96 protein-coding genes and 1 tRNA gene (1 of these 97 running past the window's edge) are annotated in these 115,343 nt (G+C 71.2%); 56 read left to right on the top strand and 41 right to left on the bottom strand.

Features of this window, described 5'->3' with window-relative positions:
• Positions 1 to 651: 651 nt before the first annotated feature.
• The 3 genes from FHS38_RS09040 to FHS38_RS09030 form a co-directional block, all read right to left on the bottom strand.
• Positions 652 to 1,413, bottom strand: coding sequence for an amino acid ABC transporter ATP-binding protein (locus FHS38_RS09040; RefSeq protein WP_184732655.1), 762 nt, complete (start codon positions 1,411 to 1,413; stop codon positions 652 to 654).
• Complete coding sequence (locus FHS38_RS09035) at positions 1,410 to 2,294, bottom strand: amino acid ABC transporter permease (RefSeq protein WP_184733374.1); 885 nt, start codon at positions 2,292 to 2,294, stop codon at positions 1,410 to 1,412. Before FHS38_RS09035 ends, FHS38_RS09040 begins: the two co-directional genes overlap by 4 nt.
• A 408-nt stretch (positions 2,295 to 2,702) precedes the next feature.
• The gene (locus FHS38_RS09030) at positions 2,703 to 3,668 is read right to left on the bottom strand and encodes an ABC transporter substrate-binding protein (RefSeq protein WP_184732654.1); all 966 of its coding nucleotides are present in this window, start codon (positions 3,666 to 3,668) and stop codon (positions 2,703 to 2,705) included.
• A 583-nt stretch (positions 3,669 to 4,251) separates the two neighbouring features.
• Here FHS38_RS09030 and FHS38_RS09025 point away from each other — a divergent pair.
• The gene (locus FHS38_RS09025) at positions 4,252 to 5,463 is read left to right on the top strand and encodes an NAD(P)-dependent malic enzyme (RefSeq protein ID WP_184732653.1); all 1,212 of its coding nucleotides are present in this window, start codon (positions 4,252 to 4,254) and stop codon (positions 5,461 to 5,463) included.
• Positions 5,464 to 5,656: 193 nt separating this feature from the next.
• On the opposite strand, the gene FHS38_RS09020 is transcribed toward FHS38_RS09025, so the two are convergent.
• Both FHS38_RS09020 and FHS38_RS09015 read right to left on the bottom strand, forming a co-directional pair.
• Complete coding sequence (locus FHS38_RS09020) at positions 5,657 to 6,997, bottom strand: TolB family protein (RefSeq protein ID WP_184732652.1); 1,341 nt, start codon at positions 6,995 to 6,997, stop codon at positions 5,657 to 5,659.
• A 35-nt stretch (positions 6,998 to 7,032) separates the two neighbouring features.
• Complete coding sequence (locus tag FHS38_RS09015) at positions 7,033 to 8,379, bottom strand: TolB-like translocation protein (RefSeq protein ID WP_184732651.1); 1,347 nt, start codon at positions 8,377 to 8,379, stop codon at positions 7,033 to 7,035.
• A 208-nt stretch (positions 8,380 to 8,587) separates the two neighbouring features.
• Between FHS38_RS09015 and FHS38_RS09010 the strand changes: the two genes are divergently transcribed.
• From FHS38_RS09010 to FHS38_RS09000, 3 genes are all read left to right on the top strand, one after another.
• Positions 8,588 to 9,550, top strand: coding sequence for a zinc-binding dehydrogenase (locus FHS38_RS09010; RefSeq protein ID WP_184732650.1), 963 nt, complete (start codon positions 8,588 to 8,590; stop codon positions 9,548 to 9,550).
• 36 nt (positions 9,551 to 9,586) lie between these two features.
• Complete coding sequence (locus FHS38_RS09005; protein ID WP_184732648.1) at positions 9,587 to 11,023, top strand: cellulase family glycosylhydrolase; 1,437 nt, start codon at positions 9,587 to 9,589, stop codon at positions 11,021 to 11,023.
• Positions 11,024 to 11,197: 174 nt separating this feature from the next.
• Complete coding sequence (locus tag FHS38_RS09000; RefSeq protein ID WP_184732646.1) at positions 11,198 to 13,846, top strand: type 1 periplasmic-binding domain-containing protein; 2,649 nt, start codon at positions 11,198 to 11,200, stop codon at positions 13,844 to 13,846.
• 50 nt (positions 13,847 to 13,896) lie between these two features.
• On the opposite strand, the gene FHS38_RS08995 is transcribed toward FHS38_RS09000, so the two are convergent.
• A complete protein-coding gene (locus tag FHS38_RS08995) occupies positions 13,897 to 14,907 on the bottom strand; it encodes a PadR family transcriptional regulator (protein WP_184732644.1) in 1,011 nt (336 codons plus the stop codon).
• On the bottom strand, positions 14,907 to 15,788 hold the full coding sequence (locus FHS38_RS08990) for a DUF4097 family beta strand repeat-containing protein (RefSeq protein ID WP_184732642.1): 882 nt from the start codon (positions 15,786 to 15,788) through the stop codon (positions 14,907 to 14,909). The genes FHS38_RS08995 and FHS38_RS08990 overlap by 1 nt, the downstream gene beginning before the upstream one ends.
• Before the next feature lie 96 nt (positions 15,789 to 15,884).
• Between FHS38_RS08990 and FHS38_RS08985 the strand changes: the two genes are divergently transcribed.
• Entirely contained in the window at positions 15,885 to 16,706 is an 822-nt protein-coding gene (locus FHS38_RS08985; protein ID WP_184732640.1) for a hypothetical protein, read from the top strand.
• Positions 16,707 to 16,766: 60 nt separating this feature from the next.
• On the opposite strand, the gene FHS38_RS08980 is transcribed toward FHS38_RS08985, so the two are convergent.
• The 5 genes from FHS38_RS08980 to FHS38_RS08960 all read right to left on the bottom strand — a co-directional run bounded on the left by FHS38_RS08980 (position 16,767) and on the right by FHS38_RS08960 (position 23,787).
• Positions 16,767 to 16,946 carry a DUF6104 family protein gene (locus FHS38_RS08980; RefSeq protein ID WP_086567929.1) on the bottom strand — a complete coding sequence of 60 codons (180 nt, stop codon included), beginning with the start codon at positions 16,944 to 16,946 and terminating at the stop codon, positions 16,767 to 16,769.
• A gap of 140 nt (positions 16,947 to 17,086) precedes the next feature.
• Entirely contained in the window at positions 17,087 to 20,896 is a 3,810-nt protein-coding gene (locus FHS38_RS08975) for a multifunctional oxoglutarate decarboxylase/oxoglutarate dehydrogenase thiamine pyrophosphate-binding subunit/dihydrolipoyllysine-residue succinyltransferase subunit (RefSeq protein ID WP_184732638.1), read from the bottom strand.
• A 252-nt stretch (positions 20,897 to 21,148) separates the two neighbouring features.
• On the bottom strand, positions 21,149 to 22,249 hold the full coding sequence (locus FHS38_RS08970; protein WP_184732635.1) for a sensor histidine kinase: 1,101 nt from the start codon (positions 22,247 to 22,249) through the stop codon (positions 21,149 to 21,151).
• Positions 22,246 to 22,983, bottom strand: coding sequence for a response regulator transcription factor (locus tag FHS38_RS08965; RefSeq protein ID WP_130879895.1), 738 nt, complete (start codon positions 22,981 to 22,983; stop codon positions 22,246 to 22,248). The genes FHS38_RS08970 and FHS38_RS08965 overlap by 4 nt, the downstream gene beginning before the upstream one ends.
• A 78-nt stretch (positions 22,984 to 23,061) precedes the next feature.
• Positions 23,062 to 23,787 carry a spermidine synthase family protein gene (locus tag FHS38_RS08960; RefSeq protein WP_184732633.1) on the bottom strand — a complete coding sequence of 242 codons (726 nt, stop codon included), beginning with the start codon at positions 23,785 to 23,787 and terminating at the stop codon, positions 23,062 to 23,064.
• A gap of 210 nt (positions 23,788 to 23,997) precedes the next feature.
• Here FHS38_RS08960 and FHS38_RS36025 point away from each other — a divergent pair, with 210 nt between their 5' ends.
• Positions 23,998 to 25,089: a rhomboid-like protein gene (locus FHS38_RS36025; protein WP_184732631.1), complete on the top strand. Its 1,092-nt coding sequence runs from the start codon at positions 23,998 to 24,000 to the stop codon at positions 25,087 to 25,089.
• 245 nt (positions 25,090 to 25,334) lie between these two features.
• Here FHS38_RS36025 and FHS38_RS08950 read toward each other — a convergent pair whose 3' ends face one another.
• A complete protein-coding gene (locus FHS38_RS08950) occupies positions 25,335 to 26,216 on the bottom strand; it encodes an NAD(P)-dependent oxidoreductase (protein ID WP_184732629.1) in 882 nt (293 codons plus the stop codon).
• A gap of 118 nt (positions 26,217 to 26,334) precedes the next feature.
• Here FHS38_RS08950 and FHS38_RS08945 point away from each other — a divergent pair, with 118 nt between their 5' ends.
• The 3 genes from FHS38_RS08945 to FHS38_RS08935 all read left to right on the top strand — a co-directional run bounded on the left by FHS38_RS08945 (position 26,335) and on the right by FHS38_RS08935 (position 30,582).
• On the top strand, positions 26,335 to 27,324 hold the full coding sequence (locus FHS38_RS08945) for a GlxA family transcriptional regulator (RefSeq protein ID WP_184732627.1): 990 nt from the start codon (positions 26,335 to 26,337) through the stop codon (positions 27,322 to 27,324).
• A 125-nt stretch (positions 27,325 to 27,449) separates the two neighbouring features.
• The gene (gene lon / locus FHS38_RS08940; protein ID WP_184732625.1) at positions 27,450 to 29,864 is read left to right on the top strand and encodes an endopeptidase La; all 2,415 of its coding nucleotides are present in this window, start codon (positions 27,450 to 27,452) and stop codon (positions 29,862 to 29,864) included.
• A 130-nt stretch (positions 29,865 to 29,994) separates the two neighbouring features.
• The gene (locus tag FHS38_RS08935; protein ID WP_229822738.1) at positions 29,995 to 30,582 is read left to right on the top strand and encodes a Uma2 family endonuclease; all 588 of its coding nucleotides are present in this window, start codon (positions 29,995 to 29,997) and stop codon (positions 30,580 to 30,582) included.
• Between the two features lie 28 nt (positions 30,583 to 30,610).
• On the opposite strand, the gene FHS38_RS08930 is transcribed toward FHS38_RS08935, so the two are convergent.
• Entirely contained in the window at positions 30,611 to 31,441 is an 831-nt protein-coding gene (locus FHS38_RS08930; protein ID WP_184732623.1) for a pentapeptide repeat-containing protein, read from the bottom strand.
• A 78-nt stretch (positions 31,442 to 31,519) separates the two neighbouring features.
• Positions 31,520 to 31,963, bottom strand: a complete 444-nt coding sequence (locus tag FHS38_RS08925; RefSeq protein ID WP_184732620.1) for a nuclear transport factor 2 family protein — start codon at positions 31,961 to 31,963, stop codon at positions 31,520 to 31,522.
• A 93-nt stretch (positions 31,964 to 32,056) separates the two neighbouring features.
• Here FHS38_RS08925 and FHS38_RS08920 point away from each other — a divergent pair, with 93 nt between their 5' ends.
• The 3 genes from FHS38_RS08920 (at position 32,057) to FHS38_RS08910 (ending at position 35,455) form a co-directional block, all read left to right on the top strand.
• Positions 32,057 to 32,626 (top strand): PadR family transcriptional regulator, encoded by a 570-nt coding sequence (locus FHS38_RS08920; RefSeq protein ID WP_184732618.1) that lies wholly within the window; start codon positions 32,057 to 32,059, stop codon positions 32,624 to 32,626.
• Positions 32,627 to 32,726: 100 nt separating this feature from the next.
• On the top strand, positions 32,727 to 34,946 hold the full coding sequence (locus FHS38_RS08915) for a xanthine dehydrogenase family protein molybdopterin-binding subunit (protein WP_184732616.1): 2,220 nt from the start codon (positions 32,727 to 32,729) through the stop codon (positions 34,944 to 34,946).
• Positions 34,947 to 34,996: 50 nt separating this feature from the next.
• On the top strand, positions 34,997 to 35,455 hold the full coding sequence (locus tag FHS38_RS08910) for a (2Fe-2S)-binding protein (RefSeq protein WP_184732614.1): 459 nt from the start codon (positions 34,997 to 34,999) through the stop codon (positions 35,453 to 35,455).
• 13 nt (positions 35,456 to 35,468) lie between these two features.
• On the opposite strand, the gene FHS38_RS08905 is transcribed toward FHS38_RS08910, so the two are convergent.
• Complete coding sequence (locus tag FHS38_RS08905; protein ID WP_184732612.1) at positions 35,469 to 36,482, bottom strand: TrmB family transcriptional regulator; 1,014 nt, start codon at positions 36,480 to 36,482, stop codon at positions 35,469 to 35,471.
• Positions 36,483 to 36,633: 151 nt separating this feature from the next.
• Here FHS38_RS08905 and FHS38_RS08900 point away from each other — a divergent pair, with 151 nt between their 5' ends.
• Positions 36,634 to 39,465: a M4 family metallopeptidase gene (locus FHS38_RS08900; RefSeq protein ID WP_229822736.1), complete on the top strand. Its 2,832-nt coding sequence runs from the start codon at positions 36,634 to 36,636 to the stop codon at positions 39,463 to 39,465.
• 115 nt (positions 39,466 to 39,580) lie between these two features.
• Here FHS38_RS08900 and FHS38_RS08895 read toward each other — a convergent pair whose 3' ends face one another.
• Positions 39,581 to 39,850: a hypothetical protein gene (locus FHS38_RS08895; protein WP_184732608.1), complete on the bottom strand. Its 270-nt coding sequence runs from the start codon at positions 39,848 to 39,850 to the stop codon at positions 39,581 to 39,583.
• 271 nt (positions 39,851 to 40,121) lie between these two features.
• On the opposite strand from FHS38_RS08895, the gene FHS38_RS08890 reads away from it, so the two are divergent.
• Positions 40,122 to 40,616, top strand: coding sequence for a MarR family winged helix-turn-helix transcriptional regulator (locus tag FHS38_RS08890; RefSeq protein WP_184732606.1), 495 nt, complete (start codon positions 40,122 to 40,124; stop codon positions 40,614 to 40,616).
• Between the two features lie 213 nt (positions 40,617 to 40,829).
• Here the strand turns inward: FHS38_RS08890 and FHS38_RS08885 are convergent, their stop codons facing one another.
• Positions 40,830 to 41,603 (bottom strand): protein phosphatase 2C domain-containing protein, encoded by a 774-nt coding sequence (locus FHS38_RS08885; protein ID WP_184732604.1) that lies wholly within the window; start codon positions 41,601 to 41,603, stop codon positions 40,830 to 40,832.
• A gap of 289 nt (positions 41,604 to 41,892) precedes the next feature.
• On the opposite strand from FHS38_RS08885, the gene FHS38_RS08880 reads away from it, so the two are divergent.
• The 5 genes from FHS38_RS08880 to FHS38_RS08865 all read left to right on the top strand — a co-directional run bounded on the left by FHS38_RS08880 (position 41,893) and on the right by FHS38_RS08865 (position 47,419).
• The gene (locus tag FHS38_RS08880; RefSeq protein ID WP_184732602.1) at positions 41,893 to 44,484 is read left to right on the top strand and encodes a sensor histidine kinase; all 2,592 of its coding nucleotides are present in this window, start codon (positions 41,893 to 41,895) and stop codon (positions 44,482 to 44,484) included.
• A complete protein-coding gene (locus FHS38_RS35190; RefSeq protein ID WP_229822735.1) occupies positions 44,481 to 44,993 on the top strand; it encodes a roadblock/LC7 domain-containing protein in 513 nt (170 codons plus the stop codon). Before FHS38_RS08880 ends, FHS38_RS35190 begins: the two co-directional genes overlap by 4 nt.
• Positions 44,990 to 45,406 (top strand): DUF742 domain-containing protein, encoded by a 417-nt coding sequence (locus FHS38_RS35185; RefSeq protein WP_229822734.1) that lies wholly within the window; start codon positions 44,990 to 44,992, stop codon positions 45,404 to 45,406. The genes FHS38_RS35190 and FHS38_RS35185 overlap by 4 nt, the downstream gene beginning before the upstream one ends.
• A gap of 4 nt (positions 45,407 to 45,410) precedes the next feature.
• The gene (locus FHS38_RS08870) at positions 45,411 to 46,025 is read left to right on the top strand and encodes a GTP-binding protein (protein WP_184732600.1); all 615 of its coding nucleotides are present in this window, start codon (positions 45,411 to 45,413) and stop codon (positions 46,023 to 46,025) included.
• Between the two features lie 92 nt (positions 46,026 to 46,117).
• Positions 46,118 to 47,419, top strand: coding sequence for a styrene monooxygenase/indole monooxygenase family protein (locus FHS38_RS08865; protein WP_184732598.1), 1,302 nt, complete (start codon positions 46,118 to 46,120; stop codon positions 47,417 to 47,419).
• A 112-nt stretch (positions 47,420 to 47,531) separates the two neighbouring features.
• Here FHS38_RS08865 and FHS38_RS08860 read toward each other — a convergent pair whose 3' ends face one another.
• The 5 genes from FHS38_RS08860 to FHS38_RS08840 all read right to left on the bottom strand — a co-directional run bounded on the left by FHS38_RS08860 (position 47,532) and on the right by FHS38_RS08840 (position 51,735).
• Positions 47,532 to 48,677 carry a C40 family peptidase gene (locus FHS38_RS08860; RefSeq protein WP_229822733.1) on the bottom strand — a complete coding sequence of 382 codons (1,146 nt, stop codon included), beginning with the start codon at positions 48,675 to 48,677 and terminating at the stop codon, positions 47,532 to 47,534.
• A 137-nt stretch (positions 48,678 to 48,814) separates the two neighbouring features.
• Positions 48,815 to 49,090: a DUF8847 domain-containing protein gene (locus FHS38_RS08855; RefSeq protein ID WP_184732595.1), complete on the bottom strand. Its 276-nt coding sequence runs from the start codon at positions 49,088 to 49,090 to the stop codon at positions 48,815 to 48,817.
• 48 nt (positions 49,091 to 49,138) lie between these two features.
• Positions 49,139 to 49,894 carry an AAA family ATPase gene (locus FHS38_RS08850; RefSeq protein ID WP_184732592.1) on the bottom strand — a complete coding sequence of 252 codons (756 nt, stop codon included), beginning with the start codon at positions 49,892 to 49,894 and terminating at the stop codon, positions 49,139 to 49,141.
• A gap of 57 nt (positions 49,895 to 49,951) precedes the next feature.
• Positions 49,952 to 50,749 carry a TetR/AcrR family transcriptional regulator gene (locus FHS38_RS08845; RefSeq protein WP_184732590.1) on the bottom strand — a complete coding sequence of 266 codons (798 nt, stop codon included), beginning with the start codon at positions 50,747 to 50,749 and terminating at the stop codon, positions 49,952 to 49,954.
• 56 nt (positions 50,750 to 50,805) lie between these two features.
• Positions 50,806 to 51,735 (bottom strand): AurF N-oxygenase family protein, encoded by a 930-nt coding sequence (locus FHS38_RS08840; RefSeq protein ID WP_184732589.1) that lies wholly within the window; start codon positions 51,733 to 51,735, stop codon positions 50,806 to 50,808.
• Positions 51,736 to 51,938: 203 nt separating this feature from the next.
• Between FHS38_RS08840 and FHS38_RS08835 the strand changes: the two genes are divergently transcribed.
• Positions 51,939 to 53,054: a ferritin-like domain-containing protein gene (locus FHS38_RS08835; RefSeq protein WP_184732587.1), complete on the top strand. Its 1,116-nt coding sequence runs from the start codon at positions 51,939 to 51,941 to the stop codon at positions 53,052 to 53,054.
• A gap of 198 nt (positions 53,055 to 53,252) precedes the next feature.
• On the top strand, positions 53,253 to 53,489 hold the full coding sequence (locus tag FHS38_RS08830; protein ID WP_184732585.1) for a hypothetical protein: 237 nt from the start codon (positions 53,253 to 53,255) through the stop codon (positions 53,487 to 53,489).
• Between the two features lie 200 nt (positions 53,490 to 53,689).
• Here the strand turns inward: FHS38_RS08830 and FHS38_RS08825 are convergent.
• Positions 53,690 to 53,761 (bottom strand) — tRNA-Arg (locus FHS38_RS08825).
• A 258-nt stretch (positions 53,762 to 54,019) separates the two neighbouring features.
• Here FHS38_RS08825 and FHS38_RS08820 point away from each other — a divergent pair.
• The 25 genes from FHS38_RS08820 (at position 54,020) to FHS38_RS08700 (ending at position 80,203) form a co-directional block, all read left to right on the top strand.
• The gene (locus tag FHS38_RS08820) at positions 54,020 to 54,415 is read left to right on the top strand and encodes a response regulator (RefSeq protein ID WP_260420661.1); all 396 of its coding nucleotides are present in this window, start codon (positions 54,020 to 54,022) and stop codon (positions 54,413 to 54,415) included.
• Positions 54,416 to 54,492: 77 nt separating this feature from the next.
• A complete protein-coding gene (gene nrtL, locus FHS38_RS08815; RefSeq protein ID WP_184732583.1) occupies positions 54,493 to 55,314 on the top strand; it encodes an ArgS-related anticodon-binding protein NrtL in 822 nt (273 codons plus the stop codon).
• Between the two features lie 14 nt (positions 55,315 to 55,328).
• Positions 55,329 to 56,729, top strand: coding sequence for a diaminopimelate decarboxylase (gene lysA / locus FHS38_RS08810; protein WP_184732581.1), 1,401 nt, complete (start codon positions 55,329 to 55,331; stop codon positions 56,727 to 56,729).
• A gap of 185 nt (positions 56,730 to 56,914) precedes the next feature.
• On the top strand, positions 56,915 to 58,207 hold the full coding sequence (locus tag FHS38_RS08805) for a homoserine dehydrogenase (RefSeq protein WP_184732579.1): 1,293 nt from the start codon (positions 56,915 to 56,917) through the stop codon (positions 58,205 to 58,207).
• 16 nt (positions 58,208 to 58,223) lie between these two features.
• A complete protein-coding gene (gene thrC, locus FHS38_RS08800; RefSeq protein ID WP_184732577.1) occupies positions 58,224 to 59,312 on the top strand; it encodes a threonine synthase in 1,089 nt (362 codons plus the stop codon).
• Positions 59,313 to 59,661: 349 nt separating this feature from the next.
• Positions 59,662 to 60,576 (top strand): homoserine kinase, encoded by a 915-nt coding sequence (gene thrB, locus FHS38_RS08795; protein ID WP_184732575.1) that lies wholly within the window; start codon positions 59,662 to 59,664, stop codon positions 60,574 to 60,576.
• 414 nt (positions 60,577 to 60,990) lie between these two features.
• A complete protein-coding gene (rho, locus tag FHS38_RS08790; protein WP_184732573.1) occupies positions 60,991 to 63,075 on the top strand; it encodes a transcription termination factor Rho in 2,085 nt (694 codons plus the stop codon).
• Between the two features lie 393 nt (positions 63,076 to 63,468).
• Positions 63,469 to 64,629, top strand: a complete 1,161-nt coding sequence (locus tag FHS38_RS08785) for an LCP family protein (RefSeq protein WP_184732571.1) — start codon at positions 63,469 to 63,471, stop codon at positions 64,627 to 64,629.
• A 268-nt stretch (positions 64,630 to 64,897) separates the two neighbouring features.
• Complete coding sequence (rpmE, locus tag FHS38_RS08780; RefSeq protein ID WP_087926259.1) at positions 64,898 to 65,119, top strand: 50S ribosomal protein L31; 222 nt, start codon at positions 64,898 to 64,900, stop codon at positions 65,117 to 65,119.
• 103 nt (positions 65,120 to 65,222) lie between these two features.
• Positions 65,223 to 66,314 (top strand): peptide chain release factor 1, encoded by a 1,092-nt coding sequence (gene prfA, locus FHS38_RS08775; RefSeq protein ID WP_184732569.1) that lies wholly within the window; start codon positions 65,223 to 65,225, stop codon positions 66,312 to 66,314.
• 121 nt (positions 66,315 to 66,435) lie between these two features.
• Positions 66,436 to 67,281, top strand: a complete 846-nt coding sequence (gene prmC / locus FHS38_RS08770) for a peptide chain release factor N(5)-glutamine methyltransferase (protein WP_130879930.1) — start codon at positions 66,436 to 66,438, stop codon at positions 67,279 to 67,281.
• A gap of 40 nt (positions 67,282 to 67,321) precedes the next feature.
• On the top strand, positions 67,322 to 67,969 hold the full coding sequence (locus FHS38_RS08765) for an L-threonylcarbamoyladenylate synthase (RefSeq protein ID WP_130879931.1): 648 nt from the start codon (positions 67,322 to 67,324) through the stop codon (positions 67,967 to 67,969).
• A complete protein-coding gene (locus tag FHS38_RS08760) occupies positions 67,966 to 68,640 on the top strand; it encodes an arsenate reductase/protein-tyrosine-phosphatase family protein (protein WP_221494752.1) in 675 nt (224 codons plus the stop codon). The genes FHS38_RS08765 and FHS38_RS08760 overlap by 4 nt, the downstream gene beginning before the upstream one ends.
• Before the next feature lie 104 nt (positions 68,641 to 68,744).
• Positions 68,745 to 70,040 carry a serine hydroxymethyltransferase gene (gene glyA / locus FHS38_RS08755; RefSeq protein ID WP_184732567.1) on the top strand — a complete coding sequence of 432 codons (1,296 nt, stop codon included), beginning with the start codon at positions 68,745 to 68,747 and terminating at the stop codon, positions 70,038 to 70,040.
• Positions 70,041 to 70,152: 112 nt separating this feature from the next.
• Complete coding sequence (locus FHS38_RS08750) at positions 70,153 to 71,481, top strand: MraY family glycosyltransferase (protein ID WP_229822731.1); 1,329 nt, start codon at positions 70,153 to 70,155, stop codon at positions 71,479 to 71,481.
• Positions 71,482 to 71,779: 298 nt separating this feature from the next.
• Complete coding sequence (locus FHS38_RS08745; protein ID WP_184732566.1) at positions 71,780 to 72,217, top strand: Cg1360 family ATP-synthase-associated protein; 438 nt, start codon at positions 71,780 to 71,782, stop codon at positions 72,215 to 72,217.
• 279 nt (positions 72,218 to 72,496) lie between these two features.
• Positions 72,497 to 73,291, top strand: a complete 795-nt coding sequence (atpB, locus tag FHS38_RS08740; RefSeq protein WP_130880319.1) for a F0F1 ATP synthase subunit A — start codon at positions 72,497 to 72,499, stop codon at positions 73,289 to 73,291.
• A gap of 76 nt (positions 73,292 to 73,367) precedes the next feature.
• On the top strand, positions 73,368 to 73,619 hold the full coding sequence (gene atpE / locus FHS38_RS08735) for an ATP synthase F0 subunit C (protein ID WP_030367998.1): 252 nt from the start codon (positions 73,368 to 73,370) through the stop codon (positions 73,617 to 73,619).
• Between the two features lie 41 nt (positions 73,620 to 73,660).
• Complete coding sequence (locus FHS38_RS08730) at positions 73,661 to 74,224, top strand: F0F1 ATP synthase subunit B (RefSeq protein WP_184732564.1); 564 nt, start codon at positions 73,661 to 73,663, stop codon at positions 74,222 to 74,224.
• Positions 74,221 to 75,036: a F0F1 ATP synthase subunit delta gene (locus FHS38_RS08725; protein ID WP_184732562.1), complete on the top strand. Its 816-nt coding sequence runs from the start codon at positions 74,221 to 74,223 to the stop codon at positions 75,034 to 75,036. Before FHS38_RS08730 ends, FHS38_RS08725 begins: the two co-directional genes overlap by 4 nt.
• Before the next feature lie 115 nt (positions 75,037 to 75,151).
• Positions 75,152 to 76,744: a F0F1 ATP synthase subunit alpha gene (atpA, locus tag FHS38_RS08720; RefSeq protein WP_184732560.1), complete on the top strand. Its 1,593-nt coding sequence runs from the start codon at positions 75,152 to 75,154 to the stop codon at positions 76,742 to 76,744.
• Between the two features lie 23 nt (positions 76,745 to 76,767).
• Entirely contained in the window at positions 76,768 to 77,685 is a 918-nt protein-coding gene (locus FHS38_RS08715) for a F0F1 ATP synthase subunit gamma (protein ID WP_184732558.1), read from the top strand.
• A gap of 5 nt (positions 77,686 to 77,690) precedes the next feature.
• Positions 77,691 to 79,130, top strand: a complete 1,440-nt coding sequence (gene atpD, locus FHS38_RS08710) for a F0F1 ATP synthase subunit beta (RefSeq protein ID WP_184732556.1) — start codon at positions 77,691 to 77,693, stop codon at positions 79,128 to 79,130.
• 128 nt (positions 79,131 to 79,258) lie between these two features.
• Positions 79,259 to 79,633 carry a F0F1 ATP synthase subunit epsilon gene (locus tag FHS38_RS08705; protein WP_130879940.1) on the top strand — a complete coding sequence of 125 codons (375 nt, stop codon included), beginning with the start codon at positions 79,259 to 79,261 and terminating at the stop codon, positions 79,631 to 79,633.
• Positions 79,634 to 79,753: 120 nt separating this feature from the next.
• Entirely contained in the window at positions 79,754 to 80,203 is a 450-nt protein-coding gene (locus FHS38_RS08700; RefSeq protein ID WP_130879941.1) for a DUF2550 domain-containing protein, read from the top strand.
• A 57-nt stretch (positions 80,204 to 80,260) separates the two neighbouring features.
• Here FHS38_RS08700 and FHS38_RS08695 read toward each other — a convergent pair whose 3' ends face one another.
• The 3 genes from FHS38_RS08695 to FHS38_RS08685 form a co-directional block, all read right to left on the bottom strand.
• The gene (locus FHS38_RS08695; protein WP_184732554.1) at positions 80,261 to 82,582 is read right to left on the bottom strand and encodes a glycoside hydrolase family 18 chitinase; all 2,322 of its coding nucleotides are present in this window, start codon (positions 82,580 to 82,582) and stop codon (positions 80,261 to 80,263) included.
• 161 nt (positions 82,583 to 82,743) lie between these two features.
• Positions 82,744 to 83,430, bottom strand: a complete 687-nt coding sequence (locus tag FHS38_RS08690) for a response regulator (RefSeq protein WP_184732552.1) — start codon at positions 83,428 to 83,430, stop codon at positions 82,744 to 82,746.
• Positions 83,427 to 84,656, bottom strand: coding sequence for a sensor histidine kinase (locus FHS38_RS08685; protein ID WP_184732550.1), 1,230 nt, complete (start codon positions 84,654 to 84,656; stop codon positions 83,427 to 83,429). Before FHS38_RS08685 ends, FHS38_RS08690 begins: the two co-directional genes overlap by 4 nt.
• Positions 84,657 to 84,834: 178 nt before the next feature.
• On the opposite strand from FHS38_RS08685, the gene FHS38_RS08680 reads away from it, so the two are divergent.
• On the top strand, positions 84,835 to 85,413 hold the full coding sequence (locus FHS38_RS08680) for a hypothetical protein (RefSeq protein WP_184732548.1): 579 nt from the start codon (positions 84,835 to 84,837) through the stop codon (positions 85,411 to 85,413).
• A gap of 140 nt (positions 85,414 to 85,553) precedes the next feature.
• Here FHS38_RS08680 and FHS38_RS08675 read toward each other — a convergent pair whose 3' ends face one another.
• The 3 genes from FHS38_RS08675 to FHS38_RS08665 are packed head-to-tail and all read right to left on the bottom strand — an operon-like array spanning position 85,554 to position 87,714.
• On the bottom strand, positions 85,554 to 86,126 hold the full coding sequence (locus FHS38_RS08675) for a cob(I)yrinic acid a,c-diamide adenosyltransferase (RefSeq protein ID WP_184732546.1): 573 nt from the start codon (positions 86,124 to 86,126) through the stop codon (positions 85,554 to 85,556).
• Positions 86,127 to 86,140: 14 nt separating this feature from the next.
• On the bottom strand, positions 86,141 to 86,905 hold the full coding sequence (locus tag FHS38_RS08670) for an ABC transporter permease (protein ID WP_184732544.1): 765 nt from the start codon (positions 86,903 to 86,905) through the stop codon (positions 86,141 to 86,143).
• Between the two features lie 11 nt (positions 86,906 to 86,916).
• On the bottom strand, positions 86,917 to 87,714 hold the full coding sequence (locus FHS38_RS08665; protein ID WP_184732542.1) for an ABC transporter ATP-binding protein: 798 nt from the start codon (positions 87,712 to 87,714) through the stop codon (positions 86,917 to 86,919).
• Positions 87,715 to 87,794: 80 nt separating this feature from the next.
• Here FHS38_RS08665 and FHS38_RS08660 point away from each other — a divergent pair, with 80 nt between their 5' ends.
• The 4 genes from FHS38_RS08660 to FHS38_RS08645 all read left to right on the top strand — a co-directional run bounded on the left by FHS38_RS08660 (position 87,795) and on the right by FHS38_RS08645 (position 92,755).
• On the top strand, positions 87,795 to 88,445 hold the full coding sequence (locus tag FHS38_RS08660) for a TetR/AcrR family transcriptional regulator (protein WP_184732540.1): 651 nt from the start codon (positions 87,795 to 87,797) through the stop codon (positions 88,443 to 88,445).
• A gap of 171 nt (positions 88,446 to 88,616) precedes the next feature.
• Positions 88,617 to 89,465: a 3-hydroxyacyl-CoA dehydrogenase family protein gene (locus FHS38_RS08655; RefSeq protein WP_184732538.1), complete on the top strand. Its 849-nt coding sequence runs from the start codon at positions 88,617 to 88,619 to the stop codon at positions 89,463 to 89,465.
• Positions 89,466 to 89,602: 137 nt separating this feature from the next.
• Complete coding sequence (locus tag FHS38_RS08650; RefSeq protein ID WP_130879951.1) at positions 89,603 to 89,926, top strand: STAS domain-containing protein; 324 nt, start codon at positions 89,603 to 89,605, stop codon at positions 89,924 to 89,926.
• Positions 89,927 to 90,172: 246 nt separating this feature from the next.
• Positions 90,173 to 92,755, top strand: coding sequence for an ATP-binding protein (locus tag FHS38_RS08645; protein ID WP_184732536.1), 2,583 nt, complete (start codon positions 90,173 to 90,175; stop codon positions 92,753 to 92,755).
• A 193-nt stretch (positions 92,756 to 92,948) separates the two neighbouring features.
• Here FHS38_RS08645 and nucS read toward each other — a convergent pair whose 3' ends face one another.
• Positions 92,949 to 93,611: an endonuclease NucS gene (gene nucS / locus FHS38_RS08640; protein ID WP_130879953.1), complete on the bottom strand. Its 663-nt coding sequence runs from the start codon at positions 93,609 to 93,611 to the stop codon at positions 92,949 to 92,951.
• 221 nt (positions 93,612 to 93,832) lie between these two features.
• On the opposite strand from nucS, the gene FHS38_RS08635 reads away from it, so the two are divergent.
• Positions 93,833 to 94,225, top strand: coding sequence for an SCO5389 family protein (locus tag FHS38_RS08635; RefSeq protein WP_184732534.1), 393 nt, complete (start codon positions 93,833 to 93,835; stop codon positions 94,223 to 94,225).
• A gap of 197 nt (positions 94,226 to 94,422) precedes the next feature.
• Here FHS38_RS08635 and FHS38_RS08630 read toward each other — a convergent pair whose 3' ends face one another.
• A complete protein-coding gene (locus FHS38_RS08630) occupies positions 94,423 to 95,463 on the bottom strand; it encodes an LLM class flavin-dependent oxidoreductase (RefSeq protein WP_184732532.1) in 1,041 nt (346 codons plus the stop codon).
• 204 nt (positions 95,464 to 95,667) lie between these two features.
• Between FHS38_RS08630 and FHS38_RS08625 the strand changes: the two genes are divergently transcribed.
• On the top strand, positions 95,668 to 96,009 hold the full coding sequence (locus FHS38_RS08625; protein WP_184732530.1) for an Rv1322 family protein: 342 nt from the start codon (positions 95,668 to 95,670) through the stop codon (positions 96,007 to 96,009).
• A 243-nt stretch (positions 96,010 to 96,252) separates the two neighbouring features.
• Here the strand turns inward: FHS38_RS08625 and FHS38_RS08620 are convergent, their stop codons facing one another.
• The 7 genes from FHS38_RS08620 to mce all read right to left on the bottom strand — a co-directional run bounded on the left by FHS38_RS08620 (position 96,253) and on the right by mce (position 107,054).
• Positions 96,253 to 97,203, bottom strand: coding sequence for a DUF2705 family protein (locus tag FHS38_RS08620; protein WP_184732528.1), 951 nt, complete (start codon positions 97,201 to 97,203; stop codon positions 96,253 to 96,255).
• Positions 97,200 to 98,423, bottom strand: coding sequence for an ABC transporter ATP-binding protein (locus FHS38_RS08615; protein ID WP_184732526.1), 1,224 nt, complete (start codon positions 98,421 to 98,423; stop codon positions 97,200 to 97,202). Before FHS38_RS08615 ends, FHS38_RS08620 begins: the two co-directional genes overlap by 4 nt.
• 130 nt (positions 98,424 to 98,553) lie before the next feature.
• A complete protein-coding gene (locus tag FHS38_RS08610) occupies positions 98,554 to 99,330 on the bottom strand; it encodes an ABC transporter permease (RefSeq protein WP_184733369.1) in 777 nt (258 codons plus the stop codon).
• Complete coding sequence (locus FHS38_RS08605; RefSeq protein ID WP_184732524.1) at positions 99,327 to 100,325, bottom strand: ABC transporter ATP-binding protein; 999 nt, start codon at positions 100,323 to 100,325, stop codon at positions 99,327 to 99,329. Before FHS38_RS08605 ends, FHS38_RS08610 begins: the two co-directional genes overlap by 4 nt.
• A 239-nt stretch (positions 100,326 to 100,564) precedes the next feature.
• Complete coding sequence (locus FHS38_RS08600; RefSeq protein WP_130879962.1) at positions 100,565 to 101,503, bottom strand: coiled-coil domain-containing protein; 939 nt, start codon at positions 101,501 to 101,503, stop codon at positions 100,565 to 100,567.
• Positions 101,504 to 101,617: 114 nt separating this feature from the next.
• Positions 101,618 to 106,438, bottom strand: coding sequence for a polarized growth protein Scy (gene scy, locus FHS38_RS08595; RefSeq protein ID WP_184732523.1), 4,821 nt, complete (start codon positions 106,436 to 106,438; stop codon positions 101,618 to 101,620).
• Positions 106,439 to 106,613: 175 nt separating this feature from the next.
• Positions 106,614 to 107,054, bottom strand: coding sequence for a methylmalonyl-CoA epimerase (mce, locus tag FHS38_RS08590; protein WP_184732521.1), 441 nt, complete (start codon positions 107,052 to 107,054; stop codon positions 106,614 to 106,616).
• Positions 107,055 to 107,191: 137 nt separating this feature from the next.
• On the opposite strand from mce, the gene FHS38_RS08585 reads away from it, so the two are divergent.
• The gene (locus FHS38_RS08585; protein ID WP_184732519.1) at positions 107,192 to 108,403 is read left to right on the top strand and encodes an acetyl-CoA C-acetyltransferase; all 1,212 of its coding nucleotides are present in this window, start codon (positions 107,192 to 107,194) and stop codon (positions 108,401 to 108,403) included.
• Positions 108,404 to 108,460: 57 nt separating this feature from the next.
• Positions 108,461 to 109,432: a methylmalonyl Co-A mutase-associated GTPase MeaB gene (meaB, locus tag FHS38_RS08580; protein WP_184732517.1), complete on the top strand. Its 972-nt coding sequence runs from the start codon at positions 108,461 to 108,463 to the stop codon at positions 109,430 to 109,432.
• An 802-nt stretch (positions 109,433 to 110,234) separates the two neighbouring features.
• Here the strand turns inward: meaB and FHS38_RS08575 are convergent.
• Together FHS38_RS08575 and FHS38_RS08570 are read right to left on the bottom strand one after the other, a co-directional pair.
• Positions 110,235 to 110,597: a hypothetical protein gene (locus tag FHS38_RS08575; protein ID WP_184732514.1), complete on the bottom strand. Its 363-nt coding sequence runs from the start codon at positions 110,595 to 110,597 to the stop codon at positions 110,235 to 110,237.
• Positions 110,594 to 114,595, bottom strand: a complete 4,002-nt coding sequence (locus FHS38_RS08570; RefSeq protein ID WP_229822746.1) for a polymorphic toxin-type HINT domain-containing protein — start codon at positions 114,593 to 114,595, stop codon at positions 110,594 to 110,596. Before FHS38_RS08570 ends, FHS38_RS08575 begins: the two co-directional genes overlap by 4 nt.
• Before the next feature lie 741 nt (positions 114,596 to 115,336).
• Between FHS38_RS08570 and FHS38_RS08565 the strand changes: the two genes are divergently transcribed.
• Positions 115,337 to 115,343, top strand: the 5' end (the start) of a protein-coding gene (locus FHS38_RS08565) for a hypothetical protein (RefSeq protein WP_229822730.1). The gene runs 455 nt beyond the window's last position; 7 of the gene's 462 nt are visible here — the first part of the coding sequence; the start codon lies at positions 115,337 to 115,339; its stop codon lies beyond the right edge, outside the window.

Below are 115,343 nucleotides of genomic sequence, written 5' to 3'. Positions count from 1 at the left end.
CCCACTCATTCAGTCTGGTGTTCGATTGCGGGTAGGTTGACCGATGCGAGGGGCTGGTGGGTTCTGGGCTTCTCGCTCGCAGTCTCTGATTTTCGATCTAGCGAGAAGAGGGATAGTGAGGATTCGTCGAGCTGTTACCGCAGGTGCTACCGCTGCAGCGTCTATCGCGGCTGTATTGACTTTCAATTCTCCCGCCCAAGCCGCAATGACGAAGTTTTGTAACGCTCCGTTCTCCAAGGGTGGGAGTGTCTGTTTTTATTCGGACGGTGACAATATAACCGTCACGGACAACTGGGCTGACGGGCTTCGGAGCGTCGCGAAGTGGTGGGTTGAGGACCGAGACCACGGCAACAGGGTCGTTGCTACGGGTGAATGTCACAATGCCAACGGGAAGGGGACGACGGTGACGTGCAGAAATGACTTCCCGGAAGGCAAGAACGTGGTCATTGGGTTCTATGCCGTGGCTCGTGAGGGTGCGAACGGTAGAGATCAATACCCGGATGACCACATCACGATCGGATGGGTTTCTGGGCGCTAGATAAAGGCGCAGAAACCAATTGGCGCCGCCTGGCCTGTAAAGGTTTGGCGGCGCCAATTGGTTCATTTTTGCGGCATCAGTTTGTTGTTCGGCCTGATGCTCGGTCTCGTCTTTCAGAGAACCTTGGACAGGAAAGATTTCGTACGTTCATGCTGAGGGTTGGTCAACACTTCACGTGGGTGGCCTGATTCAACGACTACGCCGTCGTCCATGAAGACGACCGAGTCGCCGACCTCTCGCGCAAACCCCATTTCATGGGTTACGACGATCATCGTCATGCCGTCCTCGGCCAGGCCCCGCATGACGTCCAGGACGTCGCCGACCAGCTCCGGGTCGAGCGCGGAGGTCGGCTCGTCGAAGAGCATCAGCTTCGGCTCCATGGCCAGCGCGCGGGCGATCGCCACACGCTGCTGCTGGCCGCCGGAGAGCTGGGAGGGGTAGTTGCCCGCCTTGTCGGCGAGGCCCACCCGGTCCAGCAGCTTCAGCGCCCGCTCGCGGGCGACCGACTTGGACACACCCTTGACCTGCATGGGGGCTTCCATGACGTTGGCCAGCGCGGTCATGTGCGGGAAGAGGTTGAAGCGCTGGAACACCATGCCGATGTCCCGCCGCTTCAGGGCGACCTCGCTGTCCTTGAGCTCGTAGAGCTTGTCGCCCTTCTGACGGTATCCGACCAGCTCGCCGTCGACGGACAGCCGACCCGCGCTGACCTTCTCCAGGTGGTTGATGCACCGCAGGAAGGTGGACTTGCCGGAGCCGGACGGGCCGATCAGGCAGAACACCTCACGCGGGGCGACTTCGAGATCGATGCCCTTGAGGACCTGCACGGCGCCGTAGGACTTGTGGACGCCCTCGGCCTTCACCATTGCGTTCATGCGCTGACGCCTCCCTTAGGACGGTGGCTGAGGGTGGACAGGTTCTTCCTGACCTTCTGCCACGGGGTGAGCGGCAAGCTGCGGAGTGAGCCTCGGGCGTAGCGCCGCTCCAGGTAGAACTGGCCGATGCTGAAGACGCTGGTCAGGATCAGGTACCAGGTGGCGGCCAGGAAGAGCATCTCGACCGGAGCGCCAGTGATCTGACCGATGTCGGTGGTGGACCGCAGCAGCTCCAAATACTGGGCTGCGCTTGCCGCCAGCGACGAGGTCTTGAGCATGTTGATGAACTCGTTGCCGGTCGGCGGCACGATCACGCGCATCGCTTGCGGCAGCACGATCCGGCGCAGCGTCTTGCCCTGGTTCATGCCCAGTGCGTGCGAGGCCTCGGTCTGGCCCTCGTCGACCGACTGGATGCCCGAGCGGACGATCTCCGACATGTACGCAGCCTCATTGAGCCCCAGGCCGAGCAGCGCGGCCATGAATGGGGTCATGAAGTCGCTCATCTCGTCCCGGTAGATGAAACCGAGGTTGATGTACGGGAAGATCAGGGCGAGGTTGAACCACAGCAGCAGCTGCACGTAGACCGGGGTGCCCCGGAAGAACCAGATATAGGCCCAGGAGACGGCGGAGGTCACCGGGTTCTTCGACAGCCGCATTACGGCCAGGATGATGCCGAGCACGAGGCCCAACACCATCGAGAGTACCGAGATCAGGACGGTCTTGCCGAGTCCCTCTACGACCGTCGAATCAAAAAGGTAGTCCGGGATGGCGTTGTAGTTGATCTTCGCAGTGGCGAAGGCGTTGATCAGCAGGCCCAGCAGGCCGAGCACGAGGACGCCGGAGATCCACCGGCCGTAGTGCCGGACGGGGATGGCCTTGATGGCCTCCGGCTGTGATGCGGCGGCCGTCTTGGGCGTGCCGGTGCCCTTGCCGGGCGGCGGGGTCTCGGCGGCGGTCCGCTTGCCGGACGAGGCCTTCGCGTCGTCGCCGCTCTTCTTGTCGAGCGACGGCTTGTCGGTGGCCTTCTCGGCGTCCTTCTTGTCGGAAGCCTTGTCGGCGGTCTCCTCGACAGGCTTCTCGTCGACGACGGGCGTCTCGTCGGCGTCCTTGTCGGCCTTGTCGGCGGCCTTCGCGTCGCCCGCCTCGGCTGGGGCCTCGGCGGTGGGCTCGGCGGCGTCCTTCTTGTCCGGCTCGGGGGTGTCCGGACCCGGCTTGTCGGGCTCTGGCTTATCGGAAGAAGCAGTCACGGGTATGGCCTTTCAGCGTGCCGTACGAGGGGAGGGCAAGGGTCAGGAACCGCCGTTGATCTTGGCTTCCTTGACGGCGCCGGCGTCGACGCCCCAGGTCTTGATGACCTTCTCGTACGCACCGTTCTTGATGATCGCTTCGAGGGCCGCCTTGAGGGCGTCCCGCAGCTGCGCGTTGTCCTTGGAGATGGCGATGCCGTACGGGGCGGCCTCGACCTGCTCGCCGACCGTCTCGAAGTCCTTGCCACCACCGGCGGTCTTCACCGCGTACGCCGCGACGGGGAAGTCGCTGGAGACGGCTTCGACGCCACCGGCCTTGAGTCGCGTCTGAGCCTCCAGATCGGTGTCGAAGGCCTCGATCTCGATCCCGTCCTTGTCGTCCTTCTCGCACTTCTCGGACTCGGACTTGGCCAGGTCGTTCGAGACGGTGCCGCGCTGGACCGCGATCTTCTTGCCGCAGAGGTCGTCCCAGGAGTCGATGCCCTTGGTGTCGCCCTTCTTGGTGTAGATCGAGACACCGGCGGTGAAGTAGTCGACGAAGTCGACTCCCTCGCCGACCTTCTTGCCGGTCTTGGAGTCGACGCCCTCTTGGCGCTCCTTCGAGTCGGTCATCGCCGACATGGCGATGTCGTAGCGCTTGGAGCGCAGGCCCGTGAGCAGGGAGTCGAAGGTGCCGTTGTTGAACTGGAACTTCACGCCGAGTTCCTTGCCCAGCGCGGCGGCGATGTCGGGGTCGAGGCCGACGACCTTGCCGTCCTTCTTGAATTCCACCGGCGGGTAGGCGATGTCGGAGCCCACCTTCACGACCCCGGCGTCCTGGATGCTCTTCGGCAGCTTGGCGAAGAGGGGAGCCGAGGAGCCCTTGACGGTCTGGTCGGCGCCGGCGGTCGTCTTGTTCCGCTGATCGCCACAGCCGGTCAGCAGGAGGGCGCCGGCGACCGCGATCGCGCCGGCGGCGGCCAAACGACTCCTGGCGGCAGCCGGGCGATGGATGGAGCTTGCGGTCATTGCTGGTTCCTCCTGCGGGTGAGGGGATAGCCGAATGTTCTCGCTGGTCACATGGGATCGGCGCCGAGATCGACAAGCACACGACAGCGGGTGTCGCGACCTCGTGCGGTTGGGGCATCTTGCCATCTGGACTGCACCGTTCGGGGGGCTAGCCAGGTCAAAATCGGATAACGGGTGATCGACGTGCGGTACCGGGGTGTTCTTACGAGTGGACGACCCTGTTCCCCTTTGGTCTGAGACGGGTGTGAGACACACATCACGTACCGCTTGTCTCACTCCGTGGACTTCCGGCACCAGTTGACACGGTTTTGGCCGACAGATGTGCGTGCCGTGACACACAGCGGCCGATCTCACTCGTCGGCCGTAGCGCTCATTTGATAGAAATGCGAGCCAGACCCCTCACCCGGGGCCCAGGGTGCGCGCCCGGTGGTGCGCGCCCGGCGTCCGTATCCCCCGCGCGGCACCACCCCCCGCGCGACACCCGTGCGGCCCACCCGCCGGACCGGTACGGACGGGATGCCCGACCCGTCCTCGACCAGGGGCGGCTACCCTCGACTGCAATTCGACAAAGGGGTCAAGAAAAGTGGCAGCGGAGATCGTGAATCCTCGCAGCGACAAGAGCACGGACGGAACTCAGGACGAGTTCTTCGATCCGGCCTTCGCGCTGCACAGAGGCGGCAAAATGGCGGTCCAGGCGACCGTTCCCGTGCGGGACAAGGACGATCTGTCCCTGGCCTACACGCCGGGCGTCGCCAAGGTGTGCAGCGCGATCGCGGAGCATCCTGAGCTTGTCCACGATTACACCTGGAAGTCACAGGTCGTGGCCGTCGTCACCGACGGCAGCGCGGTGCTCGGCCTCGGTGACATCGGGCCGGAGGCGTCCCTGCCCGTGATGGAGGGCAAGGCGATCCTCTTCAAGCAGTTCGGCGGCGTGGACGCGGTGCCGATCGCGCTCGACTGCCGCGAGGTGGACGACATCGTCGAGACCGTCGTCCGGCTCGCGCCCTCCTTCGGCGGCGTGAACCTGGAGGACATCTCCGCGCCGCGCTGCTTCGAGGTCGAGCGCAAGCTCCAGGAGCGGCTGGACATCCCGATCTTCCACGACGACCAGCACGGCACCGCCGTCGTCACGCTCGCCGCCCTGCGCAACGCCGCGCGGGTCACCGACCGTACGCTCGGCCAGCTGCGCGCCGTCATCTCGGGCGCGGGCGCGGCCGGGGTCGCCATCGCCAAGATCCTGGTGGAGGCGGGCATCGGCGACGTCGCCGTCTGCGACCGCAAGGGCATCGTCTCGCAGGACCGCGACGACCTCACCGACGTCAAGCGGGAGCTCGCGGGCTTCACCAACAAGGCCGGCCGCTCCGGGACGCTCGCGTCCGCGCTGGACGGCGCGGACGTCTTCATCGGCGTCTCCGGCGGCACGGTCCCGGAGGAGGCGGTCGCGAAGATGGCGGAGAACGCGCTGATCTTCGCCATGGCCAACCCGACCCCGGAGATCCACCCGGACGTCGCGCACAAGTACGCGGCCGTCGTCGCGACCGGCCGTAGCGACTACCCGAACCAGATCAACAACGTGCTCGCCTTCCCCGGCATCTTCGCGGGCGCCCTCCAGGTCCGCGCCTCGCGGATCACCGAGGGCATGAAGCTCGCGGCCGCCGAGGCGCTGGCCGCGGTGGTCGCCGACGAGCTGAGCGCCGAGTGCGTCATCCCCTCGCCGTTCGACGAGCGGGTCGCCCCCGCGGTGACCGCCGCCGTCGCGGCCGCCGCGCGCGCGGAGGGCGTGGCGCGCCGCTAGCGCCTCCGGCGGTCTTGGCGAGTACACCTCCGCTGCGCGGAGGTGTACTCAAGCGCCGGACGGGCTGCTGTGCTGTGTCCTCAAACGCCGGACGGGCTGCATTGAGCTCAGCCAGATCAAGCCCGTCCGGCGTTTGACGACGCGCCCGCAGGGCGCCCGCCGCCGCAGGCGGCACAGACGGCCCGCAGGCGGGTCACTTCAGTCGGCGTACGAACACGTCGTGGAGACGGTTGGTGTCGCCGGCGACGAGGTTGTCGCCGCCGCTGCCGAAGACCACCGTCCGGCCGGTGCGGTCGACCGAGACGCCGCTCGCGCCCGCGGTGTCCTCGGCGCCGTCGGGGGCCACGTTGAGCCGTTCGACGGTTCCGGTGAGCAGGTCGCGGACGAAGAGGTCCTCGTGGCCGTTTGTGTCCCCGGGGACCAGATTGCTCGCCGCGGAGGTGAAGTACACCTTCCGGTTGTCGGCGCTCATGACCGCGCCGTCGTTGGAGACGCCGTTGGTCTGGGCGCCGCCGGGGGCGAGAACCACCCGCCGCGTGGTGCCCGTGCGCAGGTCCTTGGCGAACACGTCCGTGGCCCCGTTGGTGTCGTCCGGCACGATGGAGGGCGAGATCGACGAGTACAGCGCGTACCGCCCGTCGGGGCTGAGACCGATGCCGCCGATGACCGCCACGGTCCCGCCGTCCGCCGCGTGGGCGGCCAGGTGGGTGCGCCCGGTCCGCAGGTCGTGCGTGTAGAACGCGCGGGCCCGTGGATGCGGCCGGCTCAGCTCGGGGGACTCCGGCGCGGGGTACAGATTGTGGGCGGCGCTCTTGAAGCCGACGCGGCTGCCGTCCGCGCTGATCACCGGCTGTGTGGAGAAGGCGTCCGCCTGGGTGCCGTCGGTGGCGACGCTCACCCGCTTGACGGTGCCCTTCCGGCGGTCCTTCACGAAGATGTCCGTCACCCCGTTGGTGTCGCCGGGGACCAGGTCGGTGCGGCTGGAGGTGAACGCGACGTAGCGGCCGTCGGCGCTGATGGACGGGTCGTGGTTGGTGGCGCGCACCTGCGCGTCGTTCCTGACCAGGACCTCGGTGCGGCCGGTCCTGCGGTCACGGACGAAGACGTCGAGCCCGCCCGGCGGATTCTGGCCCGGGGCGAGGTTCCCGGCCTCCGAGGAGAAGACGACGTACCGCCCGTCCCCACTGATCGAGGCGTTGTAGGACGGGTCGGCCGCCGGGGTGCCGTCGCGTCCGACGTCCACCAGCTCGATCCCGCCCTTGCGCAGGTCCTTGACGTACAGATGGCGGCTGCCCGGCGTCGTGCCCGGCACCAAGGTGCTCGCCCGGGACTCGAAGACGGCGAAGCGGCCGTCGGCGCTGACGGCGCCGGTGAGCGACTCCTCGTCCGCCTGGGTGCCGTCGGCGGCGACGCTCACCCGCTCGGTGTGCGGCCGGTGCGCCGTGCCCGCGGCCGCCGCCGAGGCGACCGGCAGGGCCGTGGCGCAGGTACCCACGATGGCCGCCACCACGGTGGCGCGTCTGAGGCAGTACATGATGATCTGCTCCTTCCGGGGCGCTTCGGGCGAGGTCACTTCACACGCCGCAGGAAGACGTCGGTCACCTTGTTGGTGTCGCCGGGGACGAGGTTGTCGCCCGAGCTGTCGAAGACGGCGGTCCGGCCCAGGAGGTCGATGGCGAGGCTGCCCGCGCCGCCGTTGTCCTGGGAGCCGTCGGCCGCCACGTTGAGCCGCTCGACGGCACCGGTGCGCAGATCGCGGACGAAGACGTCGGAGGGCCCGTCGTTGGTGTCGCCGGGGACCAGGTTGCCGGCGCCGGAGACGAAGAACACCCGTCGGCCGTCGGCGCTCATGACCGGGTCGTAGATGTGGCCGTCGGCCTGCGCGCCGTCGTGGGCCAGGCTGACGCGCCGGGTGACGCCGGTGCGCAGGTCCTTGACGAAGGCGTCGGCGCGGTGGTTGGTGTCGCCCTCCACGACCGTGGCCGAGCGGCTGGTGAAGAGCGCGTACCGCCCGTCGGGGCTGAGGCTGTAGCCGCCGCCGACCGGCACGGGCCGGCCGTCACGGTCGTGGGCCGCCAGTTCGATCCGCCCGGTGCGCAGGTCGTGGACGTAGAACTCGGTGGACGACGGCGGCCGCAAGCCGGTCCCCGCCGGATCGGACGGCGGCTCGGGGACGTCCGTCAGGTCCCTGCTGCGGAAGCCGACCTTGCTGCCGTCGGCACTGATCACCGGTTGGACGGAGGCGAGGCCCACCTGGGTGCCGTCGGCCCTGACGCTGACCCGCTTGGTGGTGCCCTTCCAGCGGTCCCGGACGAAGACGTCCGAGCGCAGATTGGTGTCACCGGGGACCAGGTCGTTACGGGTCGAGGTGAAGGCGACGTAGCGGCCGTCGGCGCTGATGGCCGGCGCGCCGGACGACCCGCGCGTCGACGGCTTGTCGCTGATCAGCAGCTCGGTGCGGCCGGTCCACAGGTCCCGGACGTAGACATCGGAGCCCGGCTCCGGATTCCGGCCGGGGGCCAGGTTCTTCGCGAACGACTGGAAGGCGACGTACCGCCCGGTGGCGCTGATCGACGGGGCGATGGACCCGCCGTCGGCCGGGGTGCCGTCCGTGGCCACGCTGACCTGCTGGAGCCTGCCGGTCCACCGGTTCCGCACATAGACCTGGGACTCGGCCTTGCCACCGGGCACCAGATTGGTCGCCGAGGACTCGAAGGCGACCGAGCGACCGTCGCCGCTGATCACGGGCCTGTTCGACTCGCCGTCCGCCTGGCCGCCGGCCGCGGTCAGGCTCACCCGTTCGACACCCGGTGCCCGCCGGCCCTCCCCGGCGGCCGCGGCCTGCGCCACGGGCAGAGCCGTGGCGCAGGTGCCTAATATCGCCGCCATCACGGCGGTACGTCTGAGATGACGCATGATTCCCCCCTCGCGAGAGCCCGTACGGCATATGTACGGACCTGGGAAGCCAATCTCCCCACCCGCCCCGCGGTCAACGCGGAACGGCCGCACTCGGCCGCGGATACGGTCGTTGTGTGAGGGAGCCGTGGACGGTCCGAGAGGGACGCGGCGCGTGTCACATCGCCGCGTGGTTCCGTCCCGGACACCCCGGGGCTAGGTTCGGATCATGTTCGCCGCCTATGCCGCCCGCATCGACCGTGACCAGCCGCTGAACGGCCTGGAGTTGGGGGAGCGCCCCGAGCCCGGACCACGGCCGGGCTGGACGACCGTCAACGTCAAGGCCGCCTCGCTCAACCACCACGACCTGTGGTCGCTGCGGGGCGTGGGGCTCGGCGAGGAGGCGCTGCCGATGATCCTCGGCTGCGACGCCGCCGGGACCGACGAGGACGGCAACGAGGTCGTCGTCCACTCCGTCATCGGCCAGAGCGGCCACGGCGTGGGGCCGGACGAGCCGAGGTCCATCCTCACCGAGCGCTATCAGGGCACCTTCGCCGAGCGGGTCGCCGTGCCCACGTGGAACGTGCTGCCCAAGCCGAAGGGGCTGTCCTTCGAGGAGGCCGCCTGCCTGCCCACCGCCTGGCTGACCGCGTACCGCATGCTGTTCACCAACGCGGGCGTACGCCCCGGCCAGAGCGTCCTCGTGCAGGGCGCCGGGGGCGGCGTCGCCACCGCCGCGATCGTGCTGGGGGCGGCGGCCGGGCTGCGGGTCTTCGCCACCAGCCGCGACGCGGCCAAGCGCGAGCGGGCCGTGGAGCTGGGCGCCGAAGGCGCGTTCGAGCCGGGGGTGCGGCTGCCGCAGCGCGTCGACGCCGTCATCGAGACCGTCGGCGCCGCCACCTGGTCGCACTCGGTCAAGTCCCTCAAGCCCGGCGGCACCCTCGTCATCTCCGGCGCGACCAGCGGGCCGAACCCCAAGGCCGCCGAGCTCAACCGCGTCTTCTTCCTGGAGCTGAAGATCGTCGGCTCGACGATGGGCACCAAGGACGAGCTGGCGGACCTGCTGTCCTTCTGTGCCGCGACGGGCGTGCGGCCCGTCATCGACTCCGTCCTGCCCCTTGACCGGGCGCGGGAAGGGTTCGAGAAGATGTCCGACGGAGACGTGTTCGGAAAGATCGTGCTGACGGTCTAGGGCTGCCCCGGGCCGTCCGGAGTCCTCCGGAGGGTCATGCGCAAGCTCGGGGCTCATCTCACCGCGATTCTCACCGCCCTCACCGCCCTCACCGCGGTGCTCACCACGACGGCCCCCGCGCCCGCCGCGGCCCGCCCGTCGGCCGGCCGGGCCGACATCCCGAGGCTGACCGACGAGCACGGGCGGGTGCTCACCCTGCGCGGCTGGAACGTCGAGGACAAGAACCACCGCGGTGCCCCGGCCCTGTCCGACATCACCGAGCGGCACTTCCGCGACCTGGCCGCGCGGGGCTTCAACACCGCGCGGCTGCTGGTCTTCTGGGACGACCTCGAACCCCGGCGCGGCCAGTACAGCGAGCGCTACCTCGCCAAGATCGAGCGGATCCTCGACTGGGCGCACGCCCATCGCGTCCGGGTCGTGATCGACGCCCACCAGGACGTCTTCGGCCCCGCCTTCGGCAGCCACCGCGGCATCCCCGAGTGGGCCACCCGCACCGACGGCCTGCCCTACACCCCGCACCCCGACGACTGGTTCGCCGAATACTACGAACCCGCCGTGCAGGCCGCCTTCGAGCACCTCTACGAGGACGCGGACCTGCGCCGCGCCCAGGCCCGGATGTGGCAGGTCCTCGCCGGGCGGCTCGCCCACCACCCGGCCGTGCTCGGCTACGACCTCATCAACGAGCCGATGGGCAGGCTCCGCCCCGGCGAGGACCTGCCGGCCGCCGCCCGCCGGATCGAGGCCGAACAGATCACCCCCATGTACAACCGGCTCGCCGCCGCCATCCGGCAGGTCGACCGCCGGCACTGGCTGTTCGTCGAGCCGACCCCCATCGTCGGCGAGGGCGTACCGACCGCCCTCGGCCGCGTCCACGACCCCAAGGTCGTCTACGCCCCGCACTTCTACAACGCGGCCATGGAGGCCGGGCGGGACTACGACCCGGCCGCGAAGTGGATCGAGAACTACGAGGCGGCCGTCACCCGCTACCCCCGCGAGCAGCGCGTCCCCGTCGTCGTCGGCGAATGGGGGCCGCTCAACAACTCCCTGCCGAACATGGGCCGTTTCTACGACGACGCCCTCGCCTCGCTCGCCCGCTACACCTCCGGCTGGGCGGGCTACACCTGGTGCTACGGCGGCGGCTACTGCGCCCTGGACGCCGAAGGCCGTTTCCGTACGAACAAGGAGCGCACGGCCCGCCCGTACGCCGTCGTCGTCGCCGGCACCGTCACCGCCGAGTCCTACGAACCGGCCGCCCCCGCCTACCGCCTGACCTACGTGCCGCACCGGGCGGGCACCACCGAACTGTCCCTGCCGCCCGCCCCGCTCGGCTGGCACATCACCGTGACCGGCCCGGCCCGCACCAGGACCCGGGACGTTCCGCCGGGACGGCGCGGCACGGTCCGCGTGCACGGCGCGCCGCGCGCCGGTGCGCCGGTCTCCGTGGTCGTCACGGCAGGGCGCGAAGCGGAGTGAGCCGGTGCGGTGGCGCAGCGCCCGGGGCCTGAGGATGATGGAGGGCTCGGGGCGAGCGCCCCGTCAATCGACGTAGTCGTATCAGCGTCATCGCATGCGTAGTCGTACACGTAGTCGTACATCGGTGCTCAAGGACTGTGGCGGCCCGGCGACGGGCCGTTCGGGGGTGAAGCCATGTCCTCATCGATCCCACCCGTCCCCTCCGTAGGGGACTTCGTCACCGCGCTCGAAGAACTCGTACTCGTACCACCCGGGCGCCGCGGCCCCTCCGCCAGGATCGTCCTCGTCCAGCAGGGCCGGGGCGACGAGGCCGAGCAGATAGCGGAGGGCGAGTGCCTGCGGCTGCGGGTCCGCGGCCGCGCACTCGTCCCGTACGCCCGGATCCAGGAGTCCCGGCCGCGCGGCGACCGGCAGCGCACACGGGACGTCTTCGAGCAGATCGAGGACGGCCTGCGCGACAACCTGCCCGGCGGCTTCGGCCGGCTGCGGCTGCCGCGCTACCGGCTCGTGCGCGCCTTCGCGGCGGCCTCCTCCACGGAGGACCAAGCGCCGGTGCGGGCCCGGGACCTGCGCGACCAGTGCTACGCGGAGCGCCGCAAGGACTCCCACGTCCTCAAGGCACTGCACGCGATCGGCGGCCGCGACCAGACGCCGGACAACATCGCGGCCTGGATCTGGCACTGGGCCCGCCACCCGCTGTTCGGGGTGCTGCCGCGCTGGCTGTACGGCTTCCGGGCGGGGCGCCGCATGATGCGCAAGGGCGGCTGGTTCCGCCGCTGGGCCCGGGTCCCCTCGGGCCGCGGGGACTTCTTCCGCCACCACGAGGCGGTCGTCGCGGAGCGGGAGGACGCACTGCTGTGCGCGCTGCTCGACGACCTGGAGGCGGCGGCGCGAGGCCCCAGGCTCTCCCCCTGGACCAGGCGCCGGCGCAGCCGCTTCGTCCTCGTCCTCCCACGCGAGGGCGCACCCGGCTCGGTCACCGAAAGCGTGGTGCGCGGCTTCCCGCAAGCGGTCGAGCAGACCGGCAGCACCGCCGTCGTCCTGCTGGCGGTGGGCCAGGCGGGTCCGGACACCCCGCAGAGCCTCGCCATGGCGACGACCACGATCGACTCCTGGGCGCGGAGCCCCGGCCGGGGGCGCGGGCGGGCGGTCGCCGTGGGCGTGGAACCGCTGGCCGGGGAGCCCGACCAGGAGGCCGAGGGCCGGCTGCGCGGCTATCCGGAGATCCAGCCCGGACGGGTGCACTCCGATCTGGCGCCGCGGGCGGAAGCGTTCGTCATGGCGGTGGCAGGGGTCACGGCGCTGTCGCTGCTGGCCTACCTGGCGGTGGTGCACTTCGTCGACCCGGCCAGCGACCGGTGCCTCGGTGCCTCGGTGCGCATGCCGGAGTCGGCCGCGCCGGGCCGGATCCCCGAGCAGAGCCCCAAGGAGCTGTACGCGCGGGCGCGGGAGTCCATCGACCAGCAGAACAAACAGGCCGAAAAGGCCGCCAAGCGAGCCGACACGGTCATCCGGACGGTCGCCTACCTCGGCATCCCGGTGACCGTCGACAACTGGAACGACGGCCTGTACAGCGGCGCCATCCCCGAGCTGCGCGGCATCGCCCTCGCACAGGAACAGCTCAACAGCGAGGCCGCCAAGGACGTGCACCGCAAGGTGTGGCTCCGGGTGCGGGTCCTCGACGCGGGCCCGCGCTTCTCGAACGCCCCGGAAGTGGCCGGGGAACTCGTGCGGGAGATGGCGGAGCGGAAGGGCGAGCCGGAGATCATGGGCGTGGTCGGCCTCGGGCAGAGCCGCGCCGACACCATGGCCGCCCGGGACATCCTCGGCGACGCGGGACTGCCCGTGATCGGCACCACGGCGACCGCGCTGGAGATGCAGCAGCACGGCATGTACCGGCAGGTGGCGCCCGACAACCGGCGCGAGGCCCGGATCGCCGCGGACCTCGCCCGGCGCGGCAACATCGTGGAGACGTCGGCCGGGACGTGCGCTCCGGCCCGCGCGGCGGTCGTGGTCGCGGACCCCACGGACAGCTACAGCGCCAACCTGGGCGAGTTGTTCACGTCGGCGTTCGAGGGCGCGCGGACGATCCGGTACACCGCGGAGCCCGGCCGGGAGCCCGTCCCGCCCGCGTCGGGCGACCGGGTCGAGTCGGCGAGCACACTGGCCGAGGTGGCGATCAGGGTCTGCGAGCGCATCCAGGAGGATCCGCGCACGGTGGTGTACTGGGCGGCCAGGCCGACCGAATTCAGCGCGTTCCTGGAGGAGTTCGCCGGCGGGACGCGGTGCGACGGACGGTTGACGGTGCTCGGCGGCAACGACATCACCAACGCGGTCGTCGACGCGCAGCACCCCAGCGCCCTGCATCCCCGGGTGCGGCTGTACTACGCGGCGCACGCACTGCCCAAGAGTCATTCGCCCAACGTCATGGGCGACCGCTTCCGCGATCAGTACCGCAAGGTCTACGGCGCGGACGACCTGTGGGGCAACGACGGCCATGCCCCGCTCGCCTGGGACGCGCTGCGGCTGCTGGGCTCCGCCGTCAACTCGGCCCGCCAGGACGCGGGTTCGGCGCCGTTCGGGCTGGGCACGGTGCAGCAGTCCCTGGTGCGGGGCGTCGGCGGCCCGGACGGCAAGCGCGGCGCCACCGGTGTGCTGGCCTTCGACCGCAACGGCAAAGTCCCGGTGAACAAGCGGCTGTTGATGCTGCACGACACCGCGTCGGGCCCCGAAGTGGCGCTGGAGTGCGGGTTCAGGGCCAGCCAGGACGAACGGACGTCATGGGGGCCGGGCGGCGCGTTCCCCTGTGTGCGGGACGAGTAGGGCCTTCGCCGGGGCGGCGAGCACCGGCCCGTACGCGTACGGGCCGGTGCTTACTTCATTCCCCCGGGCCGGGGCTCCGGCTTGAGCACCGCGTCGATGCGGGCCGCCGCCGCGGCCAGGTGCCGGCGGGCCGTGGCGAGTTGCCCCGGGGTCACGCCATGGTCGCGGGCCGCGTCGCGGACGTCGTCACGGAAGCGGTCGAGCAGCCGGTCGAGGTCGCGGGCGGGGTCCTTGGAGAGCGCGTCGTCGGCCGAGGCCCACGCGGGCGCGGGCGGCTCCTGCCGGCCGGGCCCGTCCTCCCGCTCCACCGTGACGTCGTCGGGCGCCACGTCCGGACCGCGGTGCGGACGGCCGCCCTGGCCGGCCAGGGCGCCGAGCTCCTTGGCGAGGGCGTTGACGCCCTCGACCAGGCCCGTCGGCCAGTCGCCGTGCCGCATGTGCTCGCGGACCTGCTCCTCCACGCGCTCCTTGACGCGCCGCACCTCCTCACGGGTGCGGTCCTGGGCCTGCTGGGCCTGGTGGCGGGCCTGCTGGGCGTCCTGGCGGGCGCGGCGGGCTTCCTCCTTCGCCCGGCGGGCCTGCTCCCGCCACTCCTCCTTGGCGCGCCGGAACTCCTCCTTCGCCCCCGCGAAGTAGTCGGTGGTGTGGCCGTCGGCCGCCCCGGCGGTGTCCGTACGGGCCCGGAGCGCGGCCTCGCGCATCTCGCGCCGCAGGTCACCGGCGGCACCGCGGACGTCCTCGCGGATGTCGGCGGCGAGCGCGGAGACGGACTCGCGGATCTCCAGCTCCAGCTCGGCCAGCTCGCCCCGGCGGTCGGCGAGCTCGGCGCGGCCGGCGTCGGTGAGGGCGTAGACCTTGCGGCCGCCCTCGGTGGTGTGGGTGACGAGGCCCTCGGCCTCCAGCTTGGCCAGCCGCGGATAGACCGTGCCGGCGGACGGCGCGTACAGGCCCTGGAAGCGCTCCTCCAACTGCCGGATGACCTCGTAGCCGTGGCGGGGCGCCTCGTCGAGCAGCTTGAGGAGGTACAGACGCAGTCGGCCGTGGGCGAAGACGGGGGGCATCAGAGGACCTTTCCCTGCGTGGGGACGTCGGCGGGGGCGCTGCCCGGGTCCGCGGGCCTGCGCAGCAGCGCGACCGGGCCCGAGACGGTGGTGACCTTGAGCTTGCCGTGCCCGGTGCCGAGCCGGCCGGTGATCTTCCGGGCGCCCCACTGGCCGCTGACCCGCAGGTCCTCGAAGGCGCAGGAGAGCGTGCCGCTCGCGGTGCCCGCGTCCACCTCCGCGTCGACGGGGTGCGGCAGCCGGATGGCGACCTCGCCGGAGACGCTGGTGATGTCGAGGTCCGGGCACTGCGCGGTGGGGGAGAGGTCGACCACCACGTCGCCGCTGACCGATTCGGCCGTGACGGTGCCGCCGGCGCCGTCGACGAGCGTGAGGTCGCCGGAGACGGAGTTGAAGCGCAGATCGCCGCCGAGGGACTGGGCCTCCAGACGACCGGTGACGGTCTCGGCCCGCACGGACCCGGTCAGCCCGACGAGCGTGGTGTCGCCGCCCACGCCGCGCACCTCCGTCCGGCCGGAGATCCCGGAGACGACGGCGCTCGCGGTGACGACGCCGACCTCGACCCGGGTGGCGGCGGGGACGGTCAGGGTGACGGTGACGGTGCGGTTCCACTCCCGGCGGTCGAACCACTTGAGGAAGTTCTGCCACGGCAGGTCCTCGTAGCCGACGACGAGCGTGCCGTCGTGGAGGCCGACGACGAGCGGCCGGCCGTCGATCTCGGACAGCTCCAGCCGGGCGGGGCCGGTGGCGGCGCCGACGACGTTGACCGTGCCCCCCACGAGCCGCACGTTCAGGGCCGTGACCGGCTCCTCGAAGGTGAGCGTCCGTGGGGCGGACAGTGACCAGTGCGACTGGTCCGTTCGGTCTGACCGATCCGGCATCCCGGGCCTCCTCGCAACATATCGCGTGTCTTGGAAGACACGTTATATCGCGTCTGGAGGAAGTCAAGTGTCATCCGGGTGGCATAGCGTTGACGCATGTCAGCTACTGATCACCGTCCGGCGGCAGGGGTCCTGCTGCTCTGCCGGGCCGAGCCCGACCGCGTCCGCCCCTCCGCCCAGCTCCTCGGCAAACCCCTGCTCCTGGCCCCGGCGGGCGAGGACTGGAGCGTGCTCGTCCCCGGTGCGGAGTCCTGGCGGGACGAGGGCGAGGAGCTGTCCGTGCTGACGGCCGACTGGGCGCACGCGCTGACCGTCGCCGAGTCGTGGCCGGTCGTCGGCCTGTGGTGGGACGGCGCCGAAGCGGGCTTCGTGGTGGCGGCGGCCTTCCGCCGCACGGTCGCGCACACCTGGCACGCGGACGGCACGCCGCCGCCCGGTGCGGAGGAGGCCATGACGGCCCTGCGCGCCCGGCTCGGCCTCGACCCCGTGCTCGACGGGGCGGCGCTCGACCGGCTCATCGAGCCGGACGCGGACATCGACGCGCCCGCCCGGGCGCTGGGTCTCGTGGCGGTCCTCGCCCGCGCGGGCCTCCAGCTCGGGGCGGGCCTCGCGCCGGGCACGGACGCTCCCCTGCTGCGCGAGGCGGCCGCGGCGCTGCCCGCCACCGAGACCGTCGAATGGCCGGGCTGGCGCGATGCCCTGCGAGCCGGGCTCGACGAGTCCGAACGGGGGATGCTCGGCGCGTGGACGCGCGGCCCCAGGGCCAAGGCCCTGGGCGTGGCGGAAATAGCGGCGGGTGTCTCGGTGGCGCTCTGCGCTCGCCGCGCCGGGCGCCGCGGCTGGGCGGCGGCGGGGTGGGCACTGGCGGCGGACGGGGTGCTGACCCTGGCCTACGACCGGTGGCGCGAGCGGATGTAGGCGGGCGCCGTCCAGCCCGTCCGGCGTTTGAGGACCGGGGTCCGGGGCGGAGCCCCGGTACTACTCGTCGTCCTCGTCGTCCAGGCGGGCCAGCCAGGTCGCCAGGCGCTCCACCGGCACCTCGAAGTCCGGGTTGAGGTCGACGAACTCGCGCAGGCGCTCGGCCACCCAGCCGAGGGAGACCTCCTCCTCGCCACGCCGGTTCTCCAGCTCCTCGATGCCGCGGTCCGTGAAGTACAACGTGCTCTCCGTCGGGTGAGTCAGGGTCTGGTGGGATGTCCCGCTCAGGATAGGCGGGACGTGCCGGAACGGGACCGGGCCCCCACCGCCGTCGGTCGGCGGTGGGGGCCCGGTGTCCGTCACCGAAGGGCCGGTCGAGGTCAGATGTCGAAGACCTCGGCGACCAGTGCCGCCTGCTCCGCCTGGTGGCGCTTGGCCGAGCCGACCGCCGGGGAGGAGGAGTGCGAACGGGAGACCCGGCGCAGTCGCTCCCGGGCCGGGATGTCGGCGCCGACAGCCAGGTCCAGGTGGTCGATCAGGTTGAGCGCGATGAACGGCCAGGCACCCTGGTTCGCCGGCTCCTCCTGGGCCCACACGAACTTCTCCGCGCCCGAGTACTTGGCGATCTCCGCCTGGAGCTCGGCACCCGCCAGCGGGTACAGCCGCTCGATGCGGATGATCGCCGTGTCGTTCGCACCGCGCTTGGTCCGCTCGGCGACGAGGTCGTAGTAGACCTTGCCGGAGCAGAAGACGACCTTGCGGACGTCCGCGGTGGCGACCGTGTCGTCACCGATGACCGGGCGGAAGCTGCCGCTGGTGAACTCGTCCGCCGACGACGCCGCGGCCTTCAGACGCAGCATCGACTTCGGGGTGAAGACGATCAGCGGCTTGTGGTGCGGGTTGTGGACCTGCCAGCGCAGCAGGTGGAAGTAGTTCGACGGCAGGGTCGGCATCGCGACCGTCATGTTGTTCTGCGCGCAGAGCTGGAGGAAGCGCTCGACACGGGCCGAGGAGTGGTCCGGGCCCTGGCCCTCGTAGCCGTGCGGCAGCAGCAGCGTGACGCCGGAGGTCTGGCCCCACTTCTGCTCGGACGAGGAGATGAACTCGTCGACGATGCTCTGGGCGCCGTTGACGAAGTCACCGAACTGGGCCTCCCACAGCACCAGCGACTCCGGGCGGGCCAGCGAGTAGCCGTACTCGAAGCCCATCGCCGCGTACTCGCTGAGCAGCGAGTCGTAGACGTTGTACCGGGCCTGGTCCTCGGAGAGGTACATCAGCGGGGTGTAGTCCTCGCCGGTCTCCCGGTCGACGAGCACCGCGTGGCGCTGGCCGAACGTGCCGCGGCGGGAGTCCTGGCCGGCGAGCCGGACCGGGGTGCCCTCCATCAGCAGCGAACCGAAGGCGAGGGTCTCGCCCATCGCCCAGTCGATCGTGGCGTCCTCGACGCTGGACGCGCGGCGCTGCAGCTGCGGCAGCAGTCGCGGGTGCACGGTGACGTGCTCGGGCAGGTTGACCTGCGACTCGGCGATCCGCTTGACGATCTCCTGGGAGATCGCGGTGTTCACCGGGACCGGGAACTCGGCCTGCGCGGCCGGGACCTCGGCGGCGGTCGGCGCGGACGTCGCCTCGCGGACCTCGGTGAAGACCTTCTCCAGCTGACCCTGGTAGTCCTGCAGGGCCTGCTCGGCCTCTTCCAGGGTGATGTCGCCGCGACCGATGAGGGACTCGGTGTAGAGCTTGCGCACCGAGCGCTTCTTGTCGATCAGGTCGTACATCAGCGGCTGGGTGAACGAGGGGTTGTCGGCCTCGTTGTGACCCCGGCGGCGGTAGCAGATCAGATCGATGACGACGTCCTTGTTGAACGCCTGACGGAACTCGAAGGCGAGCCGCGCGACGCGGACCACGGCCTCCGGGTCGTCACCGTTCACGTGGAAGATCGGCGCTTCGATCATCCGCGCGACGTCGGTGCAGTACATCGACGAACGCGAGGACTCCGGGGCGGCGGTGAAGCCGACCTGGTTGTTGATCACGATGTGCACGGTGCCGCCGGTGCGGTAGCCCCGCAGCTGGGACATGTTGAGCGTCTCGGCCACGACGCCCTGGCCCGCGAAGGCCGCGTCGCCGTGCAGCTGGACGGGCAGGACCGTGAAGTCCGTGCCGCCCTTGTTGATGATGTCCTGCTTGGCGCGGGCGATGCCCTCGACGACCGGGTCGACGGTCTCCAGGTGGGACGGGTTGGCGGCCAGCGAGACCTGGATCTGCTCGCCGTCGAGACCCGTGAAGGTGCCCTCGGCGCCCAGGTGGTACTTCACGTCGCCGGAGCCGTGCATCGACTTCGGGTCGAGGTTGCCCTCGAACTCGCGGAAGATCTGCGCGTACGACTTGCCGACGATGTTGGCCAGCACGTTCAGCCGGCCGCGGTGGGCCATGCCGATGACGACCTCGTCCAGACGCGACTCGGCGGCCGAGTCCAGCACGGCGTCGAGCAGCGGGATGACGGACTCGCCGCCCTCCAGCGAGAAGCGCTTCTGGCCGACGTACTTCGTCTGCAGGAAGGTCTCGAAGGCCTCCGCCGCGTTCAGCCGGCGCAGGATGCGCAGCTGCTCCTCGCGCTCGGGCTTGGAGTGGCCGCGCTCGACCCGGTCCTGGATCCACTTGCGCTGCTTGGGGTCCTGGATGTGCATGAACTCGATGCCGGTGGTGCGGCAGTACGAGTCGCGCAGCACGCCGAGGATGTCGCGCAGCTTCATCATCGCCTTGCCGGCGAAGCCGCCGACCGCGAACTCGCGCTCCAGGTCCCACAGGGTGAGCCCGTGCTCGGTGATGTCCAGGTCGGGGTGCTTGCGCTGGCGGTACTCCAGCGGGTCGGTGTCGGCCATGACGTGGCCGCGGACCCGGTAGGAGTGGATCAGCTCGAAGACCCGGGCGGCCTTGGTGACGTCGTCGTCGTGGGAGACGTCGATGTCGCGCAGCCAGCGGATCGGCTCGTACGGGATCCGCAGCGCCTCGAAGATCTCGTCGTAGAAGTCACCCTCGCCGAGCAGCAGCTGGCTCATGACGCGCAGGAACTCGCCGGAGGCGGCGCCCTGGATCACGCGGTGGTCGTACGTCGAGGTCAGGGTCATGACCTTGGAGATGCCCAGCTTGTTCAGGGCGTCCTGGGAGGTGCCCTGGAACTCGGCGGGATAGTCCATCGCGCCGACGCCGACGATGAGGCCCTGGCCGGGCATCAGACGCGGCACGGAGTGCACGGTGCCGATGCCGCCGGGGTTCGTCAGCGAGGCGGTGACCCCGGTGAAGTCGTCCATCGTCAGCTTGCCCACGCGGGCGCGGCGGACGATGTCCTCGTAGGCCTGCCAGAACTCGAAGAAGTTGAGCGTCTCGGCCTTCTTGATGGCCGCGACGACGAGTTGGCGGTCGCCGTTCGGCTTGACCAGGTCGATGGCCAGGCCGAGGTTGACGTGCTCGGGCTTGACGAGCGTCGGCTTGCCGTCCTTCTCCGCGAAGGAGTAGTTCATCGACGGCATGGCCTTGAGGGCCTGCACCATCGCGAAGCCGATGAGGTGGGTGAAGGAGACCTTCCCGCCCCGGGCGCGCTTGAGGTGGTTGTTGATGACGATGCGGTTGTCGAACAGCAGCTTCACCGGGACGGCGCGGACGGACGTGGCCGTCGGCAGCTCCAGCGAGGCGTTCATGTTCTTGGCGACCGCGGCGGACGGACCGCGCAGCGTCACGAACTCGGGGCCCTGCGGAGCCTCGGCCGCGGGGGCCGGCTGAGCAGGGGCCTTCGCCGGCGCCGCCTTGGCCGGAGCCTGCGCGGCGGGCTTCGCCGCGGCCGGCTGGGCAGCCGGTGCCGGAGCGGCCTGGGCGGGCTTGGCGGCCTGCGGAGCAGGCGCGGCAGGCGCGGCCGGGGCAGCGGCGGCGGGCTGGGCCGGCTGGGCAGCCGGTGTGGCGGGCGCGGCACCCGGGGGGGCGGGCGGGGCGGCGGCAGCCGACCCCGTGTCCTTCCCGGGCTTGTAGTCGGCGAAGAAGTCCCACCAGGCTCGGTCGACCGAGTTCGGGTCCTGGAGGTACTGCTGGTAGATCTCGTCGACGAGCCACTCATTGGGACCGAAGACGTCGGCAGGGCTCTTGCCCTGCCCGTCTTGGTCGGTCGAGACGCTCGAGGTGTTGGGGGACTGTGGCGACACGGCGGCAACCGCCCTCTTCCGCTTCACAAGGTGATGGACAGCGGGAATAAAGGCTACGCCTGTTGGGGCGCTGTATGCAGGCCACCCCGGCCAGTCGTCGCCTAAGTCACATTCATCGACGGGTTTCGAGGCATGACATGGCGGGAAGCAGACGGGGTTCCGCTTCTCCCGCAGGCTTCCGGGTTCGCCGAATCCCGCTCACATCCCCGCTGAATGTGTGCTTCCACCACCGACCCTACGTCAAGTCGCTTCTCAAGGTCCGCCCGGAAGAGTGACCCGGATGCGGCAGCCGCGTGGTGATTCGGCCACGCCGATGCTGCCGCCGTGCAGATCGACCGCCCAGCGTGCGATGGCCAGGCCGAGGCCCGTACCCCCGTCGCTGTCCGGACCCTGCTGGCCGGAGCTGCCCCGGTTGAAGCGCTCGAAGACCCGGTGCCGCTCGGACTCGGGGATGCCAGGGCCCTCGTCCACGACCTCCAGGTCCAGCGACTGCGGACCCTCGCCCCGGCGGGCGCGGACCGTGACCCGGCCGTGCCGGGGGCTGTGCTTGACGGCGTTGTCGACCAGATTGGCCACCACCTGGTGCAGCCGCTCGGCGTCCGCGTGCGCGGTCAGCTCCGGCGGCTGGACGTCCAGATGCAGATGCACGTCCTTGCGGGCGCGCGGCGAGGAGCCGGAGCCGGCCGCCATGCTGGCCTCCTTCAGCACCCCCGCCAGATACGGCCAGACCTCGAAGCGCCGCGCGTGCAGCGGCACCACGCCGTTGTCCAGCCGGGACAGGTCCAGCAGCTGCTCCACCAGCCGCCCCAGCCGCTCCGTCTGGCGCAGCGCGGTGCGCATCGTCTCCGGATCGGCGGCCGAGACACCGTCCACCACGTTCTCCAGCACCGCCCGCAGCCCCGCGATCGGGGTGCGCAGCTCGTGCGAGACGTTGGCGACCAGCTCCTTGCGATGGGTGTCGACCGCCTCCAGGTCGGCCGCCATCCGGTTGAAGGCCTTGGCCAGGTCCCCGAACTCGTCCCGCCGCCCGCCGCCGACCCGCCGGGTGTAGTCACCGTGTGCCATCGACCGGGTGATCTCGGTCATCTCGTCCAGCGGCGCGGTCAGCCCGTGCGCCACGAACTGGGTTATCAGCAGCGAGGCGATGATCGAGAAGATGGTGATGACCCGCAGCTCGGTGGCCGAGTGGATCGCGACGAAGACGAGGAAGGTCGTGATGACCACCGAGCCGATGACGAGCGCGCCCAGCGCCGCCTTCACCGACCGGTAGGGGTCCAGCGGGCGCAGCGCCGCCCAGACGCGGCTCCACAGGCCCGGCCGCCGACGGCCGTCGCCGGGGAGGGAGCCGCTCATGCCGCCGGGGTCTCCAGCGCGTACCCGACGCCGTGGACCGTGCGGATCCGCTCCGCCCCGATCTTCCGGCGCAGCGCCTTGATGTGACTGTCCACGGTCCGGGTGCCGGAGGCGTCGGCCCAGTCCCACACCTCCGCGAGCAGCTGCTCGCGGGAGAGGACCGCGCGCGGCGTGTTCGCCAGACAGACCAGCAGGTCGAACTCCGTGGGCGTCAGATGCACGTCCGTGCCCCGCACCCGCACTCTTCGCTGCGCGTGGTCGATCTCCAGCTCGCCCAGGCGCAGGATGCCGCTGCGCGGGGTGTGCGCGGCGAGCGCGGCCCGCTCCACCCGCCGCAGCAGGACGTGCACCCGCGCCGCCAGCTCCCGCATCGAGAACGGCTTGGTCATGTAGTCGTCGGCGCCCACGCCCAGCCCGACCAGCATGTCGGTCTCGTCGTCACGGGCCGTGAGCATCAGCACCGGCACCGGCCGCTGTGCCTGCACCCGGCGGCAGACCTCCAGGCCGTCGAAGCCCGGCAGCATCACGTCCAGCACCAGCAGGTCCGGCTGCCAGGCCTCGGCGGCGTCGACCGCCGCCGGGCCGTCGCCGGCGGTCCGCACCTGGAACCCCTCGGCCCGCAGCCGGGCCGCGATGGCGTCGACGATCGTCCGGTCGTCCTCGACGACCAATACCCGTCGCTGTGCCCCGGCGGAGGCTGTGGTGCCGCTCGGGCCGATGTGTGTGTGCTCCATGCGCCCCGCCCCTAGCGTCTTCCCGTGCCTCGTCCTGCGACTGTGGCAAGCAGGGTACGGGCAGGTGGCGGGGGACGGCTACGCGGCCTTGACCGCGAGGTGGACCACGTCGGGGACGCCCCGGGCAACGGTGATCTCTTCGGTCCTTACCCCGTCGAACCCGGCATTCCGGAGGGCGTCGTCGAACTCCGGGGAGGGCTGCGCGGACCAGACGGCGAGCACCCCGCCGGGTGTCAGCCGCGCCCGGCAGGCCGCGAGACCGGTGGGGGAGTAGAGACCGCCGTTGTCCTCCGTGACGGTCCAGCCGGGGCCGTTGTCGATGTCGAGACACAGCGCGTCATAGGTCGCCCCGGCAGTGCGGACGTGGGCGACGAGGTCGGTGTGGAGCAGCTCCGTACGCGGGTCGGCGAGGGCTCCGGCGGAGATCGCGGCGAGCGGGCCCGTGCGGTGCCAGTCGATGACCGCGCCCTCCCGCTCGACGACCGTGATGCGCCCCCAGCGGGGCTCGGCGGCCGCGTGCGCGAGCGAGAAGCCCACGCCGAGCCCGCCGATCAGGACGGCCGGGTCCGTCCGCCCGGCGGGCAGGGCGGCGAGCGCGGCGTCGACCAGCAGCCGCTCGGAACGGCCGTCGGAGGTGTCCATCAGGAAGCAGCCGTTGGCGATGATCTCGTAGACCTCGCCGGCCGCCCCACCACCGGCTCCGCGCCGTCTGAGCACCACCTCGCCGTACGGTCCCTCGCGGCGCTCGACGGTGACGGGCGCGGCCTCGGTGTCGTTGTCGTACCGGACGTACGGAACGGTCATGCGGGCCTCCGGGAGGGCTGTGGTGCTCGACGGACGCAGTGCGCGGGTATGCGGTTGACAGAGGTGACAGGGGTCACTGCCGGACGTGATCCGGCAGGCCATGGCGCACCTTAGTGTTCTTGGGGCGACCGATGCGCGGCCTTTTCCGAGGGCACGCCGCACGGCCGCCGCGCCTACCCAGGAGAGCCCGGTGGAAAGGGGCTTGGCCGAGTGACCGTGGTGGACCCCGCCGATGATGCGGCCACCGGTGCGCGGACCGCGAGCGGCGTGTCCTCGCCCCGGGAGCCGTCCCGCCTCCGCCGCCTCGCGCGCCTGCTGCCCACCCCCACCGGCACGCCGTTCACGTTCTGCTACGCCGTGATCCTGCTCGGTACCGCCCTCTACGCGGACTTCGGCGACCAGGCGACGGTCGATCAGCTGCTCCGCGACTCCAGCACCGACGCGGCGCACCTCGCCGAGCGGCCGCTGTTCGTCCTCGTGGCCAGCGCCCTGTGGATCGCGGGCGGGCTCTATTCGTTCTACGGCGTGGCCTTCCTGTTCGTCGTCACCGCGCTGGAGCGGCGGGTCGGCGGGGGGCGCGCCGCCGGGGTCTTCCTGCTCGGCCATGTGCTGGCCACCCTCGCGACCGAGCTTCCGGTGGCGGGCGCCGTCGCCGTCGGCCGACTGCCAGCGGCCTCGATGCACCGCCTCGACTACGGCATCAGCTTCGGGCTGATGGCCTGCATCGGCGCGCTGTCCGGGCTGCTGCGGCCCCGGTGGAAGTGGGCCCTGCTCGGCGTGGCGGGCGCGATGTGCGCCCAGGACCTGATCGAACTCGTCGACCCCCTCGCCAGCTGGGGCCACCCCATCGCGCTGCTGACCGGGCTGGCCTGTGTGCCGCTGGTCCGTGACGCGGCCGGCCGCAAGAGCGCCGGTGCCGGTCAGGGTGCCGCTGCCGGTCGTGGTGCCGCCGTCTCAGCGGACCGTGCCGTCCCACTGCCACTGCTCCCGCCGTGGCTGCCCCGGCAGTACGCCCCGACCGGTGCACCACAGGAGGGTGCGGCCGGGGGCATGGCCTTCCGGGGCGCCGGGGAAGAGCCGCTCGACGGCGGGCGCGCAGAGCCCGTCGGGCGGGCTCCAGTCGAGCCCGAGGCCCCGCGCGACGTCATGGGTGTGGGCGACGGTCTCCACCACGCCCATGGCGGCGAAGCCGGGCCCGTCGGAGTGGCCCCACGGGTGCCAGGCGCGGTCCCCCGCCCCCGCACCCCGGACGGTGCCGGCGAGCAGCGACGCCGCGATGCGGATGCCCTCCAGGCGGGCTGAGACCGGCGCCCCGGGGTCCAGCGAGGCGAAGAGCGTGATGTAGCGGTCGGTCGGCTTGGCGGTGAGCAGCCCCGCGTAGCCGACGAGGCCGAGCGCCAGGTGGTCGAGCGTCGCGTGACAGGACCAGTCGAGGCCCCCGGCGGGCACGGACCAGTCCTTCGCCGCCTCCGTCTCCAGGGCGGCGGTGCACTCCTCGGCCGCCGCGACGACGAGAGCGGCCCACGCCGCGGTGGTCCCCGGTGCGCTCACGCCCGGCCCCCGTCGCGGACGACCTCGATCAGACGCGCGTAGCTGTCGCCGCCGTGGCCCGCGGCGACGGCCCGGGCGACGAACGCCTTGAGCAGCAGCGGCAGCCCGACGTCCAGACCGCCCGCCTCGCTCGCGTGGACGAGGTGGTCCATCGACGCGAGGTGGATGTCGAGGGTGGCGTCGTCGCCCGGGTAGCGACCGGCGTCGATCTGGGGCGCGTAGGTGCTCATGAAGCCGGTGACGGCGGTCAGCCAGCGGATCGCCACCGGGGTGAAGTCCCCCGCCGTCACCCCCTCGGAGCCGGTCAGCGCCGCGCCGTGCAGCCAGCCGCTGAGCGCCGACCACATCAGGCCGAGCAGGGCCGCGTCGTAGAGCGAGGCGAGGCCCGGGTCCCGGCCGAGGTCCAGGGGGTCGCCCAGGCTCGCCAGCGTCGCCCGGTGCGCGGCGAACGCGGTCGGCGAGCCGCTGTAGAGCAGCATGAACTCCGCGCTGCCGATGCCCGGCGGGGTCGTCATGATCGCCCCGTCGAGGTAGTCGAAGCCGTGCTCCGCCGCCCACGCGGCGCCGGCCCTGGCCTGCTCGGGGGAGCCGGAGGTGAGGTTGACGAGGGTGCGGCCCGCGAGGTCGCCCACGACCGGGTCGAGGACGGCGTGGACGTCGTCGTAGGTCGTCACGCAGATCACCACGAGCTCGCTCGCGGTGACCGCGTCGCGCGCCGACCCGGCGCGGACGGCCCCCCGTGCGACGACCGCGTCGGCCCTGGCGGCCGAGCGGTTCCAGACGGTGGTCGGGTGACCGGCCTTCAGGAAGGCGTCGGCCAGTGCCGTGCCCATCGAACCCAGGCCGAGAACGGTCACGCTCATGATGTTTCTCCCCATGTGCCGCAGAAGGTGTCGCAGAAGTCGATCAAGTGGAACCACGCTCGCACCGTCCGCCGCACCCGGACAGTGGCAGAACTGACGGCCGTCGAAAAATTCCTGCCATAGGCTGCCGGGCATGAGCGCTGGTTCCGTGGCCGTGGCCGTGATCGACGACGATGTCCCCTTCTGGGACCTGTACGAGCTGGGGGTCGTCTGCACGGTCTTCGGCATCCCGCACCACGACCTGGCCGACCCCTGGTACGACCTGCGGCTCTGCTCGGCCCGGGGGACCTCGGCGCAGGCCGCGCCCGGCGCGGGCGGCTTCGCGCTGCGCACCCCGTACGGGCTGGACGCGCTGGCCGGCGCGGACACCGTGATCGTCCCCTCGGTGCCGGAGGCCTGCGTCGACGGCGGCCGCGAGCTCCCCCCGGAGCTCCTCACCGCGCTGCGCCGGGCCGCCGACGGCGGCGCCCGCATGGTGTCCCTGTGCGCCGGTGCCTTCGCCCTCGCCGCCGCCGGGATCCTCGACGGCCGCCGCGCCACCGCCCACTGGCTGCACACCGAGGAGCTGGCGCGGCGGTACCCGAAGGTCGACGTCGACGACTCGGTCCTCTACGTGGACGACGGCGACGTCCTCACCAGCGCCGGGGTCACCGCCGGGCTCGACCTGTGCCTGCACCTGGTCCGCCGCGACCTCGGCGCGCACGTCGCCAACCAGCTGGCCCGCCGCCTGGTCGTCCCCGCGCACCGGCCCGGCGGCCAGGCGCAGTACGTCGACCTGTCCGTCCCCGCCGCCGACGACGAGGGACTCGCGCCCGTACTCCAGTGGGCCACCGGGCACCTGGACCGGCCGCTGACCGTCGACGACCTGGCCCGGCGCGCCGGGATGAGCCCCCGCACCTTCTTCCGCCGCCTCCAGGCCGCCACCGGCACCACCCCGCTGCAGTGGCTGCTCACCCAGCGGCTCGCCCGGGCCCAGTCGCTGCTGGAGTCGACCGGACTGTCGGTCGAGAAGATCAGCGAGCTGAGCGGGCTGGGCACCGGGGCCAATCTGCGCCGCCACTTCACCCTGCACTTCGGCATCACACCGACGGACTACCGGCGGGCCTTCCCACCGGCGGCGTGACCGCTGCCGGGCCCCTTTCCATGTGATCGCTCAGAGCGAACAGAATCCGACGGCGCCCGGGGAACACCATCGGCATCAGAAGCATTGAGTCGGTATAGCTCAACTTGCCTGCCGAAGGGGAGATCATGGCTTCGACGTCCGCACCGCTCACCCTGCCCGTACTGCCGCTCGACGACGAGGTGGTACTGCCCGGCATGGTGGTGCCGCTCGATCTGACCGATACCGAGGTACGGGCCGCGGTGGAGGCCGCCCAGGCCGCCGCCACCGGCGACAACAAGCCTCGGGTGCTGCTTGTGCCCCGCATCGAGGGGACGTACGCGGGCGTCGGCACGCTCGGCACCGTCGAGCAGGTCGGCCGGCTCTCCGACGGCGACCCCGGCGCGCTCATCCGCGGTGTCCGCCGCGTCCGAGTCGGGGCCGGCACGACCGGACCCGGTGCCGCCCTGTGGATCGAGGGCACCCAGATCGAGGAGATCACCCCCGATCCGCTGCCCGGCGCCGTCACCGAGCTGATGAAGGAGTACAAGGCGCTGGCCACGAGCTGGCTCCGCAAGCGCGGCGCCTGGCAGGTGGTGGACCGCGTCCAGCAGATCGACGACGTCGCCCAGCTCGCCGACAACTCCGGCTACTCCCCCTTCCTCACCGTCGCCCAGCGCGTCGAGCTGCTGGAGACCGCCGACCCGGTGGCCCGGCTGAAGCTCGCCGTCGGCTGGCTCGGCGACCACCTCGCCGAGCAGGACGTCGCGGAGTCCATCGCCAAGGACGTCCAGGAAGGCGTCGACAAGCAGCAGCGCGAGTTCCTGCTCCGCCGCCAGATGGAAGCCGTCCGCAAGGAGCTGGCCGAACTCAACGGCGACCCGGAGAGCGAGTCCGAGGACTACCGCGACCGCGTCGAGGCCGCCGACCTGCCGGAGAAGGTCCGCGAGGCCGCCCTCAAGGAGGTCGAGAAGCTGGAGCGCGCCTCCGACCAGAGCCCCGAGGGCAGCTGGATCCGCACCTGGCTCGACACGGTGCTGGAACTGCCGTGGAACGAGCGCACGGAGGACGTGTACGACATCGCCGGCGCCAAGGCCGTGCTCGACGCCGACCACGCCGGACTCGCGGACGTGAAGGAGCGGATCACCGAATACCTGGCGGTGCGCAAGCGGCGCGCCGACCGGGGGCTGGGCGTGGTCGGCGGGCGGCGCGGGGGCGCGGTGCTGGCGCTCGTCGGCCCGCCGGGTGTCGGAAAGACCTCGCTCGGCGAAAGCGTCGCCCGCGCGATGGGCCGCAAGTTCGTGCGCGTCGCGCTCGGCGGCGTACGTGACGAGGCCGAGATCCGCGGCCACCGCCGCACCTACGTCGGCGCGCTGCCCGGCCGGATCGTGCGGGCGGTCAAGGAGGCCGGTTCGATGAACCCGGTCGTGCTGCTCGACGAGATCGACAAGGTCGGCTCCGACTACCGGGGCGACCCGGCGGCGGCCCTCCTGGAGGTCCTGGACCCGGCACAGAACCACACCTTCCGCGACCACTACCTGGAGGTCGAGCTCGACCTGTCGGACGTGGTCTTCCTGGCGACGGCGAACGTCCTGGAGGCCATCCCGGAGGCGCTGCTCGACCGCATGGAACTGGTCCGCCTCGACGGCTACACCGAGGACGAGAAGGTCACCATCGCCCGCGACCACCTGCTGCCCCGGCAGCTGGAGCGCGCGGGCCTGGAGCCGGGCGAGGTCGTGCTGGAGGACGAGGCCCTGCGCAAGCTCGCCGGCGAGTACACCCGTGAGGCGGGCGTGCGCACCCTGGAGCGTTCCGTCGCCAGGCTGCTGCGCAAGGTCGCGGCCCAGCACGAACTGGGCGAGCGGGAACTGCCGCTGACCCTGGGCGCGGACGACCTGCGCGCCCTGATCGGCCGCCCGCACCACACGCCCGAGTCCGCCCAGGACCCCGCCGAACGCCGCACGTCCGTACCCGGCGTGGCGACCGGTCTCGCGGTGACCGGCGCGGGCGGCGACGTGCTGTTCGTGGAGGCGTCCCTGGCCGACCCCGAAACGGGCGCGGCGGGCCTGACCCTGACCGGTCAGCTGGGCGACGTGATGAAGGAGTCCGCACAGATCGCCCTGTCCTTCCTCCGCTCCCACGGCGCCGAACTGGAACTCCCCGTCGGCGACTTCAAGGAGCGCGGCGTCCACCTCCACGTCCCCGCGGGCGCGGTCCCCAAGGACGGCCCGAGCGCGGGCATCACGATGACGACGGCCCTGGCCTCCCTGCTCTCCGGCCGCCGGGTCCGCCCGGACGTCGCCATGACGGGCGAGGTCTCGCTGACGGGCCGCGTCCTGCCCATCGGCGGCGTCAAGCAGAAGCTGCTGGCCGCGCACCGGGCGGGGGTGACCACGGTCGTCATCCCGAAGCGGAACGAAGCCGACCTGGACGACGTCCCGGCGGAGGTGCTCGCCACGCTCGACGTCCACCCGGTCTCGGACGTCCGCCAGGTCCTGGAGCTGGCCCTCGAGCCGGCGACCGCGGCGTCGAAGCCGACGCCGGAGATCGTGGCCGCGGCGTAGCGGCGGTGAGGGCGTGGCCCGGCTCCTCGGGGGATGGAGCCGGGCCAGGGCCCGGGCGTGTCCGGCCCCCCGTGCGTATCGTTGTACCGCGCGGCTGCCGAAACCAGTGGCAGCGGGGAGGAGCGTCACGGTGACCATCGCACTGACCGACAGGACCGAGATGGCCGAAAACAGCGAGCTGAGTTCGGACGAGATGTTCGAGCTTCTCTATGGGATCGTCCCCGAGGGTTACAAGGGTGAGATCGTCGGGGGAGTTGTCCACATGGCGCCGCAAAGGGGAACGCACTGGGAAATCATCCTGGATGCGTGCCTCCAATTGAAGGGTCACTTCGGACGGCTGAGCAGGATCATGTCCGACGTCCGCCTCGATCTCCCGGGTGAGGGCAATGCCTTCGCCCCGGACGTCTTCAAGCTGTCGGACGGTGCTGAGCAGGACGCCAAGGGGCACTGGCGCTACCAGGACGTCGAGTTCGTCCTTGAAGTGATCTCGCGTGGCACCGCCGACAACGACTACGGGCGGAAGATGGCCGCCTACGCCGCCGGCGGGATTCCGGTGTACGTGATCGCCGACCCGTACACCCGCCTGTGCCACGTGCACACATTGCCCAAGGACGGGGAGTACCGGGCCCAGCTGACCCTGGACTTCGGCGACCCGATCGACCTCACCGACACCGTCCTCGGCCTGACGATCACCACGGACGCGTTCCCCCGGGACTGAGGCCGGCGTGCGCCGGCCTCGCCGCGGACTACCAGTGCGCCGGACGGTTCAGCGTCGGCGGCAGCTTTGTCGTGGGGGAGCCCTTCGCCGCGTTGAGCTGGGCCTGGGTGAGGAAGAGGCTGCCGGTCAGGTCCGCGCCGGACAGGTCGGCGTCGCGGAAGTCCGCGCCGATCAGGTCCGCCGACCTCAGGTCGGCCTTCTTGAGGTCGGCCGCGATGAGGTAGGCGCCCCGGAGGTTGGCGCCCCGGAGGTTGGCGCCGCCCAGCCGGGCGCCGATGAGGTCGGCCCCCCGGTGGTTCTTCTTGCGGCCGGGGACGCCGGCCCGTACGAGTTCGCTGGTGCGCAGCAGCAAGGCGTTCACACCGTGCCGGACCTCCGCCACGTCCACCTTCGTGAGCTCCTCCGCGCTGCCGCGCGTGAGGCGGTCGGTGTCGTCCAGGGCGCGGCGGAGGTCACCGTGCAGGGAGCGGGCGGCCGGCATCGACAGGGCCTCCGTCAAGTACCACAGCAGCTCGTGGAGCTGCCGCATGACGGGGAACACGTCGAACATCTGCCGGGCCGAGTCAGGGGCCTCCCGCCAGTTCCGGCCGAGGAAGGTGACCTGGGAGACCTTCTGGCCCGCGCCGAAGCAGTCGAAGACGGTGCAGCCGGAGAAGCCCCGCTCGCGCAGCCGCGTGTGGATGCCGCAGGTGAAGTCCGTCTTGAGGTTCGAGCACGGCTTTCCCGCGTCCTTGTTCACCGCGAAGTCCGCCGAGGCCGCGAAGGGCAGCGCGACGCAGCACAGCCCGAAGCAGCTTCCGCAGTCCGCCTGCAGGTCGGCACGGTCCGGGGCGGGGGAAGGGGCTTCCTGCTTCGGCAAGGCTTCTGCTCCACTGGCGACACGAGCATCGCGACTTTCCGCCACGCTCTGGGTACGGCCCCCATTGTCCCCCAGACGCTAGCCCTCCGCCGAGGCGGCGGCCGGGGCCGGGACCAGACCGTCCGCCACCAGGCCCGCGAACACCGCCCGCCCCAGCGTCTGCACCGCGGACTGCGGGCGGACCATCACGGTGAACTCCTTGATCCGGCCCTCCTCGTCGAACTGCAGCATGTCGATGCCGTGGATCTCCTTGCCCTCCACCGTGGCCCGGAAGAGCAGGATCTCCGACGCGGCCTCGTCGCCGTCCGTGCTGGTCTCGGCCGTGCCCTCGAACCGCCCGACGTAGCGGAAGTCCTCGAACGTGCGCAGCAGGACGCCGAGCAGGCCCAGCACCATGGGCCTGCCCTCGAAGGGCGTGAACTTCACCGGGCTGTAGAAGCGGACGTCCTCGGTGAACAGGCCCTCCATCCCGGCGAGATCCCGCTTCTCCACGGCAGTACGGAAACGTTCGGCGATCTGCATGGCTGCTCCTTCTCCTACTCAAGGATCTGACTAGTCACTTTCTTGAGTAGGTATCCTGCGGTCTCGGACCGCGAAGGGGAAGGGGTCGAGCCGATGGCTTTGCGACATGCCGTGCTGGCGGCGCTGCTGGACGGCGAGCACAGCGGATACCAACTGGCCAAGGCGTTCGACGTCGGCGTCGCGAACTTCTGGCACGCGCTGCCCCAGCAGCTCTACGCCGAGCTGGCCAAGCTGGAGGGGGAAGGGCTGGTCACGGGCCGGGAGGTGGTCCAGGAGAGCCGGCCCAACAAGCGGCTGTTCCGCGTCACCGACGCCGGCTCCGCCGAGCTGGAGCGGTTCGCCGCCGCCGCGTCGAAGCCCTCGTTCATCCGCGACGACCTGCTCGTCAAGGTCCGGGCCGCCGACCGCGTCGGCGCCGGGGCGGTGATCGAACAGCTCGAGGAGCGGGCGGCCGTCGCCGAGGCCAAGACCGAACTCTTCGGCGAGCTGCTGCGGCAGATGCGCGGCGCGGCGGACGAGGAGGAGTTCCTGCTGCGGGGCGAGCGGATCGGCCCGTATCTGACGTGCCTGCGCGGTCTCGCCTTCGAACGGGAGAACCGCGACTGGTGCCTGCGGGTCGCGGGCGTCCTGAGACAGCGTCGGACGGTCCGCGCCGAGCGGTGAGCAGCTCTGGCCGGCCCGCCTCTTGCCCTTGCCCTACCCACTGGTAATGATCTTCGGAGGGTCCGGCATCGGTGGCGGGCCGGGCGAAGACGGAGCTCTCATGGCGGAACCCAGCAGGCGCGGCTTTCTCACGTACCTCGTCGCGGCACCCACACTGGCCGTGGCCACCGGCTTCGGCGCGGCGGGGGCGGCCACCGCCGTCGCCGAGACCGTGGCCGGCGCACCCGTGCCCAGCCTGCCCGCGCCCGCCGACATCGTCGACCTCGGGGACGTCCTGATCCTCGCCGGTGTCCCCACCGCCCACATGCTGGTGCTGACCGTCGGCGAGAACGGCCGCGTCTCCTTCCGGCTGCCGCGCGAAGAGGTCGGGCAGGGGCTGACGACGGCCGTGGCGATGCTGATCGCCGAGGAACTGGACGTCGCCGTCGACCGGATCGACATCCGGCTGGAGGACGCGCGGCCGGAGCTGCTGTTCGGCCAGTTCACCGGGAGCTCCAACTCCATCCGGTCCCTGTACGGCCCGGTCCGGCACACCGCCGCCGCGGCCCGGGCACGGCTGGTACGGGCCGCCGCCAAGCGGTGGGGGCTCGCGGCGAGCGCGCTGCGGACCCGGGACGGCGCCGTCGTGGCGCCGGACGGGCGCAGCGCCCCGTACGGGTCCCTCGCGGTCGAGGCCGCCGCGCGCGACCTCGGCGCGGTCACCGCCGCGCCCAAACCGGAGTCCGCGCACACCCTCGTCGGCACCCCCACCTCCCGCATCGACGCCCGGGCGATGGTCACGGGCCGGCAGCGGTACACCCTGGACCTCGACGTCCCCGGCGCCAAGCCGTGCATGGTGCGCAGACCACCCACCCTGGGCGGCACCGTGACGTCCGTGCGGAACGAGGCCGCCGTCCGGGCCATGCCCGGCGTCCTCGACGTCGTCACCATCCCCACCGGTGTGGCCGTCGTCGCCGAGACCTTCGGACAGGCCCTGGACGCGAAGAACAAGCTCGACGTGGCCTGGGGCCCGGGTACCGTCGACGGCCTCTCCGACGACGACATCCGCGCCCGGCTGAAGGCCGCGGCCGAGCCCTGGGTGGACCTGCCGCCGCTGACCCGGCACATCGACGCCGAGTTCGACTTCGCGTTCGCCAGTCACGCACCGCTGGAGACCAACTCCGCGGTCGCGGACGTCACCGCTGACCGGGCGACGATCTGGTCCGGGCTGAAGGGGCCGATCGTCGCCCAGCAGACCATCGCGAAGGAACTGGGCCTGCCCGTCGACAAGGTCACCGTCCACGTGGTGCAGGCGGGCGGCTCCTTCGGGCGGCGGCTGTTCTTCGACGCGGCACTGGAGGCCGCCCGGGTGTCCAAGCGCAGCGGACGGCCGGTGCGGCTGATGTGGTCACGCGTCGACGACACCCGGCACGGCCGGATGCGGCCCGCCACCCACCACCGGATCCGGGCCACCTACGCCCTGGGCAAGGTGCTGAGCTTCGACCACCGGGTGGCCGCCGTCGAGACCGACTTCCGCCACGGCCTCGGCGAGATCCTCACCGCGACCGTCACGAAGCTGCCCGGCGGCCTCGGCAACGCCACCTTCGCGCAGACCCTCTTCCACACGACGGTCAAGTGCCCGTACCACTTCGGCGTCACCACCCAGCACCTGACCGAAGTGCCGCTGAAGATGCCCACCGCCTCCTGGCGGTCGGTGTACTCGGCGAACACCCGCGGGGCGGAGGAGATCCTCGTCGACGAACTGGCCGCGAAGCTGGGGCGGGACCCGGTCGACTTCCGCCGCGCGTGCCTGAAGAACCCGGCGCAGCGCGCCGTGCTCGACAAGGTCGCGCGGGAGGGCGAGTGGGGGCGGCCGATGCCGGCCGGGCACGCGCAGGGGGTCGGCTTCCACGAGGAGTACAAGTCCCGTACGGCGTGCCTGGTCGAGATCGACGCGAGTGACCCGAAGAAGCCGCGCGTCACCAAGGCCGTGATCGCGGCCGACGTGGGCCGGCCGATCAACCCGCGCGGGCTGGAGGCCCAGCTGCTCGGCGGGCTGACGGACGCCATCTCCACCACGCTGCGGGCGGGGCTGCACATCGACAAGGGACTGCCGCTGGAGGGCAGTTACTCGCAGTTCCACTACGCGCGCCAGAAGGACTCCCCGCCGGACGTCCGGATCTTCATCATGCCCGCCACCGGGGAGCCGGGCGGCGCGGGTGAGCTCGGGGTGCCGGCCGCGGTCGGCGCGATCGCCAACGCCTACGCCCGGGCCACCGGCACCAGCCCGCGGCGCTTTCCGGTCAACTTCGACATCGACTTCACCCCGTTCCCGAGATGACGGGACCACCGGACCCGGCTCGGGCCGGGAGCCAGAACCCAGGAGCTTCCATGCCCTCGCACACCTTCACCGTCAACGGGCGGTCCGTCACCGTCGACGCCCCCGACGACCTGCCCCTGCTGTGGGCGCTGCGCGACCTGCTCGGCATCCGCGGGCCCAAATACGGGTGCGGGATCGACGTCTGCAAGGCCTGCACCAGCCACCTGGACGGCGAGGCCGTCAGGCCCTGCGTCGTACCGGTCGCCGAGGCCGCGGGACGTGACGTCACCACCATCGAGGGCCTCGCCGACGGCGACACCCTGCACCCCGTCCAGGAGGCGTGGCTGGAGCAGGACGTCGCCCAGTGCGGCTACTGCCAGCCGGGCCAGATCATGGCCGCGGTCGCCCTGCTGAAGCGGACGAAGAACCCGACGGACGCCGACATCGACGCGATCGCCAACGTCTGCCGCTGCGGTACGTACTTCCGCATCCGCGAGGCGATCCACAGCGCGGCGGCGAAGATGGCGTGACCCGCGCGGGCGGTCAGCGGTCCAGCCACCCCCGCAAGGTCGCCTGCGCGCCCGCCTGGAAGCGGGTGTCCGCGCCCAGCGCCTCCAGCAGCCCGCTGATGCGGCGCCGGGCGGTGTGGACGTGGACGCCCAGCCGGCGGGCTATGGCCTCGTCCTTGAGGCCCGCGGCGAGGAGGCCGAGGAGTTCCTTGCGGTGCTCCGAGACCCGGCCGTCGCCGCCGGCGGCGCCCAGGGGAACCGCGCGGTCCCAGACCGTCTCGAAGAGGGGCAGCAGCGCGTCGCGCAGCAGCGTCTCCCCGACCACCAGGGCCGAGGCCGCCGGGTCGGCGGTGTCGGCGGGCGGCAGCAGGGTGACCCGGCCGTCGACGGCGATCAGACGGGTGGGGACCTCGGCGGCGGTCCGTACCCGCACCCCGTGCCCGGCCAGGGCCGTGAGGGTCCGCAGCCGGTCGGGGGCGAGGCCGTCGCGCCGGACGGCCATGCGGACCTCGACCCCACGGGCGGGCAGCGCCTCGACGAGCGTCTCGAACAGCGGGTCCGTCGCCATGCCGCCCGGGCAGGGCGGGCGGTCGAGGACGACGACCTCGCGCTCGGCCGAGGCCAGCAGATAGGCCGTGCGCTCGGCGATGGCCCCCGCGCCGATGACGACTTCGACGCCGCCTCCGGCGGCCGCGCCGCCGGGGCTGAGACGGCCCGCGATGTGGTCGGCCGACAGGCGCAACCGCTCCAACTCGGCCGACTTCAGATGCAGCTCGGCCTGTCTTCGGTGGATCAGCGTGCGGATGGCGGCGGCCGGTGCCACCGGCCGGGGCAGCACCCGCCCGCCCTCCGGCCCCGTCGGCGGGCCGGGCAGGGTGAAGCCGTGGTCCCGTAATCGGACCAGAGCCGCCTCCAACTCCCCATACGCCATGCCGAGTTCATCCGCCAGTGCCGCCACGTCGGGCGCCCGGTCGCTCAGCAGCGCCTCGTAGACCCGCTCCTCGGCCTCCCCCAGGCCAAGGGCGTGCAGTTCCGCCCCCTCGATCATGTGAGTGATTGTTACCCGGGGTCTGGAACACACACAAGTGTGCATGTTCACTACTGAACCCCCACACCCCATTGATGAGTTCGCGCCCCACCCAGTTGCATGGCGCTGCCCGGAGATGTCCCGGCGGTCAGGCATGTACGGAGGGAAATCCTTGCGTAAGCCCAGAGCACGTTCAGGAAGATCGAGCATCAAAAGCGGAATATCGGGCGCGGCGGCACTGCTCGGCGCTGCCGCGCTCGTCGCCACCGCGGTGCCCGCCCACGCGGCGGCACCCGGCCAGAGCCCGGCGGATGTGATCCCGGGGACGGACACCGCGACCCCGGCACTGGTGGACGGCATCCGGGAGGCGGTGAAGTCGACGGGCAGCGCCGCGGACGCCGCGCGCGGACACCTCGCCGACAAGGAGAGCCGCTACCGCATCGCCGACCCGCGCCGCGACCTCAAGCCCGTGCAGACGCTGAACAACGGCGCGGGGGAGACCGTACGGCTGCAGCAGAAGCACCGCGGTGTCGACGTCCTCGGCGGCCAGTACGTCGTGCGGATGGAGAAGAAGGACGGCAAGCGGGTCGTCACCGGCACCTCCGGCAAGTACTTCACCGGACTGAAGGTCGCCACGGAGGCCGAGGTCGGCGAGGAGCTGGCCGTCCGGCGGGCGGTCTCCGCGACCGCCGCCCGGCTCGGCGGGAACAAGCTGGCCACGAAGGACGCCCCGAAGAAGGGCGCCGCGGCGGCCGCACCGCTCACCGGCACCGCGCGCGGACTGGTCGTCCTGCCCAAGGGCCCCGGTGTGCTCACCCACCACATCACCGTGCGCGGCACGCACCCCGGCACGGGCGAGCCGGTGCTGCGCGAGGTCTACATCGACGCCAAGGCCGGTTTCCCGGTCCTGGACTACAGCGGCATCAAGACGTTCGGTGCCCCCAGGTCGGCGGGCGGCAGCGGGGCCACGGGCCGGGCGGGGAGCGCCGAGGCCGGTCCCGGCGACGGCGCCACCGAGCCGGGGGTGACGGGCTCGGGCATCCGCTACGACGGCACCGCCGTCGAGCTGGGCCTGACCCAGGACAAGGCGCGCAACCAATACATCATGCGCGACCCCTCCCGGATGGCGGGCGGCAGCAAGAACACGCTCTCCACCTGGGACGCGCGCGGCAAGGACGTCGGCGAGGTGCTGGGCCGCTGGCCCACGGGCGTCAAGGAGTTCGGCTCCGAGACCCCCACCTTCGGCAAGGAGGCCACCCAGGCCGGCGCGGTCGACGCGCACTGGGCCGCGGGCAAGGTCTACGACTATTACAAGAAGGTGCACGGCCGCGACAGCCTCGACGGCCGCGGCATGACCATCAACTCGCTCGTCGGCGTCACCTACTTCGGGGACTCGTACGTCAACGCCTTCTGGGACGGCACCAAGATGGTGTACGGCGGGGGAGACGACGAGTACAAGACGCTCTCCGCCGACCTGGACGTCGTCGGCCACGAGATGACGCACGGCGTCGTCGAGAACTCCGCCAACCTCGTCTACGCGGGCCAGTCCGGCGCCCTCAACGAGGCGGTCGCCGACTACTTCGGCAACGCCCTCGACGTGGACGCCACCGGCATGGCCATGGACGACCCGGCCGCCGGGCTGCTCGGCGAGAACCTGTGCCGCACGAAGTCGCCGCGCGACTGCGCGTTCCGTGACCTCAACGACGGCGCCACGACCTCGAAGAACTTCCTCGGCGTCGGCCACGGCACCGACAGCGGCGGGGTGCACCTGAACTCCACCATCTTCTCGGGCGCCCTGTGGGACATCCGCGAGGACGTCGGCCGGACCCTCGCCGACAAGATCGTCTACAAGGCGCTGACGGAGTTCATGACCCCCTTGGACGGCTTCACCGAGGGCCGCAACGCGGTGCTCGCCGCCGCCAAGGCGCTCAAGGTCTCCAGCAAGGACCTGAACGTCGTCAAGCGCTCCTTCAACGCCCACGGCATCGTCCCGAACTGGGAGCTGGCCCTCGGCGTAGACACCGACCGGCTGCTGGGCAAGCTCAACACCTCGGGCTCGGGCGTGGGCGCGGGCGGCGGCTGGTGGACGGCGGCCAAGTCCAACGACGACGGCACCGAGCCGTACTCGGTCTGGGCGGGCCGCGCGGACGGCAAGGGCAGCGCGAAGCTGATCAGCCCCAACGACGGGCGCTACCACGTGAACCCGGCGACGGACGGCAAGTCCGTGGTCTGGACGGCGTACGGCTCCACCGGCGTGGACATCCTGTCGCGGCCGCTCGCGGGCGGCCCGGTCAAGAAGCTGTACTCGAGCACGTCCGACCTCGCCGGAGTGCGGGTCGAGGGCGGTGTGGTCGCCTTCGAGAAGATGGAGTTCTTCGCGGGCCGGCACGTCGGCTATCTGCGCGCCGGCGACAAGCAGCCGACCTGGGTGGACGGCGGCCGGGCCGAGCTGGCGACGGGCCTCCCGTCGATCAACGGCGGCCGGATCGCGTACGCCAAGGTGTACGCCGAGGGCGACACCTACAAGGCCGGCACCGAGGTGCTCGACCTCAAGAGCGGCAGCAGGACCCTGATGGCCCAGATCGGCAACCCGGAGTCCATCGGCCAGACCGGTGTCAACGGCAGCCACGTCTTCTGGCTGGCGGACGAGGTGGGCGACGACGCCGGGCAGATGGCGGTGCGCCGCGCGAACCTCGACGGCACGGGCGCCGTCGACCTCAACAAGGAGAAGGGCGCCGACGCGCTCTTCCCCTATGACCTCACGGCCTCCCAGGAGGCGGTGACCGTCACCGCGCAGCAGCCCGACTCGGGCTACCACAACGAGACGATGCCCAAGCTGTGGCAGTTCCAGGCGGACGGCTCGGGCAAGGGCCGCGTCTCCTGCAACCGCGGTGAGCAGTCCTCGGCGGCGGCCGTGGCCGGCAAGCAGGTGGTGTGGATCGACGGCACCACCGGCACCTCCGACCTGGTGACCCGCACCCGCCCGGCGGGCGCCTGCGGCTGAAGGTGATCCGAGAACGGATCGAGCCGGGCCCCCGGTGCCGATGTGCCGGGGGCCCGGCGTTCGTGGACGCGGCGTGGCGCGAGGCGCCGCGCCGCGTTCTTCCCGTGCCGCCGCGTCAGCCGCCCGTGAGCGCGTGGAGCCGGGCGCACGAGCCGTCGGGGCGGTCGTGGGCTCCGGCGGCCGCCGGCCCGGTGTCGGTGTACTGCCGGCAGGTGGCGGCGTCGGGCTGCTTGCCGTGCCCGGCGGACGCGACGGAGGTGCCGGGGAAGGCGGCGAGGAGGACGAGCGCGGAGAGCAGCGAGAGCGCGTAGAGCAGGGCGGAGAGGGGCGAGGAGGCGGAGGGGTGGCCGCCGGATCTCGGTATGCGGGGCATGGGGGTGGGCACGGCGTGCCTCCGTGATGCTCAGTGGGGGGGGAGCGAGGAAGAGAGGGAGGAAGAGGAGGGCGGGAAAAGCGAGAAGAGGGGGCCGGGAGTGCCATTGGTGTGGTCATGTCATTAGGTCACTCATCAACAAAAGTACGGGCGCTGCCACGCTCCGGATAGGCCCCCGGAGTGCTTCCGTTGGTCTATTCCTGCGAAATACTGTCGGAGCTGCGGCGATGACCGTGGATCCGTGAAAATTTCAGCGGCTGAAAAGCTGGAGAGGGCCACTGACGTGCACCAGATCAGTACTCCACCCCCCGAGGACGCCGGTTCGAACACCCTCGGCGGCAGTGGTGTGGACCAGGCGTATCTCGCCCTGGAGCGTGAGCTGGCCGTCTTCCTGCGCCGCGCCCGCGCCTCCTCCGGCGAGATGGCCCGCGCGGTCCACCCCGACCTGGAGGCGGCGGCCTACGGCCTGCTGGTCCGCCTGGAGGACGCCGGCACCCAGCGCGCCACGGACCTCGCCGCCTACTTCGGCGTCGGCAAGGCCACCATGAGCCGCCAGCTGCGCGCCCTCGCCGACCTCGGCCTCGTCACCCGCGCCCCGGACCCCGCCGACGGCCGCGCCTCCCTGGTCCAGCTCACCGAGGAGGGCCGCGCCCGCTTCACCCGCGTGCGCAACGCCCGGCGCGCCCAGTACGTGCACAAGCTCGCCGACTGGGACCGCGCCGAGATCGCCGAGCTGGCGCGGCTGCTCCACCAGCTCAATGTGAGCGCGGAGTCGTAGGGCTGTGCCGGGTGCACCTCCGCTGCGCGGCGGTGTCCTCAATCTCCCCCAGCTACCGCTGGGAGGTGCCCCCAGCGGGCTGGATGTGGCTGAGCCCAGCCGAAACCAGCCCGTCCGGCGATTGAGGACGCGCCCGCAGGGCGCCCGCCGCCACAGGCGGCACAGACGGCCCGCAGTCCGCAGGTCAGACCGTCCCCGACGAACCGCCGGAGGCTACAGCTCGGCGTAGAGGGCCGCCGCGTCGTCGTGCGGCTTCCCGCGCCGGAAGGCCAGGCCCTCCGGGTCGGCCCGCTCCGCCAGCCGCACCCGGTCGATCAGGCTCTGCGGGCCCTCCTTGCGCAGAATGGCGAAGCAGTCGGCCCAGTCGCCCTCCCGGAAGACCTCCACCCAACGCGTCGCGCCGTCGCTGAGCGCGGCGAGCGCCCGTACGTCCGCCCGCGCGGTGACTCCCGTGACCGCGCGGCGCACGACGTCCGGGTCGGCGGCGGCGGTGAAGAAGCCGCCCTCGGCGTTGCGTTGGGCATCCGTCACCGGCCCCAGGGCGCACAGCCGGTCGATGCGGTCGTCCAGCACGGCCGTCACCTCCCCGGCCGGGTCCTCGACGAGCAGGGCCGAGTCGGACAGCACCAGATGCTCCACCCTCTCGTCGTCCCAGCGGGCCGCGACGACGGTCGCCTGCGGGGTACGGGGGTGCGTCAGATCGCAGGTTTCGCGATGGGCGTCGGCGGTACGGGCGATCGCCTCCGCCAGACACCGCTGGAGCGTCAGATCCCGGTGGGCGACGGCCAGTTCCAGCAGGGCCGTGCCCAGGCGGGCCGTGAACCATGGCACGCCGTGCGCGCAGCCCTCCCCGCCGGCGGGCGGCGGCGTCACCCCGTCCAGCAGCACCAGCGCGCCGCCCCGGCCGGAGGCGGGCAGGGCCACGGACGCGAAGTCCTCGTTGGGGCGCCGGGGGTCGCCCGGCTCGGTGGCGAGTTCGATGCGCATGCGGCCAGTGTGCCGGACGAGGGAAATCGACGGCCGTGGGCGCGCATCCTCCCCACCGGTCCGGCCGTTCTTCAAGCGTGCCGCTTTCGGGAGCCGGCCGGGGGCCGGCCGGGGGCCGGGCGAAGGGGGCCGAGGAAGAGGGGCAACGGCGCCGATCGCGGTTCAACTTCCCACCGACATTCACTCCTTCGAGTGGCCGGGCAGGCGAAGCGCACCTGCCCTACAGAGGTGCTGAAAAGGTCAAATCAGTACCAGGGGTGGGACCGGCGAGAGAAGATTGTGAGCACCGGTGCGGAAGAAGCGGCTTCGGGGCGGGAAGCGCGAACAGCAGACCACGGCGGTGCCGGAGGGCACCGCTCACGTACGTAACCGGTTGGTCGCCTCCCTCGCGGCCGTGGCCCTCACGGTCCTCGGGGCGAGCGCCCTGGGGATCGTCGACGCCACCCGGGACCTCGCCGACTCCCGGCGGCTCGTCGGGCTCGCGGAAGCGGGCGGCGACGCGGCGGCCCTCGCGCACTCCCTCGCGGACGAGCGCGACGCCATGGTCCGCTACGTGGCCGGCGGGCGCGCCGACACCACCGGCTCCGGCCTCACCGACGAGCTGCGCGACCGTGTGGACCGGCAGTTGCCCGCCGTCCGCGCCGCCGTCCCCGCCTCCGTGCGCGACCGGCTCGACGCGCTCCCCGAGGTGCGCCGCCGGGCGCTGTCCGGCCCCGGCGACGCCGAGGCCGCCTTCGCCGCCTACACCGACGCCGTCCGGGCCCTGCACACCGTCTCCGGCACCCTCGCCGGGCGACTGCCCGCCCGGGGCGGTGCTGCGGCTTCCTTGGCAGCCCTGCCGCCGCTCGGCCGCGCCGTCGAGGAGGCCGCCGCCGCGCGCGGCCTGCTGCTCGCCGCGCTCGCCACGGGCGGCAAACCGCCCGCGCTCGGCACCGCCGCCCAGCGGGCGGACCTCCGCGAGCGGGCGGCGCGCGCCGACTTCACCGACCGCGCCCCCGCCACGGTCCGCGACGCCTTCCGTGACACGGTCACCGGCCCGCAGGTCATCGCCGCCGAGGAGTACCTCGCCCGGCTCGCCGCCCACCCGCAGCTCACCCCCGCGGACCTGGCCCTGCCCAAGGACAGCGTCCGCACGGCCCTGACCGCCCGCGTCGACCGGATGCGCGAGGTCGAGACCGCCCTCGCCGCCGACCAGGTCCCGGCCGCGCGGCAGCTGCGTGACGACGACCTCAGGGCGCTGGAGCTGCGCGGCGGCGTCGCCGCCGGGTGCCTGCTGCTCGCCCTCTGCCTCGGCATCGGCTCCGCCCGCTCCGTGACCCGCCCGCTCACCGCACTGCGGGAGGGCGCCCGCCGCGTCTCCGCCGACCCGGCGGCCAAGGAACCGGTCGTCGCCGGCCGCCGCGACGACGAGTTCGCGGACATCGCCCGCTCCCTCGACACGCTCCGCGAGACCGTCGGCGGCGACCGGGAGCGGATCACGACCCTGGAGGCCGAGCGCACCCGCCTCGTCGGCGCCCGCCAGTCCCTCGCCGACGAGCGGGACGCGCTGCGCGCCCAGGCCCAGGACCTGACCGAGCGGCTCGCCGGACTCTCCGGCCGGGTGCACGGCACGTTCGTCAGCCTGTCGCTGCGCACCCTCGGCCTGGTCGAGCGCCAGCTGAGCGTCATCGAGTCCATGGAGGCCAACGAGGCGGACCCCGACCGCCTGGAAGTCCTCTTCAAGCTCGACCACCTCGCGACCCGGATGCGCCGCCACAGCGAGAACCTGCTCGTCCTCGCCGGTGCCGAGCACAGCTCCGGACACCACGGGCCCGTACCGCTGCTCGACGTCCTGCGGGCGTCCATCAGCGAGATCGAGCGGTACGAACGGGTCCGCATCCATTCCCTGCCGCCGGGCGCCCAGCTCGCCGGGTTCGCCGCGGACGACGTGAGCCACCTGGTCGCCGAGCTCCTGGAGAACGGCACGGCGTTCTCCCCGCCCGACGTCCAGGTGCAGGTCTCCGGCTGGCTGCTGGAGAGCGGCGAGCTGATGCTCTCCGTCCAGGACGAGGGCATCGGCATGGCCCCCGAGCGCCTCGAAGAGCTCAACACCCTGCTGGCCGACCCGGATCCGCGCGGGCCCCGGCCCGGCGGCGGCGAGCAGCACGACCGCCCGGCCCTGGGCCTCGGGCTGTACGTGGTCGCGCGGCTCGCCGCCCGGCACGGGGTGCGCGTCCAGCTGCGCGACCAGAGACCGGGCGGTGTCGCGGCGGTCGTGGTGCTGCCGAGGACGCTCCTGCCGGACGGCCCGCCGGTCGTCACCGACTTCGCGTCCGCCCCGCCGGTGCCGGGTGCCACGGCGCCGCCGCCGGTGCATCTCCCCGGTTCCATCGCCGAGGCCAACTCCCACGAGCTGCCGCCTCGTTCACCGCACGCGGTCGGCCCACGGCGGTCCGACCCGCTGATCGAGGCCGCCGAGCGGGCCATCCGGCTCAACGCGATCCCCGGCCAGCAGCCCACGATGATCCCCGGTCAGCCGACCATCCCCGGCCAGCCCACGGCCACGGGCCGGCACGCCCGCCACGCGGCCCCGCCACCACCGCCCGCCCCCGCCCCGCCGCCGGACCGGACCCGGGCCCCGGCCCCGGCGCCCGGACCGGCGGACCTCACCGGTACGGGTCTGCCCAAGCGGACCCCGAAGGCCGTGCCGCGCAAGCCGCCCGCCCCACGGGTGCGTCAAGGCGTCGACGCGGAGGCGCTGCGGCGCAAGCTCGCCGGGTTCCAACAGGGCGCGCGCGACGGGCGGCGCGATGTGGAAGCCGAGCTGGTGGACCGGGATACTGATCAACACCAAGCGGGGGCGCGGGACGAGGGTGGCACTGTCGAGGAGGCACGCGGTTGACTGCATTTTCCCGGGGGGCGACCCCCGTTACCCCCACCGGTCCCACGGGCTACGGGCTGAGCAACGAAGCCCGCAATCTGCATTGGCTGCTGACCGACCTCGTCGAGGAGGTGCCCGGCGTCGAATCCGTCGCCGTCGTCTCCTCCGACGGTCTGATGCTGCTCTCCTCCGACCCGCCGGCCCCCGCCGCCGGTGGCGAACAGCCGGAGAGCCCACGGGGATCCACCGCCGACCTCGCCACCATCGTGGCCGGCCTCGGCAGCCTGACGACGGGGGCGGCCGCCCTGATGGACGGCGGCTTCGTCAAACAGACGATGGTCGCCATGGACGGCGGCAGCCTCTTCGTCATGACGATCAGCGACGGCTCGCTGCTCGGCGTCCACACCTCCCCGGACTGCGACATGAGCGTCGTCGCCTACCACATGGCCCTCTTCGTCGGCCGGGCCGGCCACGTACTCACCCCCGAACTGCGCAGGGAGCTGCGCCGGTCGGTGGAGGCGGTTACGTGACCCTCACCCACCCCCTGCCCCTGCGCGTCCCCGACCGGGCCGCGGTGGGCAGGAGACCGGCGCGGGTACGTCCGTACTCGCTCACCGGTGGGCGGCACCGCTTCGGCCACGTCCTGCGCGTGGAGACCTTCGTGGCGGCGCTCGACGACCCCGGCGAGTGGCCCGAGCCGGTCACCGGCGGGCTGGCCGCCCTGCTCATGCCCGAGGTGCGCGCCATCATCGGGCTCTGCCGCCGGCTGCGGTCGGTCGCCGAGGTGTCCGCGCTGCTGAAGATGCCGCTGGGCGTCGTGCGCGTACTCCTCGGCGATCTGGCCGACCAGGGAAGGATCCGCGTGTACGGCATCGGGTACGGCGGCTGCCGGCCCGACCGCGCGCTGCTCGAAAGGGTGCTGAGTGGACTTTCCAGACTCTGACACGATGGGCGCGAAGGCCGCGGCACCCGGCGACGAAGGGGAGCCGCAGGGCTGGCAGACCGACCGGTCGAAGGCCCCCGTCGCCACGAAGATCGTCGTGGCGGGCGGCTTCGGCGTCGGCAAGACGACCTTCGTCGGATCGGTCTCCGAGATCACCCCGCTGCGCACCGAGGCGGTGATGACGGTCGCCAGCGAGGGACTCGACGACCTGGTCGCCATTCCGGAGAAGGCCACGACCACGGTCGCCATGGACTTCGGCCGCATCACCCTCGACGCCGAGCTGGTGCTGTACCTCTTCGGCACACCGGGCCAGAAGCGCTTCTGGTTCATGTGGGACGACTTGGTGCGCGGGGCGATCGGCGCGGTCGTGATGGCCGACACCCGGCGGCTGACGGAGTGCTTCCCCGCGCTCGACTACTTCGAGAGCTGCGGGCTGCCGTACATCGTCGCGGTCAACCACTTCGAGGGCACCGCCCGGTACGCGCCGGAGGACGTCCGGGAAGCGCTGTCCCTGCCGTCGTACGTGGCGGTCGTCGACATCGACGCCCGGCGGCGCGAGAGCGTCGTCGACGCGCTGCTGACCCTGGTCCGGCAGGCCCTCGACGCCGCCCCCGCGTAGCCGCGGGCCCGCGGTACCGGCCGTCCCCGGCATGCGGAAGGCACCACCGGGCAAGGACCCCGTACCGAGCCAGAGCGGGAGCGAGACAGACCATGCGACGGATCCTCATCGTCGGAGCCGGCCAGTCCGGCCTCCAGCTGGCCCTCGGGCTCCAGTCCAAGGGGTACGACGTGACCCTGATGTCCCACCGCACGGCCGACGAGACGCGCTCCGGCCGGGTCATGTCCACCCAGGTCATGTTCGCCACCGCGCTCGACCACGAGCGCGACCTCAAGCTCAACTTCTGGGAGAACCGGGCCCCGCGCATCGAGGGCCTCGGCGTCTCCGTGGCCGGGCCCGCCCGTGAGCCCGGCGGCTACCACCGGACCGTCGACTGGGCCGGCAGCCTCGACGGCTACGCCCAGTCCGTCGACCAGCGCGTGAAGATGGCCGGCTGGATGGACGTCTTCGCCGAGCGCGGCGGCCGGCTCGTCATCCACGGCGCGGCCGTCTCCGACCTGGACTTCCTCTCCCGCCGCTACGAGTTGGTGCTGGTCGCGGCGGGCAAGGGCGAGCTGGCGTCGATGTTCGGCCGGGACGCCGCCCGCTCGCCCTACGCCGCCCCCCAGCGGTCGCTGGCCGTCGCCTACGTCCACGGGCTCGGCCCGCGCCACGAACACCCGGAGTACGACGCCATGCGGTGCAACCTCGTGCCCGGCGCCGGCGAGTTGTTCGTGATGCCCACGCTCACCACCTCCGGCCACGCCGACATCCTCTTCTGGGAGGGCATACCGGGCGGCCCGATCGACGTCTTCCAGGACGTCAGGGACCCGGGCGAGCATCTGGTGCGCACCCTGGAACTGCTGGAGCGCTTCACGCCCTGGGAGTACGCGCGCGCCACGAAGGTCGAGCTGACCGACGCCAACGCCACCCTCGTCGGCCGCTACACCCCGACCGTCCGGCACCCCGTCGGACGGCTGCCGTCGGGCGGGGCGGTCCTCGGCGTCGGCGACGTCGTCGTGGCCAACGACCCGGTCACCGGCCAGGGGGCGAACCTGGCCGCCAAGTGCGCGGCCTCGTACCTCGAAGCGATCGTCGCGCGCGGCGGCGCGCCCTTCGACACGGCGTGGATGCAGGCCACCTTCGAGCGCTTCTGGGCCACCGCCCGGCCCGCGACGAAATGGACCAACGCCATGCTGGCGCCCCCGCCCCCGCACGTGTTGAACCTCGTCGGCGCGGCGGGCCGCCTCCAGCCGGTCGCGGACCGCATCGCGAACGGCTTCGACGACCCCGCGGACTTCGAGCACTTCTTCTTCGACTCCGCGAAGGCCGACGCGTATGTGCGGGACGCGGGCGAGGCGGAGGGAGACCTCGAAGAGGGCGAGGTGACCGAGGGGACGGGGGACGCGGACTGACCGTGCGGGCCAGGCACCGGGCCCCGAAGGGACGCGGGGAACCGCGCGACCGGCCACGACTGCGCCGCAGCCGATCGACGACCCCATCGCGGCACTTTCCGCCGGACAGGCCCTAGCGGCCCGGTGCCCTCGCCGAGCCGTACCCGGTGTCCGATCCGGCCCAGGCGCCCTCGGGCACCTTCGGCGGGGCGTAGTCGCGCAGCGGGGCCTTGTCCGCGTCCGGGCGCACGGCGCCGAGCAGCGGGTTCGCCGCGATCGGCGAGACCTTCACATACGCACCGGGCCGGGGCGCCTGTATCACCTGGCCGTTGCCGATGTAGAGCGCGACGTGCGTCGCGCCCTCGAAGTAGAGCACCAGGTCACCGGGGCGCAGCTCGTTCAGCGGCACCTTCGGCAGCGTCTTCCACTGCTCCTGGCTGGTCCGGGGGATCGCGCCGCCCGCGTGTGCCCACGCCTGGGAGGTCAGGCCCGAGCAGTCGAAGGAGTCCGGCCCCGACGCGCCCCACACGTACGGCTTGCCGACCTGCTGGAAGGCGTACCGCAGGGCCTTCCCGCCGACGACGGAAGGGTTGACCGAGCCGCCGAGCCTGCCCGAGCGGCCGAGCCTGCCCGAGTCGACCAGCTTGCGCTGTGCCTCGGTGATGCCCTGTTGCTCCAGCTTCCGCAGCCGCTCCAACTGCTCGCCGGTCATCGAGGCCAGCAGCCGCTCGACGGCGGCCAGCCGCTTCCGCACGGTGTCGCGCTGCTGCTTCTGCTTCGCGGCGAGCGCCTCCTGCACGTTGAGCGCGTCGCGCGCCTGCGCGGCGAGGACCGCCGCCCGCTTCTCGCCGCCCGTGAGGCGTTCGAGCGTGGCGGCGCGGCGACCCGCGGCCCGCTTCAGCTCGTGCCCCTGGTCGAGGGCCTGCCGGGCGTTGCCGCTGAGCAGGAACCGCATGTACGGGGAGAGGGGGTTGTCGAGGCCGCGGTACTGCTCCCGGGCCAGCCGCCCCGCGTCGTTGCGGCTGCCGTCGAGGGCGACGCGGGCGTCGGCCAGGTCCTCGTTGAGCTTGTTGACCTCGGTGCGCTGTTTCTTCAGCTTCTCCTCGGTCGCGTTGTACGTCTCCGTGGCCTCTTCGGCCTTCTGATAGAGCGTCTGGAGCTGGCTGAGCAGGGCGCTGACCGGCTGGTCGGCTGGGTCGGCGGGCGCGGCGGCCGCCATCGGCGCGGGCAGTACGAGCGTGGCGCTTGCGACGAGCGCCGCCGTGCAGACCGCTTGCACGAAGCGTCCTGACCGTCCTGGCACAGCTTCACCTCCGGTAGTGGGGCGTGTCGGCAGCCCCAGGAGGATCGTGCCATGCCAGTAGTACGAATGGCAGTCCGGTGGGCGAATCCGCCTAACCCGGTCACACCTGAGGGCTACGGCCGGGCGTCGGGCCGCGACCACGGCCATTTGGGGCCGGTGCTCCGCCGACCCTCGGGGTCGTACTCGTACTTCCACCCCTTGTGCAGCCCGAGCCGACGCGTCGTGGCCGCCTGGACCCTGCGGTACACGAGGACGGTCGGCTCCCCGCCGTCCGCGTCCGGCACGGGGATCTCGTACCTCTTCGGCGGGTGACCGGTGGGTCCCAGGAGCACCGGCAGAACGCGGCCGTCCAGCGGCCCGCCCACGAAGGGCGTCTCTTCGCTTCTCACCCCTCGATTCTCCGCCGTCGCGGGCGCGGGACCGGCACCGGGCGCGCGTCAGCCGCGCTCGTCCTTCGGGATCAGATGGCGCAGATACGCTTCCGGGTCGCTCATGTACCGCCGCCAGTGGTCCACGAGCAGCAGCTCGCTCCACTCGACCGGCTGGATGCCGTGCTCGCCCACCTCCAGGATCCGGGCCCCCGGCGTCGACGCCAGGACGGGGGAGTGGGTCGCGCAGATCACCTGCGCACCGGTCCGCCCGAGCCGGTGCATGAGAGCGACGAGCCGCAGGCAGGAGGCGAAGGACAGCGCGGCCTCCGGCTCGTCCATCACATACAGCCCCGGCTGCCGGAACATCGCCTCGAAGACGGTGAGGAAGCCCTCGCCGTGGCTCATCTCCGAGGTGTTCTCGTCCCAGTACCCCGGCAGGCCCCACACGGTCTCCATCAGGCCGAACGCGGTCTCCGCCCGGAGGAAGTACCCCTTCTTCCGCATCCGGGAGCCGGTCATCATGCGCGAGCCCGCCGAGGTGAGGTCCAGCCGCAGGGCGGACCCGAGCGGGGACGGCGGGCGGTCGTTGCCGTACTTCCGGCCCGCCCGGCCGCCGCGCCCGTCCAGCCCGAACGCCTCCGCCACCGCCTCGACGACGGTCGACTTGCCCGAGCCGTTCTCCCCGACGAGGAAGGTGACGGGCGCCTCGAAGGCGATCCCGTCACCGAGCAGCTCCTTCACACAGGGCACCGACCAGGGCCAGCCGTCGCGCTCGCCGTCACCGACGAGCTCGGAGGGTACGTAAGCGCGGTCCACGAGCATGCTCACGACCCTACGGGCGAGGTGTGACAACGGCCTCGGGGTGCCAGGAAACGCAGGTCAGAGCAGGTGCTCCGCGTCAGCGACGACCTCCAGCACGCGGCGGCCCAGCTGACCCACCGGGCCGTCCGGGCGCTCCAGGGCCAGCGCGGCACGGGCGGCCGTGGCGGTCTGCGGGTCGCTCGCCGCGGTCACGGTGAGCAGGGCCATGAAGTGGTCGACCAGCCAGTCGCGCAGCTCCTCCACGGGCGGCTGCTTGCCCTCGTCCAGCCAGATCAGCGACGCGGCCTCGACGGCCGATATCCACGTGCGGACCATCATCCGCAGCCGTGGCCCCGGCTCCGCCACCTCCAGGTGCGCCAGCACCTGCTCGGCGGCCGTGCGCCGCACCTCGTCCACGATCGCGCCCGTACGGGAGGTCTCGACGACGCTGCCGCCCTGGAGCAGCGCGCTGAAACCCGCGTCGTGCCCGTCGACGAAGGCCAGATACCGGTCGAGCGCGGCGGCCAGGCGGCCGGTGACGGGCCCGGTCTGCGGCTCGGCGAAGCACTGTTCGAGGTCGTCGGCGGCGCTGCGCAGGGCGGCCTCGTAGAGCTGGGGCTTGCCGCCGGGGAAGTAGCGGTACACCAGCGGCCTCGACACCTTCGCGGCCGCCGCCACGTCGTCGAGCGAGACGTCCTCGGGCGCGCGGTGGCCGAACAGAGTGAGCGCGGCGGTGATGAGCTGGGCGCGACGCTCCGCGACGCTGAGCCTGCGGTAGGCGCCACGGGCGGCGGGAGCGGGGGCCGGAGCGGCGGGTGCCTCGGGCGTCGGTACGGCCGGGGTCGGTGCTGCCGAGGCGGTTCCGCTGCCGTTCATGGACCGCAGCGTAACGGTCCTGGTGGGTACGCGAGGCGGCCTTGGTGAGCGGGGGCTCAGGCGAGCAGTCCGGAGCTCCGCCACAGCCGTCGGCCGACGCCCCGCAGGACCCCGACGTCGTCCAGGAAGTCGGTGAGCCGCTTCGCCCCGGCCTGCATGACCTCGCGCCGGTGGCCGCTCGCCCGCACCTGGGCGACGGCCTCACGGCGGTCGAGGCCGACGTTCGTGTAGACGGCCGGATTGACGAAGGCTATGGAGAAGACGCGGGCCGCCTCCCCGCAGCTGACCCGGGTCAACTCCGCCTCCCAGCGCGGGCAGGAGACCATCTGGCGGCGCAGCTCCTCCCGCGCGTACCGCACGTGCCGTGCCTCCTCGACGACGTGGATGCGGGTGACGCCGCGGACGAGGGGCTGCACGCGCTCGTCGGGGAAGGTCAGGCGCTGCATGTAGTCGAGGATCTCCTCGCCGAGCAGCGTGGCGGCGAACGAACCGGGCGTGGTGGAGACGGTCTTGAGGAAGCGGCCGAGGTTGTGGTGCAGCCGGCGGACCGGGTAGGTCGGTGACCCCGTCCTGTCGATCATGCGGGCGAACATCTTGGAGTGTCTGCACTCGTCCGCGATCTCCGTCAGCGCGTACCGGACGTGTGCGCTGGTCACGGGCTTGTCGTAGATGTGCCGGACCAGCAGCTGCATCAGGATGATCTCGAACCAGATGCCGAGGGAGGCAAGTGCCGCGGCCTCGTGCCGGGCCAGCTCCATCCGCTGCTCCTCCGCCATCCGGCGCCACAACGGCGTCCCGTAGAGGGAGACCAGCTCCGGGGGCCAGAACCACTTGCCCTCTTCGAGCGGCGCGGCCCAGTCCAGCTCGGCGTCCGGATCGAAGGAGTGCCTGGCGGAGGACGCGAGGAGTCGCTCGGCGACCTGCTCGCGGTCCTTGAGTAGCCCCAGCGCGTCCCGGAGCGCGGTCTTTTCGGTCACCGTGGTCATGGCTGAGGACACCTCGCCTGTGAGTTACCCGTGGTACGACATCGGTCCGTCCTTATGAGACTGCTTGTCAGCAAGGACGTCAATCCCTCCGGTACGACAAGTCACACGACATGCCCAATGGTCTGACGACCCCTCATTGACCCGACGGTAAGCGGCGTGTGAGCCTGCCAATCAGCCATGCGCGCGAGGGACAGGAGACGTCGATGACGACGCGAAAGCTCTACGCACACGACCCCGGAGCCGGCGCCTGGGAGGTTCCGGCGAGCGGCGCCGCCCGGTTCGGCTGGGACTACGACGGTGGCCGCGACCGGCTTCTCGCCCTCTACCAGAAGGGCAAGGACAAGCAGTGGGACTCCGTCAAGCGCATCGACTGGGACCTCGAGGTCGACCCGTACGACCCGCTCGGTGTTCCCGACGAGAACATGACCGTCTACGGATCCCCGTACTGGGACCGGATGGGCGAGGCCGACCGGCGCGAGATGCGCCGCCACTTCGCCTCGTGGCAGTTCAGCCAGTTCCTGCACGGCGAGCAGGGGGCGATGGTGTGCGCCGCGCGCATCGTGGAGTCCGTGCCCGACCTGGACGCGAAGTTCTACTCCGCCACCCAGACGATGGACGAGGCCCGGCACGCCGAGATCTACAGCCGGTTCCTGCGCGAGAAGATCGGGATGCTCTACCCGATCAACGACAACCTCCAGTCGCTGCTGGGTGACACCCTGCGGGACTCCCGCTGGGACATGCCCTACCTCGGCATGCAGGTCCTCATCGAGGGCCTGGCCCTCGCCGCCTTCGGCATGCTGCGCGACACCACGGACAAACCGCTGCCCAAGCAGATCCTCACCTACGTCATGCAGGACGAGGCCCGGCACGTCGCGTTCGGCCGGATGGCACTGCGCGACTACTACAAAGAGCTCACCGACGCCGAACTGCGCGAGCGCGAGGAATTCGTCATCGAGGGCTGCTATCTGATGCGCGACCGGCTGCGCGGGGACGAGGTCCTGATCGACTTCGGCATCCCGGCGAAGGAGGCCCAGGAGCTGAGCGAGCAGGCCGAATACCTCCGGCTCTTCCGGAAGCTGCTCTTCAGCCGCATCGTCCCGTGCGTCAAGGACATCGGCCTGTGGGGCGAGCGGCTCCAGCGCGCGTACGTCGACATGGGCGTCCTCGAGATGGGCGACGCGAGCCTGGACCTCCTCATGGCGCAGGACGAGGAGCTCGCCGAGGCCTACGACGCCCAGCGGTTCGCGGCGGAGGAGGCCGCGCGCACGGCGGAGGTGGCGGAGGCGATCGCGGAGGGCGAGGGGGCGGCACAGGTCTGACGGGCCCGGCCCGGGAGGACGAGGACCCACACGTTCCGACGGCGGGGCCGTGCCTTCCGCGCCGGTCCCCCCGTCGGCCCCAACTCCGTGTCTCCCGATCACGCGCTTCGTTGTTTCGCCACGAATCGCGACGTCGTCCCGACTTCACCTCCCGACTTCACCGCTCGACCGCACATCCCGACTTCACAGGAGGCGCACATGGCAGGTTTTCTCGACCGGGCCAAGGAGCAGGCCCAGCGCAGCATGGCGCAGGGCAAGGAGAAACTGGAGGAGGTCCAGGCCCAGCGCGCCGGGGGAGACCTGCTGAAGAGACTCGGCGCCGCCTATTACGCGGAGAAGCACGGCATGGGCACTCCCGAAGCGACGCAGCGAGCCCTGTCCGAGCTGGAGACCCACATCAGCGCCCACGGGGACGGTTTCCTGCGCGGCGCGTGACCCGCTGCCACGCCGCCAACCACCGTGACGGGGAAGGCGCTTGGGCCTTGCGACCGGGGCGTGACGCGAGGACTCACTCGCCGCTCACTCGCGACCGGCGGCGGACAACGAAGAAGGGCCGGACCCAGTGATACTGGGTCCGGCCCTTCGACTTGGCACTTACCGAGTCCAGCGAAGTGACTTCGACTGATTCCGGTGAGTGCCCCCGGCAGGATTCGAACCTGCGCACACGGCTCCGGAGGCCGTTGCTCTATCCCCTGAGCTACGGGGGCGTGTCTTCCGCGTTTCGCGGCGACGGGTAGAACCCTACCAGCTCTTGTCGGGTGGGAAGTAACGGGTGGTCGGGGGCGGTCGGGGCGGGGGATTAGCGCATGGGGTGGTGGGGGGTGGCGCGCTCGGGGAAAGCTCGCTCGCACGGGGTGGAAGTGGGGAAAACCCGGACGCAGCGCGGCGGGCGCGCCTACTCTCAGGGTGTGCCTGGCTTGTCCGGCCGGGTCCTCGTTGTCGACGACAACAAGGTCATCCGGTAGTTGATCAGGGTCAACCTCGAGCTCGAAGGCTTCGAGGTCGTGACCGCGGCCGATGGTGCCGAGTGCCTGGAGATCGTGCATCGCGTGCGTCCCGATGTCGTGACGCTGGACGTCGTCATGCCGCGGCTCGACGGGCTGCAGGCCGCCGCTCGGCTACGGGCCGACGTCCGGACGCGGGACATACCGATCGCGATCATCAGCGCCTGTACGCAGCTGGAAGTGGACGGCGGCCGGGCCGCCGGAGTGGACGCGTTTCTGGCGAAGCCGTTCGAGCCGGCGGAGATGGTGCGGCTCGTGCGCCGGCTCATGGGATGCGGTCAAGTGGAGGGCGACGACGGCCTCCCGGGGGTCTGCGCCCCCGGGGAAGTGGAGCCGGCCGTGCGGCCCGGCGGGTAGTCGCGGCGACCCCTTTCCGTCCCGTCTGGTGAAACCTGTTCGCGGAGTGACCCCCCACCTCCCCTAGGCTTGGCCCTGTGACCCCCGCCGATCTCACCCGCACCGTGCTGCACACCGTGCGTCGCGCCGTCGAGGCCGATGAACTGTGCGCCGTCGTGCCGGAGCGGGTCACCGTGCGGGTTCCGCCGCGGCCGGGGTGCGGGGACTACGCCACCAACGTCGCCCTGCGGATCGCCAAGGACACCGGCCGCCCCGCCCTCGATATCGCCGAGGTGCTGCGGCGGCGGCTCGTGCGGGAGCCCGGCATCGCGGCGGTCGACATCGCCGGACCCGGGTTCCTCAACATCACCCTCGCGGGCGCCACCCAGGTGGAGCTGGTGCGGGAGCTGCTGGGCAACCGGGAGCCCGGCCGCCCCCTCCCGCTCCCCGAACCCGACCCCGCGCTGCTGCGCCGGCTCGGCACGGACGCCGCCCGGTGGAGCCTGCTCTGCCCGCCCGGCCTCGACCGCGACCTGCTGCTCGCCCAGCGCGAGAGCAACCCCCTCTTCCGCGTCCGCTACGCCCACGCCCGTAGCCAGGCACTGCTGCGCAACGCCCGTGACCTGGGGTTCTCGCCCGAGGCCGGGGACGTCCACAACGAGGACGCCGGCGCTCTCCTGGCCGCCCTCGCCGACCACGCCCGCGTCAGTGCCACCCGAGCGCCCGACCGGCTCGCCCGCCATCTCGAACGGCTCGCCGACGCCTTCCTCCGCTGGACCGCGGCGTGTCCCACGCTGCCCCGCGGCGACGAGAAACCCTCGGCCGTTCACCGCGCCCGACTGGCCGTCGCCGAGGCCTCGGGCAAGGTGCTCGCCGACGGCCTCCACCAGCTCGGCATCACCGCACCCGCACACCTCTGAGGAGATCAGAGCCCATGAGCCGCTCCGCCCACCCCGCCGGGCCCCGCTACGCCGACGTCCTCCCGGAGGGGCGCTCCGTCGGAAGTGCAGCGCCGCCCACCGACCTCAACGAGCTCGACCCGCGCGTGTGGTCCCGCACCGTCACGCGGAACGCCGAAGGGGTCGCCACCGTCGGCGGGCTCGATGTGAAGCGGCTCGCCGAGGAGTTCGGCACCCCCGCCTACTTCCTCGACGAGGACGACTTCCGCGCCCGCTGCCGCGCCTGGCGGGACGCCTTCGGCGACGAGGCCGACGTCTTCTACGCCGGCAAGGCGTTCCTCTCCCGGGCCGTCGTGCGCTGGCTGCACGAGGAGGGCCTCAACCTCGACGTCTGCTCCGCCGGGGAGCTCGCCACCGCCCTCGACGCCGGCATGCCCGCCGAGCGCATCGCGCTGCACGGCAACAACAAGTCGACCGAGGAGATCACCCGCGCCGTCGAGGCCGGTGTCGGGCGGATCGTCCTCGACTCCTTCCAGGAGATCGTCCGCGTCGCCCACATCGCCGAGCGGCTCGGCAAGCGCCAGCGCGTCCAGATCCGGGTCACCGTCGGCGTCGAGGCGCACACCCACGAGTTCATCGCCACCGCCCACGAGGACCAGAAGTTCGGCCTCGCACTGGCCGGCGGGCAGGCGGCCGAGGCCGTCCGCCGCGCGCTCAAGCTCGACGGGCTCGAGGTCATCGGCATCCACTCGCACATCGGGTCGCAGATCTTCGACACCTCGGGCTTCGAGGTGGCCGCCCACCGCGTCGTCGGGCTGCTGAAGGAGATCCGCGACGAGCACGGCATCGAGCTCCCCGAGATCGACCTCGGCGGCGGCCTCGGCATCGCCTACACCCCCGAGGACGACCCGCGCGAGCCGCACGAGATCGCCAAGGCGCTCGGCGACATCGTCACCCGCGAGTGCGCGGCCGCCGGGCTCGCCGTGCCGCGGCTGTCCGTCGAGCCGGGCCGTGCGATCGTCGGGCCCACCGCCTTCACGCTGTACGAGGTCGGCACCATCAAGGAGCTGCCGGGGCTGCGGACGTACGTGAGCGTCGACGGCGGCATGTCCGACAACATCCGCACCGCGCTCTACGACGCCGAGTACTCCGTCTCGCTGGTCTCCCGCACCTCCACCGCCGCGCCGATGCTCTCCCGCGTCGTCGGCAAGCACTGCGAGTCCGGCGACATCGTCGTCCGGGACGCCTTCCTCCCCGCCGACCTGGCGCCCGGCGACCTGCTCGCCGTGCCCGCGACCGGCGCGTACTGCCGCTCGATGGCCAGCAACTACAACCACGCGCTGCGCCCGCCGGTCGTCGCGGTGAAGGACGGCGCCGCGCGGGTCATCGTGCGGCGCGAGACGGAGGAGGACCTTCTCCGTCTCGACGTGGGGTAAACCGCGCCGGGCAACCCGTGTCGGCCGAAATACGTCGGTTGGCAGCTAGCTGACAGATGATTCCGTTGGCGGACCGATGTCGGCCGACGGAAACAAAGATCTCGAATACTGGACCCGGGGAGGGAAACCCCCGTCCAGTGAGTGAGACTGGTGAACCACCGAAGATGTATGAGAAACGAGGTCGGATGATGCGTACGCGTCCGCTGAAAGTGGCGCTGCTGGGCTGTGGAGTGGTCGGCACAGAGGTGGCGCGCATCATGACGACGCACGCGGACGACCTCGCGGCGCGCATCGGCGCGCCCGTCGAGCTCGCCGGCATCGCCGTCCGCCGCCCGAGCCGGGTGCGCGCCGGGGTGCCCGCGGAGCTGATCACCACCGATGCCACCGCGCTCGTCAAGCGCGGTGACATCGACGTGGTCGTCGAGGTCATCGGCGGCATCGAGCCCGCCCGCGCGCTGATCACGACCGCGTTCGAGCACGGCGCCAGCGTCGTCTCCGCGAACAAGGCGCTGCTCGCCCAGGACGGTGCCGCGCTGCACGCCGCCGCCGAGAGCCACGGCGCCGACCTGTACTACGAGGCCGCCGTCGCGGGCGCCATCCCGCTCGTCCGGCCGCTGCGCGAGTCCCTCGCCGGCGACAAGGTCAACCGGGTGCTCGGCATCGTGAACGGCACGACCAACTTCATCCTCGACAAGATGGACACCAGCGGCGCGGGCTACTCCGAGGCGCTGGACGAGGCCACCGCCCTCGGCTACGCCGAGGCGGACCCGACCGCCGACGTGGAGGGCTTCGACGCCGCCGCCAAGGCCGCGATCCTGGCCGGCATCGCGTTCCACACGCGGGTCCGGCTGGACGACGTGCACCGCGAGGGCATGACCGAGGTCACCGCCGCCGACTTCGCATCCGCGAAGCAGATGGGCTGCACCATCAAGCTGCTCGCCATCTGTGAGCGGGCCGCCGACGGGCAGTCCGTCACCGCCCGCGTGCACCCGGCGATGATCCCGCTGAGCCACCCCCTCGCCTCCGTGCGCGAGGCGTACAACGCGGTGTTCATCGAGGCCGAGGCGGCCGGTCAGCTGATGTTCTACGGGCCGGGCGCGGGCGGCTCGCCGACCGCCTCCGCGGTCCTCGGCGACCTCGTGGCCGTCTGCCGCAACAAGCTGGGCGAGGCCACCGGACCCGGTGAATCGGCCTACACCCGACTGCCCGTGAGCCCGATGGGCGAGGTGGTCACCCGCTATCACATCAGCCTCGACGTCGCCGACAAGCCGGGTGTCCTCGCCCAGGTCGCCACGGTCTTCGCCGAGCACGACGTGTCCATCGACACCGTCCGCCAGACGGGCAAGGACGGCGAGGCGTCCCTCGTCGTCGTCACCCACCGGGCACCCGACGCCGCCCTCTCGGCGACCGTCGAGGCGCTGCGCAGGCTGGACACGGTCCGCGGCGTCGCGAGCATCATGCGCGTTGAAGGCGAGTAGGGGAGTAACGAAAGCAATGTCTGCCAACAACGGTCGCCAGACCCCCCGCACCCAGCAGTGGCGCGGCATCATCGAGGAATACCGCGACCGGCTCCCGGTCTCCGCCGACACGCCGGTCGTCACCCTGCGCGAGGGCGGCACGCCGCTCGTACCCGCCCAGGTGCTCTCCGAGCGCACGGGCTGCGAGGTGCACCTGAAGGTCGAGGGCGCCAACCCCACCGGGTCCTTCAAGGACCGCGGCATGACCATGGCCATCACGCGGGCCAAGGAGGAGGGCGCGAAGGCCGTCATCTGCGCCTCCACCGGCAACACCTCCGCGTCCGCCGCCGCCTACGCCGTACGCGCCGGAATGGTCTGCGCCGTCCTGGTGCCGGAAGGCAAGATCGCGCTCGGCAAGATGGGCCAGGCGCTGGTCCACGGCGCCCGCATCCTCCAGGTCGACGGCAACTTCGACGACTGCCTCACGCTGGCCCGCAACCTGTCCGACAACTACCCGGTGGCGCTGGTCAACTCCGTCAACCCGGTACGGATCGAGGGCCAGAAGACGGCGGCCTTCGAGATCGTCGACATGCTCGGCGACGCGCCCGACATCCACGTCCTGCCGGTCGGCAACGCGGGCAACATCACCGCCTACTGGCGGGGCTACCGCGAGTACGCCGCCGACGGGATCTCCTCCCGGAACCCCCGGATGTGGGGATTCCAGGCTTCCGGTTCCGCGCCGATCGTGCGCGGCGAGCCGGTCAAGGACCCGCACACCATCGCCACCGCGATCCGCATCGGCAACCCCGCCTCCTGGCAGTTCGCCGAGGAGGCGCGGGACGAGTCGGGCGGCCTCATCGACGAGGTGACCGACCGACAGATCCTGGCCGCCTACCGCCTGTTGGCCTCCCAGGAGGGCGTCTTCGTCGAGCCCGCCTCGGCGGCGAGCGTCGCCGGTCTGCTCAAGGCCGCCGAGCTGGGCCTGGTCGACCCGGGCCAGCGCATCGTCTGTACGGTCACCGGCAACGGCCTCAAGGACCCCGACTGGGCGGTGGCCGGCGCGCCCCAGCCCATCACCGTGCCGGTGGACGCCACGGTCGCCGCGGAGCGGCTCGGTCTCGTCTGACCCCGCGTGACCCGGGGCTCCGCCCCGGGTCACGGTCCTCGAACTCCCCCAGCTACCGCTGGGAGGTGCCCCCAGGCCGGGCCGCCAACTGCTCGGACCGGCTGAGAACAAGCCAGTCCGGCGATCGAGGACACCAAAACAGCCCAGCTCGTGCCATAGCGGCGCGCCGCAGGCGACACGCTTCGTGCGCCTCCCGTGCGCCCTATGTCGCCGCAGAACCTTCCTTCGATAGGCTGTACTCACTCCGCCCCGTCGCAGACCCCTGTCGCCCCCCACGCGGCATCGCCGTCGCGGCCCTTGCGGACGTTGCACGCCCCACCGAGGCCACACCAAGGAGAGTCTTCGAGCGATGGCCGGTCCCGCGTTCCGCGCCGCCGCCGTCCGAGTGCGCACCCCTGCCACCAGCGCAAATCTCGGTCCCGGCTTTGATGCCCTCGGCCTGTCCCTGGGGCTCTACGACGACGTCGTCGTCCGGGTGGCCGAATCCGGGCTGCACATCGACATCGCGGGCGAGGGCGCCGAAACCCTCCCGCGCGACGAGAGTCATCTGCTCGTACGGTCCCTGCGTACCGCCTTCGACCTGCTCGGCGGCCAGCCGCGCGGCCTCGAGGTCGTCTGTGCCAACCGCATTCCGCACGGGCGGGGCCTCGGTTCCTCCTCCGCCGCCATCTGCGCGGGCATCGTCGCCGCCCGCGCCGTCACGATAGGCGGGGCCGAGCGGCTCGACGACGCCGCGCTGCTCGAGCTGGCCACCGAGATCGAGGGCCACCCGGACAACGTCGCCGCCTGTCTGCTCGGCGGATTCACCCTGGCCTGGACCGAGGCCGGGGCCGCGCGGGCCATTCGGATGGACCCTGCGGATTCCATCGTTCCGGTGGTCTTCGTGCCCTCCAAGGCCGTATTGACCGAGACCGCGCGCGGGCTGCTGCCGCGCAATGTCCCCCATGTGGACGCGGCGGCCAACGCCGGGCGCGCGGCGCTGCTCGTGGAGGCCCTGACCAGGCGTCCGGAGCTGCTGCTGCCGGCCACCGAGGACCGACTCCACCAGGAATACCGCGCTCCGGCGATGCCGGAGAGCGTGGCCCTGGTCAACCGACTGCGCGCGGACGGCGTCCCCGCGGTCATCTCCGGCGCGGGCCCCACGGTGCTCGCGCTGGTCGAGGACGGTGCGGCCGACAAGGTCGCACGACTGGCGGGCGAGGGGTGGGCGGCCAATCGGCTGACTCTCGACGCCGGGGGGACGAGCGTGCTGCCGCTCTCCTGACAAGCGGTGTCCGGGGGCGACCCCGGACACCCGAAAATTGCGGTTGCCGGTCTTTGAGAGGGGGAATGTTTGTGGGATCCGGTAGTGTTAACCTCAAGTCTGCACTCGAAGCCACATCGGCTCGGTGCTCTGTGTCCCGATCAGGGACCGCTTTTCTTCCGGGAGCCTCCCAAACTGCCTGAGCAGCCTGCCTGAGCAGCTTCGAGCACGCTCCGGAATCGGCGTGGGTGACATGAGTGAAGTGAAACGCCATGTCTTCACTGATTCCTTCACGCCGAAACCAATGAACCTGATTCTTCCGCCGTACCGGCGGACCACCGCCCAGGCCCGGTCCGCATTCCAGGACCGCAGCCGGACAGCACAACCGGTCGCCGAGCCAGACAGGCCGACGCCCGCTCCAGGGAAGGACCCTTCGTGAGCGACACCACCGATCTGATGGGCGTGAACGCCGACAGCTCCGTCGGCAATGCCTCCGCGCCCGCCACGGACGCTCCCGCCGCGCCTGCCACCGGTGCCTCTACCGCCCCCAAGCGGCGCCGCTCGGGCACCGGCCTCGACGGCATGGTCCTGGCCGAGCTCCAGCAGGTTGCCTCCGGCCTCGGCATCAAGGGCACCGCGCGGATGCGCAAAGGCCAGTTGATCGAGGTCATCAAGGAGAAGCAGGCCGGCTCCGCCTCGTCCGCCAAGGCCGCCGAGGCGGCCCCCGCCGCCGAGACCAAGCCGAAGCGCCGCGCGACCTCCAAGGCCCGTACGGGTGAGGCGGCCGCCGCCGCCGAGAAGCCCGCCGAGAAGGCCGCTGCCCAGCAGCAGATCGAGATCCCGGGCCAGCCGAGCAGCGACGAGCAGCCGGCCGGCGAGCGCCGTCGCCGTCGTGCGACCGCGCCCTCGGGCAGCCCCGAGACGGCCACCGAGACCAAGACCGAGGTCCGGGTCGAGGAGCGTGCCGAGGCCAAGGCCGAGACGGCCGTGGACACCGCCGAGGGCAAGGCCGCCAAGAGCGGCGAGCGCCAGGAGCGCGGCGAGCGCGCCGGCAAGGGCGACCGCCGCGAGCGCGGTGAGCGTGCCGAGCGCGGCCAGCGCGGCGAGCGTGACCGGGGCGAGCGCGGTGAGCGCGGTGAGCGTGACCGTGACCGCCGCGGCAGCCGCGACGGCGCCGGCCAGCAGGGCGGCGACCGCCAGGACCGTCAGCAGCAGCGCGACAACCGCGGCCCGCAGGGCGGCGGCCAGGGCGGCCCGCAGGACGACGACGACTTCGAGGGCGGCCGTCGCGGCCGTCGTGGCCGCTACCGCGACCGCCGTGGCCGTCGCGGCCGTGACGAGGCGGGCTTCGGCAACGAGCCGCAGGTCTCCGACGACGACGTCCTGATCCCCGTCGCGGGCATCCTCGACATCCTCGACAACTACGCGTTCATCCGGACCTCCGGCTACCTCCCGGGCCCGAACGACGTCTACGTCTCCCTCGCCCAGGTCCGTAAGAACGGCCTGCGCAAGGGTGACCACGTCACCGGTGCGGTCCGGCAGCCGAAGGACGGCGAGCGGCGCGAGAAGTTCAACGCCCTCGTCCGCCTCGACTCGGTGAACGGCATGGCGCCCGAAACCGGCCGTGGCCGCCCGGAGTTCGGCAAGCTCACCCCGCTCTACCCGCAGGACCGCCTGCGGTTGGAGACGGACCCGGGCGTGCTGACGACCCGGATCATCGACCTGGTCGCGCCGATCGGCAAGGGCCAGCGCGGTCTGATCGTGGCCCCGCCGAAGACCGGCAAGACCATGATCATGCAGGCGATCGCCAACGCGATCACCACGAACAACCCCGAGTGCCACCTGATGGTCGTCCTGGTCGACGAGCGTCCGGAAGAGGTCACCGACATGCAGCGGTCGGTCAAGGGCGAGGTCATCTCCTCGACCTTCGACCGCCCGGCCGAGGACCACACCACCGTCGCCGAGCTGGCCATCGAGCGCGCCAAGCGTCTCGTCGAGCTGGGTCACGACGTGGTCGTCCTGCTGGACTCGATCACCCGTCTGGGCCGCGCCTACAACCTGGCCGCCCCGGCCTCGGGCCGCATCCTGTCCGGTGGTGTCGACTCGACCGCGCTCTACCCGCCGAAGAAGTTCTTCGGTGCCGCGCGCAACATCGAGGACGGCGGCTCGCTGACCATCCTGGCCACCGCGCTCGTCGAGACCGGCTCGCGCATGGACGAGGTGATCTTCGAGGAGTTCAAGGGCACCGGCAACATGGAGCTCAAGCTCGACCGGAAGCTCGCCGACAAGCGCATCTTCCCGGCCGTCGACGTCGACCCGTCCGGTACCCGCAAGGAGGAGATCCTCCTGGGCGCCGACGAGTTGGCAATCGTCTGGAAGCTCCGCCGGGTGCTGCACGCGCTCGACTCGCAGCAGGCCATCGAGCTGCTTCTCGACAAGATGAAGCAGACGAAGTCCAACGCCGAGTTCCTGATGCAGATCGCGAAGACCACGCCCTCCTCGGGCAACGGCAACGACTGATCCTGCTGACGGACGACGCGTCACCTAGGCAACACCACGACCGCCCCGCCACTTGTGTGGCGGGGCGGTCGTGCGTCCGGCGCCGGCACCCTCCACCCGCGCCGTGTCGCAGCCGTGATCATCTCGAGTCCGCCCCGTGACCTGTTGAGATTTGCGCCACAGCACCGCCGTCCGATATTGGCCTGAACTTTTGTCTCCATCTGGCCGAAATCGCAGGTGGGCGGGGTCGTGGCCGGTTCGCGCGAGGACGGTGTCCCGGGCGCTTTCTAAGAAGGTCCTCAGAAGCCGCTGTGCAACCCTGGCGCAGGCTCTCCCGTCTGACCGGATGACGGGACACCATGCCTGACCAAGGCGGCAGGGGGTAGCCGGAGAACAGCGGAGGACTGAGGACGTATGGCTGACGACAGCAAGGGCACGACGGCGGGATCGCGCCGTCGGCGTGCCGGCGGGTCCCGCGGCCGGCGCCGTAAGCCCCCGGCCCGTCGCAAGGGCTGGCGAATAGCCGCCTGGGCCCTCGCCGGGCTCGTTCTGCTCGGAGGCGGCGGCCTCGGGTTCCTCTACTTCAAGTTCAACGGCAATCTGACCGGCGTCGACATCAACGCCGCGCTGGGCAAGAACCGCCCCCAGGACGTCGACAACGGCTCGCAGGACATCCTCGTCCTCGGCTCCGACTCCCGGGCCGGCGCCAACGCCAAGTACGGCACGGACGAGGGCAGCGCCCGCTCCGACACCGCGATGATCCTGCACGTCTACGAGGGCCACAAGAAGGCCAGCATCGTCAGCATCCCGCGCGACACGATCGTCTCCCGCCCCGAGTGCAAGACGTCCGCGGGCAGGACCACCCCGGCCGTGAAGCGCGCGCAGTTCAACGAGGCGTACTCGATCGGCGGCCCGGCCTGCGCGGTCGCGACCGTCGAGAGCATGACCGGCATCCGGATGGACCACTTCCTGGAGGTCGACTTCGCCGGCTTCCAGAAGATGATCGACAAGCTCGGCGGGGTGGAGGTCACCACCGCCAAGCCCATCCACGACAAGTGGAGCCACCTCGACCTCGCCGCGGGCACCCACACCCTCAACGGCGAGAAGTCCCTCGCGCTCGTCCGCACCCGCAAGGGCGTCGGCGACGGCAGCGACCTCGGCCGGATCAAGCTCCAGCAGACGTTCATCAAGGCGCTGCTGGACCAGATCAAGTCGGTGGGCCTGTTCACCAGCCCCACCAAGCTCTACGGCCTCGCCGACACCGCCACCAAGGCCGTCACCACCGACCGTGAGCTGGCCTCGCTCGACAAGCTGATGAGCTTCGCCAACGGGCTCAAGGGCATCGAGTCGAACGACATGCGCATGGTCACGCTGCCGGTCACGTACGACCCCCGGGACCCCAACCGGGTGGTGCCGCTCGAGGCCGAGTCCGCCGAGGTCTGGAACGCGCTCCGCGCCGACCGGGAGATACCGAAGTCCGCGCTCAAGGACGGCGCGGGCACGAAGACCGACGCGGACAACGCCGTCAAGCAGGTCTCGGCAGGCAAGAGCGCCGACGGGAAGAAGGCTTCCTAGCGGAGCCCCGTCAAGCAGCCGGTCGGCCGGGTGGTAATCGGCCGACCGGGCCCGGCGGCCCCCTCGCGGGCCGCCATCCCGGCCCCCACCTGCACCTTTCCCCCTGCGGCGGCCCCGGGCCCAGGGCCGGGACAACGGGGGAATACCTGGCCGCCACCCCACGTTTTGGGGGATACGGCCAGTACTGGCAAACTGGTACGTCGGCCCCGGTTCACGTAAGGCAATCCCGCCTCTGCGACCCGGCGCCCTCCCGAACCTAGGAGATCCCTTGAAGCGCGACATCCACCCGGATTACGTCGAGACCCAGGTCAGCTGCACCTGTGGCGCCTCGTTCACCACCCGTAGCACCGTCGCGGACGGCACCATCCGTGCCGACGTGTGCTCCGAGTGCCACCCGTTCTACACGGGCAAGCAGAAGATCCTCGACACCGGTGGCCGCGTGGCGCGGTTCGAGGCCCGCTTCGGCAAGGCCGCCGCTGCCAAGAAGTAGCGACCCGCAGGCGCCGGTTCTCGGTCGCCCTTCGCGCGCGAGGGGTGACCGGACCGGCGCTTTGTCGTCCAGCAGGCCCGTCACTTCCAGCTAGGGAAACTTGATGTTCGAGGCAGTCGAGGAACTGATCGGTGAGCACGCCGACCTCGAGAAGCGGCTCGCCGACCCCGCCGTGCACGCGGACCAGGCCAACGCCCGCAAGCTCAACAAGCGCTACGCCGAGCTGACCCCGATCGTCGGGACCTACCGCTCCTGGAAGCAGACCGGCGAGGACATCGAGACCGCGCGCGAGCTCGCCCAGGACGACCCGGACTATGCTGCCGAGTTCGCTAAAGAGGTCAGGGAACTGGACAAGCAGCGCGAGGCGCTCACCGAGAAGCTGCGCCTGCTGCTCGTCCCGCGCGACCCCAGCGACGACAAGGACGTCATCCTCGAGGTCAAGGCGGGTGCGGGCGGCGACGAGTCGGCGCTCTTCGCCGGCGACCTGCTGCGGATGTACCTGCGCTACGCCGAGCGCGTCGGCTGGAAGACCGAGATCATCGACGCCACCGAGTCCGAGCTGGGCGGCTACAAGGACGTCCAGGTCGCCGTGAAGACCAAGGGCGGCAACGGCGCGACCGAGCCCGGCCAGGGCGTCTGGGCGCGGCTGAAGTACGAGGGCGGAGTGCACCGCGTGCAGCGCGTGCCCGCCACCGAGTCCCAGGGCCGGATCCACACCTCCGCCGCCGGCGTGCTCGTCACGCCCGAGGCCGAGGAGATCGACGTCGAGATCCACGCCAACGACCTGCGCATCGACGTCTACCGCTCGTCGGGCCCCGGCGGCCAGTCCGTCAACACCACCGACTCCGCGGTCCGCATCACGCACCTGCCGACCGGCATCGTCGCCTCCTGCCAGAACGAGAAGAGCCAGCTCCAGAACAAGGAGCAGGCCATGCGCATCCTGCGCTCCCGGCTGCTCGCCGCGGCCCAGGAGGAGGCGGAGAAGAACGCCGCCGACGCCCGCCGCAGCCAGGTCCGCACCGTCGACCGCTCCGAGAAGATCCGTACGTACAACTTCCCGGAAAACCGCATCTCCGACCACCGGGTCGGGTTCAAGGCGTACAACTTGGACCAGGTGCTCGACGGCGAGCTGGACCCGGTCATCCAGGCGTGCGTCGACGCCGACTCGGCCGCCAAACTGGCTGACGCCGGCTGACCGACTGAGACAATGCCCCAATGCGGCGTGCGACGCGTCCGCGGTCGCCGGCCGGGCCGATGCATCAAGCCCGACCGACGGCCCAGGACAGCCGCCGTGACGAAAGCGCGAGAGGATCAACGTGAACCTGCTGCTCGCCGAGGTGGCGCAAGCCACCCAGCGGTTGGCCGACGCCGGCGTACCTTCTCCGCGCTTCGACGCGGAGGAGCTGGCCGCGTTCGTGCACGGCGTCAAGCGGGGTGAGCTGCACAACGTGGCCGACGCCGACTTCGACGCCCGCTACTGGGAGGCGGTCGCCCGCCGCGAGGCCCGGGAGCCGCTCCAGCACATCACCGGCCGTGCGTTCTTCCGCTACCTCGAACTCCAGGTGGGCCCCGGAGTCTTCGTGCCCCGCCCCGAGACCGAGTCGGTCGTCGGCTGGGCCATAGACGCCGTACGGGCCATGGACGTCGTCGAGCCCCTGATCGTCGACCTGTGCACCGGCTCCGGGGCCATCGCCCTGGCCCTCGCGCAGGAAGTGCCGCGCTCCCGCGTGCACGCCGTGGAGCTGGACGAGGGCGCCCTCGGCTGGGCCCGCAAGAACGTCGAGGGCTCCCGGGTGTCCCTGCACCACGGCAACGCCCTCACCGCGCTGCCGGAGCTGGACGGCCAGGTCGACCTGGTCATCAGCAACCCGCCGTACATCCCGCTCACCGAGTGGGAGTTCGTGGCGCCCGAGGCCCGCGACCACGACCCGCAGCTCGCGCTGTTCTCCGGCGAGGACGGCCTCGACACCATCCGCGGCATCGAGCGCACCGCCCACCGGCTGCTGCGCCCGGGCGGCGTCGTCGTCATCGAGCACGCCGACACCCAGGGCGGCCAGGTGCCGTGGATCTTCACCGAGGAGAAGGGCTGGGCGGATGCTGCCGACCACCCCGATCTCAACAACCGCCCACGCTTCGCGACGGCCCGTAGGGCGACGGCGTGACCGGGGCAACGGCACCTAATCGCTTCGCGAAGGAGATGTGATGGCACGGCGATACGACTGCAGCGACGCGACCGACCGCAAGACCGGTCTGCGCGAAGCCGCCGCCGCGGTCCGCCGCGGCGAGCTGGTCGTGCTGCCCACCGACACCGTCTACGGCATCGGTGCGGACGCCTTCAGCCGCGAGGCCGTCGGCGACCTCCTGGAGGCCAAGGGGCGCGGCCGTGGCATGCCCACGCCCGTACTCGTCGGTTCTCCGAACACCCTGCACGGGCTGGTCACGGACTTCTCCGAGCAGGCCTGGGAGCTGGTCGACGCCTTCTGGCCCGGCGCGCTCACCCTGGTCGCCAACCACCAGCCGTCGCTGACCTGGGACCTGGGCGAGACGCACGGCACCGTCGCCGTGCGGATGCCGCTGCACCCCGTCGCCATCGAGCTGCTCACCGAGTTCGGCCCCATGGCCGTCTCCAGCGCCAACCTCACGGGCCACCCGGCCCCGCAGGACTGCGACTCCGCGCAGGAGATGCTCGGCGACTCCGTCTCGGTCTACCTCGACGGCGGCTCCACCCCGGACAACGTCCCCTCCTCCATCGTCGACGTCACCGGCAAGGTGCCCGTGCTGCTGCGCGCCGGCGCGCTCAGCGCCGAGCAGCTGCGCGAGGTAGTCCCCGATCTCGAGGTGGCCAATTGATCGCCCCGCAGGGGCGTGGCATAGCGGGACCGGACACCCATGACCCCGGCCACCGGCCCGGGGTCCCCACCTTCCGCATCCTCCACGTCAGCACCGGCAACGTCTGCCGCTCGCCCATCACCGAGCGGCTGACCCGCCATGCCCTCTCCGACCGCCTCGGCGACCCCCTCACGGGCGGTCTCGTGGTGGAGAGCGCCGGCACCTGGGGACACGAGGGAGCCCCGATGGAGGCGCACGCGGCCACCGTCCTGGCCGACCTCGGCGCCGACCCGGACGGGTTCATCGGCCGTGAGCTGCTGGACGAGCACGTCATCCGCGCCGATCTCGTGCTCACCGCCACCCGCGACCACCGCGCCCAGGTCATCTCCATGGGCCACTCCGCGGGGCTGCGGACGTTCACGCTCAAGGAGTTCACCCGCCTGGTGCGGGCGATAGACCCCGCGACGCTGCCCGACCCCGAACAGGCCGGTGGCGTGGTCGACCGCGCCCGCGCCCTGGTGCAGGCCGCCGCCGCGCTGCGCGGCTGGCTGCTCGCCCCCAACGCGGAGGCCGACGAGGTCCACGACCCCTACGGCGCCCCGATCACCTTCTTCCGCTCCATCGGTGACGAGATCAACCAGGCACTCGACCCGGTCGTCACCGCACTCACTGGGGTACCTGCCCGCGCCTAGCCCGAGTGGGCGCGGGCAGGTATCCCGTACGCACACCGGGCAGGCGGGCCGGCACGGGCCTACATTGGGGTGGAGACCATCGCACCCGCACACCGGAGCCAGCGATGCCCGTCACCCCCACGCCCACGAAGGGCGCCAGCGCGGAAGGTGCCACCGGTCACCCCGCATGGGGCCCCGGCTTCGACGCCCTGCTGCGCCAGGACCCCGAGATGGCCGGAATCCTCCTCGGTGAGGCGAACCGGCAGGCCACCGGGATCCAGCTCATCGCCGCCGAGAACTTCACCTCGCCCGCCGTCCTCGCCGCCCTCGGCTCCCCGCTGGCCAACAAGTACGCCGAGGGCTATCCCGGCGCCCGCCACCACGGCGGCTGCGAGCTGGTCGACGTCGCCGAGCGCATCGCCGTCGACCGCGCCAAGGACCTCTTCGGCGCCGCGCACGCCAACGTCCAGCCGCACTCCGGCACCGCCGCCGTCCTGGCCGCCTACGCCGCCCTGCTGCGCCCCGGCGACACCGTCCTGGCCATGGCCCTCACCCACGGCGGGCACCTCACGCACGGCTCACCGGCGAACTTCTCGGGCCGCTGGTACGACTTCGTCGGCTACGGGGTCCGCGAGGAGACCGGCCTGATCGACTACGCGCGGGTCCGTGCCCTGGCCCGGGAGCACCGGCCCAAGGCGATCGTCTGTGGCTCGATCTCGTACCCCCGGCACCCCGACTACGCCGCCTTCCGTGACATCTGCGACGAGACCGGCGCCTATCTCGTCGTCGACGCCGCGCACCCCATCGGCCTGGTCGCCGGGGGAGCGGCGCCCAGCCCCGTGCCGTACGCGGACGTGGTGTGCGCCACCACGCACAAGGTGCTGCGCGGCCCGCGCGGCGGGCTGCTGCTGTGCGGCGCGGAGCTGGCGGACCGGATCGACCGGGCGGTGTTCCCGCTCACGCAGGGCGGCCCGCAGATGCACACCGTGGCGGCGAAGGCGGTCGCCTTCGGCGAGGCCGCGACCCCGGCGTTCACCGCGTACGTCCATCGGGTGGTGGCCAACGCCCGCGCGCTGGCCACCGCGCTGGCCGCGGAGGGACTCACCGTGACCACGGGCGGCACGGACACCCACCTGATCACCGCGCACCTCGGCGGGCTCGCCCCGGACGCCGCCGCGGCCCGCGGCCGGCTCGCGGCGGCGGGCATCGTCCTGGACACCTGTGGGCTGCCCTACGGCACCACTCGCGGCCTGCGGCTGGGTACCGCGGCGGTCACCACCCAGGGCATGGGAGAGGCCGAGATGGGCCGCCTGGCGGCCCTCATGGGCACCGCGCTGCGCGGGGACGGGCCGGGCGGCGCCGTCCGGGACGCGGTGCTGCGCCTGGCAGCGGACTTCCCGCCCTATCCGGACCGTTTCTGACCCTCCGCAACCGCCCGGGCGTGGCCAACGTCTCCAGCCACATTCACAGATCGGGGGCGGACGCGAATATGGTGTGGGGCTGTGATGTCCAGCGAAAACTCTGGGGCAGCCCGTGCGTGAATATCTGCTGACGCTGTGCGTCACCGCAGCGGTCACTTATCTGCTGACGGGTCCGGTGCGGAAGTTCGCCATCGCGGCCGGGGCGATGCCGGAGATCCGCGCGCGGGACGTGCACCGCGAACCGACGCCGCGGCTCGGCGGTATCGCGATGTTCGGCGGGCTGTGCGCGGGGCTGCTGGTGGCCGCGCACCTGTCGAACCTCAAGAGCGTCTTCGAGCTGTCCAACGAGCCCCGGGCGCTGCTCTCCGGAGCCGGGCTGATCTGGCTGCTGGGCGTGCTGGACGACAAGTGGGGCGTGGACGCCCTGGTCAAGCTCGGCGGGCAGATGATCGCCGCCGGTGTGATGGTGCTCCAGGGTCTGACGATCCTGTGGATCCCGGTGCCCGGTGTGGGACCGGTCTCACTCACGCCGATGCAGGGCACGCTGCTGACCGTCGCGCTGGTCGTCATCACCATCAACGCCGTGAACTTCGTGGACGGTCTGGACGGGCTGGCGTCGGGCATGGTCTGCATCGCCGCCGCCGCGTTCTTCATGTACACCTACCGGATCTGGTTCGGGTACGGGCTGGAGGCGGCCGCGCCCGCGACGCTGTTCGCGGCGGTCCTGATGGGCATGTGCCTGGGCTTCCTGCCGCACAACATGCATCCTGCCCGGATCTTCATGGGCGACTCCGGGTCGATGCTGATCGGCCTGGTGCTGGCCGCGGGCGCCATCTCGGTGACCGGGCAGCTCGACCCCGACGCGCTCAGTCTCTTCGTCGGTTCCGAGCGGGCGGCCGTGCACGCCACGGTGCCGGTCTACATCCCGCTGCTGCTGCCGCTCACGGTGATCGCGGTGCCGGTCGCGGACCTGCTGCTGGCCATCGTCCGCCGGACCTGGAACGGCCAGTCGCCGTTCGCCGCCGACCGCGGGCACCTGCACCACCGGCTGCTGGAGATCGGCCACTCGCACAGCCGCGCCGTGCTGATCATGTACTTCTGGTCGGCGCTCATCGCCTTCGGCACCGTCGCCTACTCGGTGCACTCGGCGAGTGTCTGGATCCTGCTGGTCATCGTGGCGCTCAGCGCGGTCGGCCTGGTCCTGTTGCTGCTGCCGCGCTTCACCCCGCGCGCCCCGCGGTGGGCCGAGGCGTTCGTGCCGCCGCGCTACCGCCGCCGTAAGTCGGTCGTGGTGGCCCTGGCGGGAGGAGCCGGAGGAGCCGGCGAGGGTGCGGGCATCGGGGAGCAGCGCGAGCCCGTTCCGGCGGGGCTGCACGGGGCGACGGCCATCGGCGACCGCTCGCGCTTCCCGCACACCAGGAAGATCAGCAGCCACCGCTGACCCGGCGGCCCGAGCGGGACCGGCCCCGGAAGGAATCAGGTTTCGCGGAGGGCTTTTAGCAGAGAAATATGGGGCTCGTCAGCCCTATGACCAGCACATTCACCCTTGTGTGTGAGGGCCAGCACACGATGTAGGTAAAGACCTCATCAAATAGTTTGTGATACCGTTCACTAAACCCGGTGCTAGAGCCGAAGGACCGTAGTGCGGCGGCCCTTCGTCGCGAGTCACGTCTCACTCCCGGGGATACGCTCGTCCACGACGAATCGTTGCTTCCGACCTCTCGCCGGAGAAACCCTTCATGCAGTCCAACGACGCTCGAACACTCCTGCACTGCGCCGTCCCGACCGCCGTCGCCGGTGTTGTCGCTGTCGCCGTCAGCGGTGTCCTCGCCGGCGGCAAGGGCGCGATCGGCGCGGCCGTCGGCACGGCCGTCGCGGGTGGCGTCATGGCCCTGGGTCTCTATGTGCTCCAGCGCACCGCGAAGTCGTTCCCGCACCTGTTCCAGGCCATGGGCCTGGTGCTGTACGTGACCCAGTTCCTGATCTCCGCCGTCGTTCTGGCGGTCTTCCGGGACACCTCGCTTTTCAACACCCGGGCCTTCGCCTTCGCCCTGCTCGCCGCAGTCCTGGTGTGGACGGCGGCCCAGACGCGTGCCTACATGAAGGCCAAGATCCTTTATGTGGAACCGGAATCCTCCGAGGCGCAGAAGTCCGCGCCCGCAGGGTCTCCGTCGTGACCGGTAGGGCCGCCATAAAGGTGCCGGCGCTCACCTGCTATCGTCCGGTGCCATCTGAGGCACAGTGGGCGCAGGCAGCTGAACTCCCGAGTATCCCGGGACGGAATCGGCGGTCCATGCAGCTGATGCCGCTTACGCCGACCGGTTCCGCGCCGGTCACCTGCCCCCCCATCCGCAAGACCAGTCCAGTGCCGTTCCGCGGCTGTGCGCCGCGCCGACACAACGAGGTTGCCGTACCTATGCGCCACGCTGAAGGAGCTCGCGGTGAGTGCTGAACAGATGCTCGCCTTCGAGACCGATTGCCACATCTTCGATGGGTGCGGCTTCCCAGCCCCAGGCCTTCACTCGTTCTTGTTTGAACCGATCTTCAGCATCGGTGGCTTCGACTTCAACAAGCCGATGCTGCTGGCCGTGCTGGGCACGTTCCTGATCATCGGTTTCTTCTGGGCGGCGTTCGGCCGGGCGAAGGTGGTCCCGGGCAAGCTGCAGATGGTCGGTGAGGCGGGCTACGACTTCGTACGCCGCGGCATCGTCTACGAGGCGCTCGGCAAGAAGGAGGGCGAGAAGTACGTCCCCTTCATGGTCTCGCTGTTCTTCTTCGTCTGGATCATGAACCTCTGGTCGATCATTCCGGTCGCCCAGTTCCCCGTGACCTCGATCATCGCCTTCCCGGCGGCGCTCGCGCTGATCGTCTACGTCCTGTGGATGTACCTGACGTTCAAGAAGCACGGCTTCGTCGGCGGTCTGAAGAACATCACCGGCTACGACAAGTCGCTCGGTGGCGTCCTCCCGCTCGCCGTGACCCTGGAGTTCTTCTCGAACGTGCTGGTCAGGCCGTTCACCCACGCGGTGCGACTCTTCGCCAACATGTTCGCCGGTCACCTGCTGATCCTGATGTTCACCATCGCCAGCTGGTACCTGCTGAACGGGATCGGCATCGCCTACGCGGGCGTCTCGTTCGTGATGACCATCGTGATGACCGCCTTCGAGCTGTTCATCCAGGCCGTCCAGGCGTACGTCTTCGTGCTGCTGGCCACCAACTACGTTCAGGGCGCGCTCGCCGAGCACCACTGAGTGCCCTCGCCTCCCAGTCCAACAATCGTCCGGTGGCCAACCCCCACCGGTCCGTGAAAGAGAAGGAAGAACGAGCATGTCTGCTGCTCTCCAGACCATCGCCGCTGGTGTCGAGATCAAGGGCAACCTCGGCTCGATCGGCTACGGCCTCGCCGCGATCGGCCCCGGCGTCGGCGTCGGCATCGTCTTCGGTAACGGCACCCAGGCCCTGGCCCGTCAGCCCGAGGCCGCCGGCCTGATCCGCGCCAACCAGATCCTCGGCTTCGCCTTCTGTGAGGCGCTCGCCCTGATCGGTCTGGTCATGCCGTTCGTCTACCCGTCCTCCTGATCACCGTCTGACGACCACTGTTTGCGACGGAAGGCATTGATGTGAAAGCCCTGCTCTTGGCGAGCGAGGGGGAAGTAGAAGCTCCCCTTCTGCCGCCGATCCCAGAGCTCGTCATCGGTCTGATCGCCTTCGCCATCGTCTTCTTCTTCCTGGCCAAGAAGCTCTCTCCGAAGATCAACAAGGTCCTGGAAGAGCGCCGCGAGGCCATCGAAGGCGGCCTGGAGAAGGCCGAGGCCGCGCAGGCCGAGGCCCAGCAGGTGCTCGACGACTACCGGGCACAGCTCGCCGACGCCCGCCACGAGGCCGCGCGTCTGCGCCAGGAGGCGCAGGAGCAGGGCGTCGCGATGATCGCCGAGATGCGGACCGAGGGTCAGCGTCAGCGCGAGGAGATCATTGCGGCCGGCCACGCCCAGATCGAGGCCGACCGCAAGTCCGCAGCGGCTTCGCTGCGACAGGACGTGGGCCAGCTGGCCGGCGACCTGGCGGCCAAGCTCGTGGGTGAGTCCCTCAAGGACGCCACCCGGCAGAGCCGGACCATCGACCGCTTCCTCGACGAACTCGAGAACAAGTCGGCCGATACGGCGAAGGCAGAGGTGACCCGATGAGCGGAGCGAGCCGCGAGGCCCTGGCCTCCGCACGCGAGAGCCTCGACGCGCTGGCGGACAACACGTCCGTGGACGCGGCGAAGCTCGCCGGCGAGCTTGCCGCCGTCACCGCGCTGCTCGACCGCGAGGTGTCGCTGCGTCGGGTCCTGACCGACCCGGCGCAGTCCGGCGAGGCCAAGGCCGAGCTTGCCCGGCGGCTGCTGGGCGGCCAGGTGGGCGGCGAGACCGCCGATCTGGTGGCCGGCATGGTCCGTTCCCGCTGGTCGCGTTCGCGTGACCTGGTGGACGCGATCGAGGAGCTGGCCGACAGCGCCGACTTCATCGCGGCGCAGCGGACGGATGTCCTGGACGACGTCGAGGACGAGCTGTTCCGCTTCGGCCGGATCGTCACCTCGACCACCGAGCTGCGGTCGGCGCTGACCGACAAGGTCGCGAGCCGTTCGGCCAAGGCCGAGCTGCTGCACAGCCTGCTGGGCGGCCGGGCCAACCCGGTCACCGAGCGTCTGGTGATCCGACTCGTCACGCACCCGCGTGGACGTAGCCTGGAAGCGGGGCTCACCGCCCTCTCCAAGCTGGCCGCCGACCGCCGGGACCGGATGGTCGCGGAGGTCAGGTCCGCGGTGCCGCTGAACGACCGGCAGAAGCAGCGCCTCGGTGAGGCGCTCGCCAAGCTGTACGGGCGGCGTGTGCACCTCAACCTGGACGTGGACCCCGAGGTTCTCGGTGGTGTCCAGGTGCGGATCGGTGACGAGGTCATCAACGGCACCATCGCGGACCGTCTCGCCGAGGCGAGCCGCCGGATGGCCGGCTGACAGCCACCAACTCAAGAGCATGACTGACGGCCCGAGTTGGGCCGACGGTGTCCTCTGGAGGGCTTCCTCCAGAGAAGAAATACTTCGGGCCCAACAAGGAGAGCAGGGAACCCAGATGGCGGAGCTCACGATCCGGCCGGAGGAGATCCGGGACGCGCTGGAGAACTTTGTCCAGGCGTACAAGCCGGACGCGGCCTCGCGCGAGGAGGTCGGTACGGTCAGCGTTGCCGGCGACGGCATCGCGAAGGTCGAGGGTCTTCCCTCGGCCATGGCGAACGAGCTGCTGCGGTTCGAGGACGGAACCCTCGGTCTCGCCCTCAACCTCGAGGAGCGCGAGATCGGTGCGGTCGTCCTCGGCGAGTTCAGCGGCATCGAGGAGGGCCAGCCGGTGCAGCGCACCGGTGAGGTGCTCTCCGTCGCGGTAGGCGAGGGTTACCTCGGCCGCGTCGTCGACCCGCTGGGCAACCCGATCGACGGCCTCGGCGAGATCGCGACCGAAGGTCGCCGCGCCCTGGAGCTGCAGGCTCCTGGCGTCATGGTCCGTAAGTCGGTGCACGAGCCGATGCAGACCGGCCTCAAGGCCGTCGACGCGATGGTGCCGATCGGCCGTGGCCAGCGTCAGCTGATCATCGGCGACCGCCAGACCGGCAAGACCGCGCTGGCCGTCGACACGATCATCAACCAGCGCGACAACTGGCGCTCCGGCGACCCGAAGAAGCAGGTCCGCTGCATCTACGTCGCCATCGGCCAGAAGGGCTCCACCATCGCGTCCGTGCGCGGTGCGCTGGAGGAGGCCGGCGCCCTGGAGTACACGACGATCGTCGCCGCTCCGGCGTCCGACCCGGCGGGCTTCAAGTACCTCGCCCCGTACACCGGCTCGGCCATCGGCCAGCACTGGATGTACCAGGGCAAGCACGTCCTGATCGTCTTCGACGACCTGTCGAAGCAGGCCGACGCCTACCGCGCCGTGTCCCTGCTGCTGCGCCGCCCGCCGGGCCGTGAGGCCTACCCGGGTGACGTCTTCTACCTGCACTCGCGTCTGCTGGAGCGCTGCGCCAAGCTCTCCGACGAGATGGGCGCCGGTTCGATGACGGGTCTGCCGATCGTCGAGACCAAGGCGAACGACGTGTCGGCGTTCATCCCGACCAACGTCATCTCCATCACCGACGGCCAGTGCTTCCTGGAGTCCGACCTGTTCAACGCGGGCCAGCGCCCGGCGCTGAACGTCGGTATCTCGGTCTCCCGCGTCGGTGGCTCGGCCCAGCACAAGGCCATGAAGCAGGTCTCCGGCCGACTCCGTGTCGACCTCGCCCAGTACCGCGAGCTGGAGGCGTTCGCCGCCTTCGGTTCCGACCTGGACGCGGCCTCGAAGTCGCAGCTGGAGCGCGGCAAGCGCATGGTCGAGCTGCTGAAGCAGGGCCAGTACGCCCCGTACTCGGTCGAGAACCAGGTCGTCTCCGTCTGGGCCGGCACCACCGGCAAGATGGACGACGTGCCGGTCGAGGACATCCAGCGCTTCGAGCGCGAGATGCTCGACTACCTGGGCCGCGAGCACAAGGGCCTGATGGACAGCATTGTCGAGGGCGGCAAGATGTCCGACGACACCCTCCAGGCGCTCGCCGACGCCATCGCCACCTTCAAGAAGCAGTTCGAGACCTCGGACGGCAAGCTTCTCGGTGACGACGCCACGGCCGGCTCCGCGAAGTGACGACGACGGAAGGGACCTGATCCATGGGAGCCCAGCTCCGGGTCTACAAGCGTCGCATCCGCTCCGTCACCGCGACCAAGAAGATCACCAAGGCGATGGAGATGATCGCCGCCTCGCGCATCGTCAAGGCGCAGCGCCAGGTGGCGGCATCGACGCCGTACGCGAGTGAGCTCACCCGCGCGGTGACGGCGGTTGCCACCGGCTCGAACACCAAGCACGCCCTCACCACCGAGGTCGAGAACCCGGTCCGCGCCGCGGTGCTGCTCGTCACGAGCGACCGCGGTCTGGCCGGCGGCTACTCCTCCAACGCCATCAAGGCCGCGGACAAGCTCACCGAGCGCCTGCGCTCGGAGGGCAAGGACGTCGTGACGTACATCATCGGCCGCAAGGGCGTGGCGTACTACGGCTTCCGGGAGCGCCCGGTCGCGGAGTCGTGGACCGGCTTCACCGACAGCCCGACCTACGCGGACGCCAAGAAGGTCGCGGGCCCGCTCATCGACGCGGTCCAGCTGGACACCGCCGAGGGCGGCGTCGACGAGCTGCACATCGTCTTCACCGAGTTCGTCTCGATGATGACGCAGTCGCCGGTGGAGAAGCGGCTGCTGCCGCTCAGCCTCGAGGCGACGGACGAGGACGAGGAGGCCGGCAAGGGCAAGATCCTTCCGCTCTTCGAGTTCGAGCCGTCGGCCGAGGACGTCCTCGACGCGCTGCTGCCGCGGTACGTCGAGAGCCGGATCTACAACGCGCTGCTGCAGTCGGCTGCCTCCGAGCACGCCGCCCGCCGTCGCGCGATGAAGTCGGCGACCGACAACGCCGGCGAACTCATCAAGTCGCTCTCGCGGCTTGCGAACGCGGCCCGACAGGCCGAAATCACCCAGGAAATCAGCGAGATCGTCGGTGGCTCCAGTGCCCTGGCCGACGCGAACGCGGGGAGTGACTGACCACTATGACCACTGTTGAAACCGCCACGGCCACCGGCCGCGTCGCGCGGGTCATCGGCCCGGTCGTCGACGTGGAGTTCCCCGTCGACGCGATGCCGGAGATCTACAACGCGCTGCACGTCCAGGTCGCCGACCCGGCCGAGGACGGCAAGCTCAAGACGCTGACCCTCGAGGTCGCCCAGCACCTGGGCGACGGCCTGGTCCGCGCCATCTCCATGCAGCCCACCGACGGTCTGGTCCGCCAGGCCGCGGTGACCGACACCGGTGCGGGCATCACGGTGCCCGTCGGTGACGTCACCAAGGGCAAGGTGTTCAACACCCTCGGCGAGATCCTGAACGTGGACCCGTCCACGGTCGAGGTCACCGAGCGCTGGCCGATCCACCGCAAGGCCCCGAACTTCGACCAGCTCGAGTCGAAGACCGAGATGTTCGAGACCGGCGTCAAGGTCATCGACCTGCTGACCCCGTACGTCAAGGGCGGCAAGATCGGTCTGTTCGGTGGTGCCGGTGTCGGCAAGACCGTGCTGATCCAGGAAATGATCTACCGCGTGGCCAACAACCACGACGGTGTGTCGGTGTTCGCCGGTGTCGGTGAGCGCACTCGTGAGGGCAACGACCTCATCGAGGAAATGACCGACTCGGGCGTCATCGACAAGACGGCGCTCGTCTTCGGCCAGATGGACGAGCCCCCGGGCACCCGTCTGCGCGTCGCCCTGGCCGGTCTGACCATGGCGGAGTACTTCCGCGATGTGCAGAAGCAGGACGTGCTCTTCTTCATCGACAACATCTTCCGGTACACCCAGGCCGGTTCCGAGGTGTCCACCCTGCTCGGCCGTATGCCGTCCGCGGTGGGTTACCAGCCGAACCTGGCGGACGAGATGGGTCTGCTGCAGGAGCGCATCACCTCGACGCGTGGTCACTCGATCACGTCGATGCAGGCGATCTACGTCCCCGCGGACGACCTGACCGACCCGGCCCCGGCCACGACCTTCGCGCACCTCGACGCGACGACCGTGCTGTCGCGTCCGATCTCGGAGAAGGGCATCTACCCGGCGGTCGACCCGCTGGACTCGACGTCCCGCATCCTGGACCCGCGCTACATCGCGCAGGAGCACTACGACGCCGCCATGCGCGTCAAGACGATCCTGCAGAAGTACAAGGACCTCCAGGACATCATCGCGATCCTCGGTATCGACGAGCTGGGCGAGGAGGACAAGCTCGTTGTCCACCGTGCCCGTCGCGTCGAGCGCTTCCTGTCGCAGAACACCCACGTGGCGAAGCAGTTCACCGGCGTGGACGGTTCGGACGTGCCGCTGGACGAGTCGATCGCCGCGTTCAACGCGATCTGCGACGGCGACTACGACCACTTCCCCGAGCAGGCGTTCTTCATGTGTGGTGGCCTCGAGGACCTCAAGGCCAACGCCAAGGAGCTGGGCGTCTCCTGATCCCCGGGCTCGCGGAGCCCTGTGATCAGCGGTCCGGGGGCGGGGCCATCCCGCCCCCGGACCGTACGTCCCCTATTCTTTGACCCAACACCTGTCAGACCCGGCAGGTGGAGACCCGAGGAGCCACGTTGGCTGCTGAGCTGCACGTCGAGCTGGTCGCGGCGGACCGAAGCGTCTGGTCCGGCGAGGCCACTCTGGTCATCGCGCGTACCACATCGGGCGACATCGGCGTCATGCCCGGCCACCAGCCGCTGCTCGGTGTGCTGGAGTCCGGCCCGGTGACCATCAAGACCGCGGACGGCAACGTCGTCGCAGCGGTGCACGGTGGATTCATCTCGTTCGCGGACGACAAGCTCTCGCTGCTCGCCGAGGTCGCGGAGCTGGCCGACGAGATCGACGTCCAGCGCGCGGAGCGGGCGCTGGAGCGCGCGAAGGCCGAGGCCGACGCGCACGCCGAGCGTCGTGCGGATGTCCGGCTGCGTTCGGTCACGGGCGTTCACTGAACCCCGCGACTCACTGAGTTCGTCCCTCAGCCGCGGACCGCACTGGAGTTCTCCAGGGCGGTCCGCGGCTGAGGCAATACAGGTGCGGTTGCTCTAGATGATGCGAGGAGGTCGGTGGAGATGGTCCTCGCTCTGCTCGTGAGCGGCATCGTCGTCTTGCTGGTTTTGGTGGGGCTCTTCGTTTTCGGGCTGCGCAGACGGCTCATCCAGCGGTCGGGGGGAACCTTCGACTGCAGCCTGCGCTGGAACGTCCCCGAGGACGACCCCGAGCCGGCGGGCAAGGGGTGGGTGTACGGCGTAGCGCGGTACAACGGTGACCGGATCGAGTGGTTCCGGGTCTTCTCCTACGCGTACCGGCCCCGCCGGGTCCTGGAGCGCGCCTCGATCGAGGTGCTGGAGCGGCGCACGCCGCAGGGCGAGGAGGAACTGGCCCTGCTGTCCGACGCCGTCGTCCTGGTCTGCATGCACCGCGGTACGCGGCTGGAGCTGGCGATGAGCGAGGACGCCCTGACGGGCTTCCTGGCGTGGCTCGAGGCGGCGCCTCCCGGCCAACGAGTCAATGTGGCTTAGCTTCCTGTGGCCTCGATCGCCGGCCGGGCTGGAAGTGTCCAGCCCGGCCGGCGATCGCTATTTCAGCCCGCTGTCGACGGCAGTCATCAGCGTGCCGCTGTCGCCGGACATCTCCCAGATCATCACCCCGCCGAGGCTCTTCGACTTGAGCCAGGCGGTTTTCTTGTTGATGGACCAGACGTCGTCGAAGGTCCACCACTGGCCTTTGTCGCCCGTGTAGCCGTAGGTCGCGACCGACTGCTCGTCGTGGTGCACGGTCAGGTTCGGTACGGACGCGAGCAGGTTGTCGTAGCCGCGGGTGCCCGCCTCCTCCGGGAACTGGCCGGGGGCCGCGCCGCCCGCCGCCTGCCACTCGCCGCGCGCGCCGCCGTCGGCGACCTGCTGCCAGCCGCGGCCGTAGAACGCGAGGCCGAGGACGACCTTGCGCGCCTCGACGCCGGCGTCGAGGTACGCCCGGACGGTCGACTCGACGCTGAACTTCGTGGTGTACGGGTCCTGGGCGTCGGTGTAGAGGTTGCCCTGGTGGCCGGTCCGGTTGGGCTCCCAGCTGTTGTCGCTGCCGGAGCCGTGGAAGTCGTAGCCCTGGACGTTGGCGTAGTCCATGTAGTCGAAGACGCTGGGCGTGCCGTCCTTGGTGGTGATGTCCCAGCCCGCCTCGATCTTGCCCGGGTCGGCCGGGGTGAAGGCCGTGAGCAGGTACTTCTTGCCGGTCGTGGTGCTCAGGGCGTCGAGCTGGCGGCGGAACTCGGCGAACAGCAGGGTGTTGTTCGCCTTGTCGTCCTTCGAGACGTGGTTCCCGGCGTGGCCCTCGGAGCCCGGCCACTCCCAGTCGAGGTCGAAGCCGTCGAAGACGCCTGCCGCGGCGCCGGCGCCGCCGCGGCCGCCGGTGAGCGGCAGATCGCCCTTGATGTACATGTCGATGCAGGACTTCACGAACTTCTGCCGGGAGGCGTCCGTCCTGGCCGCGTCGGAGAAGTACTTGCTGTAGGTCCAGCCTCCGACGGAGATCAGGGTCTTGAGCTTGGGGTACTTGGCCTTGAGCTTCTTGAGCTGGTTGTAGTTGCCCGCCAGCGGCTGGTTCCAGGTGTCGCCCACGCCGTCGACGGACTCGCCCGCCCCGAAGCCCTTCTCGTAGTCGGCCCAGGCGTCGCCCGCGCCGTCGCCCTGGTTGGGGTCCTGGGGGTTGGGGGAGGTGGCCTTGGTGACGCCGTTGAGGCAAGTGAGGTTCACCGGGTCGATGTTGGAGAAGGAGTAGTTGAGGTGCGTGAGCTTGGCGGCGGCTCCCGTGGTGTCCAGGGACTTCACCGTGTAGCCGCGCCCGTAGATGCCCCACTGCACGAAGTAGCCGACCTTGGCGTAGTCGCCCGGCTGCCCGCCCCCGCCGGTGGTCCGGACGGTCAGCGGCGCGCTGGGCTTGCCGGTCTGGTCGGCGGTGTCCCGGGCCACCACGGTGTAGGCGTAGTCGGTGCCGGGGGTGAGGCCGGTGTCCTTCCAGGCGAGCTTGGCCACGGTCGCGACCTTGGCGGCGCCGCGGTAGACGTCGTAGTTCTTGATGCCCTTGTCGTCGGTGGCGGCGGTCCACTTCAGCGCGACGGAGGTGTCGGTGACGGCGGTGGCCTGGGGGGTGCCGGGGGCGGAGGGCGGTTTGTCGGTGCCGCCGCCCGTGCCCGTGCGGACGGTGGTGGGCGGGGAGGCGGGGCCGGTCTGGCCGGCGGTGTCCCGGGCGACGACGGTGTAGGTGTACGCGGTGTCGGCGGTCAGGCCGGTGTCGGTGAAGGTGGTGCCGGAGACCGTGCCGACGACGGTGCCGCCGCGCAGGACGTCGTAGTTCTTGACGCCCTTGTCGTCGGTGGCCGCCGGCCAGCTCAGCGAGACGCTGTTCTCGGTGACGCCGGTGGAGACGGCCTGCCCGGGGGCGCTCGGCGGGTCGTCGCCCGAGGAGCCGTCGCAGGGGCCGCCGTCCAGCTTGCAGCCGCTCGGCTCGCCGTCGCCGGAGGCCACGAAGCCGAAGGAGACGCTGGCGCCGGGGGCGATGGTGCCGTTGTACTCGCGGTTCTTCGCGGTGTGGTGTCCGCCGGAGGAGGTGACCAGGGCGTCCCAGTAGGCGCCGACGGTGGTGGTGGCGGGGAAGTCCCACTCGACGGTCCACGCGTTGATGGTGGTGGTGCCGGTGTTCTTCACCGTCCACTGGCCCTGGAAGCCGCTGCCCCACTCGGAGGTCTTGGTGAAGGAGGCCGTCGCGGAGGCCGCCGCCTGGGCCGGCGCCGCGGCCAGGCCGACCAGCGTGGCGAGCGGGAGCAGCAGTGCGGCGAGCACCGCGACGGCTCGGTAAGTGATGCGTTTGGTGTGTCTGGTACGTCCTGAGGTTCCTGTGCTCAAGGGAACTCCTTGAGTGTGGGGGCACCTCCCAGCGGTGGGCTGGGGGAGTCCTAACTGGTGGGGGACGAACGTCGGAACCTGTGCGCAGCCCGGTGAGTGTGCGTTATATGAACACCCTCACCACAGTTGTGAGGGGAGGGTAAGAAGGTCTGTACCAACGGTCAAGAGGTCTGGACCAGACCCAACTCCTGGGCCAGCACGGCTGCTTGGACCCTGCTGCGCAGCTCCAGCTTGCCGAGCAACCGGCTGACGTGCGTCTTCACCGTCGCCTCCGCCATCCGCAGCCGCTCGGCGATCTCCGCGTTCGACAGCCCCGCCCCGAGCGCCGCCAGCACCTCGCGCTCGCGGCGCGTCAGGACGTCGAGGACGGCGGGGTCGGGTGCGTTCGCCGACCGCGCGGGCGCGGGGCGGGCGAACTCCGCGATCAGCCGGCGCGTCACGGCCGGGGAGATCAGCCCCTCGCCGCGCGCGACGGTCCGTACGGCCGCGACCAGGTCGGCGGCCTCGCTGTTCTTGAGCAGGAAACCTGCCGCCCCCGCGCGCAGTGCCCCGAAGACGTACTCGTCCAGGTCGAACGTGGTCAGCACGAGGACGTCCGCCAACCCCTCGGCGACGATCAGCCGGGTCGCCGACACCCCGTCCAGGCGCGGCATCTGCACGTCCATCAGCACCAGATCGGGCCGTAGCTCGCGGGTCAGCCGCACGGCCTCCTCGCCGTCCGGGGCCTCGCCGACGACCTCGACACCCGGCGCCGAACGCAGGATGAGCACCAGCCCGGACCGCACGGCGGCCTGGTCGTCGGCGACCACGACGCGGATGTGATCGGTGCCCGTCTCGCGGTCCGTCATGGCGTCCCCTCCTCTTCCACGGGCAACTCCGCCCGTACCTCCCAGAACTTGTCCCCGTCGGACCCGGCCACCGGGCCGGCCTCCAACGCCCCGCCCAGCAGGGCGACCCGCTCCCGCATGCCGACCAGGCCCGCCCCCGAGCCCGGGGCCCGGGGGCCGCGCGGGTCACCGCCCAGCGGACTGGTCACCCGCACGGTCAGCGGCCCGGCGCCCGCCCGGCCCCCGTGGCCGTCGCGGGACAGCTCCACCGCCACCTCGCCCGGCTCCGCGTGCTTGACGGCGTTGGTCAGCGACTCCTGCACGATGCGGTACGCCGCCAGCTCCACCGGCGCCGGGAGGGCGCCCGGGCCGCGCCCGTCCCGCAGGACGAAGGCGAAGCGGTCGTCGCGCACGGTGGTGCGGGCCCGCGCGAGCAGCGCGTCGACACCGTCGAGCCGGGGTGAGGCGGCGGGCTCCTCATCGGTGCCCGGGTGCCGCAGGAGTCCGATGAGGCGGCGCATCTCGGCGAGCCCCTGCACGCTGTTCTCCCGGATCACGGTCAGCGCCTCCCCGGACGCCTTCGGATCGCCTATCGACAACGCGGCCGTGGAGTGGATCGCGATGGCCGACAGATGCCCCGCGACCATGTCGTGCAGCTCGCGCGCCATCCGGGCGCGCTCCGCGCCGACCGCCTCGCGCCGGTCCAGCTCGGCCAGCAGCGTGGTCCGCTCGGCCTCCAGCCGCGCCGCGCGGGCGGCGTCCCGGTGCTCGCGGATGCCGATCCCGGTCCAGGCGGGGGCGATGGTCAGCACCCCGATGCCGAAGCCGATGAGCAGCGCCTCCGGCTTGCGGATGACGGCCAGGGCCAGCAGCGTCGCGATGCCCGTCACCAGCTCGCAGGCGCGCGGAATGCGCCGGGCGACGGCGGGCCGCCCGTACAGCGCGGCCGCGTACACGACGTCCGTGTACATGGCGATCGTCGCGACCAGCGAGCCCGTGCAGATGTCGAGCACGATCGTGACCGTGCCGATCGCGAGCCCGGTCAGCGGGGCGCTGCGCCGCAGCAGCTCGGTGCCGCACATGATGCCCAGCGCGACCAGGCACAGCCACTTCGGCAGCCCGAGCATCGGCGGGTTGTTGCTCAGCCCGAGGAACCACAGGGTGAGCCCGCCGAGCAGCCCGACGGCCGCGATGAGGACGTCGTCGCGGTGGGGACGGCGGGGGAGCCTGGGAGCGCTGGCCGGCATGGGTCCATCACAGCACGTCGGAGGGGGTGCGGGCGTCCCCCGACGGGCGCTTCGCGACGGACTTCGGTACATCGAAGGATGCAGCGCGGGATCGTCACGCGCGACGACGAAACGGAACCGGACGGCGGCGACGCTGGAGGGGTCCCGTACGAGGGGGCGGTAAGGGAAGGAGAGACCCGTGATCGTCACGCTGATCATCGTCTGTGAGGTCGGCTTCTGGGTGCTGCTGGCCGGCGGCCTCAGCCTGCGGTACCTGGCGAAGATGCCGCGCACCGGCGCGGCCGTGCTGCTGCTGGAGCCCGTGCTGGAGCTGGTGATGCTGGTCGCCACCGCGATCGACCTGCGGAACGGCGCACAGGCCGACTGGAAGCACGGCCTGGCGGCGGTCTACATCGGCTACTCGGTCGGTCTGGGCCACTCCACGATCAAGTGGGTCGACCAGCGCTTCGCCCACCGCTTCGCGGGCGGCCCGCCGCCGGTCAAGCCGCCGAAGTACGGCACGGCGCGCGCGGTCCACGAGTGGAAGACCGCCGGGCGGTGGGTGCTGGCGTCGGTCGTCGCCATGGGCCTGCTCCAGGCCGCGATCTGGTACGTCGGCGACTCGGGCGACATCAGCTCGCTGCGCGGCTGGCAGACGAAGATGTACTTCGTGATCGGCATCAACCTGGCCATCGCGGCGAGCTACACGATCTGGCCCAAGCAGCCGAAGGGCGGAACCGGTTCCGAGGAACGGCCCCGCACGTACGAAAAGCTCTGACCTTGGGCCGGGTCCGGTCCGGGATCTTTAAGCGCCGGACGGGCTGCTATCGGCTGAGCTCAGCCGATAGCAGCCCGTCCGGCGCTTGAGGACGCCGCCGCGCAGCGGTGGTGCACCCTCCATGATCCGCCGGACAGGCCCTAGCGGTCCCCGCCCGGCACCCAGAGGACGTCCCCCAGTTCCTTGTTCGCCGTCCTCGCCAGAATGAACAGCAGGTCCGAGAGCCGGTTGAGGTACGTCGCCGTCAGCGGGTTCATGATGTCGCCGTGCAGTTCCAGCGCCGCCCAGGTCGAGCGCTCGGCGCGCCGGACCACCGTGCACGCCTGGTGCAGCAGGGCCGCGCCGGGCGTGCCGCCGGGAAGGATGAAGCTGCGCAGCTTCTCCAGGTCCTCCAGGAAGTGGTCGCAGTCCGCCTCCAGCTTGTCGACGTAGGACTGCTCGACCCGCAGCGGCGGGTACTTCGGCTCCTCGACGACCGGCGTCGCCAGGTCCGCGCCGACGTCGAAGAGGTCGTTCTGCACCCGCACGAGTACCTTGACGACCTCCTCCGGCAGCTGCCCCAGCGCGATGGCCACGCCGATCGCGGCGTTCGCCTCGTTCGCGTCGGCGTACGCCGCGATCCGGGTGTCGGTCTTCACGGTGCGGCTCATGTCGCCGAGGGCGGTCGTGCCGTCGTCCCCGGTGCGGGTGTAGATGCGCGTCAGATTGACCATGTGCACGAGCCTAGCTACGCACCGGCCGCACGGAAGAGCCGTGTGCCCGCCGTCACGGAGACGGCGGCCAGGGCGACCGCCGCGAGGGTGCCGTGGAGCACGGCCGGTGCCGTGTAGTGGCCGATGAAAGCCGCGCGGACCGCGTCGACCGGATAGCGCAGCGGCATCAGGTGGGAGAGGGCGTCGAGCCAGCCGGGCGCCAGCGACATCGGCAGCATCAGGCCCGACAGCAGCATCGCGGGCAGGTTGACGGCGTTGACGACCGGTGCGAACGCCTGGGGGGCGGGGGCCTTCATGGCCAGCGCGTAGGACAGCGACGCCAGCGAGGCCGCCAGCAGGGCGACGAAGGCGAAGCCGATGAGCACGCCGGGCAGCGGCGCGCGCAGCCCCATGGCGACGGCCGCGAGGACGAGCAGCCCGGCCTGGAAGGTCAGCAGCACCGCGTCGCGCAGCACCCGCCCCAGCAGCAGGGCCAGCCGGCTGACCGGGGTCACCCGCATGCGTTCGATCACGCCGTGCTGCTTCTCCATCAGCAGGCCGATCCCGGCGAAGCCCGCGCCGAACAGTGCGAGTTGGAGCAGCAGTCCGGGCACGAGGATCTGCCAGGAGCTGCCCGAGGAGCCCAGCGGCACGTCGGTGAGCAGGGGCCCGTAGAGAAGGAGGTAGAGCAGCGGCATCAGCATGCCGAAGGTGACGGCCATCTTCGAACGCAGGGTCTGCCGGGCGTAGCGGCCGAAGACCAGCGCCGTGTCGGACATGAGTCGGGGGACAGGGGTCATCGCGGTGGCTCCTAGACGGCTACGGGGGCGGATTCCCGGGGCGCGGCGGTGCGCCCGGTGATGGCGAGGAAGGCGTCCTGCAGGCTCGCGTCGGGTGAGCCGGCGTGACGGGCCTTGAGGGCGGCCGGGGTCCCTTCGGCGACGACGGCGCCCCGGTCGACGACGACCAGCCGGTCGGCGAGGGCGTCGGCCTCGTCGAGGTAGTGGGTGGTGAGGACGACGGTGGTGCCCCACTCGGCGCGGACACGGCGCAGGAGGTCCCACAGGTCGGCGCGGCTGCCGGGGTCGAGCCCGGTGGTGGGCTCGTCGAGGAAGAGGACCTCGGGCCGGTGGGTCAGGGCCATGGCCAGGTCGAGACGGCGTCGCTGGCCGCCGGAGAGGGCGCCGCAGGGGCGGTCCAGGAGCCCCGTGAGGCCGAGGTCGAGGGTCAGTTCCTCCAGGCGGGCGGCGGCTTCGGCCTTGCGGAGCCGGTAGAGGCGGGCCTGGGTGAGCAGTTCCTCGCGGACGGACACGGTCGGGTCGACGCCGCCGGACTGGGCGACGTACCCCGTGCGGCGCCGGACGCCCGCGGGGTCGCGCGCGAGGTCGTGGCCGGCGACGGTCGCGGTGCCGCCGGTGGGGGAGAGGAGGGTGGTGAGCATGCGCAGGGTGGTGGTCTTGCCCGCGCCATTGGGGCCGAGGAGGCCGAGGATCTCGCCCGCGCGGACGGTGAGGTCGATGCCGCGCACGGCCTCGACGGGGCCTCGCCCGGTGCGGAAGGCCCGGGTGAGGCCGGTGGCGCTGATGCTGAGCCGATCGGGTGCGTCCATGGCCGCAAGAAAAGCAGAGACTCTTAAAGTTTGCAATGACCCCAAGTTTTCAGAGAGTCCAGCGAAGCTACGATGGGGGCATGACCGAGGGGCTCAGGGAGCGGAAGAAGCGGCAGACCAGGCAGCACATCTCCGATGTCGCGACCGGCCTGTTCCTGGAGCGCGGCTTCGACGCCGTGACGATCGCGGAGATCGCGGCGGCGGCCGACGTGTCCGTCAACACCGTGTACAACTACTTCCCCGCCAAGGAAGACCTCTTCCTCGACCGGCAGGACGACGTCGTCGACTGGCTGTCGTCCGTCGTCCGGGGCCGGGCCGACGGCGAGTCGGCGGCCCGGGCGGTGCTGCGCGCGCTGCGCGCCGAGGCCGTGGCCGTGTCGCCGCGCCTCGGGCTGATCGACGGATACGACCGCTTCCTGCGGGTCGTCGGGGAGTCGCAGGCCCTGACGTCCCGCCTCGCCGCCATGGACCGGCAGGCCACCGAGGCGCTCACGGTCACCCTCGCCGAGGAGGCCGGGGCCGCGCCCGGCGATGTGCTGCCGGAGCTGGTGGCCGGTCAGCTCGCCTGGCTGCGGGCCACCCTCGCCGGGCACATCGGACGCGCGCTGCTGACGGGCCGTACGGCGAAGGACGTCTCCCGCGACGCGCTCGTCCTGCTGGACGAGATGGAGGAGCTGATGGGGGAGAAGCTGCTCGGCTACGCCGACCGGACGGTACGGCCGACCGTGTGATTCCTGGGGCTGGAGTGGCTCAACTGCGGGGTGTGGTCGGGTCGCTGGGCCGTCCAGTGTGACGTCCGTCATTTGGGACGTGACGCGCATCTCTTCCTTCCCAACGGCGCGCCCACTGACGCTAAGGTCCGGGCCAGAGACCGTAAGTGAACAGGGAGTAAGGGGACAGCAGTGGCCAAGAAGCTCGCCGTCATCGGAGCCGGTCTGATGGGCTCCGGGATCGCACAGGTCTCCGCCCAGGCCGGGTGGGACGTCGTGCTGCGGGACGTCACCGGCGCCGCGCTCACGCGTGGCACGGACGGCATCAAGGCCTCGTACGACAAGTTCGTCTCCAAGGGCAAGCTCGACGCGGACGTCGCCGAGGCGGCTCTCGCCCGGATCACCGCCACCACCGACCTGGACGCGGCCGCCGACGCCGACATCGTCGTCGAGGCGGTCTTCGAGGACGTCGACACCAAGCGCGAGATCTTCCGCACCCTGGACGGGCTGGTGAAGGACGAGACGGTCCTCGCCTCCAACACTTCCGCCATCCCGATCACCAAGATCGCCGCCGCCACGCAGCGCCCGGAGCGCGTGGTGGGCGCGCACTTCTTCTCGCCGGTGCCGATGATGCAGCTTTGCGAGCTCGTTCGCGGGTACAAGACCAGTGACGAAACGCTCGCCACCGCGCGGGAGTTCGCCGAGGGTGTCGGCAAGACCTGCATCGTCGTCAATCGCGACGTCGCGGGCTTTGTCACCACGCGCCTCATCTCGGCGCTCGTCGTCGAGGCGGCCAAGCTGTACGAGTCCGGGGTGGCCAGCGCCGAGGACATCGACATCGCCTGCAAGCTGGGCTTCGGTCACGCGATGGGGCCGCTGGCCACCGCCGACCTGACCGGCATCGACATCCTGATGCACGCCACGGACAACATCTACACCGAGTGCCAGGACGAGAAGTTCGCGCCGCCGGAGCTGATGCGCCGCATGGTGGACGCGGGTGACCTCGGCCGAAAGAGCGGTCAGGGCTTCTACCAGCACTGAGCCTGTAACGCCCAATCGAATTCACCCTCCGGGGTGAATTCGGTATCGGTTCGCTTACAGGCGGCAACTTTGTCGTGTGAGAGGCAGTCAGTTCAGTACGGCCACACCCACATCACCGACCACTCCCGGGAGCGCATATGCATATCAGGGGCGACCACGCCGAGCTGGTCGTCGGGGGGCGCCTCGACGTCCGTAACGCGGCGGACGCCCGAAGCCTGCTGCACTCCGCGCTCGACGCCGGCCGGGGCGACCTCGTCCTGGATCTGACCGAGCTGGACTCCTGGGACGCCACCGGGCTCGGGGTGATCATGGGAGCCCACCGCCGGGCCGGCCGCACCGGCAGGCGGCTCGTCCTGCGCGGGGTCCCCGACCGGATGCAGCGGCTCCTGGTCGCCACCCGGCTGCACCGCATCCTCGCCATCGAGGGCGGCATCGAGGCGGAGTCCCTGCCCCGCGTGTGACCCGCCCCGGGACCGTCCCCCGGTCCCCCCGGGCCTCCTCCGGCATCAGATCCTCATAAGACTGTGATCTGCCCCGGCGGCATCCGCCCCTGGCGGTCGTAGATACTGGGCGCAGGTCTGCGGTTCGGTTTTCCCGCCGCACACGAAAAGGCCGCATAAGTAAGCCCACGGCGGGCACCGGACCAGAAGCGAAGGTCAGGCCGAGAGGGCAGGACGGCACGCCACGCATCTGGGGGGCTTTTGACCATGGACCCGACGAACCGGGGATCCGAGGACTTCCACGACGACGACCGCACGTCCGCCGACGGCGGCCCGCTGCAGCCGTCGCGGTCGGAGCCCGCGGCCGCGTCGTCGAGCGCGCCCGACTCCGCGAGCCAGGGGCCCGTCCGCGTCGTCCAGCTGGTCACCGGCGACTATCTGCTCACCGTCAACCCCGTCGACGGCAGCGAAATAGAGCCCTGCCCGCCCGGAAGGCTGCCCGCACGCCCCCAGCGGCACGGCGCCGACGAGCGCGCCGAGCTGCGCCGCGCCGCGGCCCCGCCGCCGCCCGCCCGCCCCGAGCTGCCGCTGGTGGAGCGGGACGAAGAGCGCGAGCGGCTGACCCGGCTGCTCTCCCGTGGCCGTTCCGTGCGCCTCACCGGCCCCGCCGGTTCCGGGCGCACCGCCCTGCTGGACGCCGTCGCCGCGGAGGTCGAGGGCCTGGCCCCCGACGGCGTCGTCCGCCTCAGCGGCTACCACCGCACCCCCGCCGACCTGCTCTACGAGCTCTTCGCCGCCGTCCACCACGCGCCGCTGAACCGCCCCGACCGGGCCGGGATCCTGGCGGCGGTGCACGAGATCGGCGCGGTCGTCGTCCTGGACGACCTGGAGTTCGGCGGCAGCGCGCTCGACGAGCTGCTCGACGCGACCCCCGAGTGCGCCTTCCTCCTCGCGGCCACGCCCGACGTCGCCGCGCCCTCCCCCGACTCGCACCTCGAAGAGGTCTTCCTCGGCGGCCTCGACCGCACCGGCTGCCTGGAGCTGCTGGAGCGGTCCGTGGAGCGGCCGCTCACGGACGAGGAAGCCGACTGGGCGGCGGACCTGTGGTTCGAGTCCGAGGGGCTGCCGCTGCGGTTCGTCCAGGCCGGGGCCCTGCTGCGGCAGCGCGACCGGACGGGCGCCGACCCCGCCGCCGTCGACGAGTTCGGCGTCTTCGCCGAGCGGCCCTACGTGGCCGACGCGGCGGGCGGGGCCGAGGAGGCCGGCGCCGACGTCAAGCCGCCGCTGCCGAGCCTCGCGGTCAGCGCGGCGCCCGTCGGCGTGCTCGCCTCCCGGCTCAGCGACGTCGCCCGCGACACCCTGAGCTTCGCCCTCGCCCTTGGCGGCGAGGTCCCCCACCAGGCCCACCTGCCCGCGCTGGCCGGTGACACCCACGCGGACGCCGCCGTCGGCGAGCTGCTCGCCAGCGGGCTGATCACCGCCGTCGGCGCGCACTACCGGCTCGCGGCCGGCGTCGCCGACCAGCTGCTCGCCGAGGGGTACGGCACCGACACCGCCGCCCGGGCGCACTCCGCCGCCCAGCACTACGCCTGGTGGGCCGGGCACCCCTCCGTCGCCCCCGAGCGCGCCGCCGCCGAGGCCGACGCGATCCTCGCCGCGATGGCCGTGCTGGTCGCCGACGGCGGGAGCGGACACCCGGCGGCCGCGGTGCTGCTGGCCCGTACGGCGGCGCCCGCCTTCGCCGCCGCCTGCCACTGGAGCGCCTGGGAGCGCAGCCTGCGGCACGGCCAGGCAGCCGCGCGCATGTCGGGCGAGGTCGGCGAAGAAGCGTATTTCCACCACGAGTTGGGCGTGCTGGCGCTGTGCACCGGCAATCTCGACCGGGCCCGCGCCGAGCTGGAGGCCTCCATCGGGCTGCGCGGTGTGATGGCCGACAAGCGCGGCGCCGTCGCCGGCCGCCGGGCGCTGGCGCTGGTCGCCGACCGTTCCGGACTGGCGATGGGCATGCGCGGTGTCCCCGGCGTGCCACCGCTGCCGCCGCTGCCCGGCGAGGACGGCCCCGCCCCGGCGGGCGAGGAGGTCCCGGCCGCGCGGAGCGAGCAGTCGGTCACCCCGCCCTACGCCGTGCCCACGGGCCGTGTCCACGACTCGGGCGCGACCACGGTCGCGGGCAGCCGCTTCGGCGCGGACAGCGGCAAGGCCGGGTTCCCCGGGGCCTCCGGGCCCGTCGCGCAGAGCGGCCCGGGCCGCCCTGCGCACCGGGAGCCCTGGGCCAGGAGACTCATGGTGGGCCGGGCCCGGCGCAATGTGATCGCGGCGGGCGCGGGTGCGCTCCTCGCGGGCGTCCTCGGCACGGTCGTCACGCTCGGCGCGGCCTCCGGCGGCCCCAACCACAAGCCGTCGGACCAGGTGAAGCCGGACCAGTCGGCGTCCCAGCAGGACGGCGACAACACCCTCAACGCCGACCAGCCGGCGCCCGGCGCCACCGGCCGCCCGCAGGCGCCGGGCGGCACCGGGAAGCCGGACCGGTCGCAGAGCCCGGGGGCCACGCCGTCCTCGCCGGGCGCCTCCGGCAGCACGTCGCCGAGCCCGAGCGGCAGCGGCTCGCCGTCGACCACGCCGTCGTCGCCGGGTGAGCCGACGAGGAGCCCCACGCGTACGCCGGGCGGTGGCGATCCCACGTCGCCGACGCAGAAGCCGACGCCGACGAAGCCGCAGGAGCCCACGCAGGACCCCGGGACGCCGACGCAGAATCCGACGCTTCCCTCGTCGCCCGCCGGGAGCAGCTCGAACTCCGCGAGCGGTCCGGCGCCGGACGGGTCGGGCAGCGGAAGCGCCCCGGCGGTGTAGGGCGCACCTCCGCTGCGCGGCGGTGTCCTCAATGTCCCCCAGCTACCGCTGGGAGGTGCCCCAGCGGGCTGGTGTCGGCTGAGATCAGCCGACACCAGCCCGTCCGGCGATTGAGGACACGCCCGCAGGGCGCCCGCCGCCGCAGGCTGCGAAGTCGGGCCTGTGGCCGAAGATCCGCCGGGCGGTCCAGTCCCTAGAACAGGCGGAGCTTGTCGTCCTCGATACCGCGCATCGCGTCGTAGTCCAGGACGACGCAGCCGATGCCGCGGTCCGTGGCCAGAACGCGTGCTTGCGGCTTGATCTCCTGCGCGGCGAAAATCCCTCGTACGGGGGCGAGGTGCGGGTCGCGGTTGAGCAGCTCGAGATAGCGGGTCAGCTGCTCGACACCGTCGATGTCGCCGCGCCGCTTCAGCTCCACGGCCACGGTGGCGCCGTCGGCGTCCCGGCAGAGGATGTCCACGGGCCCGATGGCCGTCGGGTATTCGCGACGGATCAGGGTGTAGCCGTCACCGAGCGTGGTGATGCGGTCCGCGAGCAGTTCCTGAAGGTGCGCTTCCACGCCGTCCTTCACGAGACCGGGGTCGACGCCCAGCTCGTGCGAGGAATCGTGGAGGACTTCCTCCATGGTGATGATCAATTTCTCGCCCGCCTTGTTCACCACCGTCCACACGCTGCCGTCGCCCTCCTTCAGGGTGCAGGGCGGGGACATCCAGTTGAGGGGCTTGTAGGCCCGGTCGTCCGCGTGGATGGAGACGCTGCCGTCCGCCTTGACCAGGATCAGACGCGGGGCGGAAGGGAGGTGGGCGGTGAGCCGGCCCGCGTAGTCCACGGAGCAACGGGCAATGACGAGACGCATGGTGGGTCACGCTACTCGACTCCTGCCACTCGACGCGATTCGCCCCGGAAGAACCCGTTCGATGGAGGGCGCTGGATGGCCAGTTGTATGTGCGTTCTCCTGGTGCGGCAGCAGTGGCCGATTTACCGTTGAAGCGGGCGGTCGCCGTACGGGCACAGGGCGTCGTCGTCCGCCCGCCCATCCCTGTGACCCCGCTCCCGGGGTCCTCGAGAGGAGAACCCATGTCGCTCGACGTCTCACCGGCCCTCCTTGAACAGGCCGAGCGAGGCGAGGTCGACGAAGCGGAATTCGTCGACTGCGTCCGGAACTCCCTGCCGTACGCGTGGGAGATGGTCAGCTCCCTGGTGGTTCAGCTCAAGGTCGAAGGCGGCGAGTTCGCCGACAACCGGACGCCGCCGCCGGACGAGCAGGCGCGCGGTCAGCTGCTGCGCGCCCTGGCGAGTGACGCGATTCGTGGTGCGCTCCAGCGACACTTCGGGGTACGCCTGGCGTTCCAGAACTGCCACCGGGTGGCCGTCTTCCCGCTCGACCCGGCGGTGGACGACCGCCTGGCCCGCTTCACCTCGATCCGGGGCCAGCTGCTGAACCAGTCCCCGGAGCTGCGGGACTGCTGACCCACCCTTGCTGCCGCTCCACGCGGGGGGAGGTGTGCGACGAGTAGTGGGCGGCAGCTCCGCACGATCCGCAGGGGCACGGAGCACAGGGCACAGGGCACAGGGGCGCAAGGGGGCTCAGCGGGGGAGCCGGGCGAAGGGGCGGGGACCACAGGGGGCGCGGCCGGGGGCGGGAACCCATACCGGCCGGAGGCGGCTCACGCGAGCAGCGGCAGAACCTCCCCGCCGAGCCGACGGAGATTGTCCTCGGTGGCGGCGAGATCTCCCGAGCCCTCGGTCAGCAGGGCGAAGCGGCTGATGCCGGTGCGCTCGGAGGTGGCGGCCAGCCGGTCGGCGCACAGCCGGGGCGGCCCCACCGGATGGAGATCGCAGAGCAGCTCCGTGTAGGCGTACGGATCGCGCATCCGCCGCTCGCGGCCGTCGACCGTCACATGTGCGGTGAGCCCCTTGTGCAGCCAGCCCGGCATGGCCTTCAGCAGGGTCTCGGTCGCGGCGGCCCGGTTGTCCGCGACCTGGACGACACCGGCCGCCACATGGCCCGCTGCCGCGACCTCCTCCGGCGAACTCCCGTGCTCCAGGGCGCATTTGCGCCACGCGGCGACCATCTCCGCCTTCTCCTCGTCCCCGATGTGCATGCCGAGCAGCATCGGCAGCCCGTGCCGGGCCGCGAGCCGCACGCTGTCGGGCGAGGTGCAGGCGACCAGCACCGGCGGGCCGGGGCGGTCGTGCCCGGAGGGGTCGAGCAGTTCGTCCGGGCGCGGGACGACCGGGACCTCGCGGAAGGCGAATCGTTTCCCGTCAGCGCTCACACGGGGTTCGCGCAGCCAGCGCATCAGCAGTTCGAGCGACTCGGGGAACCCCTCCTCATAGGCCGCGAGACCGGAGTTGAAGACCTCCAGGTCCACCCACGGCCCGCCGCGCCCCACCCCGAGGGTGAATCGGCCGCCGGAGGTCAGATGCAGGAGTGCCGCCTGCTCGCCGAGGGTCACCGGGTGCGCGGTCGGCAACACGCTGACAGCCGTGCCCACTTCGATGGAATGCGTGCGCCCCAGCAGCAGTGCTGCCAGGGTGACGGCGGACGGGCAGACTCCGTACGGTACGAAGTGGTGCTCGGCCAGCCAGACGGCGTCCAGCCCGGCCTCTTCGGCGACCTCCGCCGACCGCACGGCCCGGTACAGCGCTTCTCCGTGGCCCTGACCGGGGAATTGGGCGGCTAGGACAAAAGCTCCAACGCGCATCGCTCTGACTCCTCCTAAGCGACCGACGCGGCCTCCCCCCAAAGGCAATAACGCCCGACACGTGCCAAGGGCACGGCGGAGCGTGAAGTTTTCATGATGATCGGAGAGCGGGCGGGGGTGGTGCCGGGGTGCGGGTGCCCGGGCGGGCCGCCGCAGCGCGTAATACTGGTCACGGCCCGTGTTTCCAGACCTCCGAGGTGCTCCGTGTCCCCGCGCCGAAACCGCCCGCGAGGCGGCGCCGACAAGCAAGCCGCCGAACCGCGCGACGAGCGCGAACCGATCGGCAACCGTTACGGGCTGGAGAGTACGGAGAGCTGGCAGGGCGAGGAGTGGAACGTCCGCATGATCGGCGGCGGCTCGGCGGCCAAGCACTATCGCTGCCCGGGCTGCGACCAGGAGATCCCGCCCGGCGTCCCGCACCTCGTCGCCTGGCCGCAGTACGGCGGTGGCGTCGAGGACCGACGCCACTGGCACAAGGCCTGCTGGAACGCGCGAGACCGCCGGAGCGCGAGGCTCCAGCGGTCTCGTAACGCACCGCGTTACTGATGGCTGCCAGGGGGCTTCCGTCCGACGCCGCCCCCCGGGGGCCTTGGCCGACTGCGCGGCCTTCCCTCGCCCCCGGGCCGGGGGCGAAGGCCACCCGGACGCTGCCGCTCGGCCCTCGGGGTTGCACCCCGACCCGGGCCGTGTGAAGCGAGGTTCGGCACGGGCCCTGCCGGGGGTCAGGGGGCGGAGCCCCTGCAAGGCCGGATCGGCGCGAGACGCGTCGGAAAGGCCCAGCGCCCAGCGTTACGCGTCGCGCTTCGTGATCGACGCGTACGCGCCGGCCAGGGCCGCGCCGGCCAGGATCAGCATGATCCACAGCGGGTCCCAACCGGTCATGCCGTCCCCGTCGCCGGAGCCGTCGGATACGGCGATGACGGCGAGCTGGCTGGGGATCGAGTACTCGAAGAGCCACTCACGCACGTCCGAGAGGCTGTCGGACATCATGAACATCGCCACCACCACGGGCAGCAGCACCACGCCCAGCATGGTCGTGATCGCCCCGGCGGAGTGCCGCAGCAGCGTGCCCACGGCGAGGGCCAACAGGCCCAGCGTCGCGGTGTAAAGGCTCACGCCGACCGTTGCCTTGAACCACTCCGCGCCCGTCGCCTCAAGGGCCAGATCGCCCAGCAGCGCCGTGTTGATCACGCCCACCAGCGCGGTGCAGGCCAGGGTGATCACGAACGTCAGGGCGAAGAACACGATCGCCTTGGCCGTCAGCACCCGGACGCGGTTCGGGCAGGCGGTCAGGGTCGTACGGATCATGCCGGTGCCGTACTCCGAGGTGATCGTCAGCACGCCGAGCGTGATCACACAGATCGAGCCCAGCATCACGCCGAAGAAGCCGCCGCCCAGTGCCGAGGCGTTCAGCTCCTTGTCCACGGCACTGGCGATCGTTCCGATCAGGATGCCGATGCCGACCACGAGCACGACCATGACGCCGAGCGTCCACATCGTCGAGGGGACCGACTTGATCTTGGTCCACTCGGAAGCGAGCGCGTCCCCGAGGGTGGCCTTGCGCATCGGGATCGGCGAGACGTAGCCGCCGGCGGGCGCGGTGCCCGGCCAGTAGCCCTGCTCGTGATGAGGCGGCTGCCCCTGCGGCTGCGGCTGGGCGTAGGCCTGGGCCTGCGGGGGTCCCTGCGGCGGGCCCTGCGGGGCGGACTGCGGGGGCGCGGGGTGCTGGGGGGTGGTCATCGGGCGTCCTCGCTGTCGCGCTTGGTGAGGTCGGCGGGGGCGGGTGCGGAAGCCTGCGCGGCGGTCGGCTGCGCCGGGGGAGCGGCCGGAGCCGCGGCGGGCGGCTGAGGCTGCTGGTGCTGCGGCGCGGCAGGGGTGGCGGCGAACTGCTGCTGGTGCTGCTGCGCGTACGGGTTGGGCTGCTCGCCCGGAAGCACGGGGTAGGGGTTGCCCTGGGGCTGCCCCTGCGGCGGGGCCCAGCCCTGCGGGGCGCCCGGGTGCCCGTACCCGGGGGCGGGCTGCTGGAAGCCGGACATCTGGTCGACGGTCGAGCGGTAGTCGACCGCGCCCTGGGTGAGGCGCATGTAGGCCTCTTCCAGGGACGCCTGGTGCGGGGAGAGCTCCCACAGGCGGACGTCCGCGCCGTGCGCGAGGTCGCTGATCCGGGGGAGGGGCAGCCCCGTGACGCGCAGCGCGCCGTTCTGCTCGGGCAGCACCTGGCCGCCCGCCTCGACCAGCGCGGCGGTGAGCTTCTCACGACCCTCCTGCTCGCCGTCGGGCGTGCGGACGCGGGCGAAGTCCGCCGAGTTCGCGGAGATGAAGTCGGTGACGCTCATGTCGGCCATCAGCTGGCCGCGGCCGATGACGATCAGGTGGTCGGCGGTCAGCGCCATCTCGCTCATCAGGTGCGAGGAGACGAAGACCGTGCGGCCCTCCGCGGCGAGCCGCTTCATGAGGTTGCGGACCCACAGGATGCCTTCGGGGTCGAGGCCGTTGACCGGCTCGTCGAAGAGCAGCACCTGCGGGTCGCCGAGCAGCGCGGCGGCGATGCCGAGCCGCTGGCCCATGCCGAGCGAGAAGCCCTTGGAGCGCCTGCGGGCCACGTCCTGGAGACCGACGACGCCGAGCACCTCGTCGACCCGGCTGGCCGGGATGCCGGAGAGCTGGGCGAGGGACAGCAGGTGCTGTCGCGCGCTGCGCCCGCCGTGCACGGCCTTCGCGTCGAGGAGGGCACCGACCTGGCGGGGGGCGTTGGGCAGCTTGTTGAACGGGTGGCCACCGATGGTCACCTGCCCGGCCGTCGGGTTGTCCAGGCCCAGGATCATGCGCATCGTCGTCGACTTGCCGGAGCCGTTGGGCCCCAGGAAGCCGGTGACGGCGCCTGGCCGTACCTGGAACGACAGGTTGTACACGGCCGTCTTGGCGCCGTAGCGCTTCGTCAGGCCGACTGCCTCGATCATTCTCCGCCCCTCGCGAGCTGGTCGGGGCAATAAGCCCCCGTGAGGGTTAGGAGGATAGACGAGGGTTGACGGTTCCCGATTTGTGGAATTTCGAGGGTCGGCGGTGGGTCAGGGAGCGATCACCGAGAGCTCAAGCGTCCCGCCTCTTCAGCAGGACATATGCGCAGATCAGCGCGGCGATCACCCATACCGCCATGATCGCGAACCCGCCCCACGGCCCGTAGGGGGCGTCGTCGTCGAAGGTGACGACCTGCATGACCTTCTGCCCTGCCTGGTCCGGGAGGTACTGGCCGACCTTCTTGGTGGCGGAGACGTTGCCGAGGATGGCCGAGATGAGGAAGAAGAACGGCATCAGGATGCCGAGCGAGAGCATCGGGCTGCGCAGCATCGTCGCGACGCCCATCGAGAAGACCGTGATCAGCGTCATGTAGAGCCCGCCGCCGATCACCGCGCGCAGGACGCCGGGGTCACCGAGGGCCGCTTTGAGGTCGCCGAGCATCGCCTGGCCGACGAAAAAGGCGACGAAACTCGTGATCATGCTGACGACGAACGCGAGCAGCGCGGCAATAGTGATCTTGCTGAAGAGAAAGGTGCCGCGCTGCGGAACGGCCGCCAGCGAGGTGCGGATCATTCCGGTGCTGTATTCGTTCGACACCACCAGCACACCGAAAACGATCATCGCGAGTTGGCCGAGACCCATCCCCGCGAAACTCGTGAAGGTCGGATCGAAGGTCAGTTTCTCCCGTGTGGAGAGTTTGTCGAACTCGTTTTTGGACAATGCGCTGATCAGCGCGCCGAGCGCGACCGTCACCACGACGGCCAGACCGAGCGTCCACACCGTGGAACGCACGGATTTGATCTTTGTCCATTCGGATTGCAGGACCTGCGTCACCACCGCCATCGTCAGGCCCCTTTCTTCCGCCAGTCGGCTCCCCAGCCGGGGCGCCCGCCCGGCGGCGCCGCCGGGGCGCCGGGCGGCACCTCCTCCGGTGGGCGGCCGTCGTGCGCGTGGTACTCCACCGACTCGGCGGTGAGCTGCATGAAGGCCTCTTCCAGGGACGCCCGCTGGGGGCTCAGCTCGTGCAGCGTGATCCGATGCCGCGCGGCCAGCTCGCCGAGGTGCGGCGCGTCCTCGTCGTCCACCTCCAGGGAGCCGTCGGACGCGGGCCGGGCGGTGATCCCGGCCCCGGAGAGCACGTCCCGCAGCCGCTCGTGGTCGGGCGAGCGCATCCGTACGTACGACCGTGAGTTCTCCGCGATGAAGGCGGCCATGGAGGTGTCGGCGAGCAGCCGGCCCTGGCCGATGACCACGAGGTGCTCGGCGGTCAGCGCCATCTCGCTCATCAGGTGCGAGGAGACGAAGACCGTACGGCCCTGGGCCGCCAGGTTCTTCATGAGATTGCGGATCCAGTGGATGCCCTCGGGGTCGAGCCCGTTGACCGGCTCGTCGAACATCAGGATCTCGGGGTCGCCGAGCAGCGCGGCGGCGATGCCGAGCCGCTGGCCCATGCCGAGCGAGAAGCCCTTGGTGCGCTTCTTGGCCACCGAGGTCAGGCCGACCGTGTCCAGCACCTCCCGCACCCGGGTACGGGGGATGCCGTTGCTCTGTGCCAGGCACAGCAGGTGGTTGTGGGCGCTGCGGCCGCCGTGCCAGGCCTTGGCCTCCAGCAGGGCGCCGACGACCTTCAGCGGGTCCCTCAGCGAGCGGTAGTGCCTGCCGTCGATCCGCACCGAGCCGCTGGTGGGGTTGTCCAGGTCGAGCATCATGCGCATGGTCGTGGACTTGCCCGCGCCATTGGGGCCCAGGAAGCCGGTGACGATCCCGGGGCGCACGGTGAAGGTGAGGTGATCCACGGCGAGCTTTTCGCCGTAGCGCTTGGTCAGCCCCTCAAGCTCGATCATCCACTCACGCTAAGGGCGCCCGGGACCCCTCGCCACCGGTGGCGGCCGGTCCGGAACGCGGCCGGCCCCGGCCGGATCGCGATCATGTCCCGGCCGTGCGCCGACGGAAAGCCGACCGGAAACCGACCGCGAAGCTGGCCGAAACTATGGCCGGAAACAGCCCAGCGCCCCGTGCGCCACAGGGGTTTGCGCACGACGCGCTGGGTACGTACAGCCCGCTAGGGGGCGTCACTCAAGGGTCAGCGGCTCTGCTGGGCCGGGACGCCACGGGAGATCGGCTCGTCGTCGCCGGGGACGCCGGCCGCGGCCACCGCCGCGCCGGTCAGCGTGGCCAGCATCTCGCGGACGTTGGTCAGCTGGGCGTTGATGCTGTCGCGGCGGTTGGTGAGCGCCGCCAGCTCGCGCTCGGATTCGCTGCGGATCCGGTCGGCCTTCGCGTTGGCGTCGGCGACGATGTCCTCGGCCTGGCGCTGCGCGGTCTCCACCGTCTGGCGGGCCCGGCGCTCGGCGTCCGTACGCAGCTTCTCCGCCTCCAGGCGCAGCTGCTCGGCCCGGTGCTCGATCTCCGCGAGCCGCTTCTCGGCCTTGGCCTGGCGGGACGCCAGATCACGCTCGGACTGCTCGCGGCGCTTGGCCAGGTTGGTCTCGAAGTCCGCCGCGGCCTGGGCGGCCTTGGCGCGGGTCTCCTCGAAGAGGGAGTCCGCCTCCTCACGCTTGGACTGCGCGTCCTTCTGCGCCTCGGCCCGCAGGGAAGCGGCGTCGCCCTTCGCCTTCTCGACGATCCGGGCGCCCTCGTCCTCCGCCTTCGCCTTGCGCTCGGCGGCGAACGACTCGGCGTCGTTGCGCACCTGCTGCGCCGCCGACTCGGCCAGCTCACGGTGCTGCTCGGCGGCCCGACGGGCCTCCTCGCGCAGGTCCTTGGCCTCTTCCTCGGCCAGCCGCAGGATCTTCTCGACCCGCGCCCCGAGACCCGCGTAGGACGGCTCCGCGTCATTGACCTGGGCCTGAGCGTTCTGCGTTTCGAGGTGCAGCTCCTCGATCCGCTTTTCCAGAGACGTGATGCGAGCCAGTGCGCTGTCACGGTCGGCAACGAGCTTCGAAATGCGGTCGTCCACCTGGCCGCGGTCGTAGCCACGCCGCACGAGCTCGAAGCCGAAGGGGGAGGAAGTGTCACTCATGGGGTTCCTGTCGAAAGAGACCGGTGAGGTGATAGAGGGAATCCTAGGGGTGCGAGCGGCGTGTCAACGAGGGGATGGGAGGGACAACTGGAGAATGTCCCCCCGTTTGAGTGGCTACTTCTCGGACTGCTTGCCACTCGATCGAGTTGCCCCCGCGCCCGCAGCCGCCTTCACCCCACCGTCTTTGGTGCCGCCTGCCCCCGGGGCCTCAAATGATTCCAACGCTTCCAACACGTCCTGGACACGGGAAATCTCGGCATTGATGTCCTCCCGACGGCGCACCAACACCTCCAACTCCCGCTTTCCCTCCTCCACGAGCCGCTTGGCCTCCTCCGCACCCTCGGTGCGCAGGCGCTCGGACTCGCGTACAGCGGCCGCCTTCTTCTGCTCGGCCTCCTTCAGCAGCCCCTCGGCCTTCCGCACGGCGGCGATCCGGACCTTGTTGGCCTCGGCCCCGGCGTCGGAGACCAGCTTCTTCGCCTTCTCCTCCGCCGCCGTCAGCTGCTCGGTGGCCGCCGCGACGAGCTTGTCGCAGCGCTCACCCGCCGACTGCATCGCCTCGGCCGCCTCCCGGCGGGCCCGGTCGTGCAGCTCCTCGACCTCTCCCTCGAGCCGCGAGCGCAGCTCCTCGGCCCGCTCCCTTATGGCCGTCGCGTCCCCGCGCGCCTCCGCGAGCATGGTGTTCGCGTCGGTACGGGCCTGCTCCACCAGCGTGTTGCCCTCGCCGGCGGCCTCCTTGACGATCCGCTCGGCCTCCCGGCGGGCGGCGCCCACCATGGTGTCGGCCTGCTCCTCCGCGGCCGCGGCGGCCCGCAGGGCCTCCTCCTGGGCCTTGGCGATCAGCGCGTCCGCCTGCTCGGCGGCCTCCGTGCGCTTCTGCGCGGCCGCGTCCCGCGCCTGGTCGATGGTCCGCTCGCCCTCGGCCCGCGCCTCGGACCGCAGCCGCTCCGCCTCCAGTACGGCATCGGCCTTGATCTTCGCGGAGTCGGCACGCGTGCTGTTCGCGTTCTCCTGCGCGGAGTTGAGCGCGGCCTCGGCCTCCAGCCGCATCCGCTCGGCCTCCGCCGTCGCCTCCGCGACAAGGGCGTCCGCCTGCTCGGCGGCCTCCGTGCGGCGGGCGTTCGCGGCCTCACGGGCCTCGTCCAGGACCTTGGCGGCCTCGGTACGCAGCCGCTCCGCCTCGGCGGTGGCCTCGGCCATGAGCGCGTCGGCCTGCTCGCCGGCCTCCGTGCGCTGGGCATCGGCGGCCTTGCGGGCCGTCTCCGCCGTCCGGGCCGCCTCGGCCCGGGCCGTCTCGAGGCTCTCCTCGGCCTCGTCACGCATCCGCTCGGCCTGAGCCGTCGCCTCGGCGATCAGCTCGTCGGCCTGCTTGGCGGCCTCCGTGCGCCGCGCCCCCGCGGCCTCGCGGGCCTCGTCGACGATACGATCCGCGTCGTCCTGCGCCGAAGAGGTCAGCTCGGTCGCCGCGTTGACGATCCGCTCGGCCTCGGCGTGGCCCTCCGCCCGCATCTTGTTCGCGTCCTCGCGGGCCTCGGCGCGCGCACGCGCCGCGTCCTGCTCGGCCGACGCGAGCGCGTCGGAGGCGTCGATGCGCATCTGCTGCGCCTTGGCCGACGCGTCCGAGACCATCCGCTCGGCCTCGGACGTCGCCTTGGCGATCAGCTCGTCGGCCTGCTCGGCGGCCTCCGTGCGATGCGCGTTCGCGGCCTCCCGGGCCTCGTCCACGGTCCGCTCGGCCTCGGCGACCAGCCGCTCGGCCTCGCCCGTGGCCTCCGCCTTGTGCGTCTCGGCGAACTCCTGGGCCTCGTCCAGGGCCTGGGCGGCCTCGGCCTGCAGCCGCTCCGCCTCCGCGGTCGCCTCTGCCAGGAGGGCCTCGGCCCGCTCGGCGGCCTCGGCACGGTGCGCCTCGGCCCGCTCGCGGGCCGTGTCCACCGTCGCGGTGGCCTCGGCCACGAGCCGCTCGGCCTCCGTGGTCGCCTCGGCCAGGAGGGCGTCCGCCTGCTCGGCGGCCTCGGTGCGCCGGGCGTTCGCGGCCTCGCGGGCGTCGTCGAGCACCTGGGCGGCCTCGGCACGCACCCGGTCCGCCTCGATCGTCGCCTCGACCACGAGGGTGTCGGCCTGCTCGGCGGCCTCCGCGCGCTTGCCGTCGGCGGCCTTACGGGCCTCGTCCGCCGTCCGGGCCGCCTCGGCCCGGGCCAGCTCGACCGTCTCCTCGGCTTCCGTGACCAGCTTCTCCGCCTCGGCCATGGCCTCGGCGAGCAACTGGTCAGCCTGCTCGGCGGCCTCGGTGCGCCGGGCGCCCGCGGCCTCCCGCGCCTCGTCCAGCGTGCGGGCGGCCTCCGCCTCCAGCCGCTGCCCCTCGGCGACGGCCTCCTCGACCGTCCGCTCCGCCAGTGCCTTCGCGGCGTCCTTCGCCGCCTGGGCCTCGGCCCGCATCCGGGCCGCGTCCTCACCGCCGCGCTCGCGCTCGGCGTAGGCGTCGGCGCGGACCCGGTCCGCCTCCTCCTGCGCCTCGGTACGGGTCCGCTCGGCGTTGTGCTCGGCCGCCGAGCGCAGCCCGGCGATCTCCTCCTCGGCCTGCTCGTGCAGCCCCGCGACCGCGTCCCGGACCTGCTGAGCCGTCAGCTCGGCGGCGGCCACCAGCTCGGTGGCGCGCTGCTCGGCCTCCTCGACCAGCCGCCGCGCCTCCTCCTGCGCCTCCGTGACCCGCTTACGGGCCGACGCCAGCAGCTCCTCGCTCTGCTCGTGGGCCGCGGCCCGCTCGGCCTGCGCCTCCGTGCGGGCGTCGCCGAGCAGTTCCTCGGCCTCGCGACGCCGGCGGGCGGCCTCCTCCTGCGCCGCCGTCAGCGCCTCGGCGGCCTCGGCGGCCGTCCGCTCGGCCGCGGCGTTCGCCTCGGCCCGCACCCGGTCGGCCTTCTCCCGCGCCTCGTCGCGCAGCCGCTCCGCCTCCGCGGCGGCCTCGGTCCGCAGCCGCAACGCCACGGCCTCGCCCTCGGCACGCGCACCGGCCGCCTCCGCGGCGGCCTCGGTCCGCAGCCGCTCGGCCTCCGTCTCGGCCTGCGCCTGGAGCGTACGGACCCGCTCCGCGGACTCCGTCCGCAGCCGCTCGGTCTCCTCGGCGGTCTCCCGGCGCAGCCGCTCGGCCTCCGTACGGGCCTCGCGCAGCGCCGTCTCCGCGGACTCCACCCGCTGCTCGGCCTCGGTGTGCAGCCGCGTCAGCTCTGCGTCCGCCTCCTCGCGCCGCGCCTTCGCGGCCCGCTCGGCCTCCTCGCGCAGCTGCCGGGCGGCCTCCGCCGCCTCGGTACGGGTGCGCGTCGCGTGGTCCTCGGCCTCCTCGGCCATCTCCTCGGCCTCGGCGCGGGACCGTTCCAGCACCTCCTCGGCCTGCTTGCGCAACACCGCCGCGCGCTCGGCCGCCTCGGTGCGCACCCGCTCGCTCTCGGCGCTCGCGCCGCCCCGGGTCTCCTCCGCGTCGGCCTTGGCCTTGGCGAGCAGCTCCTCGGCGGTGCTGGCCGCCTCCTCGATCTGCTGGAGGGCCTCCCGGCGCGCCTCGCCCCGGATCCGCTCGCCCTCGGCGACCGCGTCGGCCCGCAGCTGCTCGGCCTCGCCGCGCAGCCGCCGTGCCTCCTCCTGGAGCTCGACGGTCTTGGCGCGGTACTCCTTGGTGTCGTCCTTCGCCTCGCCCTTGAGCTGCTCGGCGGTGTCCGCCGCCTGCTCACGCAGCCGCTCGGCCTCGGCTTCCGCCTCCCGGCGAATCCGCTCGGCCTCCTCGGCGGCCGCCTTCGTGGCGGCGCGGGCGTCCTCGGACGCCTTGGTCAGGACCTCCTCCGCCGTCCGCGCGGCCTTCGCGAGCTGCGCCGCGGAATCCTCGGCGGCGGCGCTGCGGGCATTGTCGGACGCCTCGGCCAGCAGCCGGTCGGCCTCCGCCCGGGCGTCGGCACGCAGCTGCTCCGCCTCGGCCTTGAGGGCCTCGGACTCCTTCGTCGCCTCGCCGACCAGCCGGGCGATCTCGGCCTTGGCGGTACGGGTGCGCTGCTCGTTCTCCGACTCCGCCGACGTCAGCCGGCGGGCGGCGGACTCCTTCGCCTCGGTGACCAGCTTCTCGGCCTCGGCGCGCGCCTCACGCAGCGCCGTGTCGGCCTCCTGCATCCGCGCCTCGGCGCCGCGCGTCAGCTCGGCCGCCGTCGTACGGGCCTGGTCGGACTCCGCGCTGGTGGCCGTGCGCAGCTGCTCGGCGTGGTCGGTGGCCTCCTGGGCCTGCGTGGACGCGGCGGTCAGCAGCCGCTCCGCGTCGGTGCGCGCCCGGCGCAGTATCGCTTCCGCTTCGGCGCGCGCCTCCTCGGCGGCCGCCCCGAGCCGGGCCCGGGCCTGCTCGGTCAGCCGCTGGGCCTCCGTGCGGGCGGCGGCCAGCGCGGCCTCCGACTCCGCCCGGGACTCCTCCAGCAGCCGCCGCGCCTGCGACTCCGTGCGCGCCCGCAGCTGCTCGGCCCAGGCGACGTTCTCGTTGACGTGCGACTCGACGGTCTGGCGGCGCTCGTTGAGCTCCTCGTCCAGCCGCTGTCGGCGCGCGACGGCCTCGGCGTGCAGCTCGGCTTCCATCCGGGCCTGGCGCTCGGCCTGCTCCTGGAGGAGGCGCTGCGTCTGGGCCCGGGCCTCGCGCAGCTCGCGCTCGGCGTCCGTGCGCAGCTGTTCCGCCTGAATCTGGGCATTACGGAGCAACTGCTCCGCCTGGTACCCGATATCGGCGGTGTCGTATGCCGGACGGTGGGCGAGAGTGCGGCGCGCCTCGTGGAGCTTGGCGCGCAGCACCTCGACCTGATAGCCGAGGTCGTCGGCGTGCTGGACCGCCTTCTCCCGCTCCTTCTTCAGCCGCTCCATCTCGGCTTCGAATTGCGAGAGGTGGTCGTCAGCCTCGTAGCGGTCGTTGCCCCGCACTGCGCGGTCCCATCCGTCCCCTGGTCGCGTTGGCGGCCGGCCCCGTCCTGCGTACTGGTGGAACCCCGGAGCCCGCCCTTCCGAAGAAATGGTGTCAGATCATCGGTACAGCCTGGGCCGGGCCCCACCCGTACCCCGGCTGAGCCTGCACTCTACCGGCCGGGGGAGGCGGTGGTCAGTGCTCCGCCCCGGGGGCGGTCGCCGAGGTGACCAGTTCGGTGAGAACACCGTGGCAGTCCTTGGGGTGCAGGAAGGTGATCCGCGAGCCCATCGAACCGATCCGCGGCTCCTCGTAGAGGACCCGCACGCCCTTGTCCCGAATGGCCTCCGCGTCGCCGTCGACGTCGGCGGTGCCGAAGGCGATGTGATGGACCCCTTCGCCGTTCTTGGCAAGCCACTTGCCGACCGCGGAGTCCTCCCGGGTGGGCTCCAGGAGCTGGAGGTACGACGCCCCGCCGTCGGACGTCTCATTGATCTTGAGCATGGCCTCGCGCACGCCCTGCTCCTCGTTGACCTCGCTGTGGAACACCTCGAAGCCATACGTGGCACGGTAGAACTCGACAGTCTTGTCGAGGTCGAAACAGGCGATCCCGATGTGGTCGATTCGCGTCAGCATGGCTCCAGTGCACCGCCGTACGCGTGGTTACGCAACGTGCGCGCGATCACACCCGCTGCCCGGTGACCGGGCGGGTACCGCTCAGTACATTGACGGAAACCCTCGTTAACCTCCTCCGCTCGAAGGGGCCGCGCATCATGACCGGTACGAACGGTTCCACCGGCAAGACCTCCGTGATCGTCGCGGGCGCCCGTACTCCCATGGGGCGCCTCCTCGGATCGCTGCGCACCTTCTCCGGTGCCGACCTGGGCGGGGTGGCCATCAAGGCGGCCCTGGACCGGGCGGGCATCGGCGGCGACCAGGTCCAGTACGTGATCATGGGCCAGGTGCTCCAGGCCGGCGCCGGGCAGATCCCGGCCCGCCAGGCGGCCGTCAAGGGTGGCATCCCGATGAGCGTGCCCGCCCTCACCATCAACAAGGTCTGCCTCTCGGGCCTCGACGCCATCGCGCTGGCCGACCAGCTCATCCGCGCCGGCGAGTTCGACATCGTGGTGGCCGGCGGCCAGGAGTCGATGACCAACGCCCCGCACCTGCTGCCCAAGTCCCGTGAGGGCTACAAGTACGGCGCGATCGAGATGCTCGACGCGATGGCGCACGACGGGTTGACGGACGCGTTCGAGAACATCGCCATGGGCGAGTCGACCGAGAAGCACAACACCCGTCTCGGCATCGCCCGCCCGGCGCAGGACGAGATCGCGGCCCGCTCCCACCAGCGCGCCGCCGCCGCCCAGAAGAACGGCCTCTTCGAGGCGGAGATCACCCCCGTGGAGATTCCGCAGCGCAAGGGCGAGCCCGTCATCTTCAGCAAGGACGAGGGCATCCGCCCGGAGACCACGGCCGAGTCGCTGGCCAAGCTGCGGCCCGCTTTCGCCAAGGACGGCACGATCACGGCCGGTACGTCCTCGCAGATCTCCGACGGCGCCGCCGCGGTGGTCGTGATGAGCAAGGCCAAGGCCGAGGAGCTGGGCCTCGAGTGGATCGCCGAGATCGGTGCCCACGGCAATGTGGCCGGCCCGGACAATTCCCTCCAGTCCCAGCCGTCCAACGCGATCAATCACGCGCTCGGCAAGGAGGGCCTCGCGGTCGAGGACCTCGATCTCATCGAGATCAACGAGGCGTTCGCCGCGGTGGCCGTGCAGTCAATGAAGGACCTCGGGGTGTCCCCGGAAAAGGTGAACGTCAACGGCGGGGCCATCGCGCTCGGGCACCCCATCGGTATGTCGGGCGCCCGCATCGTCCTGCACCTCGCGCTGGAGCTGAAGCGGCGCGGCGGCGGCGTGGGCGCGGCGGCGCTGTGCGGTGGCGGCGGCCAGGGCGACGCGCTGATCATCCGGGTGCCGGGGAACTGACCCCCACCGGGTACTGACGCGCGGATTCGGGCTTTCTCAGATCGGAACGGAGCAGTCATGGCGGACGTCCCCACGCTGGTCGAGCAGGCACGGGAAGGCCGGCCGCGGGCCGTGGCCCGGCTGATCTCCCTGGTCGAGGGGGCCTCCCCGCAGCTGCGCGAGGTGATGGCGGCGCTCGCCCCGCTGACCGGCGGGGCGTACGTCGTCGGCCTCACCGGCTCGCCCGGCGTCGGCAAGTCCACCTCCACCTCGGGTCTGGTGTCCGCCTACCGCAGGGCGGGCAAGCGGGTCGGCGTCCTCGCCGTCGACCCGTCCTCCCCGTTCTCGGGCGGCGCCCTGCTCGGTGACCGCGTGCGGATGTCCGACCACGCCTCCGACCCCGGTGTCTACATCCGTTCGATGGCCACCCGCGGCCACCTCGGCGGCCTGGCCTGGGCCGCACCCCAGGCCATCCGGGTGCTGGACGCGGCGGGCTGCGACGTGATCCTCGTCGAGACGGTGGGCGTGGGGCAGTCCGAGGTGGAGATCGCCTCCCAGGCCGATACGAGCGTGGTGCTGCTGGCCCCCGGCATGGGCGACGGCATCCAGGCGGCGAAGGCGGGCATTCTGGAGATCGGCGACGTCTACGTCGTCAACAAGGCAGACCGTGACGGAGCCGACGCCACGGCCCGCGAGCTGAACCACATGCTGGGCCTCGGCGAGTCCCGTGGCCCGGGCGACTGGCGGCCTCCGATCGTCAAGACCGTGGCCGCGCGCGGTGAGGGCCTCGACGAGGTCGTCGAGGCGCTGGAGAAGCACCGGGCGTGGATGGAGGAGCGCGGCGTCCTGTCGGAGCGGCGCGTGGCGCGGGCGGCCCGCGAAGTGGAGACCATCGCGGTGACCGCCCTGCGCGAGCGCATCGGCGACCTGCACGGTGACCGCCGCCTGGACGCGCTGGCGGAGCGGATCGTCGCCGGCGACCTGGACCCGTACGCGGCGGCGGACGAGCTGGTGGCGGGCATCACGGAGTCGGCTCCGCCGGGGGAGTAGGGCGGGTGCGCCCCGCCGGTACGGGCGGGTGGCGACGATCAGCGCGACGCCGTAGACGGCGAAGGCGCCGAGGCCGATCCGGCTCACGAGCAGGGCTTCGCCGAGGAGCGGAAGTCACCGGCTCGTATGGTGACCGTGCCGACGGAGGTGAGGATGTGTAGCCGACGCCGAGGACGCCGTACGGAGCAGCGTGGCCGCCTCGATGAGCGCCGGGGTGAGCGGCAGCCAGCGCGGGCATCCGCCTTCCGGCGAGAAACAGGGCCCAGCGAGGGGAGAGAGACCTGCCCCCAAGACAGGATCAGCCCGAACAGCAGGCCCCCCGAGCGCGGCGAGCAGGATAGCGCCGAGCGCGTTCTTGGCGGCATAGGCCGCGCTGTCCCCGTCCTGATTGGCCATCAGGGTGATGATGTCCATGAGTAGCCCGGACGCGCAGACGGCGGACGGTTCACAGGCCGCCCGCAGCAGTACCCGCGTCATCGTGAGGGTCGCGGTGGCAGCTAGTGAGGCGCCAACACGGCGAGGGCCACGCTCAGTTCGGGCGGGGCGTCCTCGTGAAAGCGGCGTGTAGCGCGCAGCCCAGCCCGAACTTGCCGTAAGCCATAGCCCAGCCGAGCGCTGCGTGCCCTATTCAGCGTGGACATTCCCGCCAGGGCACTCTTGTCATTCCCGCGACTTCGGTCATGCCCCGAACGTCATCGGTCAAGCCCCCGCCGAGTTGATTCGACGGGGGCCCGTTTGTTCTTCGGTGCTACGTAAAGGCAGTCCCGAGCGCTCCGCGTTAAGCGAATCTCGGAGACTGTTTCTACGGAGTTCCGATCATATGGCCGAACCAGGAGGGATCTCCGAATTCGCCCTCGTCTTCATGCCATTGAGGCTTTCCTGAGACCACGAAGCTTGACAGGTCCTGTCCTAGGATAAACAGAGACCCGAGATCTACTCGGACGCCGTACTCACTCGCCACGAGCCTGTGTTCTTTTTCGGTCCCCTCGCGGATGACCAGCCCCTCGTAGTACGGGCGAAGGAGCATGAGGCTAACCCCCCCAAAGTGCACGTCGATTCGAGTCGACGGTGGGTTGTCCAGAGTGCTTCTCAGGAGCAGGCGACGGTGACTCACCGTATACTGCCAGACTTTAAAGTACCGATCGGAACGATACAGCTCACTCATTCCTTTGTTCCTTTCCTTAGTTCCTGCCAGTCGGGTTCGTCGAATCGGACCTTTGTGCCGTTCCCGTCATAGAAATCGACATGTTTCCAGTCAAGGTTTCCCAGGTAGGCGTGCTTGCCGACCTGGTGCATTTCCCATTGGGTTGCCGCCCACCCCGGCTGTCCGCCAGCTTTGTAGGCGTTCAAGAATTGCTCCTCGGGCGTTTTCCCCTTAAAGCCGCGAAGGGATATGGCGATTTTGCCATTGTTGCGAAGGACGCCTTCCACCTCGGCCATCCACTCCGCATACGGTATACCGTTGACCTGGCCGATCACTTTTCTGTATTTTGGGTCGTTGAACGTGTAGCCCTCCAGTTCTTTTGCAAGTTTCTCTGAGTGCTCGCCAATTCCGAGCACCATCCTCTTGCAGTCGGAATTGTGCACCAGTATTGGTGTGGTACCGGCGATCACATAGTACGTGTGAAGGTCTTCGACGGTGAGGTTATACGTGCGTGCGTGCTGGTCGTAGGAGCGGTTGGCTTCCACGCGCACAGCGGTCTTGTCGTTGCTCAAGAGGCTTGTGCCTGGCTTGAGTTCGCTGGCCTTGAGCCAGCGGTTTTCTGATGGGCTCCAGAATGGATGCTCGTAGGTGGCTGTGAGCTTCTTCGGGCCGTTGCGGGTGGCGATCGTCAGTTCATTGAAGTGTTTGTCGTCTTCGGTGACGATCAGGCGGGTGACCTTGCGGGGAGCTGTTTTGCCTCTGACTGGGTCGGTGGCGAGGACCTCGTCTCCCTTCTTGACGTCCTCGATGTTCTGTGTAGAACCGTTACCCTTGAGTACTTTGGTCCCGGCCAGGAAGCATTGCTGGCAGCCGCTTCCCCAATTCAGGCGCCGCAGTTCGTCGTAAGCCGTGCTCAGCGCTCGAAGTTTCTGGTTGAACGCAAGGTCCTGTACGAGTTGAACGCAAGGCCCAGGCTCAAAATGTTTTGCGCACCCTTGAATCTGGCCAATGAGGAGAAGATTCTTCTCGGCGTTCCAAAGTCCCTTGGCGGCAGCTTCGATAGCCGGGCCCTTGGAAAAGATGTCGCAAAGGACTTCACGGTGCTGACACCAGCGGGCGGGATTCTCGTAGGCTTCGCACCCCAGGATTTGGCACCGGTATCGTGCCCGGGCTATCCCGCCCGGAGTATTCTGAGCTCTGCGCTTGGCTTCCAGCGCGGCCTTCCGCTTGGCTTCCGTCTCCTCCTTGAGCTTCTTTACGGCTATGGCGAAGGTTTCGTTGGCTGCCTTGGTGGCAGCGTTGGCGTCTTTTCCGGCTGCAGTGGCGGAGGCGCGGGCTTCATTAGCCGAGGCCCAGGCGCTGGATGCGGAGACGTGTGCCAGCTCCGCTGAAACTGATGCGTCGGCTGCTGACATGGCCGCGTCTTCTGCGGCCTGGTGGGCGTCGGCTTCGGCTGCGCGGGCAGTCCTAGCTGATTCGGCGGCACGGGCTGCGGAGGCCTCGGCCTCCTTGGCGGACTGGGCCGCCTGCGCGGCGGAGTTCTTGGCGTCGTTGGCCGACGCCTGCGCCTGCCTGGCATATTCCTTGGCTTCGGCGGCGGCCTTGCGGGCGATGGCGGCGACCTTGCCGGCTTCGGCAGCGTTCATCTGGGCGGTAGCCGCGGTTCGCGCCGCTTCCGCGATCAGCTGCTGAACTCGCGCCTTGTGGGTGTTGGCGAGAAGGTCCTTGCGCTGAGCCTTGTACTGCCCAGACTGGATGAAGACGTGCAGCAGCTGCGGCGGCCCCTCCAGAGCGATACGGGCCTCGGCCTTGAGTTCTGGTCCACCACTGTCGAACAGCTGGGCCGCACGGACCTTCTCGTCCTGGGTTCGGGCTGCGTACTGCCCGGTGGTGATGAACTCGCGGATCTTGTCCATGGATCCGGAGTCCAGCGCGGCTCTGCCGGCTTCCTGGACTCCACGCTCGCCGGTAGACATGATCTGCGCGATGTGGACGCGAAAGTCCTTGGCGCCAGCCTCATACTGGCCGGAGTTGAGGAACGCGGTGATCTGCGCGGTGTCACCCTTGAGAGCCTCTTCCGCGGCGTCCCGGACGGGCTCCAGGGAGCTTTCCTCGGCGAGCCGCTCGACCAGGGTGCGGTCGTCCTGCTGAGCGGCTTCCTTCCACGCGGTGCGGATGTAGTGGGTGAGGTCTGCGTCTGAACCGCCGAGAGCGGCTTCAGCGGCGGCGCGGCTCCATGGCCCCCGGACTTTCATCGCCAGCAAGGCGAGCTTGCGACCCTTATCCGTGACGGACTTGGCATCGGCTCCCGGCGTAGCTGCCTCGGAGGCCAGACGCTGGGCCTCGGCGTCCAGCTCCTTGGTCTTCTGGGTCGCCCGGGTTCGTTCCGCCTGGCTTTTGTCGTTTACTGCCTTGAGGTCCTTGGCTTCCTCGATGCCCTCGTTGGTGCGGGTGAGGAGTTCAGCGGTCTCGACTTGGCGTGCCAGGTCGTAGGTGGCCTTTGCCTTGGCGACTGCTCCGCTGGCGAAGTTGGCAGCCTCCTTGGCTGCCTTGGCGTGGGCAGTGGACTTGTCGGCGGCCTTAGCGGCTTCACCGGCGTGCTCGGCCGACTCGTCAGCGGCCTTGGCTGCGGCCTCAGCATGCTCTGCGGCTGACCTGGCTGCATCGCGCGCCTCACCGGCAGCCGTGGCGGCCTTGCGCGCCAGGTATTCCGCGGCGTTGGCTGCCCTGGTGGCTTCGTTGGCCTGACGGCGAGCGGCTGCGGCGGCTTCCCTGGCCTCGACGGAGAACCCGTCGGCCTGGTCGGCGTAACCGCTGGCCTCCTCAGCAGCGTCGGCGGCTTCTCCGGCGTTGGCGCCGGCGCTGGAGGCAGCCTGCGCGGCGTCCCCGGCGGCAGAGGCAGCAATGCTGGCCTGGTCGGCGGCGTCCGCTGCCAACCTGGCGCCCTTGGCAGCTGTTCGCGCGTCCTCAGCCGCCTTGCGCGCAGCGGAGGCATTGCCGGCATCGGTGGCTGCATCAGCCGCCGAGCTACGGGCCCGGGAAGCGGCCTGGGCGGCTCCGGCCGCTGCTGATGCGGCCTGGGCCGCGGCGTTCGCCGCGATGCGGGCCGAGTTGTTGGCCGCACGCGCCGCATCGATCGCCTGCTGTGCGGCAGCAGCGGCCTGACTGGCTGCCGATGCTGCACGCCCTGCTGCCCCAGCGGCTTCCTGTGCGTCATCCCTGGCCGCCGAGGCTTCGGCGGCGGCCTTCTTGGCTGCCGCCTTCGCCAGCTTTGAGGCCGTGACTGCACGGGCCGAGGCGTCCTTGGCGGCCTCGGTCTGCGCGGCGGCCTGACGGCCTGCCTCACGGGCCAGCTCCGCCAGTTGGGCAATGGTGGTCTGTTCCTGGTCACGGGCGCGCGCCACGTACTGGCCGACCTCTAGGAACTCACGCACATCGTCCGGCGATCCCTCGAGCGCGATCCTGCCGGCGGTCTGGATCTCAGTCCCGCCAACGCTCAGGATCTGCGCGACCTGAACCCGCTCGTCTTGATCACGCTGGGCGTATCGACCCTTCTCCAGGAACGCCCTGACATCTTCGGCCGTACCGTTGAGAGCGGCGCGTCCGGCCTTCTGGACGCCGTTTCCACCCGTGTTGATGATCTGCGCTACGCGGACTCGATCGTCCTGTTCGAGCGGGGCCTTCCAACCGTCTTTCAGGAAGGCCTTCAGCTCAGCAGGACTGCCTTCCAGTGCCTTGCGAGCGGCTTCTTGCAGGGCCCGGCCGCCCACGCTGGACATTTGGGCAGCGGCCACCTGGTTGTCCTGGACCGTCTTCTTGTCCACCTGGTCCAGGAAATGGGCGACATCCTCGTCGCTTCCTGTCAGGGCGACTTCCGCGGCAGCCTTGACCCCTGGCCCACCGGCCTTCCACAGCTCAACGACCTGACCCCTGAGTGGGGGCAGAATTGGGAGGCCACTCTGGTCGCTGCCTGTAGCGCCGTCGGCTATGGCGGGTGTAGGCCCGAGCAGCCCGACCATGAATGCCAAGGGCAACAGGCTCAGGCAAAGCACGCGTATAGCGTGAGCTGCCCTCCCCGTGGCGACCCTCCAACGCACTCTTCGTCTCAAGGAAACACTCATCTCACTTACTGGCAACCGGAGTTGTCAGATGCCGAATGTCGGCTCGGTGAGCATAACCATGATGACCTCAAGAGGATGTCATGCCGATGGATAATCGAGGGCCGAACTCGACTAGGACGACCACTCGTTGGTGCCAAGTGTGGCGCCATTCGGGAACCTGACGGCGCGGCAGGCACTTCTCACGCCCCGCGCACTGCCGGTAGTTGTGGTGGCGTGCCGGCAAGAAGCAAAACCGGAGGCGATCGCTCTTGGCTTGCATGCCCTCGGCTTCCAGAGCATAGCCATGTCCCGGGCGACGATGAGCCAAGCGGTCAACTAGAACCGTTAGTTCCAATCGGATTGAGCCACTGGGCTGGGCTGATTCCGCGCCAACCTCTGCCGCACCGGTGACCAAGGGTCATGGAGGTCAACCCCCGCAAGTGCCATGTGCTCATCGACCCGCTACCGGCGGTAGCCCTTTGTCGGGGCAGGGTTGAAGGGCGTCACGGGAGGTCAAGTAATCACATGATCGCGGAGCGTGGTAACTTGTCCTCTCGGCCCACCTTTATCTGGCCATTACGCGTGCTTTCGCAGCGTCAGGAACCTTCGAGGGGAACCCCGGTGATACTTCGCATGTGCAGAACGCTGGCTACTGGTGCGGTGGCAG

Origin of the sequence: Streptomyces netropsis (assembly GCF_014203545.1) — a bacterium.
Classification (GTDB): domain Bacteria; phylum Actinomycetota; class Actinomycetes; order Streptomycetales; family Streptomycetaceae; genus Streptomyces; species Streptomyces netropsis.
Note: the sequence above shows the minus strand (reverse complement) of the source record. Positions and strands in the feature narration are given on the sequence as shown.

Coding starts and splice junctions, on each gene's coding strand:
- FHS38_RS09040 (WP_184732655.1), bottom strand. CDS start 1,413: ATGAACGCAATGGTGAAGGCCGAGGGCGTCCACAAGTCCTACGGCGCC.
- FHS38_RS08960 (WP_184732633.1), bottom strand. CDS start 23,787: ATGACCGTTCCGTACGTCCGGTACGACAACGACACCGAGGCCGCGCCC.
- FHS38_RS08865 (WP_184732598.1), top strand. CDS start 46,118: ATGCGACGGATCCTCATCGTCGGAGCCGGCCAGTCCGGCCTCCAGCTG.
- FHS38_RS08665 (WP_184732542.1), bottom strand. CDS start 87,714: ATGGACGCACCCGATCGGCTCAGCATCAGCGCCACCGGCCTCACCCGG.
- FHS38_RS08840 (WP_184732589.1), bottom strand. CDS start 51,735: ATGACCACGGTGACCGAAAAGACCGCGCTCCGGGACGCGCTGGGGCTA.
- FHS38_RS08785 (WP_184732571.1), top strand. CDS start 63,469: ATGGCTGACGACAGCAAGGGCACGACGGCGGGATCGCGCCGTCGGCGT.
- FHS38_RS08950 (WP_184732629.1), bottom strand. CDS start 26,216: ATGGGGAGAAACATCATGAGCGTGACCGTTCTCGGCCTGGGTTCGATG.
- FHS38_RS09020 (WP_184732652.1), bottom strand. CDS start 6,997: ATGTACTGCCTCAGACGCGCCACCGTGGTGGCGGCCATCGTGGGTACC.
- FHS38_RS08910 (WP_184732614.1), top strand. CDS start 34,997: ATGCCCTCGCACACCTTCACCGTCAACGGGCGGTCCGTCACCGTCGAC.
- FHS38_RS08985 (WP_184732640.1), top strand. CDS start 15,885: ATGTCAGCTACTGATCACCGTCCGGCGGCAGGGGTCCTGCTGCTCTGC.
- FHS38_RS08675 (WP_184732546.1), bottom strand. CDS start 86,126: ATGGTCAATCTGACGCGCATCTACACCCGCACCGGGGACGACGGCACG.
- FHS38_RS08925 (WP_184732620.1), bottom strand. CDS start 31,963: ATGCAGATCGCCGAACGTTTCCGTACTGCCGTGGAGAAGCGGGATCTC.
- FHS38_RS08660 (WP_184732540.1), top strand. CDS start 87,795: ATGACCGAGGGGCTCAGGGAGCGGAAGAAGCGGCAGACCAGGCAGCAC.
- atpB (WP_130880319.1), top strand. CDS start 72,497: ATGCTCGCCTTCGAGACCGATTGCCACATCTTCGATGGGTGCGGCTTC.
- lon (WP_184732625.1), top strand. CDS start 27,450: ATGGCTTCGACGTCCGCACCGCTCACCCTGCCCGTACTGCCGCTCGAC.
- FHS38_RS08585 (WP_184732519.1), top strand. CDS start 107,192: ATGACCGGTACGAACGGTTCCACCGGCAAGACCTCCGTGATCGTCGCG.
- FHS38_RS08905 (WP_184732612.1), bottom strand. CDS start 36,482: ATGATCGAGGGGGCGGAACTGCACGCCCTTGGCCTGGGGGAGGCCGAG.
- FHS38_RS08700 (WP_130879941.1), top strand. CDS start 79,754: ATGGTCCTCGCTCTGCTCGTGAGCGGCATCGTCGTCTTGCTGGTTTTG.
- meaB (WP_184732517.1), top strand. CDS start 108,461: ATGGCGGACGTCCCCACGCTGGTCGAGCAGGCACGGGAAGGCCGGCCG.
- prfA (WP_184732569.1), top strand. CDS start 65,223: ATGTTCGAGGCAGTCGAGGAACTGATCGGTGAGCACGCCGACCTCGAG.
- FHS38_RS08915 (WP_184732616.1), top strand. CDS start 32,727: ATGGCGGAACCCAGCAGGCGCGGCTTTCTCACGTACCTCGTCGCGGCA.
- atpD (WP_184732556.1), top strand. CDS start 77,691: ATGACCACTGTTGAAACCGCCACGGCCACCGGCCGCGTCGCGCGGGTC.
- FHS38_RS08965 (WP_130879895.1), bottom strand. CDS start 22,983: ATGGAGCACACACACATCGGCCCGAGCGGCACCACAGCCTCCGCCGGG.
- FHS38_RS08725 (WP_184732562.1), top strand. CDS start 74,221: ATGAGCGGAGCGAGCCGCGAGGCCCTGGCCTCCGCACGCGAGAGCCTC.
- nucS (WP_130879953.1), bottom strand. CDS start 93,611: ATGCGTCTCGTCATTGCCCGTTGCTCCGTGGACTACGCGGGCCGGCTC.
- FHS38_RS08690 (WP_184732552.1), bottom strand. CDS start 83,430: ATGACGGACCGCGAGACGGGCACCGATCACATCCGCGTCGTGGTCGCC.
- FHS38_RS08805 (WP_184732579.1), top strand. CDS start 56,915: ATGATGCGTACGCGTCCGCTGAAAGTGGCGCTGCTGGGCTGTGGAGTG.
- FHS38_RS08650 (WP_130879951.1), top strand. CDS start 89,603: ATGCATATCAGGGGCGACCACGCCGAGCTGGTCGTCGGGGGGCGCCTC.
- FHS38_RS08575 (WP_184732514.1), bottom strand. CDS start 110,597: ATGAGTGAGCTGTATCGTTCCGATCGGTACTTTAAAGTCTGGCAGTAT.
- FHS38_RS08870 (WP_184732600.1), top strand. CDS start 45,411: ATGGGCGCGAAGGCCGCGGCACCCGGCGACGAAGGGGAGCCGCAGGGC.
- FHS38_RS09000 (WP_184732646.1), top strand. CDS start 11,198: ATGTCCTCATCGATCCCACCCGTCCCCTCCGTAGGGGACTTCGTCACC.
- FHS38_RS08945 (WP_184732627.1), top strand. CDS start 26,335: ATGAGCGCTGGTTCCGTGGCCGTGGCCGTGATCGACGACGATGTCCCC.
- FHS38_RS08620 (WP_184732528.1), bottom strand. CDS start 97,203: ATGACCACCCCCCAGCACCCCGCGCCCCCGCAGTCCGCCCCGCAGGGC.
- FHS38_RS08570 (WP_229822746.1), bottom strand. CDS start 114,595: ATGGTCGGGCTGCTCGGGCCTACACCCGCCATAGCCGACGGCGCTACA.
- FHS38_RS08745 (WP_184732566.1), top strand. CDS start 71,780: ATGCAGTCCAACGACGCTCGAACACTCCTGCACTGCGCCGTCCCGACC.
- FHS38_RS08970 (WP_184732635.1), bottom strand. CDS start 22,249: ATGAGCGGCTCCCTCCCCGGCGACGGCCGTCGGCGGCCGGGCCTGTGG.
- FHS38_RS08685 (WP_184732550.1), bottom strand. CDS start 84,656: ATGCCGGCCAGCGCTCCCAGGCTCCCCCGCCGTCCCCACCGCGACGAC.
- FHS38_RS08605 (WP_184732524.1), bottom strand. CDS start 100,325: ATGATCGAGCTTGAGGGGCTGACCAAGCGCTACGGCGAAAAGCTCGCC.
- thrC (WP_184732577.1), top strand. CDS start 58,224: ATGTCTGCCAACAACGGTCGCCAGACCCCCCGCACCCAGCAGTGGCGC.
- FHS38_RS08885 (WP_184732604.1), bottom strand. CDS start 41,603: ATGCGCATCGAACTCGCCACCGAGCCGGGCGACCCCCGGCGCCCCAAC.
- FHS38_RS08765 (WP_130879931.1), top strand. CDS start 67,322: ATGGCACGGCGATACGACTGCAGCGACGCGACCGACCGCAAGACCGGT.
- FHS38_RS09030 (WP_184732654.1), bottom strand. CDS start 3,668: ATGACCGCAAGCTCCATCCATCGCCCGGCTGCCGCCAGGAGTCGTTTG.
- FHS38_RS08990 (WP_184732642.1), bottom strand. CDS start 15,788: ATGCCGGATCGGTCAGACCGAACGGACCAGTCGCACTGGTCACTGTCC.
- FHS38_RS09015 (WP_184732651.1), bottom strand. CDS start 8,379: ATGCGTCATCTCAGACGTACCGCCGTGATGGCGGCGATATTAGGCACC.
- atpE (WP_030367998.1), top strand. CDS start 73,368: ATGTCTGCTGCTCTCCAGACCATCGCCGCTGGTGTCGAGATCAAGGGC.
- FHS38_RS08845 (WP_184732590.1), bottom strand. CDS start 50,749: ATGAACGGCAGCGGAACCGCCTCGGCAGCACCGACCCCGGCCGTACCG.
- FHS38_RS08835 (WP_184732587.1), top strand. CDS start 51,939: ATGACGACGCGAAAGCTCTACGCACACGACCCCGGAGCCGGCGCCTGG.
- FHS38_RS08600 (WP_130879962.1), bottom strand. CDS start 101,503: ATGAGTGACACTTCCTCCCCCTTCGGCTTCGAGCTCGTGCGGCGTGGC.
- FHS38_RS08630 (WP_184732532.1), bottom strand. CDS start 95,463: ATGCGCGTTGGAGCTTTTGTCCTAGCCGCCCAATTCCCCGGTCAGGGC.
- FHS38_RS08635 (WP_184732534.1), top strand. CDS start 93,833: ATGTCGCTCGACGTCTCACCGGCCCTCCTTGAACAGGCCGAGCGAGGC.
- glyA (WP_184732567.1), top strand. CDS start 68,745: ATGCCCGTCACCCCCACGCCCACGAAGGGCGCCAGCGCGGAAGGTGCC.
- FHS38_RS08615 (WP_184732526.1), bottom strand. CDS start 98,423: ATGATCGAGGCAGTCGGCCTGACGAAGCGCTACGGCGCCAAGACGGCC.
- FHS38_RS08645 (WP_184732536.1), top strand. CDS start 90,173: ATGGACCCGACGAACCGGGGATCCGAGGACTTCCACGACGACGACCGC.
- FHS38_RS08715 (WP_184732558.1), top strand. CDS start 76,768: ATGGGAGCCCAGCTCCGGGTCTACAAGCGTCGCATCCGCTCCGTCACC.
- FHS38_RS08830 (WP_184732585.1), top strand. CDS start 53,253: ATGGCAGGTTTTCTCGACCGGGCCAAGGAGCAGGCCCAGCGCAGCATG.
- thrB (WP_184732575.1), top strand. CDS start 59,662: ATGGCCGGTCCCGCGTTCCGCGCCGCCGCCGTCCGAGTGCGCACCCCT.
- mce (WP_184732521.1), bottom strand. CDS start 107,054: ATGCTGACGCGAATCGACCACATCGGGATCGCCTGTTTCGACCTCGAC.
- FHS38_RS08850 (WP_184732592.1), bottom strand. CDS start 49,894: ATGCTCGTGGACCGCGCTTACGTACCCTCCGAGCTCGTCGGTGACGGC.
- atpA (WP_184732560.1), top strand. CDS start 75,152: ATGGCGGAGCTCACGATCCGGCCGGAGGAGATCCGGGACGCGCTGGAG.
- FHS38_RS09010 (WP_184732650.1), top strand. CDS start 8,588: ATGTTCGCCGCCTATGCCGCCCGCATCGACCGTGACCAGCCGCTGAAC.
- FHS38_RS08670 (WP_184732544.1), bottom strand. CDS start 86,905: ATGACCCCTGTCCCCCGACTCATGTCCGACACGGCGCTGGTCTTCGGC.
- FHS38_RS08995 (WP_184732644.1), bottom strand. CDS start 14,907: ATGCCCCCCGTCTTCGCCCACGGCCGACTGCGTCTGTACCTCCTCAAG.
- FHS38_RS09005 (WP_184732648.1), top strand. CDS start 9,587: ATGCGCAAGCTCGGGGCTCATCTCACCGCGATTCTCACCGCCCTCACC.
- FHS38_RS08920 (WP_184732618.1), top strand. CDS start 32,057: ATGGCTTTGCGACATGCCGTGCTGGCGGCGCTGCTGGACGGCGAGCAC.
- lysA (WP_184732581.1), top strand. CDS start 55,329: ATGAGCCGCTCCGCCCACCCCGCCGGGCCCCGCTACGCCGACGTCCTC.